Below are 115,343 nucleotides of genomic sequence, written 5' to 3'. Positions count from 1 at the left end.
AAATAAAATGTTAGGAAGTAATTAATACTTTGTTAAGCAGCTGAGATCAGCTGCTTTTTTCTTCTATAATGAAAGGGAAAGCATCGAGCGAAATAGAAGGAGGGGAATGGTCATTAAATTTTGGAGAAAAAAGGAGAAAGGCATTGTTCCTTCTGAATCATATAACGTGATCGACGCTTCACTTGAAGATATCCGTCGATCTGTTAGTGAATTTGCAGACCAGAAGCGGGAAGGGATATCGCTTAAAGTTCTCGTACTTGAAGATAATAGAATAGATATGACGCTTCTTGCTCCGTTTTTAAAAGGGATTCCGTCAAATCCGTTCTATATGTCGAGGGAAACCTTTGAGCTCTTCACAGAACAGGATCGTGAAATACCTCGGTGGATCGATAAAGTGCAAATTGCTGTAGATTCATATGTAAGACTAGAAGATGAACTTCCGATAATAGAAGGGGACCCCTATAATAAAGTAAGCATCTATAAGTTACAAAAGAAATCGTTGATCGATGAAAAACCACCATTTGATTTATACATCACGATGGAGGAACATATGGTAAGTCGTTTTAAAAAAACGTGAAACTTTTCGTGAGTAAACTCGTAAATAGAATATAGGATAGGGGGTGTAAATTTGAGTTTTCTTTCAAAGTTATTTGGCAAAAAAGATAAAGAACAGCCTAAGATAGAAGACAGGAATGTTTTTAATATTCAAGTGGGGGATATCGTTACGTATGACCTTGAAGATTACGAAGTTGTTGGGACACTAACGTATAACAATCAAGGATACAAGTGGTATGCCTATCAAATGCAAGCTGGGTCATCTTCCATTTGGCTTAGCGCTGAGATGGACGATGAGCTGGAGCTTGGGATTTACAAAACAGTAAAAGAGAAACTCTCTAAACCCATTCCACAAGAAGTGAAGGTCGATGGTACAACATTTCACCTTGATGAAAGTGGTAAAGCGCTTGTTTCAGGTACGGGCAGAGGTAGTAACCTTAACGGCCAACAAGTAGAATACTATGACTTCTCAGATGAAAATGAAGAGGAATTTCTGTCAGTTGAAGTTTGGGGTACTGAAGTGGAAGTGAGCAAAGGGTATGAGGTTGAGGAATACGAAATTAAAATACTTGCAGGAAGCAAATGAGAGGATGAAATAAATGTTTAAAATGTTTAAACGAGTAAAAACACTCATGTCATCAGAATTAAATGCTGCGCTAGATAAGGCAGAAGATCCGGTCAAAATGCTAGAACAGTTTATGAGAGATATGGAAGCGGATATTCGTGAAGCTGAAACAGCTGTAGCAAAGCAGATTGCTAACGAAAAGATGCTAAAGAAAAAATGGGATGACGCTAATGCGATGGTAGAAAAGCGCCAGGAGCAAGCTGTGAAGGCACTCGAAGCCGATAATGATGAGCTTGCTAAAAGAGCATTAGAAGATAAAAAAGACCATCAAGCAAAAGCTGAAACGATGAAAGAATCGTACGAACGAGCAAAGGCTGATGCAGATTCATTAAGAAGCAAGCTTGATGAGATGAAAGAAGAACACCGCCAAATGAAATTGAAAAAAGATAGTCTTAAAGCACGTGCGGAATCTGCAAAAACAAAAACAAAGATCAACCGTGCAATGTCTTCAGTCGGTAGCGACGATTCCAAACGAGGTTTTGAAAGAATGGAAGAAAAGGTCCTTCAATATGAAGCTGAAGCTGAAACGAGCGAAGATATGCGCTCAGCTGATCGTTCATTAGATGATGAATTAGATGCCCTCGATAAGAACAATGGTATCGACGATGAGTTAGCAGAACTTAAGAAAAAAATGGGGAAAGAATAACTCTTTCCCCTTCAAGGGGTGGAAGGATGAAAAGGCTGACAGGATTAATTCTGTTGACAGCATTCGTTCTACTCATATCGGCTTGCGGTATCACGAAAGATATTCAGGAAGTCGTAGAGGATCAATACCAACTTGAAGATGTTGTGGAGAGTAGCGTGGACACTGGTGATGTTTCTAGGATTTACACAGCAGGTGGTAAAGATATTCCAGCTGTCTCCTCCTATCTTCAAGAACAAATTAAACCGAATGAAGTCAGCGAATTAAAAGATGGTAAACAAGTTCTTGTGTATGACGATTATATTGTATCGTTGACAGAAGGTGAAAGTGATGCGAACACACTTGTAGAAGTAGCAACGATCGGATTCGTTAGAGACAATTATCAGCCAAGTTTCTTCGATGGCTTATTAGCTTATTACATACTTGATGAGATTCTCGACGTCGACGATTGGGGAAAGAAGCAAAAAAAACGTTGTTCTAATAGCCTTGGGAATTGTTATGGAGGCTATCTATCAACTGGAGGAAATTACAAAGGACCTTCAACAATCCCATCATTTAGAGGTTCTGGAAGCCGTGGCGGAGGACCAGGAACAGGAAAATAAGTAAAGGAGAGTTATTAAAATGGGGCCATTTTTGTTAACGTTCGTCTATTTTATTGCAGCGATCGTAGTCGTTGCAGCGGGGTTAATCATCTTTGAATTGATTACCACCAAATATAAGGATTGGCAGGAAATCGAAAAAGGAAATACAGCTGTCGCACTATCAATAGGTGGAAAAATAATCGGTATATGTTTAATTTTAGCTTTCTCGATCTATCACAGTTCAGATGTTTTAGACACTGTTATTTGGGGTGGATATGGTGTTGTTTTACAATTAGTCGCTTATTACATCTTTGACTTTCTTACAAGACGTTTTTCAGTGGAACAAAAGCTACATGAAGGTGTGGTAGCAGTAGGGATCGTCTCGATGTGTGTGTCGATCGGACTTGGATTTGTAGTGGGGGCATCCATTACATAAGAATATGACAGCTGAAGGTGAAAGACATGAGTAGGATAACAAATAAGAGCAGTCAGCTGTATTGGGCTTCAGGGATCGTTTCAATTTGCGGCATCATCTTTGAAGTGCTTTTTGGTGCATTAGGCTCTTACATTTTAGGGGATGGTGTAAAGCAGTATACGATTACGATTTCTTTGTTTCTTACAGGCATGGGAATCGGAGCTTCTTTGAGTGAAAAGGTAGTCAAAAACCTTATAACAAGGTTTATCGTCATCGAACTTATGATTGGAATCATAGGTGGTATATCAAGCTTTGCTGTTTTTGGAATTACTTCTATCGCAGGTGAAGAGTCAACCGCAATTTTCCTTTATAGCATTATTCTCATAGTAGGTGGGTTAACTGGTCTTGAATTACCTATTTTAATTAGAAAAGCGAATGAAATAGGCGTAGAGATGAACAAAAGTACCGCGCGGGTACTTTTTTCAGATTATGCAGGTGGGCTTGTAGGAGGACTGTTGTTTGCCTTTTATCTTAGACCAGAATTTGGACTAGTAAAGTCAGCATTCCTCGTTGCATTGATCAATATATTAGTTGCGTTCTGGATGATCATATCATTTAGAAAAGAAATTGTGAGAAAAGGGATATATATCTTTGCTGCATCAGTTGCACTGGTCACAATGATTGCAGGAGTTTTGTTCGGTGAGGAAATCGCTTTTTCATTTGAACAACGTCTCTATAAAGATCCTATCATACACTCTGAAGAAACAGCTTATCAAAGAATCGTTCTAACAAAGGAGCAGGGTGATCTCAGGCTATATTTAAACGGACAGCTGCAGTTTAGTTCAAGTGATGAGCATCGCTACCACGAAACTCTCGTTCACGTACCGATGGCTGCAAGTGAGGAGAAAAGTAACATCCTACTCTTAGGAGGTGGGGATGGACTTGCTGTTCGTGAGCTGCTTAAATATGATGAAGTCGATTCGATTACGGTAGTCGATCTTGATCCGCGCATGGTCGAACTTGCGCGTGCCAATCACATGTTAGAAGAGTTGAATCAACAAGCGTTAGATGACGATCGTGTCAAGGTAGTGAATGCTGATGCGTTTAAATACTTGGAGAATGAAACTGAGCTATTCGATGTAATCATAAGTGACCTTCCTGATCCAAATAATGAATCTTTGAACAAACTATATACTTGGGAATTCTATTCTTTGGTAAGAAACCACTTAAAGCCTGAAGGAGCAATGATGGTGCAGGCAACTAGCCCGGTATTTGCAACGGAAGCTTATTGGACGATTTCAAAGACCATTCAGGAGACAGGCTTACATACAACAAACTTTCATGTAGACGTTCCGAGTTTTGGGAATTGGGGATTCGTTTTAGGGACGAGGACAAAGGTTAACAGTGAAGATTTAAGAATCAAGGTCGAAACCGAATATTTAACGACAGAGATTGTTCCATCTTTAACTGCATTTGGTAAAGACGAGGATTCGACAATAATACAGGATGGAAAGGAAGTAACAATCGAACCAAACACCTTGATTCGACCGAATCTTATCGAAAAATACGAGAGAGCTTGGCAACAATATTAGTTTAGTAAATTGTTCTAAGGGAAAAAAACAGATGAATCCATTATTAAGCATGTAAAGGAGCGGTTTTGATGCAAGTAACATTTCATGGGCATTCAGTAGTTGAGATCGTAACTGACAAAGCAAAGATTCTTATCGACCCGTTTATTACTGGTAATGAACAATGCGACCTTGATGCTAACGAGGTAACGTGTGATGTTATCTTACTTACACATGGGCACAACGATCACGTTGGTGACACTGTTGAAATCGCAAAGCGAAATGATGCGCTCGTTGTAGCACCTTTCGAACTTGCGACGTACTTAGGCTGGAAAGAATTAAATACACATCCGATGCACATAGGTGGAGCACATGAATTTGATTTTGGAACGGTCAAGCTGACGCAAGCTTTCCATGGTTCAAGCTATATGGATGAGGAAAGTAAACAGATTATTTACACAGGTATGCCTTCTGGGATTCTGTTTACTGCTGAAGGTAAGACAGTTTACCATGCTGGTGATACTGCGTTATATTCTGATATGAAGCTGCTTTCAGACGTGAAGATCGACCTCGCCTTTATCCCAATCGGTGATAACTTTACGATGGGACCTGATGATGCGGCTATCGCTACAGAATGGATCAATGCAGATTTAACTGTACCCGTTCACTACAATACGTTTCCTGTCATCGAACAAAACCCAGAAGCTTTTGTAGATAAGCTAAAAGGAAATAAGGGCAAAGTAATGAAGCCGGGGGATACAATTAAGTTATAGTTGAACTTACTTTAAAGAACCGATGACTTTTCATCGGTTCTTTTTTGACGTGTTAAATGGTCATGCTCTTTCATATCCTTTTATAAGGATGTTTAGGGAGGAATGAAAGTGAAGCAACGACTTTTTTTATCCGTTCTGTGTATTCTTTTTTTAGTATATGATGCAGTGCCGCGTTTTCAGTTTGATCTAACATTAGAAGGAGCATTTTTTGGTTTGTGGTTAGTGTTTGCTTTAATGGCATTGGGAGGAAACTTTGTTGGCTTGTACTTTGGGAGAAAAGAGAAAAGCCCAAATTTACCGCGTCCAATTGCAGATACTAAAGTAGAAACGAGAAAAAAGCAGTACAGCCGTTGAAGTTGCACACATTAGTTATGTATAATGAAGTCAATTCAAACACCACTATAACAGAAGAAGTTTAGATAGTGATACAGATGTGACCATAGAAAGCATGGTGAAAGTAATTGACAACAAAACACGAACAGATACTGGATTATATCGAGACGCTAGAGGTAGGGAGTAAGATTTCCGTTCGGCAGATTGCAAGAGAGCTTAAAGTAAGCGAAGGTACAGCCTACAGAGCGATTAAAGATGCTGAAAATAAGGGGACTGTTAGTACCATTGAGCGTGTAGGTACGATTCGAATTACCAAGAAAGAAAAAGAAAACATCGAAAAACTTACTTATGCAGAAGTCGTTAACATAGTGGATGGACAAGTGCTCGGTGGTAAGAACGGACTTCATAAAACATTGCATAAATTTGTGATCGGGGCAATGAAACTTGAAGCGATGATGCGTTATGTAGACCCAGGAAGCCTTCTTATTGTAGGAAACCGAGATAATGTCCATAAGATTGCTCTTGAAGCAGGTGCAGCTGTTTTAATAACAGGTGGATTTGATGCAGAGGATGAAGTGAAAGCAATGGCGGACGCATATGAGCTTCCTATCATTTCGACCTCATACGATTCCTTCACTGTTGCGACGATGATCAATCGAGCGATTTATGATCAGTTGATTAAAAAAGAAATCGTTCTAGTAAGTGACATCTTAACGCCATTAACCAAGACGAGCTTCCTCGTTACGACAGAAAATGTGGGGCGGTGGCATGAATTAAACGAAGCCACCCTTCATAGTCGATACCCTGTTGTAGACCCAAACATGAAAGTCCAAGGAATCGTTACTTCCAAAGACGTTTTAGGGGAACAATATGAGACTTCTATTACGAAGGTGATGACAAAACACCCATTAACTGTGAATGAGCAAACGTCCGTTGCATCAGCAGCTCATACAATGATTTGGGAAGGAATCGAAATGCTCCCAGTGCTTGATCAGTACCAGCGCTTAATCGGAATCGTTAGCAGACAAGATGTTCTCAAAGCGTTGCAGCTCATTCAGCAGCAGCCGCAAATCGGGGAAACCTTTGATGATTTGATCACAAGTAGGTTTAATGATGTGTCTACAAATACTGAGAGTCGATACATTTGTGAGGTGACTCCACAAATGACGAGTCTTCTTGGAACACTTTCCTATGGCGTATTCACGACCCTTGTAACTGAAGCGGGAAGCAGGGTCTTGAAGAAGTATAAAAAAGGTGATCTTGTTGTAGAAAACATTACGTTATATTTTATTAAACCTGTTCAAATCGATAATACGATTGAAATTATTCCGAAAGTCCTTGAAGTCTCACGTAAGTTTGGAAAGGTAGATGTTGAAATTTATCATGAAGGAACTGTCGTGGGCAAGGCGCTAATGATGGCGCAATTAATCGATCGGTAAATCAAAAGCGCCATGAGAAAACTCATGGCGCTTCAGCGTTATTTGTTCATGCTTTCGTATTCTTGGATAGCGAAAGGCTGGTAATGTTTATATTTCTTATAACCTACGACAACATTAACAAGTCCGAGTAATATGAATACGGCACCAACGATATATGTAACCGTCGTGATGTAAATAGTGAACGAATTGATAGCAAAGAAAATGAGAAATAGCCCAAGTGCAATGCTAGCTTTCGAATTTAACCACTCTTTGGTTGCAACTCCATGAGATCGGAATGACTTCACGCGGTAAAACAGATAAAATACTATTGAGAATATAATTAATATAAAAAAGATTGGCATGTATGCTTTCCTCCATATGTTAAAGGCTCGTCTCTATTGTATAGAACTTAGAGTTAAAAATCTATGACGTTTCCCTAACAAATAGGAAAGGATATGAAAGGAGTAATGAAATGAAGGAACAAATTTTAGATGCGATTGAAAGTTATGAAACGATCATTATACACCGCCATGTAAGACCTGATCCAGATGCCCTTGGCTCACAAGGTGGGTTAGCTTCGTTAATCAAAGCAACGTTTCCAAAGAAGAAAGTACTTGTAGTAGGAGAAGAAGAACCTTCTCTTATGTTTTTAAACAGAATGAATGACGTTACAGATGAGGAATATGATGATGCTCTTGTGATTGTTTGTGATACGGCAAATCAGCCTAGGATTAGTGATGATCGTTACAATAAAGGGAAGTTGTTGATCAAGATCGATCATCACCCAAATGAGGATCCTTATGGCGATATTCTATGGGTAGATACGTCTTCAAGTTCTGTGAGTGAAATGATCGTTGATCTTTACATACATGCTAAAGACCGTGGCTATGTGCTTTCAGATGAAGGTGCGTTTCTTTTATATGCAGGAATCGTTGGAGATACTGGGAGGTTCATGTTCTCAAATACAACACAGCGAACGTTTGAATATGCAGGAGAGCTTCTTAAACATGGGATCGACACTGGTGCTCTTTATAACGAGCTTTATAAAACAGAACAGCATATAGCGAGGCTAAATGGACATGTTCTTCAGCATTTTGAAGTGAACCATGGGGGAGCAGGCTGGATTAAATTAACGAACGATACGATTTCCTCCTATGGTGTCACTGCGAGTGAAGCGTCACAGCTCGTGAATTCGTTCTCAAACGTTGCAGGATTAAAAGCGTGGGTCTTTTTCATTGAAGAAGAAGATCAGATCAGAGTACGCCTTCGTTCAAAAGGACCAGTGGTGAATAGTATTGCAGCGAGGTATAACGGAGGTGGTCACCCAATGGCCGCTGGAGCAACCGTCTATACGTGGGAAGAGGCAGATCAGGTGTTAGACGAGCTTGATAGAGCCTGTAAGGACTATTAAATTACACAAATAAAGACCGGCATCCTCTAAATGAGATCGTCGGTCTTTACTAATTAGGCTTGTGGAATAGGAATGAACCAAGAACCAAAGTTTGTCACGTCCTCATGTACGTCGATATTGAGCGATTGCAGTTCTTTTTTAATCATCGTTGCTAATTCCTTGGTTTCAGCGTATGCTGAACGTCCGTTCATTAAATCAGCTACCTTTGATTTCGCTAGCTCTTTGCGATTGATAACCATCGCTGCACCTCCATATAAACTTATTGTACTCTTATCATATACTACAAGGTGTAGAAATGCGACTTTTCTGACAAAATGTCACAAAATCGTATAATCTTTTTATTGAATCAAGCGAATAGAAAGCACAACTTCAACTGTTGTATACACGATCATTTGCTTGACTTCAAACCCATATTCTATATCGTTTATCAGTAATGTTTTATTCTCGAGTGATTTAATAATAAATGACCTCGTGTGCGCTACCGAACCAAGGTCCTTATTTAATAAATCATTCAGTTCATCTTGGACAGCCTTTTTCAATTCGTGCTTCGTAAGAGAGTTTAGAGATAGATCTTGGTCCTTTTCGAATGTGACGACGATTCCTTTAATGTGAAGGGTTTTTTCAATATCTTCATTATCGTAGTTCTCTTGATCATCTAACAACGTTCGATTTTGCGTTTTAAGATCAGAAATCTTTATCTTTTGCTCTTTTATCGTAGTAATTTGCTTCTCATACATGATTCCAAAAAGCATTAAAAAGAATAACCATCCAAAAATGACTCCTACGGATAGACCTGCAAGGAATTTCTGCCACCCTTTTCTTGTATAGACTTGTGGTACTCTCATCAGTGTGATCGTTCCTGTGTAAACCAGTTAATGACTTCCATCCCTGCTTGCGCTCCTCCTAAAGCACAGAATATCCATAAAAACTGCCGCATGATTTCGTCTGGAGATCCACTGAGGAAGCTCCTCTCCATATTGTTGATCGTATCGAACGTCCCACCGATTGCAGCTGCAATCGCCCAAATTTTTAGCCGTTGAGCCACAACATATATCCAGTGCAAAGGTGGTTCTCCTGAAAGAAATGCTCCGATTCCACCAATGATAGACCCACCAACAATCACTCCAAAGGCAACAAAAAAAGCGATGATCAATGTGACGAGTGTTACTCTCTCCATTGGAAACTCCTTCTTTCGTAGTTTAAGAATATTGAGCTCGCTTATAATGAGTTTCGAAAACTAGCATATATCATCTAGTCCACCTTTAGTAAAGACTATGCGAAAAGGAAGGTGGGTTATGCTTGATAATGTTTGTTTGAGAAGGTAAGAGTATCTATAATGGAAGTAACAGTAAAGTGAAAGTGGGATTTCATATGGAGTTTGTACATCTGCGTGTTTATAGCGAATATAGTCTTTTAGATAGTCCGAGCAGAGTAAGAGAGCTTGTGAATGCAGCAAAAGAACAAGGGTACACGTCACTTGCTTTAACGGATAAGGGGACAATGTACGGAACAATTCCATTCTATAAAGCATGCGTTGAAAACGGAATTAAACCGATAATCGGTCTAGAGGTTGAAGTATCTTCTGGGGATATGAATTCAACTGAGCCTAGACGTTACGATAACTTAGTGCTTCTTGCAGAATCGAATGAAGGTTACCATAATTTATTGAAAATCTCTACGATCATAAAGCACTCTAGAAAGAAAAAGCCTTCTATTGAAAAAGAAGAACTGTTAAATCTTTCAGAGGGAATCATCGCGTTGACTGGAGCAAGAGGGTCTGTGATCGGAGACTTACTCTTGAAAGGTGAAGAAACGGCTGCATTACAGCACGCGGTTGAGTACAAGAGAGCTTTCTCGTCGGGCTTTTATTTAGAGATGCAAGATCATTATATACGAGAAGAAAGGCAGCTGAATCAGCTGATCTACAGGTTTGCTAAAAAAGCACACTTACACCTTACCGCAACGAATGCGGTGCATTACATATCAAAAGGTGATGGAGAAGCACATGATTGTCTTAAGTGCATAGATAACGGAGTGCGCTATGAAGAGAAAGACCATGTAAGTCTTCCTAACCATGAGTTTTATTTAACGAGCAATAAAGAAATGATCGAACGTTTTGAAGGGTATCATGATGCGATCGAATCAACCATCCACATTGCAGACAAGTGCAACGTGAACTTATCTTTCGATCAAACACACCTTCCTGAATACCCGGTGCCTAATAGACAAAGTGCTGATGAGTACCTTGCGACTTTATGTCGTGAAGGAGTGAAGGCTCGTTATGGATCAGGAAATCAAACGATCGATGATCGCTTACATTATGAGCTTTCGATCATTAGTAAGATGGGATTTAGTGATTACTTTCTAATTGTGTGGGATTTTATGAAGTACGCTCACGAGAATGGGATGATCACAGGACCAGGAAGGGGATCTGCAGCAGGGTCATTAGTCGCCTATTTATTAAACATCACGAATGTTGACCCTATTGAGCATAATCTCCTTTTCGAACGATTCTTAAATCCTGAGCGAGTCACGATGCCTGATATTGATATTGATTTTCCTGACGTACGTCGTGACGAAGTAATCGACTACGTACACGAGAAATATGGGCACGATCATGTTGCTCAGATCGTAACCTTTGGGACCCTTGCAGCTAAAGCTGCGATACGAGATGTTGGAAAAGTGTTGGAAGTAGATACGAAGCTGCTCGATGCAATGTCAAAAGCAATTCCTTCTCAACCTGGCATAACGTTACACGAAGCGAGAGAGGCTAGCTCAGAGCTTCGCAAGGTGCTTTCAAATTCAGAAGAATGCGCGAGAGTCTTTGAAATCGCGAGCACGATTGAAGGTCTGCCTAGACATACTTCAACACATGCAGCAGGCGTCGTTATTTCTGCTGCTCCTTTAACCGATCATGTTCCTTTACAAGAAGGTCATCATATTAGCTTAACTCAGTTTCCGATGAATGACCTAGAGGAAATAGGGTTATTAAAAATGGACTTTCTAGGGTTACGTAACCTAACGCTGATCGAGGGGATTTTAAAGGATATCGAACGTAATACAGGTGAGCGTGTATCGCTCTCATCGATCCCAATGGATGATGAGGCCACTTTTTCTTTGCTTAAAGCTGGAGATACAACAGGGGTCTTTCAACTTGAATCTGATGGTATGAGACAAGTGCTTCGAAAGTTGAAACCTACTGAGTTTGAGGATATTGTTGCAGTAAATGCTCTATATCGACCAGGTCCAATGGAGAATATTCCATTATTTATTTCGGGTAAACATAATGAACGACCCGTTCACTATCCTCATTCGGATCTAAAGTCCATTCTTCAACCAACTTACGGAGTGATCGTGTACCAAGAGCAAATTATGCAGATTGCATCTAAGCTAGCTGGATTTTCATTAGGAGAAGCTGACTTATTAAGAAGAGCCATTTCAAAAAAGAAGCGAGATGTGCTCGAATCTGAACGAGAGCATTTCATAAAGGGCTGCTTAGCAAAAGGATATACGAAAGCAACTGCTGAAGAAGTATACGAGTATATCGTGAGGTTTGCAAACTATGGCTTTAATCGTAGTCATGCTGTTGCATATAGTATCATTGCTTACCACCTTGCGTATTTAAAAGCTAACTATCCAAGGTATTTCTTTGCGAGTTTATTAACATCTGCAATTGGAAATCAGGATCGGTTATCTAGTTATTTGTCAGAGTGTCATCAAAAAAACTTGCAGATCCTTCCCCCTTCAATCAATAAGAGTAACGCTACGTTTACTGTAGAAGAGGAAGCGATCCGCTTTGGTTTATTACCAATAAAAAACGTTGGAAAAAATGCGATTGAGGAAATTGTAATGAAAAGAGGAAACGAGGCTTACAAAAGCTTATTCGATTTCTGTTCGAGAGTGTCTATAAGAATCGTAAATAAGCGGGCGATCGAATCCATCGTTTTTGCTGGCGCGATGGATGATTTTCAGGTGGAGCGATCATCTATTTTAGCAACGCTCGAAACTGCTATGAATTACGCTTCTGAACAAGGAGACCCGGATCAACCTGGTTTGTTCAGTAGTTCGGAATCTGAACCTCCGTACGAAAGTGTCCCTCCTTTTGAAGAAAAGGAATTACTCGCATTTGAGAAAGAAGCGATAGGCTTTTATTTATCTGCAAATCCAATCGATCCTTATTTGAAGAATATCCAAGGCTATCAAAGAACGGTCATTTCTGAAGGATTAATGTTTTCTGATCGACAGCCTCTTCGAATAGCAGCAGAAGTAATAAAATCGAGAAGTATTCGTACAAAAAAAGGTCAGATGATGGCATTTATTACGCTTGAAGATGAAACTTCTGAAATGGAAGGTGTTGTTTTTCCAGATACATGGGAAGAAACGTCAACAATTCTTCAAAAGGGCGCGTTTGTTTATATAGATGGGATTGTGCAAAAAAGAGGAGGAAGTACGAATATTGTTGTTTCTAGAGCAAAGAGGCTAGAAGACATTACTCCTAAAAAAACCTCTGATATATTATTCTTGAAAATCGAAGAGCATCATCAAAAAGACGATACACTAGACAAAGTGAAAAGTGTATTGAGGGAAAATAGGGGTGAATCTGCTGTAGTGCTCTACTATAGCCAATCAGAGAAAACAGTTAAACTAGGTAAAGAGTGGTTTGTTCAACTATCCACGACTTGCATTGATCGGTTAAAAAATTTATTAGGTGAGAACAATGTAGTTAAAAAGACTCGATAAATTCTTTACAGCAATTGGTGATTTGTTATAATGGTGAAAATAGAGTGGTCTGACCACTTTCTATACAAACGAGGAAATGAAGATAATAGAGCATATAGCTTCTGAAGAAGGAGAGTGGGTTAATTGTCTATCACAAGAGAAGAAGCACTACATATTCACAGAGTTAACCAGGGAAAACTAGAATCTAAATCCAAAGTGCCGGTGAGGAATGCAACTGATTTAAGTCTTGCCTATTCACCAGGTGTCGCTGAACCTTGTAAGGAAATCTATGATGATAAGAATAAAGTATATGAGTACACTATGAAAGGAAATATGGTAGCTGTCGTTTCTGACGGTACTGCTGTGCTTGGTCTTGGAAATATCGGTCCTGAAGCATCATTACCTGTTATGGAAGGAAAGGCAGTGCTTTTCAAAAGTTTCGCAGGAGTTGACGCGTTTCCAATTTGTTTAGATACGACGGACGTTGATCAAATTGTACAAACTGTTAAACTGATGGAACCCACTTTTGGCGGAATCAACCTTGAAGACATCGCTGCTCCAAATTGCTTTGTGATCGAAGAAAGGCTTAAAAAGGAAACGAACATTCCGATTTTTCATGATGACCAACATGGTACAGCTATCGTAACTGTCGCAGGGCTCGTCAATGCATTGAAACTATCTGGTAAATCGATGAGTGAAATCAAAGTGGTGATTAACGGTGCGGGTGCAGCTGGAATCGCTATTATCAAGCTATTAAACCGTTTCGGTGTGAAAGATATCATCATGTGTGACTCAAAAGGAGCAATTTTTGAAGGGCGTCCTTACGGTATGAACGACGTTAAAGCGTCAGTTGCGAAATATACGAACCGAGATCAAGCGGAAGGTTCACTCAAAGAAGTTATTTCGAATACAGACGTATTCATTGGTGTTTCAGTTGAAGGAGCTTTAACGAAGGAAATGGTGTCCTCTATGAACGAAGACCCAATTATTTTCGCGATGGCGAATCCAGTTCCAGAAATTATGCCAGACGATGCTAGAGATGCAGGCGCAAGCGTAATTGGGACAGGTCGTTCAGATTTCCCTAACCAAATTAATAATGTGTTAGCTTTCCCTGGTATTTTCCGAGGAGCCCTTGATGTCCGTGCTACACATATTAATGAAGACATGAAAGTAGCTGCCGTTCAGGCGATCGCAGAGCTTGTAAGCAGCGAAGACCTGAATGCTGACTATGTTATTCCGGCACCATTTGATCCAAGAGTGGCTCCAGCAGTAGCAGCGAGTGTTGCGAAGGCCGCGATGGAAACAGGAGTAGCACGTATTAATGTAGATCCTGAGGTCGTTAAAGAGAAGACGCGTTCTCTTGCAATTATTGCTGAAGAAGAAAAGTAAGTGGGAAAGTTTTCTAGCTTTTTTCTTGAATAGGACGATGGCCAGTGAAGAAAGGGTGTTGATTTTCCGATATGGAACAACAGGGGAAAGTCTACCAAAATATCTTAGATAAAATTAAAGCGATCATTTACAACGATGGTTTGCAAACCGGTGATAAGCTCCCTTCCGAAAGGGAGCTTTCTGAGCGGTTAAATGCAGGAAGATCATCAGTAAGAGAAGCTTTAAGGTCGATGGAGATGCTAGGACTTATCGAAACGAGACGTGGTGAAGGTACGTTTATATCAAATGTTAAAAACCATCGTTTAGTCGAAGTGATCGCTTCTTTCATACTTAAAGATACAAAGTCAAGGCACGATTTATTAGAGACTCGTCACCTTATTGAAATGGACATATTGCGTTTGGCTTGTGAACGTATTTCAGATGAGGAACTAGATCAGTTGAAGTCGATGCTTCATAATCGTGACCCTGCTTCTAAAGAGGATATTTACTCAACAGAGTTTGACATAGCATTCTTCCGAGTTATTACATCGGCAACAAAAAACCATCTGCTCATGAGATTATGGGCTGAGCTTTCAGACTATCACCAGACGATCTGGCACCATTTAACGTACCGCCCAGTTACTTATTACGAAGAATTGATCGAAGCCTTGACGGCCCGCAATCAAGAAAAGGCCATTCGTCTGTTATCCGAGTATGACAAAGATTATAAGCAGCAAGATATTTATGGTGAAAGGAATGGTCACAATTGTTAAAAGATATCTTTAATAAGAAGAAAAAATATGCAACTGTTCCTTCTGAGAAAATAAAACAAGATGTGCCAGAAGGGATAATGACAAAATGTCCTGGATGCAAAAGTATTATTTATTCAAAGGAACTTGAGAAGTCAAATAAAGTATGTGTGAAATGTGGTTATCACCACCAGATGAGTTCATATGAACGTATAAAGAATACGCTAGATGAGGGCAGTTTCGAAGAGTTCAATGCAGGGATGATTTCTGAAAATCCTCTAGCGTTCCCTGACTATGTCGAAAGGCTCGAGAAAGATCGCAAGAAAACTTCCCTTAACGAAGCAGTTGTTACAGGCGAAGGTACGATCGATGGTCATCGTACGGCGATTGCCGTTATGGACGCTCGATTCCGCATGGGAAGCATGGGTTCTGTTGTCGGCGAAAAAATAACGAGAGCCATCGAACATGCTGATAAAGAAAAGATCCCGTTTATTATCTTTACTGCTTCAGGTGGAGCAAGAATGCAAGAAGGTGTACTCAGCTTAATGCAGATGGCGAAATCGAGCGTAGCATTGAAGCGCTTTGGTGATAACGGAGGTTTATTCATTTCAGTTATGACCCATCCTACTACTGGAGGAGTTTCTGCAAGCTTTGCTTCGGTTGGAGACTATAACTTTGCTGAGCCAAAAGCACTGATCGGATTCGCAGGTAGAAGAATCATCGAACAAACCATAAGAGAAGATTTACCGGAAGATTTCCAAACATCAGAATTTCTACTCAATCATGGGCAACTCGATTCAGTCATCCATCGTGCTGACATGAAAAAGACCCTTTCAACAGTACTTATGATCCATAGTAAAGGAGGTGACCAATAGTGGCGAATAGACTTGATTTTGAACGACCTGTTCAAGAATTAGAAGATAAGATCGAAGAGTTAAGATCATTTATGGATGAAAAGAACATTGACCTTTCAGATGAAATTTCTCGTCTTCAAAAGCGTTTGGCATCTATGGAAGAAGAGATTTATGGAAATATGACAGCTTGGAACAGAGTTCAACTTGCTCGTCACCCTGAACGTCCGACCACACTTGATTATATTGGTCGCATCTTTGATGACTTTATCGAGTTGCATGGTGATCGCGTTTTTGGTGATGACGAAGCAGTTGTTGGAGGAATCGCTACATTTGAAGGTAATCCTGTAACAGTAGTTGGTCATCAGCGCGGGAAAGATACAAAAGAGAACTTGAGAAGAAACTTTGGTATGCCACATCCAGAGGGGTACCGTAAAGCCCTTCGTTTAATGAAGCAAGCAGAAAAGTTCAATAGACCTGTTGTATTTTTACTAGATACGAAAGGTGCATTTCCAGGTAAAGCAGCAGAAGAGAGAGGTCAAAGTGAAGCGATCGCTCGAAACCTCATTGAAATGGCTGGTTTGACTGTTCCGATCGTTTGTATCGTAATCGGTGAAGGCGCAAGTGGGGGAGCGTTAGCGATTGGTGTAGGAAATCATGTGCATATGCTAGAAAACTCCTGGTACTCTGTTATTTCACCTGAAGGCGCTGCTGCGCTTCTTTGGAAGGATTCTAGTCTTGCTCAACAGGCTGCAGATACGATGAAAATTACGGCACCAGACTTGAAAGAGCTAAACGTAATCGATGAAATCGTCCCTGAAGCAAAAGGTGGCGCACATCGCAATGTTGAAGAACAAGCAAAATCTATCCATAAAGTACTAAAGAAATCTTTGGAAGACCTTTCTAAACTTTCCAAAGAGGAGCTTGTTGAGCAACGCTATGAAAAATACAGAAATATTGGACAATATACGTTTGTAACCGATACCATTGGCTTAAAATAAGGAAAGTGCTTTCCCGCTTAGGGGAAAGCACTTTTTCATGGGCGCTCTTTGCTATTGTGTTCAACGGACGTATTTGATATTTTAATAACACAAAGAATTAATGAGGTGAACACGTATGAAGCGTATTGGTGTATTGACCAGCGGAGGAGACTCACCTGGAATGAATGCCGCAATTCGTGCTGTAGTCCGTAAAGCGATCTATCATGATATTGAGGTCTACGGGATTTACCACGGATATACCGGATTGATGAATGACGAAATAAAAAAGATGGAAATCGGCTCTGTAGCTGATATTATTCATAGAGGCGGCACAATGCTTTATTCTTCACGTTGCCCAGAGTTCAAAACGGTTGAAGGGCAACTGAAAGGGGTAGAGAACCTTAAGAAACATGGAATTGAAGGCCTTGTTGTCATTGGAGGAGATGGTTCTTACCGAGGAGCTCAAAAGCTGACTGGCCACGGGTTCCCTACGATTGGTATTCCTGGAACCATCGATAATGATATTCCTGGAACAGATTTTACGATCGGGTTTGATACTGCGCTAAATACTGTAATTCAGGCTATTGATAAGATTCGTGATACAGCAACTTCTCACGAACGTACATACGTGATCGAAGTAATGGGCCGTGACGCTGGAGATATCGCTCTCTGGTCGGGTCTTGCTGACGGTGCAGAATCTATCCTTATTCCTGAAGAGGATTATGAAATGTCCGATATTCTCGCTCGTTTAAAACGAGGTCACGATCGCGGAAAACGTCATAGCATCATTGTGGTTGCAGAAGGCGTTGGAAGTGGAGTTGAAATAGGAAAAGAAATACAGGAAGCAATGAATATGGAAACCCGTGTTACTGTTCTTGGTCACGTACAGCGAGGTGGTTCACCAACTGCAACGGACCGTGTGCTAGCAAGTCGTCTCGGCGCTCGTGCAGTAGAACTCTTGCTTGAAGGTGCTCAGGATAGAACGGTTGGGATTCACAATAACCAAATCATCGATTTAGATATTAATGAAGCACTTAACATGCCTCATAAAGTGGATCAGAAGATGGTCCAGCTTGCGAGAGAACTTTCAATCTAAATGATACACACTTGTATTCATCCACAAAAACTGTGGGTGAATAATGGTGTTTGCTGGATAAATACCACACAGAGTTGGATAAAATTATTAAAGAAGAGCTTTTAGGAGGATACCTATGCGTAAAACCAAAATCGTCTGTACAATTGGACCTGCAAGTGAGGACCAACAAACGTTAGAAAAATTGATGCAGGCTGGAATGAATGTTGCACGTCTTAACTTTTCTCATGGAGATTTTGAAGAGCACGGCAACCGTATTAAAAATATTCGTGAAGTATCAGAAAGAATTGGCAAGAATGTTGCGATTCTACTCGATACGAAAGGACCTGAGATTCGTACGCACAACATGGAAAATGGTGCGATTGATCTTGAAGCAGGACAGCAGCTTATCGTATCGATGGAAGAAGTTGCGGGTACAACTGAAAAGATTTCAGTAACGTATCCTGACCTTGTCAATGATGTTCACGAAGGTTCAAAGATCCTTCTTGACGACGGTCTTATCGAACTTGAAGTGAAAAGCATCGGGAACAATGAGCTTTACACAGAAGTATTGAATAACGGTACCCTTAAGAATAAAAAGGGTGTTAACGTTCCGAACGTAAGTGTGAAGCTGCCTGGTATTACTGACAAAGATGCAGCTGATATTGAATTTGGAATTGAACAAGGCGTCGATTTCATCGCTGCTTCATTTGTTCGTCGTGTATCTGATGTGTTAGATATCCGAAAGCTTCTTGAGAAGCATGATGCAACTGATATCCAAATCGTTCCAAAAATTGAAAACCGTGAAGGTGTCGATAACATCGACTCCATCCTTGAAGTATCTGACGGTTTGATGGTAGCTCGTGGTGATCTTGGCGTAGAGATCCCTGCTGAGGAAGTACCACTCGTTCAAAAACAACTTATCAAAAAGTGTAATGCACTAGGAAAGCCTGTTATTACTGCAACTCAGATGCTTGATTCTATGCAGCGTAACCCTCGTCCAACTCGTGCAGAAGCAAGTGATGTTGCCAATGCGATTATTGATGGTACAGACGCTATTATGCTTTCAGGAGAGACTGCGGCAGGATCATACCCTGTAGAAGCAGTTCAAACGATGCATAACATCGCTTCTTACACAGAGAAGTCTCTTAACTATCGCGAGCTTCTTTCAATGAGAAGTAAAGAGATCGAGACGAACACGACGAATGCGATCAGTGAATCTGTTGCACATACTGCATATAACTTGAATGTACCTGCGATTTTAACAGCTACAGAGAGTGGACACACTGCACGTATGATTTCCAAGTATCGTCCGAAAGCGCCGATCGTTGCTGTAACGAACACTGCAAGTGTATGCCGTAAGCTCGCGCTTGTATGGGGTGTACATGCTCAGGAAGGGCGTAAAGTTAAAACCACTGATGAAATGCTAGAAGTTGCAGTTGAAGCATCAATTCGTTCAGAAATCGTTAGTCATGGCGATACTGTTGTCATTACAGCTGGTGTACCAGTAGGTGAGTCTGGAACTACGAACTTGATGAAAGTTCATGTTATCGGAGATATTCTTGCAAAAGCACAAGGTATCGGTAAAACATCTGTTTCAGGTCGAGTAGCGATTGCTAAGAACGCTGATGAAGCGATCAGTAAAGCTGATGAGAACACAATCATCGTAGCGATCGGTTCTGACAAAGAGATGGTTCCTGCTCTAGAAAAGGCTGCTGGTTTGATCACAGAAGAAGGTGGTCTAACGAGTCATGCAGCTGTTGTAGGGTTAAGCCTTGGTCTTCCAGTAGTTGTTGGTCTTGAAGACGCAACGAATCTGTTTGAGGATGGTCAAGAGATTACGCTTGATGCAACTACAGGAATTATTTACAAAGGAAAAGCAAGCATCCTATAAAGCCTCACAAAGACTGTCGATGAAATTCGGCAGTCTTTTCTTATGTTTCTTGGATAAAAACAAGAATCGGTATATTACGAATTAATACAGAAATCATTTATAATAAGAGTTAACGGGATCGTACATCTCGAATTTAATTAAAGGGGCCCTAAGACATGTTTCGTATCTTGCTTCTTTTTATCATTATTGTTCCGGCACTTGAAATAGGTTTGTTGCTCCTTTCAGGGCGGACGTTAGGCTTGATTCCCACTATATTATTAATAATAGGAACAGGAGTACTTGGAGCGTGGCTCGCAAGAAAAGAAGGCTCTGAAGCAATACAAAAGGTAAACCGTCAAATGCAAACTGGTCAGATGCCTGGTGATGCGATTCTTGATGGCTTGTGTATATTAGTCGGTGGTGTCGTGTTGTTAACGCCAGGCTTTATTACCGATGCGATCGGTTTCTTACTTTTAGTACCCGCAACGAGAAAGCCTTTCAAGCGTTGGCTGCGAAAGTTTCTAGAGAAACGAATGAATAATGGTCAATTCGTTTTCATTAGAAGATAATAACAAAAAAGCTGTCGGAACTCATCTCGACAGCGTGAAGCTGAAGGCGCATTCCCTTCAGCTTTTTCTTTTGTTTTCTCCGATTATAAAGTGCCATACATCTTTAAATACATTAGCATGATACAACGTTTTGAGTACAACTAGAAATACAGGACCAATGATCAATCCAATAAAACCAAAAATTTGAAACCCAACAAATAATGCGATCAATGTTGCGAGTGGATCAAGACCAATGTTAGAAGATAATACTTTTGGTTCTACAAGTTGTCGTTGAATGACAACGACTCCATAAAGAATGGCAAGTCCAATCGTTAAACCGTAATTACCAGTAAGGAATGAATAGATCATCCATGGAACGAATACTGCTCCAGTACCGAGGTATGGGAGAAGGTCAACAAGTCCTATGATGATCGAGATGGTTACTGCATACTCTACACGGAGAATAAGCAATCCTATTAGAACGATGGCAGCCGTCATCGATATCAAAGTAAGTTGTGCTTTAACGAATCCAAAGAGCGCTTTTCTGAGATCTTTATAAACGGACCCAATACTTGTTTGGATGTCACCTGGTGTTTTTTTCTTTACCCAACTAATAAATTTATACCAGTCTTTGCTGATGAAGAAAGTAGCTAACAAAGAAAAGATCAACACTGTAATAATCGTTGGTAAGCTGATGATGATGGAACGGATTCCTTCAACGAGTGCTTGAAGGATATCTGTAACAGCCGTCGTTACAGTGGTGCCGATCGATTGTATGTTATCCATGATCGTTGTTTGCTGATCTTTATTCAAGTCTTTGAATAGGTCTTCAAGCTGGTTATACAAAGGCAAAACGTGTGAAACAAATAGTTCTTCAATAAACGTAACGATTTCTCTAAAGTTCTCGGGAAGAACGTCAGCTAAGTAAACGACTCCTTGCACGATTTCGTTCACAAGCAGGGTTAAAAAAGCTGCGAGAACGCCGATTAAAAAAACGATCGATAGTGCAACTGAAGCTGGTCTTGGCATCTTTACTTTACGTTCTAGTAGATCGACAAGTGGGTTGATCAAAAAGGCTAGGAGCAAGGCGATTACGAAGGGATAAGCAAAGTGCCATACATAATATAGTAAAAATAATCCTAATACAACAGCTGCTATAACGATTAAAAATCGGAGAATGCTGTGTATATAATGCCAGTTCAATAAAGCGCCCCCTCCAATAACATTCTACTTTAATAATACACTTGTTCGATTATTGCAATCAAATTCATTTTAGCTGAATTCGTGAAAAATTTTAAAATGTTTGTTATGCTTAAAGAAGCGTTCTGTTTATTCACTAGGAATCTTCCTTAATAGTACATCAAACCTGTCGATTTGTGAGGAATGGTATGGGTGTGTTTTTTTGTCGAGTTTATAAACTGAACTACCGTTCAGACTAGGCTTCTCGACTCTAGAACACGTATCCAATAGGCTTTTAAGAAAAAAAAGGAAGTCGCCAAATTCTGCATATTCATTCACAAATGTCAGATTTTTGTTTATAATGGAGACGGACGCACCTTCTTTGTACATAAGATTCCTTTTTTTTGGAGTGTTTGTAAAGCGTTATCAAAGCAGAATTTTTAGAAAAAAAGAATGTTAATATGGAAAAGGAGAGGGAAAGTATGACGACTACTCGCGGATTAGAAGGCGTTGTTGCAACGACGTCATCTATCAGTTCAATTGTAAACGATGTCTTAACATACAGAGGTTACAACATTGATGATCTTGCAGAAAATGCTAGTTTTGAAGAAGTAATCTATTTGTTATGGAATGATAAACTACCAAATAAGGAAGAGTTAAAACAGTTTTCTTCTAAGCTTGCAGAAGAAGCAGCTATTCCAGAAGAGATCATTAATCAAATTAAATCTTATCCAAGTGATAAGGTGTCTCCTATGGCTGCGCTTCGTACAGCAGTTTCTACTCTTGCACTCTATGATGAAGAAGCAGATGATATGAGTGAAGAAGCGAATTATCGTAAAGCGATTCGTCTTCAGGCGAAATTGCCTACAATCGTGACTAGCTTTTCCCGTATTCGTGAAGGGAAAGAACCGATTAGTCCTAAGAAAGATTTGAGCTTTGCGGCGAACTTCCTCTACACGTTGAATGGGGAATTGCCAGAAGACGTAGCGGTAACTGCGATCAATAAAGCGCTCGTGCTGCATGCCGATCATGAGTTGAATGCATCGACATTTACTGGCCGTGTATGTGTAGCCACCCTTTCTGATATTTATTCAGGTGTGACATCCGCAATCGGCGCACTTAAAGGACCACTTCACGGTGGCGCTAATGAAAGAGTTATGAAGATGCTTACTGAAATTGGAAGCGAAGAGAACGTAGAGTCTTATCTTCATAATGCGTTCGAGAAAAAAGAGAAGATCATGGGCTTTGGTCACCGTGTGTACAAAACTGGAGACCCTCGTGCGAAGCATCTTAAAGAGATGTCCCGTAAGCTTACTGAGTTGACTGGTGAGACAAAGTGGTATGAGATGTCTGCAAAGATGGAACAGATTGTGACTTCTGAAAAAGGATTACCGCCAAACGTAGATTTCTATTCTGCTTCTGTTTATCACAGTCTAGGCATCGACCATGACTTATTCACACCGCTATTCGCTGTTAGCCGAGTATCAGGTTGGATCGCTCATATTCTAGAGCAATATAGCAATAACCGCTTGATCCGTCCTCGTGCAGAGTACGTAGGCGCAACAAATCAAACATACGTTAACGTAGAAAACCGATAAGACCACTAAGGGAAGGATCATTCCTTCCCTCTCAAAAAATGTAGATTTCAATAGGAGGAATATCAAATGGCTAATGGAGAAAAAATTACCGTAAATAATGGGGTACTAAACGTTCCAAATCATGCAATTATTCCATATATTGAAGGCGATGGAACAGGTCCAGATATTTGGGCAGCTGCATCTCGTGTACTTGAAGCTGCGGTTGATAAAGCATACTCTGGTGAAAAGAGTATTACTTGGAAAGAAATTTATGCAGGTGCGAAGGCACATGATAAGACAGGAGAATGGCTTCCTGCTGAAACACTTGAAGCAATTCGTGAATACATAATTGCGATTAAGGGGCCTCTGACGACTCCAGTAGGCGGCGGGATCCGCTCTCTTAACGTTGCGCTTAGACAAGAGCTAGACTTATTTACTTGTCTTCGTCCAGTTCGTTATTTCAAGGGAGTTCCTTCCCCTGTAAAACGACCTGAAGACACTGATATGGTTATCTTCCGTGAGAATACTGAAGATATCTACGCTGGTATCGAGTTCCAAAAAGGTTCTGACGAAGTTAAGAAAGTAATTTCTTTCCTACGTGAAGAAATGGGCGCTAAAAACATCCGTTTCCCAGAAACATCTGGTATCGGTATCAAGCCAGTTTCTGAAGAAGGTACGAAACGCCTTGTTAGAGCTGCGATTCAATACGCGCTTGATGAAGGACGTCGAAACGTAACGCTCGTTCACAAAGGTAACATCATGAAATTCACTGAAGGAGCTTTCAAAAACTGGGGTTATGAAGTGGCTGAACAAGAATTTGGTGATAAAGTGTTTACGTGGGCTGAATACGACCAAATCGTAGAAGAAAAAGGCAGAGATGCAGCTAACGAAGCTCAATCAAAAGCTGAAGCAGAAGGTAAATTGATCGTAAAAGACGCAATTGCAGACATCTTCCTGCAGCAGATCTTAACACGTCCTGCAGAATTTGATGTAGTGGCTACGATGAACTTAAACGGAGACTATGTATCTGACGCGCTTGCTGCTCAAGTTGGTGGGATAGGAATTGCTCCTGGAGCGAACATTAACTATGAGAGTGGTCATGCAATCTTTGAAGCAACTCACGGTACTGCACCGAAATATGCTGGTCTTGATAAAGTTAACCCTTCTTCAGTTCTTCTTTCTGGAGTGTTGATGCTTGAGCACATCGGTTGGAACGAGGCTGCTAAACTTGTTTTAGATTCTATGGAAAAAACAATCGCAAGCAAGGTAGTAACGTATGATTTCGCTCGTTTAATGGAAGGTGCAACTGAAGTGAAGACTTCTGAATTTGGTGATGAACTAATCAAGAACATGAATTAATTAAACGTTAGAACTTATTTTCCTTTAAAGGGGTGGCGTCCGTATGACGATAAAACGCAAAAAAGTATCCGTTATTGGAGCAGGTTTTACAGGTGCTACGACAGCTTTCTTGCTAGCTCAGAAAGAGCTTTCTGATGTAGTGCTCGTAGATATTCCAAACCAGGAAGGTCCTACGAAAGGAAAAGCGCTTGATATGTTTGAAGCGAGTCCTGTTCAAGGGTTTGATTCCAAAATAACTGGGACGTCCAATTACGAAGATACAGCTGATTCTGACATCGTAGTGATTACAGCAGGAATTGCAAGGAAGCCAGGCATGAGTCGAGACGACCTTGTTAATACGAACGCTAAGATCATGAAGAGTGTGACACATGAAGTTGTCAAACACTCTCCAAATACTCTTATTGTTGTTCTAACAAACCCTGTTGATGCGATGACATACACCGTATTTAAAGAATCAGGTTTACCTAAAAATCGCGTGATCGGTCAATCAGGTATTCTTGACACTGCTCGCTTCCGTTCATTTATCGCAGAAGAGCTAAACATATCCGTAAAAGACATCACTGGTTTCGTATTAGGCGGCCATGGTGATGATATGGTGCCTTTAGTCCGTTACTCATTTGCTGGTGGAATTCCGTTGAGTAACCTCATCTCCGAAGAGCGACTCGAAGAAATTGTAGAGCGCACTCGTAAAGGTGGAGGAGAAATCGTAAGTCTATTAGGTAACGGAAGTGCGTATTATGCTCCTGCTGCTTCCCTTGTTGAAATGGTAGAAGCCATACTAAAAGACCAACGTCGTGTACTTCCGACAATTGCTTATCTTGAAGGCGAGTATGGGTATGATGGCTTGTATCTAGGTGTTCCAACAATCATCGGTGGAAGTGGAATTGAGGAAATAATTGAGCTAGAGCTTACGGATGAAGAAAAGCAGCAATTAGATAAATCTGCAGACTCTGTTCGTAAAGTAATGACTGTACTAAATTAAAAAGATGATCCGGTTCAAGCCGGATCTCTTTTACTAAATTTAAGAAAGCGCTTTCTTAAAAGGGGGATGGACGATGCTTTTAGGAAAAAAAAGAAAAATCGGTAGAATGATTGAAGAAATTTCAGTTGGTGAAAAATTAGAAGTTACGGAAAAAATAGATGATCGTGAACTGTTATTGTATCTTGGGATTTCTAATGACAATAACCCTCTTTTCATACAGCATGATTACGCATCTTTAACACCGTTCAAAAAGCCGATTGTGCCACAGATTATGCTTTTGGCTATCGTTTCAGGTGCTATCTCAAAGTATCTGCCTGGACCTGGTAGTAGTATAAAGAAACAAGAAGTTACATTTGATAATCCAGTTTATCATTATGAAGCACTTCATTTTGGTTTTGAAGTAATCGATGTGAACAAAGAGGATCATGTTATTACTGTTAAAGTTGAAGGGAAGAATGAAGAAGGAAAGCTCGTTCTAAACGGAGAATTCGTTGTTTGCCCACCGTATCCTACAAAGTCTTTAACAAAGACAACAGCGTTTGAGAATTTCTAAGAGCCACTAAGGCTCTTTTTTTAATGAAAATAAATAGAATCTCACGAATTCATTTGGTCCTACAATCCCCTATGTAAGCGCTCCTAGAGAAGTATCCCTTTTTCAATTGCATAAAGAATAGTATTATGTAGGTATTCAGGAAAAAATAAATATGCCTGATGATCGGCTCTAACATAGATGAAACGGGGAAAACGCTTAGGGGGTAATCCAATGGCTCAGAAGATACTTGTAGTAGAAGATGAAATGTCTATCATGACATTGCTTCAATTTAATCTTGAACAAGCAGGATATGAAGTAGTAACAGCAGAAGATGGGGCTGAAGCTCTTCAAAAGATTGAGGTAGAAAAGCCAAACTGTATCATACTCGACTTGATGCTTCCAGAGATGGACGGTCTAGAGGTGTGCAAAGAAATGAGAAGCAGACATATTTACACACCGGTTCTCATGCTGACTGCTAAGGATGATGAATTCGATAAAGTGTTGGGTCTAGAGCTAGGTGCAGACGATTATATGACGAAGCCGTTTAGTCCTCGAGAAGTAGTGGCACGTGTAAAGGCAATTTTAAGAAGGATCAAACAAATGGAAGGCATGAAAGGTGCACCAGAAGAAGCGGAAAGAATCCAGGTTGGCGAATTGGATGTTTATCCTAATAATTACGAAGCTTATTTTGAAGGGGAACTAATGGAAGTAACTCCGAAAGAGTTTGAGCTTCTAGTTTATCTAGTGCGACACAAAGGACGAGTACTTACACGAGAACAATTATTGAGTGCAGTCTGGAATTATGACTTTGTAGGAGATACTCGTATTGTTGATGTTCATGTGAGTCATTTAAGAGAAAAGATCGAAGAAAATACCCGCAAACCGGAGTATATTAAAACGATACGTGGTCTTGGTTATAAGTTAGAAGGACCGTCTTCCTGATGAGACGGTTCCGATCTCGATTTTTAAATGGGCAATTTATTGTTCTCTTTTTCTTATTTATCATGATGGTCGTAATCATCGGCAATATTTTTGAAGGAATTTTGTTTGCGGATGCTTCAGGTGAAGAACTTAAGAATATGTGGTTCATTCTTAGCATTTCTTTTGCCGTAGCGTATTTCCTTTTTGTTTATATTAGTATCAGCATTTCGAGTAGATTAACAAAGCCGCTCGAAGGTGCGCTTAAAGTTGCGAATGAACTTGCTTCAGGAAATTTTAAAGCGCGAACGTATGAATATAAGTTAGACGAAACTGGACAGTTTAGCCACTCATTGAACATCCTTGCAAGAAACATGGAAAACATGACGAATTCCTATGAAATTCAGCAAAATCGGTTGATGACACTGATTGAAAATATGAATAGTGGATTGATATTGATCGATGTGAAAGGAAATATCAATCTTGTGAATCGATTTTATAAAGATACGTTCGGTATCAATACCAGTGATTACATAGACGAATTGTACTATGAAGCCATTCCATATACAAAAATCGTTCAACTTGTAGAAGAAACATTATTAGTAGAAGGAACAGTTCGGAAACAATTAGAGCTCCCAGTTGGATTAGAGTACCGTCACTTTGATGTTTCCGGTGCTCCTATCCTTTCTCAGAATGATCAAATGAAAGGCGTAGTACTAGTCTTTCATGATATAACCGATTTAAAAAAACTCGAGCAAATGAGAAAAGATTTTGTAGCGAATGTATCTCATGAATTGAAGACACCTGTAACCTCTCTAAAAGGGTTTGCCGAAACACTATTGGATGGTGCCATGGAAAATAAGGAATTTCGTACGAGGTTTCTTACAATCATTCATGACGAAAGTGAACGACTTCAAACGTTGATACAAGATTTGCTCGATTTATCCAAAATGGAACAGGCTCATTTTGCTTTAAATTGGCAGGATGCGAACCTCAAAGAGATTGTTGACGACTGCGTTCTAATGACAAAGAATAAAGCTGATAAAAAGGCAATTGAAGTTACGACTGCCTATGAAGGGGAAACAAAAATTAAAGGGGACGTTCATCGACTGAAGCAAGTTTTCCTAAATTTAATCTCGAACAGCATTACGTATACACCTGAAAATGGAAGAATTATGATCAATGTAACAGAACTAGCTGATTCGGTTGAATTTACAATCTCTGATACTGGAATAGGGATTAAGAAAGAAGAGCTGCCAAGAATATTTGAACGTTTCTATCGTGTTGATAAGGCCAGGAGCCGAAACTTAGGTGGAACTGGACTTGGTTTAGCGATTGTAAAACATCTTGTTGAAGCTCACAATGGAAAAATTTCTGTCCAGAGTGAACTTGGTGAAGGGTCTACTTTTACGATAACTTTACTAAAAAAACGAATTTATTAAGGTTTACGGAATCTTTACACTTCGTTTATATGCCCTTAAAATTATATCTGTAAAGTGATACTTGACCCCTTCATCATGACTAGAGCATGATTTAAGACGAGTTTATACTCGTCTTCTTTTTTTTGAAATTGTTATTCAATACGATAAGCGACACCTGTTTTTTCATTCTACATGCCACCGTGGTAAAATGGATAAGACAGGTGTTTTTGTGATGAGTACTTAAATTCAAATGATATAGGAGGTTTATCTTTGAAGAATAAACTTGTATTGATAGATGGAAATAGTATCGCTTATAGAGCGTTTTTCGCACTGCCCTTATTAAACAACGATAAAGGTGTTTATACGAATGCGGTCTATGGCTTTACAACGATGCTTTTGAAAATTATAGAAAACGAAACACCAACTCATATGCTAGTTGCATTCGATGCAGGAAAAACAACATTTAGACATAAGACATATACAGAATACAAAGGTGGAAGACAGAAAACACCATCAGAATTAAGTGAACAATTTCCTGTTATTCGAGAGATGCTGGACGCTTTTAATATCAAGCGGTTTGAGATTGAGAATTATGAAGCAGATGACATTATTGGCACAGTGTCTGACATGGCCAGTAAAGAAAATTGGGATGTAAAAATATATTCTGGTGATAAGGACCTCCTTCAGCTCGTATCGAATAATGTTCATGTAGCGTTAACTCGAAAAGGCATAACGGATATCGATACATACGATCCTCAATTCTTGGATGAAAAGTACGGGATTAAGCCTGAACAAATCATCGATATGAAGGCCCTAATGGGGGACAACTCTGATAATATTCCTGGCGTTCCTGGTGTTGGAGAAAAAACAGCGCTCAAGCTCTTAAAGCAATTTGAAACACTTGAAGGCGTATATGATTCGATCGATAGCGTTTCCGGAAAGAAGTTAAAAGAAAAGTTAGAGGATAATAAAGATAAGGCGATGATGAGTAAAGAGCTCGTCACTATTTTTAAGGAAACGCCTCTCACAATTGAGATTAACGATATGGTATATGAAGGTTTCAAATCAGAAGAGGTGAGTACCCTCTTTCATGATTTGGGTTTTAAAACGCTTCTCGAACGCATCGGAGGAGAGAGTGAAGTAGAAGAGGAAATGGATGACCTTAAGGTTGAGTTCTTGGATGAAGTAAATGATGATCATCTCTTAAACCCATCTGCTTTAATTGTTGAAGTAATGGAAGAGAATTATCATAATGCTGAGATACAAGGATTTTCTCTTGTAAATAAAAAGGGGAATTTCTATATTCCTAGTGACGTTGCGCTTAAGTCTGAACGATTTCAGTCTTATCTTCAAGATGAAACAAAGAAGAAGTGGGTGTTTGATGCCAAGAGAGCTGTCGTCGCACTTGGTTGGAAAGGAATACACCTAAAAGGGATAACATTTGATTTGGTTATCGCTTCTTACCTTCTAAATCCATCTGAATCGACGCATGATCTTTCAGCAATATCGAAGCGGGAAGGCTTCTCTGTGGTTTCTTCTGATGAAGCAATCTACGGGAAAGGTGCGAAACGTGCGGTGCCAGATGAACAAGAGCTTGCAGACCATTTGGTGAGAAAGGGATATGCTGTTTATCAGCTTAAAGAAACACTCGAGGAGCAGTTAGATAAAAATAGTCAAATTGAACTTTTCCATGATCTTGAAATGCCTCTTACGTTGGTATTAGGAGAGATGGAAACCCAGGGCGTCAGCGTAGATGTAGAACGTTTAGAAAAAATGGGCAAGGAACTCAATAACAAGTTGAAAGAAATTGAAGGACGTATTTTTGGGCTTGCTGGTACTGAATTTAATATTAACTCACCAAAACAACTTGGAGAGGTATTGTTTGAGAAGTTAGAGTTACCGGTGATCAAGAAGACAAAGACAGGATACTCTACCTCTGCGGATATTCTAGAAAAATTAGAAAGTAAGCATGAGATTATTCCGGAAATATTATTATACAGGCAATTAGGAAAGCTAAACTCCACTTATATAGAGGGATTGCTTAAAGTTACATTTAGAGAGACTGGAAAAATCCATACCCGTTTTAATCAGGCTCTTACCCAAACAGGAAGACTCAGTTCTACAGACCCGAACCTACAAAACATCCCGATTCGTTTGGAAGAAGGCAGGAAGATCAGGCAGGCATTTATTCCAACGACGAAAAGTTGGGTGATGTTTGCTGCGGATTATTCCCAAATTGAGCTAAGGGTTCTTGCACACATCGCGGAAGATGAGAATTTAATCGAAGCTTTCCAAAAGGGAGAAGATATCCATACGAAAACCGCAATGAATGTCTTTGGCGTAACGAAGGAAGATGTTACATCAGAAATGAGAAGGCATGCAAAAGCAGTAAACTTCGGTATCGTGTATGGAATTAGCGATTACGGACTTTCACAGAGCTTAGGAATCACAAGGAAAGAAGCGTCTGAATTTATTGAGAAGTACCTCGAAAGCTTCCCGGGTGTAAAGCGTTATATGGATGAGGTCGTCACACAAGCGAAAGAGGACGGTTTTGTTTCAACGCTTATGAATAGAAGACGGTACTTACCAGAAATTAATTCGCGGAACTTTAACCAGAGAAGTTTTGCAGAAAGAACGGCTATGAATACACCGATACAGGGGTCTGCCGCAGATATTATCAAAAAAGCAATGGTAGAGATGGATAAACGATTGAAGGATGAAAAACTCGAAACAAGAATGTTGCTCCAGGTACACGATGAATTAATATTCGAGGCACCTGAAGAAGAGATTGAGACATTAAAACGCATCGTACCTGAGGTGATGGAAACTGCTATTGAATTGGTCGTTCCTTTGAAGGTTGATTATGAGTATGGCTCCACCTGGTATGATGCTAAGTAATTCGCATCAAAGGAGAGAGAATTATGCCGGAGTTACCGGAAGTAGAAACGGTTAAACAAACACTACAGGATCTCATTGTAGGGAAGAAAATAAAAGACGTTGTAATCAAGTGGCCAAAGATTATTAAAGCACCAGATGATATAGAAGAATTTAAGATGAAAGTTATTGGCCAAACGTTTACAGGGGTTGAGAGAAGAGGGAAGTTTTTAAAGCTCATGTTAACGGACGATGTGATCGTTTCTCACCTTCGAATGGAGGGGAAATATAGGGTGTCAAGAAGTGATGAAGAATTTGATCACCATACCCATGTGTTTTTTACATTCGAGGATGGAACTGAGCTTCGTTATCACGATGTGCGTAAATTTGGTACGATGCACCTTTTTCCTTTAAATACTGAAGAAGATGTATTACCTCTTTCACAGTTAGGACTCGAACCATTTTCTGAGCAATTTACACCTGAAGTGTTGAAAAGTGGATTTGAAAGAACAAGACGTCATGTGAAAACGGTATTGCTGGATCAATCAATCGTAGTGGGTCTAGGCAATATTTATGTAGATGAAGCGTTATTTAAAGCTGGAATACATCCGGAGCGGGTGGCATCTTCTCTAACCTTTGAAGAATTGGCCAAACTTCACGAAGAAATTGTCTCTACACTTAAAGACGCAGTTGAAAAAGGTGGAAGCACGATAAGATCTTATGTGAATAGTCAAGGCAAGGTCGGTACGTATCAAGAAAGCCTCTTTGTATACGGAAGAGTAGGGTTAGCATGTAAGAAATGTGATGGTTTACTAGAGAAGACAGTTGTTGGTGGAAGAGGGACGACGTACTGTCCTCGCTGTCAAGAGAAAAGGTGATTCGTAGCGTTGGAAGGGCTCTGTTCATATACTATCAAAGATTTTAGTATGGAAGGAGCTCGCCAATGCACTGGGTTTCACTGTTTTTTCTCGCTTTTGCTGTAAGTGTCGATGGATTTGGAGCTGGCTTAACATACGGATTGCGTAAGATGAAGATTCCGTTTAAATCAATTATTATTTTGACGATTTGTTCAGCGATATCAATGCTTGTTGCGATGGGCTTGGGCTCAATCCTTCAATTATGGATTTCCGATACACTCGCTCAGAGAATTGGAGGAGGCATTCTAATTGCTCTTGGCGGATGGGTTCTGTATCAAATGTTTCGAGGAGGGTCTGATGCCGAGAAATCCGTAACGGAACGGACGTTACTTCACTTTGAGATAAGATCTCTCGGTGTTGTCATCAGCATATTACGAAAGCCAACAACGGCAGATTTTGACGATTCTGGAACGATTACAGGGATCGAGGCGGTCATGTTAGGCGCTGCTCTATCGCTTGATGCGTTTGGTGCAGGGATTGGTGCATCCATGATTGGATATGCCCCTCTTCAAACGGCTTTGTTGATCGCATGTATGAGCTCCCTATTTGTTTTCTTAGGATTGAAATGTGGAAATCTCGCATCAGGAATCAAATGGGTAGATAAACTTTCTTACCTTCCGGGTTGCTTGCTGATCATTATAGGATTTATGAAGATGTAAAAGGAGGGAATGTATGAAGATAGGACTTACCGGTGGAATTGCAAGTGGAAAGAGCACAGTTGCAGAAATGCTTAGAACCCTATCCATACCAGTAATCGATGCAGATGTCATCGCTAGAGAAGTTGTTGAGCCCGGTGAGCCAGCATTAGAAGAGATCGTTCAGGTCTTTGGTGAAGAGGTAAGAACGGATGATGGGTACCTTGATCGAAAAAAATTAGGTTCGGTTATTTTTAGCAATAACGAAAAACGTTCGCTTCTTAATGAGATTATGCATCCTGCTATTCGTAAGCGAATGTTAGCGGAAGCGAAAGCATATGAAGAAAGCGGCCATAAGCATGTTGTGTTGGATATCCCTCTTCTGTTTGAAAGTAAGCTTTCCTATCTTGTCGACCGGACGCTGGTCGTCTATGTAGATTCAGAAACACAGTTGGAGCGACTCATCGAACGTGACAAGAGCTCTAACGAAGAAGCAGTACAGCGAATCCGGTCACAGATCCCGATCGAAGAAAAAAGGCAGTTAGCTGATAAAGTAATCGATAATACAGGAACGAGAGAGGCAACAGAGAAACAGCTAAGGGACATTCTGAAGGAATGGAAGATCGTTTGAGTCAAAACACGTCGAAATGACGTGTTTTTTGTTTTAAGTGAAATGTTCATTATAGCTAATTAGGTGTCATACACCCATATCTCCCCTTTTTGCATAAATGGTGTAAATAAATCTTTTAAAACGCATATTATATGTTATACTAATCCTGAGAAAAACAAAAAAGAGTATAACACATAAATGGTGGGAGGAACGCTGGATGAAATCAAGAGTAGCGATTAATGGTTTTGGACGAATTGGGCGTATGGTATTTAGAAAGGCGATTACAGAAGAGAGTTTAGATGTAATAGCAATTAACGCCAGTTATCCACCTGCAACATTAAGTCACCTTATTAAATATGACAGTATTCACGGTACGTTCGATGGAGAGGTTACTCCTGTTGAAAACGGGATTAAAATAAACGGTAAAGAAATCAAAGTCATTAGTGATCGTGATCCTAGTAATCTCCCATGGAAAGATTTAAATATAGATATCGTAATCGAAGCAACAGGTAAATTTAATTCTAGAGATGGTGCAGGCCTTCATTTGGATGCCGGTGCAAAGAAAGTTATTATCACAGCGCCAGGGAAAAATGAAGATCTGACAGTTGTTATGGGGATAAATGAAAGCGAATACAAACATGAAAAGCATCACGTTATCTCAAACGCTTCATGTACTACAAACTGTCTTGCTCCAGTAGTAAAAGTACTAGACAAATCATTCGGCATCGTGACAGGAATGATGACTACGGTTCATGCCTACACGAATGATCAGAAAAATATTGACAACCCTCATAAAGACTTAAGAAGAGCGAGAGCGTGTGGTCAATCCATCATTCCGACAACGACAGGTGCTGCAAAAGCAATTTCAAAAGTGTTGCCACATCTAGAAGGAAAACTTAATGGTATGTCACTTCGTGTACCAACACCGAATGTTTCGCTTGTGGATTTGGTTGTGGATCTTAAGAAAGACGTAACGGTCGAAGAAGTGAACGACGCACTAAAAGCTGCTTCAGAAGGACCTCTTCGTGGAATTCTAGGCTACTCCGACGAGCCGCTTGTTTCCATCGATTACAATGGTGATTCTAATTCATCAATCGTTGATGGGTTATCCACGATGGTTGTAGAAAAGAACAAAGTAAAAGTACTTGCATGGTATGACAATGAATGGGGCTACTCATGTCGAGTAGTGGACATGGCAAAATATGTTGGCGAGAAAATTCCCAGCAAATCCGAAGTAAGCGTTTAATTAAGAAGCAGGGCTAGACTCCCTGCTTCTTTTTATTTTGTATCGGTAAGGCTATTAAAGAGAGGTGAATCCTATTCCTTTAATCTCTAAAAATTTTGTAGTTGCAAATCTATTTTAAAAGCATTATACTATTTTTCGTGAACTTCTTTTATAGCAATTTGGCGTTGAAAACTACTTAAAGGGTTAGGACCTCATCGGACTAACTTTCCCCCGTGGTGGATTTTCAATACCGCATGCTAACCGCATGAGTAAAAATTAAAGGGGGATATTTAAATGGAAACAATTGGACGACACGTTATTGCTGAGTTATGGGGCTGTGACGTCGATAAGCTTAACGACATGAAACTGATCGAAGAAACGTTTGTAGAAGCGGCACTTAAGTCTGGAGCTGAAGTTAGAGAAGTTGCATTTCACAAGTTTGCACCTCAAGGTGTAAGTGGAGTTGTCATTATTTCTGAATCACATTTGACAATTCACAGTTTTCCTGAGCACGGTTATGCAAGTATTGATGTGTATACATGTGGCGATCTTGATCCAAATGTTGCTGCGAACCACATTGCAGATGCGCTTGGTGCTGATACTAGAGAAAACATTGAATTACCTCGTGGAATGGGCCCAGTTAAACCTAGACTTAGAGAACAAGAATCAGCGTTTACTTCATAAACTATACGAATAAATCAAGGAGTGCGAATGCACTCCTTTTTCTTATGCACACATTGCTTAGTGAATTGATTTCTTTACCGTTTCTTGCTATTCTTAAAAAAAATAAAGGAGGAACACGGTGGGGATTAAAGATTTTTTTACGAATAGAGCAGAAACAGGTGAAAGTCACCCGAATGAAGCATTAAAAACACATTACTTTAAAACAACAAAAGAACAAGGTTATAAAGCAGCTAAGGAAGTACTTCTGAAACACTTTAAAGGAGAAATCGTAACAGATTCTCTCGATCGAGGAGAATTTGTGTTCCAAATAAATGGTGGTAAGAAAGCTCTTATCGTTGTAACTGTCGTGTCCGTAAGACCTTACAGAACTGCAATAGATTTCTCTGTATCGACAGAGACGCCATTGCCCGTTGATTTTGGCTATAGTAAACGCGTTATCGAGACGGCTTATCAAGCTCTACAAAAGCAACTCACGTTTTTAGGAACAGGATATTCCAATTCTTAATAGGATTAGTGCACTTCTTTAATTTATGCTAAAATAAGATATAGAAATCTTGTGCGTTTGGTGGAGATGATCTGATGCGTTGTCCCAATTGTAATAGTAATGGAACACGAGTACTGGACTCAAGACCTGTTCACGATGGCAGGTCTATTCGGAGACGCCGTGAATGTGAATCATGTACATACCGTTTCACAACGTTCGAAACGGTAGAAGAAATTCCGCTTATCGTTGTGAAAAAAGAAGGAACAAGAGAGGAATTTAGCAGAGATAAAATTCTTCGAGGCTTAATAAAAGCGTGTGAAAAAAGACCTGTTCCTCTAGAAACTCTTGAAAAAGTTGTGAATGAAATTGAACGTGACTTACGTAATCAGGGAGCTTCTGAGATTAGCAGTGATGTTATCGGTGAGCTTGTGATGGATCAACTTGCCAGAGTGGATGAAGTTGCGTATGTAAGGTTTGCTTCAGTTTATCGGCAATTCAAAGATATCAATGTATTTATTAAAGAACTAAAAGAATTGATAAACAGAGCGGAGTGAAGAAAGAGAGCTTAGATTAAGCTCTTTTTTTGTACGTTAAGACGACTTAAAGAAGACTAAATTTAGTAGTGAAGTACAATAATAAGATAGAAAATAAAGGTGAAGCATATGCATTGGAAAGAACTACTACCTGTTGATACCCTTCAAGTGGAGGCTGCTGGCCTTCTCCATGAGTATGATAGAAAAATCCTAACTCTTTTATATCAACCCTTAATCGGTGCAGAGGCATATAGTTTGTATATGACGTTGTGGAGTATGTATGAACACCAAGATCATGGATCAATGACTCATCACAGTCTAAAGGTTATGTTGAGGTGGGATTTGAAGAAGGTTTTAGAAGAAAGAAAGAAGTTAGAAGGAATCGGTCTATTGAATACGTATTTGAAAAAGGACCAGGATCCGAGACACTTTGCGTATGAATTACATCCTCCTCTAACGCCAGAGCGCTTTTTCAATGATGGTGTTTTAAATATTTACTTATTTAATAGACTAGGCAGAAATCGATACAATGAACTGAAAAAACATTTCTCAAGTAAGTTGATCGATAGAAATGAATACGAAAACGTTACTGCTTCCTTCAATGATGTGTATGATTCCTTACATCCGTCCGAAATGGTTATGGCGGATGAAAATGAAGAGTCACAAGCACCAGCGGTTGGCAGAAGTGAAAACAAAGGGCTCGTGTTCAGCTCTCCCCGTTTTGATTTTGAAGTGATGAAGCAGCACATTTCTGATATGATTGTATCAAATCAAATGCTTAATAATTCTGTTAAACAGACGATCGAGCGTTTAGCTTTTGTCTATAAAATCGAGCCATATGAAATGGCCCGTATTGTTGAACAAGCAGCTATTCATCATGATATGCTGACAGAAGATTTACTACGTAAAGAGGTTAGCAGCTGGTTTGCATTAGAAAATAAAGGGAAAGTTCCTGCGCTTCAACTGAGAAAGCAGCCTGAGGAATTACAAGAATTTCATAAGAAAGAGCCATCAACGCAAGAAGAAAAAGCTGCCCAACGATACGAACAGATGACACCATATGACATCTTGCAAAGGGCTGCTGGGGGTGGTAAGCCTTCACAAGCAGATATGCGTATGGTTGAACGAATTATGGACGAGCAGAATTTAACACCTGGTGTGATGAATGTACTGTTAGACTTTATTCTAGAAACACAGGATAAGAAGCTATCGAAAAACTATGTAGAGAAGTTTGCAAGTCATTGGGCTAGAGCGAATGTGAAGACGGTGAGAGAAGCGATGGACTTGGCGATTAAAGAACTAGAACAACCATCACCGAAGAAATCCGCTAAAACTTCTAACCGTAACAAGCCTTCAGCAAGGAAAGACAAAGTACCGGAATGGATTTCAAATCCAAAAGAACCGGAAATGTCTGAGGACGAACGGGCCGAAAAGCAAAAGCAGCTGCAAAAGTTTCTAAGTAAATATAAAAAAGACTAATATAAGTAATGAGAGCGGGTGAAAATAGATGGAATCCATTCAAGAATCTTTTAATAAAATGCCTGCAAATAATAAATTTCAACAGAAATATAAGGAAATGAAAAAAGCAATTTTGTCTGATCCACATATTCGTGCGTTTTGTGCAGAGAACGAAGAAGTCGATGAAAAAATGATCGACCGAAGTCTCGCCAGACTATACGAATACACAACGCAAACGAAGGGCTGTGAAGGGTGCGACGGACTATCTAATTGTGTCAACATGATGGACGGGTATGAACCTGAGCTATTTATCAATAGAACGGTGATCGATATTCGATACAACCGATGCCCTACTAGGATTCAAGAAGAAGATAATAAGAAACGCAATGAGATGGTAAAAAGCTATTACATTCCTAAAGAAATTCTGAACGCATCTTTTGCTGATATCGATGATGACGGGGGCAGAATTGAAGCGTTTCAAGCTGCTGATCAATACGTTGAAGATTTTGTCCCAGGTGAAACGTCTAAGGGGCTGTACGTACATGGCGGCTTTGGGGTCGGGAAGACTTTTCTCCTCGGTGCGATTGCGAATCAGCTTGCAAAAGAAAAAGGTGTTCAATCTCAGTTCATCTATACACCTGACTTCTTTAGACAAATGAAGAGTGCGATTCAAGATCAGTCGATCGATGAAAAACTAAACTTCCTAAAAGAAACCCCTCTTCTTATTTTGGATGATATTGGGGCAGAGAATATCTCTACATGGGTTCGTGATGATATTTTAGGAACACTGCTTCAATATCGGATGACGGAGGGACTTCCTACTCTTTATTCTTCAAACCTTGATTATGATTTACTTGAAGAACATCTTGCTTATTCAAATAAAGCAGGGGTCGAGTTAACGAAAGCAAAACGGATCATGGAACGAATTAAACATTATACGACGCCCATCTTTCTTGAAGGGAAGAACAGGCGGAAATAGGGGACGATCTCCTCTCACGTTGAAGCCATCCACTAGTTGTGGGTGGCTTTTTTATTGTTTCATTCATCTTTCCTGTAGTTCGGCCATATAGATGCTAATAAGAAGGTGGACAGGAGGGGGAAAAGTTGGTTTCACTTACGTTCAAAAACAAAGCAGACTATGAAGTTGTACATGCAGCTCTACGCCTGAGAGGGAAAGAGACACTCGAAGATGAAGCAGAAATGGTTCTTTCCATACCGATTGAGCCATACGATTCAAGAACGTGTTTTGAAATTGCCGATTGCCTCGCTCACTGTGTTAAGACCACCTATGAAAAGGTATGGATGCAAAATATTTTAAGGACTAGCTATTATTTTAAAGATGGTGAGGAAATTGATGAGATCTGCGGTTTAGCAAGAAGCATAGGCGATGGGGATCGCATCGACGTCCCAAGAACAGAGGGATATCGTGAGAGGTTTACTATTCTTCGAGATGCAGCATTTGGTTGTATCGAGCAAGGTGGTACGATTTCGTTTGACTCATTTCTCGTTTTTCGGACGAGACCCTATCAAAAGCTTCTCTCTGCTTTAGTTGCAGAAGCAATCGATGAATACAAACTCGAGCAAGAGTATCAGAACTTCATTGAAGCACTCAGGCAGCTACTGCAGCTTAGGACTCCGAAACAGAAGGAGGTGAACCTTCTCTTCGATGGGGTGTATCACCTCGTAGATGAGAAGGGGGTCAAGCTTGTTGTTGATTCAATGGATATGTATTTTGAAGAGCTTCCGAATGAATTAACAACTGATGAAATCGACCCGGATATTTTGTTACCGCTTTTATATTTAGCACCCAAAGAAATAAATGTATTTACAGATGATATCGAAGAGGGACTGACTCAAACGATTCGTAATGTCTTCCAAGAGCGATTACGCTTTTTCCCATTTCACATGTCTAAAATATTTTTTTCGGGAAATCATTAGAAATAGGCTTGATTTTATGTAGTCAACTACTTATAATACCTACATAAACATATATTGAGAATCGTTATGATAAGGATATGAGATGCTTTGTCAGCTTTCAGAGAGGGATGAAATGGTGCGATCATCCTAGTGTGAGAAGTATACTTACCACCTTTGAACACCGCTCAGGAAATAGTGCGGCGTTTGTGCTACGTTACAGCAGTCTGAGCCGCCTAGGATGATATCTTAGCGGGAAGCAGGGTGGAACCACGAGATCAACACTCGTCCCTTTTGGGATGGGTGTTTTTTATATGCATAAAAAAAGGAGTGAAGAACATGGCTGAATTAGTAAATATTACATTTCCTGATGGTTCTGTTAAGGAGTTTAATAAAGGAACGACAACTGAAGAGATTGCGAGTTCAATTAGCCCAGGTCTTAAAAAGAAAGCTGTTGCGGGTAAATTAAATGGTGAAACAATTGACTTAAGGCGCGAAATTGAGGAAGATGGCGCAATTGAAATCGTAACTCCTGAAAGTGAAGCTGGGTTAGAAGTTCTTCGACACAGTACAGCTCATTTAATGGCACAAGCGATCAAACGTCTTTTTAAAGATGTAAAACTTGGTGTAGGTCCTGTTATTGACAGCGGTTTTTATTACGATATCGATTGTCCGGTTTCCATTACACCGGAAGACCTTCCGAAGATTGAAAAGGAAATGAAGAAGATCGTCAACGAAAACCTTGAAGTCAAACGTAAGGTAGTCTCTCGTGACGAAGCTAAAAAGATGTATGAAGAAATTGGTGATGATCTGAAGCTTGAGCTATTAGAGGCTATTCCTGCTGATGAGGACGTTACGATCTATGAGCAAGGTGAGTTCTTTGATCTTTGCCGTGGACCACACGTACCTTCAACTAGTAAGATCAAAGCCTTTAAGTTGCTTTCGATTGCAGGAGCTTATTGGAGAGGCGATAGTGATAACCAGATGCTTCAACGTATCTATGGTACAGCTTTTCCGAAACAGTCACAGGTAGAAGAATACCTACAGTTGTTAGAAGAAGCGAAAGAGCGTGATCACCGTAAACTAGGAAAAGAATTGAAGCTCTTCACAATCTCTCAAGAGGTTGGTCAAGGTCTTCCGATTTGGCTTCCTAGGGGTGCTACAATTCGTCGTACAATTGAAAGATACATCGTGGACCTAGAAGAGCGTTTAGGGTATAACCATGTTTATACACCACACCTTGCCAACGTTGAACTGTATAAAACAAGCGGACACTGGGATCATTATCAAGAAGATATGTACCCAGCGATGAAGATGGATGAAACTGAGGAGCTAGTTCTTCGTCCGATGAACTGCCCTCACCACATGATGATTTACAAAAACGATTTGAAGAGCTACCGTGGCTTACCTTATCGTGTGGCTGAGCTTGGTACAATGCATCGTTATGAAATGTCTGGAGCACTTGCGGGTCTTCAACGTGTACGCTCGATGACATTGAATGATGCACATATCTTCTGCCGCCCGGATCAAATTAAGGAAGAATTCATCCGCGTCGTTAAGCTTGTACAAGAAGTTTACGAAGATTTCCAGATCAATGACTACTATTTCCGTCTATCTTATCGAGATCCAGAAGATAAGAAGAAATACGTTGATAACGATGAGATGTGGGATAAAGCACAGGCGATGCTGAAAGAAGCAATGGACGACCTTGATGTAGAATATGTAGAAGCAGAAGGCGAAGCTGCATTCTACGGTCCGAAGCTAGATGTGCAGGTGAAAACTGCCCTTGGTAAAGATGAAACTTTATCAACTGTTCAGCTTGACTTCCATCTTCCTGAGCGCTTTGACCTATCTTACATCGGTGAAGATGGTGGGCAGCACCGCCCAGTTGTTATACACCGTGGTGTCGTTTCCACTATGGAACGCTTTGTTGCATTCTTAATTGAAGAATACAAAGGAGCATTCCCTACTTGGTTAGCACCTGTACAGGCAGAAATCATTCCGGTTTCTGAAGTTCATCTTGATTATGCGAAGAAAGTTCAAGAGAAGCTTCAACGTGAAGGCATTCGCGTGGAAGTGGATGAGCGAAATGAGAAGATCGGTTACAAGATTCGTGAAGCTCAGATGCAAAAGATTCCTTACATGCTAGTTGTAGGTGATAAGGAAGTCGAAGGTGACGCTGTGAACGTCCGACGCTATGGTCAGCAAGATTCTGAGACAGTTGCTCTTAGTGACTTTGCTGCTAACATTGAAAATGAAATCAAGAATAAAAAGTAATAAGAAGCCGGCTAAATGCCGGCTTCTTCAGTTTGTCGAAAAAAATCTTAAGAACTATTTTCTAACAAAATAGTGGTGATTTCCGCTCCAGGATGCTCGCTTTCCGCGGGGCGGGCGGTGAGCTTCCTCGTCGCTAACGCTCCTGTGGGATCTCACCTGTCCCGCATGTCCCGCAGGAGTCGAGCATCCTTCCGCTCCAATCTGTGTTAATGTGAGGGATTAAACCACCTCAAAATGAACCGCTGAAAAGTTTATTAGCATTATAGGTCGGAAAGTTTAACTTTGATTGATTGGACTCTAGTAGGAGTGAATACCTCGTGACTCCCGTGGTCTAACGGGCGTTCGAGACTCGGAGCGGACTGCTCTTTGTCCGCTTTGAGGCTCGGGCGTTCGTCCACAGGAAAGCAAGAGGTATTCAAGCTCCTACGGAATCGGGACCACACAATTTATGTTTATCAACAAAATGAAAAAGCCAGCTTTTTATGTTATGATTGGAAAGATCGATTCATTAATTGCTCAACAAATTAAAAAAAACACTTGTCAGCGTCAGGAAAATCAGATATGATAATCAAGTGCGCTTCAAATGAATTCTTTCATGTCGCCTTGACATAGTTTGAAACAGCATGGTATACTGTCTTAGGTAAATTAAATATCGGAAACAAAGCAAGCAGAAGCGCCCGCTTCTCACCTGATTGACGCCGCTATGGTAGTTTGCAGGTATCATTGTTTATGTACTATGTAGAGAATGTGTGGGTGTCGTATGCGCCGACGCTTTTTTTATGCTTTGAACCGGATAAATAATTTAAGGACATCTTGTTAGATGATCACATCGAACAAATAACCATGGAGGTGGCTGATTATTAGTAGAGACATGAACGTCAATGAGGGCATCCGTGCCCGGGAAGTACGTCTCGTTGGTGCAGACGGAAACCAAATTGGTGTGAAATCAAAAAATGAGGCATTAGATATGGCTCGAAACGCAAATCTTGACCTGGTTATGGTTGCTCCAAATGCAAAACCTCCAGTATGTCGTATTATGGACTACGGAAAGTTTCGCTATGAGCAGCAAAAGAAGGAAAAAGAAGCGCGTAAGAAACAAAAAGTTATTACCGTTAAAGAAGTTCGCTTGAGCCCGAATATCGAGGAGCATGACTTCAATACGAAACTTCGTAATGCTCGTAAGTTTCTTGATAAAGGCGACAAAGTGAAGGCATCGATCCGTTTCCGCGGTCGTATGATCACGCATTCTGATATCGGTAAAAAGGTGCTTGAGCGCCTTGCAGAAGATTGCAAAGATATTGCAACGGTTGAGTCCAAACCAAAAATGGAAGGACGCAGCATGTTCCTTATCTTAGCACCAGTCAGCGAAAAGTAATTCTTTAAGGAGGAACTCTCTCATGCCAAAAATGAAATCTCACAGTGGAGCATCAAAGCGTTTCAAGAAAACTGGATCAGGTAAACTTAAGCGCAGCCGTGCTTTCACTAGCCATATGTTCGGTCATAAGACTCAAAAGCAGAAGCGTAAACTTCGTAAAGCTTCTCTAGTGTCTGCTGGTGACTTCAAGCGTATCAAAGCGCTAATCTACAACAAAAAGTAATCGTAAAATCATACATTGATACACAATTAGGAGGGGTTTAGTATGCCAAGAGTAAAAGGTGGCTACGTAACACGTCGCAGACGTAAAAGAACGTTAAAACTTGCAAAAGGATATTTCGGATCTAAGTCTTTACTTTTCAAAGTTGCTAATCAGCAAGTTATGAAATCAAACATGTACGCTTATCGTGACCGTCGTCAGAAAAAGCGTGACTTCCGTAAGCTTTGGATCACTCGTATCAACGCTGCTGCTCGTATGAACGGACTTTCTTACAGCCGTCTAATGTTCGGTCTTAAGACTGCTGGAATCGAAGTTAACCGTAAAATGCTTGCTGAGCTTGCAATCAGTGACGAAAAAGCATTCGCACAACTTGCATCTAAAGCAAAAGAAAACTTGAAGTAAGTAGACAAGCCATCCTCATTCTGTGAGGATGGCTTTTTATATAAGGAGATTGAATTGATGACAGCAATAGTGCTTTACATCGTGTGTATAAATGTGTGTAGTTACCTGTTGATGGGAGTCGATAAACGTAAGGCCAGAAAACGTAAGTCCCGTATATCTGAGAAAACATTATGGACATCGTACATACTAGGAGGAGCGATCGGCGGTTATCTCGGAATGAAGCAATTTAGGCATAAAACAAAGCACGCTTCGTTTCAGTATGGACTGCCTCTAGCAGTCCTTCTAAACGTTGCGTGCGTTGCAGGAATTTATTACTTAATCAAATGAAGCATTACTAGCACATACTCAAGATTCGTTCTGTTTTAAATACCGCTTATCTTTTAGAAAGAGGCGCCAAAAATAGATAAAACCAGGAGTCAATATGAAGAATGCAACGATGTAGGTGATGATCAATGCTCGAAATGTTGCAGGATTTGTAAACCCTGTTTCGATCGTAACATCTGGATAGACAATATAAGGCAAATGTGCGGATCCATACGCATAGCTTGCGAGTAAATATTGGATGACCACGCTAATCATAGCTAAGCGTGGAATGCCTCGTCCATTTTTCCTAGGAATAAACAAGGCGATGTATCCAATAAAAAACGTGATGATCGATCCTACTAGCCAAGGTGTAAATTCTAATAAGTTTTCATAAAGCCAGCTTGCTTCAAGCCGGATTGTCAGCACGATGAGAGCCGCCATTGCGAGGGAGAGGGGACCTACTAAGATTGCGTCCCTTCTATAGATTGTATACGCTTCTGAATCCCCAGCAACGTTTGAGTAGTCCGCTAACAACAAAGATGATAGAAACAGTGTGCTAGAGATAGCGAAACCCATAAAGGCATATACATTGAAGCTCGAAAAGAGAGCGATCATATCCAGACGACCAGCACCATCTGATGGTGTGATGAACCCTCCTTGTGTAATAGGTAATACTGCAATTAATAGAGCAGGAATAAGAAAGCCTGTAATTCCTGAAACGAGAGTTAGGAATTTCTTGTACTGCTCATTAGCAGAGTGTGAAAATACAAGAAAGGCACTTCGTATCGCAAGAAAAAGAATGATTAGACTTCCGGGTATGAGTAAAACCGTCCCAAGTGTAAATGTAGCACCGGGAAAAAAGCTGAAAAGCGCAACGACAATTGCTACAATAAATACGTTTGTTACTTCCCATGAAGGAGATAGGTATCTGTTTGCGATGGAGGTAGCCTTCGTATTTTTTTTGTTTAAATAGACCATCGCCCAAAAACCTGCCCCAAAATCAATTGTAGCCATTACTGCGTAGATAAAGACGATCCCCCATATTAATGTGATGGCATATAGTGCCTCCGACATATCAACAACACCTCTTTTTCAATTAGTGATCTAGTTCTTGTGCTACTGGATTCTTTTTAAAGTAATAACGAAGTACAAGAACGGTAGAAATCATTAAAATGATATAGATGATCAAAAATAGTACAAATAAGAGTCCGATATTGCCAGAGGTCGTTACAGCATCTTCTGTTTTCATAACATGGTAAATAACCCATGGCTGTCTCCCTGTACAAGCAAAGATCCACCCAAATTCAATCGCCGTCATTGCAAGGGGTCCAGCTGCAATAAAGGCCCACATAAGCCATCGTGGAAAGCTTCGTTTTTTGAGTACCCTGTACCACGTGAATCCCGCGATCGAGAGTAAGATTAATAGTGAGCCGATTCCGACCATCGCGTTAAATAGCGTGTGAACGAAAAGAGGAGGCCATTCATCTTCTGGAAACTCTTCAAGTCCTAGAACTTCAGTTTCAAAAGAGTCATCTGCAAGAAAACTTAAAGCCCATGGAATTTCAATCGCCCACTTTACTTCGCGTTCTTCTTTATCAGTAAAGCCACCTATTGCTAGTGGTGCATGCGTCTGTGTTTCGAATAACCCTTCTGCTGCTGCAAGCTTTTCGGGTTGATACGCATGAAGCTGCTGAGCTGATTCGTGTCCATTGAGCGATGTTAACAGTGAGAAGATTCCTCCGATCGCTAACCCCATCATCAATGCTTTATGGTGAAATTTATATTCTCTTGTATTCCCTTTGAGGCGAATCATTTTGTATGCTGCAATTGAAGCGATAACGAATGCACCTGTCATCAATGCTGAAACAGTAACATGACCAGCTGTTACGATGAATGAAGGATTGAAAAAAGCTTCCCAAGGATCTACATTGACGAATTTACCATCTATGAAATCAAAACCAGCTGGAGTGCCTTCAAAAGCATGTACATTCGTAATCAGAATGGCAGAGGCACTTGCGCCAATAGCAACTAGCGTTACGCTTACGATTCTCATAAGAGGTGATAGTCGATCAGCGGCGTAAACATAGATTGACATGAATAGAGCTTCTAGAAAGAAAGCATAGATTTCAATTTGGAACGGAAGAGCGATGACACGGCCGACTGCTTCCATAAACCCAGGCCATAGGAGTGAAAGTTGGACACCTGCAATCGTTCCAGTCGGAATGGCGACTCCCAGAAGAACTGCAAACCCCTTTGTCCAACGCGTTGCCATAATAGCGTAATCTTTGTCTTTGGTCTTTTGGTACATCAGTTCAGCTACAAGAACCATCAGCGGTAGACCTACACCTAAGGTGGCATAGATAATATGTACGCCCATCGTCATACCAAAAAGTGAACGGGCTATTACAAGCTCATCCATTTAAACAGCCTCCTCATACCGTATTGGTGAAATGCTCACTTATTGTCCACCTATTTCCAAAAAAATATTCTCGCACCTACCCGCAGGTTTTGACATAACTGCTCGTCTCATGTCATAAACGTAAAGGAGAAGGGGGGAACATCATGAATGAGCTTGTCCTGCCTCTCATCGAAGTTGTTTCGAACAGTGGAGTCTATGCCCCGCTCTATTTTATTGTATTGCACTTTTTACGTCAGTTTATCTTTGTGCCCGTCAGTGTCATTTGTATGGCAGGAGGAGTACTGTTTGGCGCGGTGTATGGAACAATCTATTCGGTCATAGGAATTACGGTCGTAAGCATCGTGTTTTATTTTTTGATCAAGCGCTCTCCCTTATTATTTAATAAGATAACTACTCTAAAGAAGAAATGGATGAAAAAAAGAATGCCCATGTCGGTTGGCCAAATCGCAATTTTGAGGTTAGTACCCTTTGTACACTTTCATTTCATTTCACTTTGCTTGATTGAAGTTTCAAGAAATTTCAAGGAATATTTACGATCATCTTTTCTTACAAATATCCCGCTCGCTTTAATGTACTCATTCTTTGGAACAGCAATAAAAGGGTTAGAACCTATGTTGATTGTTTTAATCATGATGGGACTGGTTATTTTATTTCATTTATTAAGAAGACGAGAATGGATTATGAAGTGGGATGAATTTTTTCAGCCTGTTCGATAAAAAAGACGACCTTGCCATGTGGCAAGGTCGTCTTTTTTACTATGAATTTTCTCTATGACGAAGAAACTCTTTAACTGGACTTTTCCATTCGATTTCAGCACATGGATACCGTAAGTCCATTTCTTTTTCCAGGAAATAAAAATCTTCTTTCTCTAGCAAATATAACTCAGAAGCATTCTTAACGCTCACAGAAATGGTAATGATGTCGAAGGAGTTATCGGTCGTACCAAGGTACTTCTCTCCTTCAAACAGAGCTCCTTTGTACGTGACGAGAAAATTCTTTCGTACGTTCGACGTGTCATCTAAGAAATAGTATTGTTTATGATCGTAGGCTTTTTCAAGTTTTCTTTTAGGGTCGGCTAAAAAACGGATTACTGAGTACGCGATAAGTACCATTGCAGCAAGAATAACTAATCGAAACAGAACAATAATCATTTGGCAGCACCTCGTTTTCACTATGCTTCACTACTGTTTACGTTTATGATAAAGAAAGGTTTCAAAAAAATAATTAATTTAACGAGAGGACGATGAGATTGAACGTTAAACGTTTGTTTCAACTTCAAAAAGCATTGGACGAACGAATCATAGAAGAACATCAGCTACAGAATGACCGATTGTTTCATAGAAAGCTACTCGCTTTACAAGTAGAAGTGGGAGAGCTTGCTAATGAAACGAGGTGTTTCAAGTATTGGAGTACGAAATCGCCTGCTCCTAGAGATGTGATAGTAGAGGAATATGTAGACGGTATTCACTTTATACTATCGTTAGGTCTTGAACTTGGCATCTCCGACATTACAAATTATGAACAGCTGGATTCTAGCGAATCGCCTGTTGATGCGTTTCAAAAAGTATATCATGCGATCGATGCTCTTGGGCAAAATCAAACCGAGGAGTATTTTAAAAAGTTGTTTGAAAAATATTTACAGCTTGGGGCTACACTCGATTTAAGTGTTGATGAAATGGAAGATGCCTACCTGAAGAAAAACGAAATAAACCACCAAAGACAAAATGAAGGATATTAGAACTAAAGCGTTCTCAATTGTGTAACATTTCTAAAAACGTTATAATGAACAATGAATGGATACATATAAGGAGGAACTACATATGACGAAGCTAGACGAAACGTTGCAGATGCTGAAAGAATTAACTGATGCGAATGGCGTACCCGGTAACGAACGTGAACCTCGTGACGTTATGAGAAAACATATTGAGCCACTTGCTGATGAGATGATGACCGATAACCTCGGCAGCTTGATCGCAATGAAAAAGGGAAGTGCTCAAGGTCCTAAAATTATGGTAGCTGGTCACCTTGATGAGATAGGGTTCATGGTGACTCGTATCGATGATAAAGGTTTCCTATGGTTCCAAACAGTTGGAGGCTGGTGGGAGCAAGTTATGCTTGCACAGCGCGTTAATGTTATGACAAGAAAAGGTAACATCATGGGTGTTATCGGTTCAAAGCCACCTCACATTCTTCCTGCAGAACAGCGTAAGAAATCGATCGACAAAAAAGACATGTTCATCGATATCGGCGCATCAAGCAAAGAAGAAGCGATGGAGTGGGGCGTTAAACCTGGAGATTCTGTCGTACCTGTATGTGAATTCACAGTGATGAACAATGAAAAGATGCTGATGGCAAAAGCTTGGGACAACCGTATTGGCTGTGCTATCGCAATCGAAGTGCTTCGTAAGCTAAAAGGAGAAGACCATCCAAACACGGTATACGGTGTGGGAACAGTGCAAGAAGAAGTTGGTCTTCGCGGAGCAACAACGGCAGCAAACATGATCAAGCCTGATATCGGTTTTGCTGTTGATGTAGGAATTGCTGGAGATACACCTGGGGTATCAGACAAAGATGCTCAGTCGAAGATGGGTAAAGGTCCTCAAATCATCATGTACGATGCATCTATGGTTGGGCACAAAGGACTTCGTGACTTCGTAACCGATACGGCTGACGAAAACAACATCCCGTACCAGTTCGATGCAATTGCAGGTGGCGGAACAGACTCTGGTAAAATTCACCTTACTGCAAATGGAGTACCAGCACTTTCCATCACCATCGCAACACGCTACATCCACACGCACGCAGCAATCCTGCACCGCGACGACTTCGAAAACGCTGTAAACCTCATCGTTGAAGTCATTAAAAAGTTGGATGACGAAAAGGTGAAGGAAATTACGTTTAATTAAGAAAAGCGGAGTTTCGCGTTTAGACACGGAATCATTGGAGCAATCCCAAAAGAACACGTTTTTTTGTGTTCATTTGGGATTGTGAAATGATGTAGTGTCTGCGAAACGCAGCTGGACATAGAGAAAAGCGAAACCTCGCGTTTAGAAACGGAGATATTGGAACTCTTGAAATAGAACACGTTTTTTGTGTTCTGTTGAAAGAGTGAAATATCGTAGTTTCTGCGAGGTGCAGCTAGACAAAAAGAAAAGCGGAGTTTCGCGTTTAGACACGGAATCATTGGAGCAATCCCAAAAGAACACGTTTTTTGTGTTCATTTGGGATTGTGAAATGATGTAGTGTCTGCGAAACGCAGCTGGACATAGAGAAAAGTGAAACCTCGCGTTTAGAAACGGAGATATTGGAACTCATGAAATAGAACACGTTTTTTGTGTTCTGTTGAAAGATTGAAATATCGTAGTTTCTGCGAGGTGCAGCTGGACAAAAAGAAAAGCGGAGTTTGGCGTTTAGACACGGAATCATTGGAGCGCTTGTAAAATTAAAGCCTCCAGCGCTTGTCGAGCCTAATCGGTCCTTTCCGCTTTTCGATGTCTAGCTACAGCGGGCCAAATCCTCCGGTCGTTTCACCTTTGTGATTGAGACAAAAATCGTCTCATTCACAAAGGCTCCAACGCCCTGCGGATTTAGACGGCCCCCTTCCGCTTTTCATGTCTAGCTACAGGGCCAGGCTCTCGAGTCGCTTCAGCTAATGGATTGAACACAAAAAGCGTGTTCATTCCATTAGCTTCCAGCGCTTGTCGAGCCTAACCGGTCCCTTCCGCTTTTCGATACTATCACAAAATCCGGTGGCGTTTGCCACCGGATTTTGCTTATTGTACGCCTTGAGCCATGTAAGAGAGCATTTGCTGACGCTCGTCTTCAGGGGCTTCTTTCCAAAGGACTTCGAAAAGGACACCAAGACCTGGTAACATTTTTTCTTCACCGCTTTGGATCGCATCGAGAATCGTTGCCTCTATCTGATCCTCATTGTTACCAGATACGTTAGCAAGGATGGCTTTTCTTAAATTAAGGTCCATGCTTTCCACCTCACCTTTCTCTTTCGCTTGTATACCAAGCAATCTTAGTATGAACGAAAGAATGGAATTTCATGAATTGCATTGGAATCTTCTCGATCTTGCGTCTATAATGGAATCATTGAAAAAATGAAGGAGAGCACTATGCTTATTGAATCTGTGAAAAATCAAAAAGTGAAAGACTGGAAAAAGCTACAGACGAAAAAGGGACGAGAGAAAGCATCTTTGTTTCTTATCGAGGGACCGCATATTATCGAAGAAGCAGCGAAAGCAAATGCACTTGTGCAAGAAATCATAATTTCAGAAGGCACTGACTTCGATATTGATCTGTTTAAAGATCGACCAACCGTCTATACTGTTACTGATAAAGTGATGAAAGAATTAACTGCAACTGAAACACCTCAGGGCATATTGGCTGTCTGTAAAATGTCTGAATCAGGTTTAGCACGTACAGGAAAGTTTATTCTTTTAGATGCAATTCAAGATCCAGGTAACTTAGGTACGATTATTCGTACGGCACATAGCGCAGGATATGATGGTGTTTTACTTGGTCAAGGAACAGTGGACCTTTATAACAGTAAGGTACTACGTTCTACTCAAGGATCGCTTTTTCATATCCCTATTAAAAAAGTGGATCTGCGCCACGCCGTGAAAGATCTAAAGGATGCTGGTGTTTCTGTTTACGCAACGGAAGTCAGCGGTGGAACTCCGTATCATCAGTTACAGGGTCCAGAGTATTTTGCTGTAATCATGGGGAATGAAGCGAACGGCGTTTCAAAGGAACTCCAAGAACTCGCTCATGACAAGGTGTATATTCCGATATACGGTGGTGCCGAATCATTGAATGTAGCTGTTGCTGCCGGAATCCTCATGTATGGGCTGATGCCCTCATAATCGTGCTTGCAGACTGAGCGTTTTTTTTCTATAATTATAAAGAACTTCATTATATTAAAAACAATGATAGAGAGTAGTAAACTGCCTCTTCCTATTAAGGGAGGAAATGCCTTGACTGAGAGCATTTCTATAGGAACGCTTTTGAATTCACTCTGGAGTTGCCGCTTGATACCCAAAAGCGGACCGGTTATGAACCGTTATCGTTTACCAAGGCTGATATTACCATATCAGTGAATTAGGGTGGTACCGCGAACTCAAATCTTCGCCCCTTTCCGTGGGGCGAGGATTTTTTTGTTTTTTAAACGAGTAAGGTCGTCACAATTGTGTTGTGCAATTTTTTACAAAGATCGAAATGGAGGTAAAAATGATGGAAGAACGGTTACAAACACTTAAAGAAGAAGCATTGTCTCAAATCGAATCTGCTTCTTCAATGAAGGAATTGCAAGATATTCGTGTAGCATACCTTGGGAAAAAAGGACCGATCACAGAAATTTTAAGAGGTATGGGAAAACTTTCTGCTGAAGAACGTCCGAAGATGGGACAGTTAGCTAACGAAATTCGCGCAGCGATTTCCGAAAAACTTGATGAGAAAACACAGGTGATGGAAAAAGCAGCTGTAGAGGAAAAGTTAAAGCAAGAGACGATCGATATTACATTACCAGGTCGTCCTGTCAATAAAGGAAACCATCACCCGTTAACAAGAGTGATCGAGGAGATTGAAGATCTCTTCCTCGGTATGGGCTTCTCTATCGCAGAAGGTCCTGAAGTGGAAACAGATTACTATAACTTTGAAGCATTGAACTTGCCTAAAGATCACCCAGCGCGAGACATGCAAGACTCTTTCTACGTGACAGAAGAAACGTTGCTTCGTACGCATACATCACCGATGCAGGCAAGAACAATGGAGAAGTTAAACGGAGAAGGACCGGTAAAAATTATCGTTCCAGGAAAAGTTTATCGACGAGACACTGATGATGCGACTCACTCACATCAATTCATGCAAATCGAAGGACTTATGGTAGGAGAAGACGTTCGTATGAGCGACCTTAAAGGGGTTCTCCAAGCTTTCGCTAAAAAGATGTTTGGTGAAGAAAGAGAAATTCGTTTACGTCCGAGCTTCTTCCCGTTCACTGAACCATCTGTAGAGATGGATATCTCATGCTTCAACTGTGGTGGAAGTGGATGTTCAGTTTGTAAGGCAACTGGATGGATTGAAATCTTAGGTGGCGGAATGGTACATCCAAATGTGCTCCGTATGTCTGGATTCGACCCTGAGAAAGTGACAGGATTTGCTTTTGGTATGGGGCCTGAAAGAATTGCGATGCTCAAATATGGCATTGATGACATTCGTCACTTCTATACAAACGACAGCAGATTTATCAAGCAGTTCAATCATATATAAGCGTAAGGAGGAGAAACAATGCTCGTATCATTAAATTGGCTAAGTCAGTATGTAGACATTGAAGGACATTCAGCTGATGAACTAGCTGAACTGATTACCAAAGGCGGAATTGAAGTTGAAACAGTAGAAAGTTTGAACAAAGGGATCAAAGGCGTTGTGATCGGTCATGTACTTGAGTGCGCTTCACATCCTGATGCTGATAAACTTTCGGTTTGTAAAGTGGATATCGGAGAAGAAGAGCCAGTACAGATTATTTGTGGTGCTCCAAATGTGGCGAAAGGGCAGTATGTTGCAGTCGCAAAAGTGGGGGCAGTCCTTCCTGGAAACTTTAAAATCAAAAAGGCGAAACTTCGTGGAGAGCCTTCGCACGGAATGATCTGCTCTCTACAGGAACTCGGTGTAGAAAGTAAGCTTGTTCAAAAAGAATATGCTGAAGGAATCTTTGTATTCAGTGACGAGGTAACGCCTGGTGAAGATGCTCTAGAATACTTAAATCTTAACGACACGATCCTTGAGCTAGGATTAACACCAAACCGTGCAGACGCAATGAATATGATCGGTGTAGCGTATGAAGTAGGCGCAGTATTGAACCGTCCGATCTCACTGCCATCACCTGAACTTGTTCGTTCAGAAGAAAGTGCTGAAAATCATGTGTCCGTTCGAATTGAAGATGAAGAAGACGCCCCATACTATGGCGCGACGATCATCAAAGATGTTACCGTCCAACCTTCTCCGCAGTGGCTTGTAAACAGACTTGTTTCTGCTGGAATCAGACCGATCAACAATGTGGTAGATATTACAAACTTTGTACTACTCGAGTATGGTCAACCGCTTCATGCTTTTGACTACGATCGTTTTGGGTCAAAAGAAGTTGTGATTCGCCGTGCGAAACAAGAAGAGAAGATTGTAACGCTCGATGATACAGAACGGACGTTATCAAGTGATCATCTCGTTATTACGAACGGTCATACTCCTGTAGCAGTTGCAGGTGTAATGGGCGGAGCAGATTCTGAAGTTCAAGGAGATACTACGACTGTTTTGCTTGAGTCTGCTTATTTTAATAGCAAGCTCGTACGCAAGTCTTCAAAAGATCTAGGGCTACGTAGTGACTCAAGCTCTCGTTTTGAAAAAGGCATCGACCGCAATCGTGTTGTTCCAGCAAGCGAACGAGCAGCACAGCTAATTCAGGACCTTGCAGGCGGTACGGTTTTAAGAGGTGTTGCTGAGCAAGGAGCTCGTCAAGTTGAAGCGAAAGATGTAAGTGTGGAAGTAGCTAGAATCAATCAAGTACTAGGGACAGAAATTTCGGAATCAGAAGTTGCGGCTATTTTCGATCGCCTGCAATTTTCTTATAAAAATTTCGGTGGAACGTTTACCGTTCAAGTTCCTCCACGTCGTCCAGATATTACGATTACGGAAGACTTGATCGAGGAAGTTGGTCGTTTATATGGGTATGACAATGTACCAGCTACCCTTCCAATTACAGAAAGCACACCTGGACAGTTAACGGATTATCAAGTAAAAAGACGTCGTGTTCGTCGCATGCTTGAAGGAGCTGGACTTTATCAAGCAGTAACCTATTCCTTAACATCTCCAGCAAAACGTGTTTTCTTCTCAGACGAATCACCAGAAGCAATTCGTTTAGCTATGCCAATGAGTGAGGAGCGTAGTGAGCTAAGAACGAGCTTATTACCACATCTTCTTGAAGCTGCTCAATATAATACGAATCGCCAGCTTGAGAATATTGCACTATATGAAACGGCATCAGTCTTCTTACCATCAGGATCAGAGCTTCCGAAAGAGGAAGAACATCTTGCAGGGGTAATGACTGGTTTATGGCAAGAGCATCCTTGGCAGAAAGAGAAAAAGCCTGCGGACTTCTTTGTAATGAAAGGAGTAGTGGAAGAACTAGCGGTTGACCTTGGACTTCAAGATCGTCTATCCTTTGTTCGTGCTCAAGAGCCTAAGCTACATCCTGGAAGAACGGCAGCTGTTCATCTCGACGGTGAGGCAATCGGCTATCTTGGTCAACTTCATCCGGAAGTTGAAAAGGAACTTGATCTGAAAGAAACATTTGTGTTCGAATTAAACCTTGAGAAGATGTTAACTGCAAACGTGGAACATCTTAAATACGCGAAACTTCCTCGTTTTCCATCCGTAACGCGTGATGTTGCATTAGTTGTTGATGAGATGCTTGAAGCGTCCGAAGTAAAACGTGTTATTCAAGGCGCTGGTGGAAGCAAGCTAGTCGATATCAATTTATTCGATGTGTATCAAGGTGAGCATTTAGAAGATGGTAAGAAGTCGCTTGCCTTCTCATTACGATACTACAACCCAGAACAAACGCTAACTGAAGAAGAAGTGAAGAGTGCACACGATCGCGTACTACAAGCTGTTGAAGAGCAGTTTGGAGCGGCGTTACGTAGCTAAATACTGCATCTCTTTGAAACTCAAGGGCTGTCGAGTAAATCTCGACAGCCCTTTTCATGGTATCAGGTAGAAGATGCTTTAAGGTTTTTAAGAACATTGATTACAAAAAAGACGATCGATAGAAACAAAACAAAGCTCCCGATCATAACGAGTAGGATTAGAGAATCGTTTCCATAGAGCAGGAAACCAAGCCCTAGCATGAATAAAGGAAGGGATATGTTGAACAGCCAAAAATGAAGCTTTGCCATAAGGTTGTTTGAAATATCAAATTGGTGATAGATCAAGCCGAAGGCAGCCATTGATGCCCAACCAACTAAATTAACATGCGCATGCAAACCTGCTAGGGTATGGTCATGTGCCATCTCCATAAATATCCCTATTCCAACACCGATCAATAGGTACACAGCAGCTAATTTAATGAACGTAATTGCCATCATATCCTCCTCCAGTCTTTTTGCACTACTTCCAGTATATTGTAAAATGAGATGGGTATTACTTCTCAGTGAATACTGTAGCTAAAATAAAAAAAAAGCTGAAAAAAAATTTCAGCTCTTTTGTCTTATTTAGATCTCTTTGCCTTTTCAACTAGCTTTATAGCTTTTTGACTATTAGCGAAATGTACTTTTGCAACTTTATTTAGAACATCTTCACCGTGCTTTTGAATTAATTTCGCTGCTGCCTGATCCACGACTGGACCAGCTCCTTTTGGAAGTTCCACATTGTTTTCTTTGCCAAGACGATTCATTTCCATAACGAAGGAGTACCTAGCTATGATCGATGCTGCAGCAACCGCTAAATGAAGTTCTTCAGCTTTTGTTGCAAAATACACCGAATCCTTAACGATCGTAGGCTGTCCTTTTAAGTAATTGAAGTAAACTTCTGGCTTAGCAAATTGATCGACGAGAATCGCATCATATGCAGGGGTTTTTTTCAAGACGTTTTGAATGGCTTGATTATGTAGTAAAGCCTTCATTTTACCTTGGTTCATCCCTTTTTTTTGCATTGCATTGTACTTTTCGTTAGGAAGAATAAGCAGGCTATATGGAATCGTCTTAATCAGATTCTTAGCGATTTCGATAATCTCTGGATCTTTCATTCCTTTTGAGTCTCTTACCCCTAATTCTTTTAATAGAGGCATTTGCTTTTTATCTACATATGCAGCCACGACCGTCATCGGTCCAAAGAAATCTCCTGTACCAACTTCATCACTTCCGATGGCAGATAGCGAAGAGATGGTAGAAGGTGGCGCATATTGATGGTCGCCTACTTTCTTCGTTGATTTCTTCTTAGGGGAAGGAGCGTCTGCAGACTGCCATGGTTTAGCTTCTGTTTCAGCCCCAGCACCTTGAAACAGAACTTTACCTGATCGGTACGCTGTAATAGTACAGGAAGGTAACTTAGCTACAAAAACGCTTCCTGGCGGTTGTTTATCGCTTAACATGCTGTTGTATTTATTTTTCATTTCCGTCATAATGGAGGGTAATACAGTTATTACTACCTGTGACATATAAAAACTCCCTTTTCTAGCTATACTTCAACCTATTATAGCAGACTGTACCTACAACAAGAATTATCCAATTTATTTTTCAACAACATAATTTCGTGATATGATACAAGTTAGGATTCTTTCTCATGATAGGAGGCTTATTTGGTGACAGATAGTCATGATAAAGTTCGCACTACAGTGGATATCTATGGTGAACAATATAAAATAGTTGGCGATAAAAGTCATCAACATATTCAAGAAGTCTCTACTATAGTCGATGAGAAGATGCGCGAAATAAAGGGCATGAATCCCTATCTCGATACAAAACGGCTAGCGGTATTGACTGCAGTAAATATAGTTAACGAATATGTGATGATCAAAAAGGAACTTGAAGATTTGAAGAAAAAACTTAGAGAAGAGGAATAACGTAAGATGGTTGATCTAATTCTTTTAATAATACTAGTGAGTGGATTTTTAGTTGGCTTGCGTAGAGGGTTGATCTTACAAGTGGTCCACTTAACTGGTTTTATTGTATCGTTTATCGTTGCGTATGCATACTTCCGTGAACTTGCACCTCATCTTAAGCTCTGGATACCTTATCCATCATTTGGCGGAGAAGCGTCTGCTTCAGCAATGGTGTTCGACGCAATAAATTTGGAAGCTACATATTACAGTGGTATAGCTTTCGCGCTCTTGTTTTTTGCTACCAAAATCGTGATGCAAATTATTGGATCGATGCTAGACTTCTTGGCTGAACTTCCAATATTAAAAACAGTTAACGGCTGGCTAGGAGGGTTGCTTGGATTTGTGGAAGTCTATATCGTCGTATTTCTCTTCCTTTTTCTTGCAGCTCTTTTCCCAAATGAAACTGTACAAACAGCAATTTCTGATTCGGTGATCGCTGAGAGCATCGTGAAGCATACACCAGTGTTAACAGAGCAAATTAAAGATTTATGGAGCACACACGTCGCATAACCCTTCAGCATGAAGGGTTATTTGTTTGTGATAGAATGAAATGAGAAAAAACCTTTGGTTAACGATTCCTTATGAAGGGTGAGATCGAACATGAATAAAAAGAGCGTTATAAAATACTTAGAAGAAATTGCTGTATATATGGAATTAAAGGGTGAAAACCCATTTAAGATTTCTGCCTTTAGAAAAGCTGCTCGTGCACTTGAAACGGACGACCGGAGTATGGATCAAATCAGTGATCCTGCAGAGCTTAATGGAATTGGCAAAGGGACAGCTGCGGTTATTAATGAAATCATAGAAAACGGAGAATCAGAAACCCTAGAATCGTTGAAAAAGGAAGTGCCTTCAGGATTAGTGCCACTCCTTAAGCTGCCTGGGCTCGGTGGTAAAAAGATTGCGAAGCTCTATCATGAGCTGGGCGTCGTAGATATGAAAACTCTTGAAGATGCATGTAAAGAGGAGAAGATCCAGGAGTTGCCTGGTTTCGGTAAGAAAAGTGAAGAAAAGATCTTAGCTGCAATCGATGAAGCTGGCAAGAGACCTGAGAGGTTATCGATCGCTTACATGTTACCTATCGCAGAAAAAATAGAACGTCAGTTAGAAACATTAGAGGGAATCGATCGATTTGCTAGAGCAGGAAGCTTAAGAAGAATTCGAGAAACGATTAAAGACCTTGATTTCATTATCGCTACGACCCAAGCTGCAGACGTTTCAGAACAGCTTGTTTCATTAGAAGGTGTGTCGAAAATAGTGGTCAAAGGAGATACGAAGATAACGCTTGAAATGAATGACGAATTTTCTGTTTCAGTTGATTTTAGACTCGTAAAACCTGAAGAATTCGCATCGACCCTCCATCACTTTACTGGATCGAAAAACCATAACGTTAAGATGCGTCAAATTGCCAAAAATAAGGGCGAGAAAATTAGTGAATATGGCGTAGAATCGATTGAAACCGGTGAAGTGCTAACGTTTAAGGATGAAACGGAATTTTATAATCATTTTGGATTGTCGTATATACCACCAGAGATCAGAGAAGATAGTGGAGAAATTGAGGCTGCTCAGGAGTCAGAATTTGAACTCGTTTCATTGAGCGATATTAAGGGCGATCTTCATATGCACTCTACTTGGAGTGATGGTGCTTACACAATTGAGGAAATGGCAGAAAGAGCAAGAGAAAAGGGCTATTCATATATTGCAATAACAGACCATTCTCAGTATCTTAGAGTGGCAAATGGGTTAACACCTGATCGTTTACGTCAACAAAGAGCTGAAATTAATCGATTAAATGAGAAATGGAATGATTTTAAGATTTTTGCTGGTGTAGAGATGGATATTCTTCCTGATGGGTCACTTGATTATGACGATGAATTATTAGAAGAAATGGATTTTGTTATTGCTTCTATTCATTCATCATTTACCCAGGATGAAGACACGATTATGGCGAGGTTAGAAACAGCTTTAAGAAGCCATCATGTAGATTTGATTGCGCACCCTTCCGGTAGATTGTTAGGAAGAAGAAAAGGATATGCGCTTAATCATGAAAGACTTATTGAACTAGCTAAAGAAACAAATACCGCATTAGAATTGAATGCAAACCCGAACCGCCTCGATTTAGCTGCATCATGGCTTAGGAAGGCGCAGGAAGAAAATGTTAAAATAATGATCAACACAGATGCCCACCACATGGACATGCTTGAACATATGGAGATCGGGGTCTCGGCAGGAAGAAGAGGTTGGTTAAGAAAAGAAAGTGTATTAAATACGTATACGGTAGAAGAGCTCGAAGCATTTTTCGACCGTCATAAATAAATTACTGCTTTATAGGAGGAACGAACCATTGAACAGTAGAGTGTTGCGACTGCTTGAATTTGAAAAAGTGAAAGAAAGACTCGGTAAGCACGTGTCCTCTTCTTTAGGAAAGCAAAGAACTGAACAATTAGTCCCATTCTATGACCTAGCAGAAGTGAACCGTCATCTCGAAGAAACGGATGAAGGAAGAACCGTTCTTCGTTTGCGTGGCCAAGCTCCTCTAGGGGGGATTAGAGATATACGCTCGAGTTTGAAAAGAGCTGAAATTGGGGGAGTCCTTAATCCTTCAGAGCTATTAGACATTTCGAGTACGATTTACGGTGGGAAGCGATTTAAAACCTTTTTGGAAAATATGATTGAGGACGGAATAGAGCTTCCTCTCTTAGGTAGCCTCGTCAGCCAAATTATGAACGAGACAGAACTAGAGCATGAAATTAATGCTTGTATTGATCAAGATGGTGATTTACTGGATTCTGCAAGTGATGCGTTAAGACGTCTGCGCACGCAGCTGAGAAGCTATGAATCAAGAGTAAGAGAGAAATTAGAGAGCTTAATACGCTCTTCGAATACAAGAAAGATGTTGTCTGATGCTCTCGTGACGATCAGAAATGAACGGTACGTCATACCTGTTAAGCAGGAGTACAGAAGCTCTTTCGGTGGAATGGTTCATGATCAATCATCTTCAGGTGCGACACTCTTCATCGAACCTCAGTCAGTAGTCTCGATCAATAATCAACTCAAAGAAGTGAAGGTAAAAGAAAAACAAGAAATTGAGCGTATTCTTACTGAGTTAACTGTAAAAGTGGCTGAATCAGCAGAAACACTAAGACATAATGTCGACATGTTAGCAGAGATCGATTTTATATTCGCTCGAGCACTATATGCAAATGAGCTCAAAGCAACAAAGCCTACCATGAATGATGAAGGGGCATTTGAGATTCGAAAAGGTCGACACCCGCTTCTTCCACAAGACGATGTTGTACCGATCTCAATAAAGCTTGGAGACGATTACTCTTCTCTCGTTATTACTGGACCCAATACAGGCGGGAAAACCGTTACCTTAAAAACAGCTGGTCTGTTAACGCTTATGGCTCAATCAGGTCTTCATATTCCTGCTGAAGAGAATTCTTCTATGTCTGTCTTCCAACATATATTCGCCGATATTGGTGATGAACAGTCGATTGAACAAAGCTTAAGTACGTTTTCTTCTCACATGACAAATATCGTTGGTATTCTTGAAAACCTCGATCACAATAGCCTTGTGTTGTTTGATGAGCTTGGTGCAGGTACGGATCCTCAAGAAGGTGCAGCACTGGCGATTTCTATTTTAGATTATGTTTACAATAGTGGCGCAAAAGTCATCGCTACTACTCACTATAGTGAACTAAAAGCTTATGCATACAACCGTGAAGGGGTTATGAATGCGAGTGTAGAATTTGACGTTGAAACGCTACGTCCTACATATCGGTTGCTAATTGGTGTTCCTGGAAGAAGTAATGCCTTTGAGATTTCAAGAAGACTTGGACTAATGGAAGTCATCATAGATGATGCTAGATCTCAAATATCAAGTGAAAGTAATAAAGTAGATAAAATGATTTCTTCACTTGAAGACAGTCAGAAGAAAGCAGAATCTGATCGCGAAAGCGCTGAAGTGATTCGTAAAGAAGCAGAAGCTTTGAAAAAAGACCTTGAAGCGCAGCTTGAAAAGTTCGAAAATCAACGAGAACGAATGTTAGAAGAAGCAGAAAGACAAGCAGCCGAAGAGGTTGATAAAGCAAAAGAGAAAGCGAAAAAAATCATAAACGACCTTCGCACATTCCAGAAAGGTTCTGTAAAAGAACATCAGTTGATCGATGCCCAAAAGCAGCTTGACGAAACGAAGCCAGAACTTAAGAAAACAAAACAGCCATCTAATAAGGCGCAGGTGAAATCTTACAAACCAGGTGATGAAGTAAACGTCATTAGTTTTAACCAGAAAGGGCATATCGTTGAGCAAGTTGGTAAAAACGAGTATCAAGTACAGCTTGGTATAATGAAAATGAATGTGAAAGCGAATGACCTTGAAAAGGTGAAATCGAAACCCGTAGTAGAGAGAAAGCCGCTTGTATCAGTGCGTGGCCGTGATAGCAGTGTGAAGACGGAGTTAGACTTAAGAGGAAAACGATACGAAGACGCTCAGGTGGAAGTAGAGCGCTATATTGATGATGCGCTTCTAGCTGGATATCATCAAGTTTCGATCATCCATGGTAAAGGCACTGGCGCTCTAAGGAAAGGCGTTCATGAATGGTTGAAACGTCACTCGCGTGTGAAGACACTGAGAATGGGTGGAATGAATGAAGGCGGTGGCGGCGTAACCGTCGTCGAACTGAAATAGGGAAAGGAAGCTCAGAGATGGATCAACTTTGGGATAGTGTAGCTTTTCAAACAGCAGCCAACTATAGTGTCGTCATCGTGTGTATGATTGTATTTCTCTCGGCTTTTGAATTTGTTACCTCTTATCGTAACTGGGAAGAGGTCAAGAACGGCAATTTAGCCGTTGCTCTAGCAACAGGTGGTAAGATCTTTGGAATTGCGAATATCTTTCGATTCTCGATCGAACACAACGATTCGCTAGTTACGATGATGGGGTGGGGGATATTCGGCTTCGTTTTATTATTGATCGGATACTTTACTTTTGAATTTTTAACTCCTAAATTTCGAATCGACGAAGAAATAAAACAAGATAACCGTGCTGTAGGGTTCATTTCGATGGTCATTTCAGTTGGACTTTCATTTGTCATTGGAGCAGGGATCAGTTAAGGGGAGAATGTAATGGAGACGTTATGGAAAGTATTAATGGTAGTTGCGGGGATCTTTTTTATCGCAGGTATCGTTTACTTACTTTATTTTGTGTAGTGAAGACAGGTGCAAACCTGTCTTTTAGCTTTGTTTGAAAAAAATTGATTATTATTGACTGGATAACTGCTAACAAATACATTCAAATCAATTTAACTTTCCAATTAGTGCTATTGAATTTTTCTTGGCTCTATATATCGTTATAATTTCTATTATATAAACCTTCATATAACGCTGATTGGAGCGGAAGGATGCTCGACTCCTGCGGGATCAGCGGGACGGGTCCACAGGAGCGTAAGCGACGAGGAAGCTCACCGCCCGCCCCGCGGAAAGCGAGCATCCTGGAGCGGAAATCTCGCTAAATTATTGAGAGATAACTCTTTATGTTTTCTCAACAGTCTAGATAGACAGGTGCAAACCTGTCTTTTTTTTATTTAAATAAGACAAGTTGTGACGTAAATTGCCAATCTATTCAAAAAAATCAAAAAAAGATAGGATATTTCCGTGTTTTTCATTATAATTATTTTATAGAGAGAATAGGGTTTGAAAGGAGAGTTGAAAGGGAGGTTGAAAATTAATGGAGAATAGTAGCGAAAAACCGTGGTTCTCGCATTATGATGAAGGTGTACCGCCCGCAATGGAGTACGATAACAAGCCTCTTCATCAGTACCTAAAAGATGCTGCTCAGAACTATCCAAATAAGAAGGCAGTTCATTTTTTAGGAAAAGAACTAACGTATCAAGAGCTTTTCGATCGTGCAAATCGATTAGCAAATTCTTTAAAGGCACATGGGCTTGAGAAGGGCGATCGAGTATCGATTATGCTGCCGAACTGTCCTCAAGCTGTTATTAGTTATTATGCAGTACTTATGGCAGGTGGAATTGTTGTTCAAACAAATCCGCTTTACATGGAACGAGAGCTCGAGCATCAACTAACAGATTCACAAGCATCGATTATCATCTGCTTAGACCTTGTATTACCGAAAGTATTAAAAGTTAGAGGAAAAACATCGTTAGAGCATGTAGTAGTCACGAAGATCAATGAGTACTTGCCGTTTCCGAAGAACTTGCTTTATCCTCTCGTCCAAAAGAAGAATAAGCAAGGTCCTATTGTCGAAATACCATTGAACGAAAGCATCCACACCTTTAACAGCTGGGTAAAAAATGGAAAATTAAAACAAATCGATCTAGACATCGACCCTAAAGAGGACTTGGCTTTGCTTCAATATACAGGTGGGACAACAGGTCTAGCAAAAGGAGTCATGTTGACTCACTACAACCTCGTAGTGAATACGATGCAAATGATTGTATGGAATCGAGATATTACTTATGGCGAAGAAAGAATAATGGGAGTACTACCTTTCTTCCACGTATATGGTATGACGTGTGTCATGAACTTTTCGATCATGTATGCCTCTAAGATGATTATCTTGCCTAAATTCGAACCGAGAGACACGTTGAATACGATCGACAAACAGAAACCAACCTTATTTCCAGGTGCCCCAACAATTTATATCTCACTACTGAATGAGCCTGATTTCGACAGCTATGACCTCTCTTCGATCAAATCATGTATTAGTGGATCAGCACCACTGCCGATCGAAGTACAACAGAAGTTTCAGCAAAAAATCAGCGGAAGACTCGTGGAGGGCTACGGATTAACAGAATCTTCGCCTGTTACACACGCCAATCCTATTTCAGATGGAAATGTTATCGGAAGTGTCGGGATGCCATGGCCGGATACCGATGCTAAGGTTGTGAAGCCTGACGGTGAGGAGGCTGAAGTTAAAGAAATTGGTGAACTAATCGTCAAGGGTCCTCAAGTGATGAAGGGATACTGGAATCGTCCTGATGAAACGGAAGCTGTCCTAAAAGACGGCTGGCTTTATACGGGAGATATGGCTTACCAAGATGAAAAGGGATACTTTTATATTGTGGATCGTAAGAAAGATATGATCATAGCTGGTGGTTTTAATATATATCCTCGAGAAGTAGAAGAAGTACTATATGAACATGAAGCTGTTCAAGAGGCGGTCATAATAGGAGTTCCTGATCCTTATCGTGGAGAAACCGTGAAAGCATTCGTTGTCCTGAAGAGTAATAGCAAATGTACTGAGGAAGAGCTTAATCAACATTGTAGGCGCTTTCTTGCAGCGTACAAGGTTCCCCATTTGTATGAATTTCGAGATGAGCTTCCAAAGACTACGGTTGGGAAAATCCTTCGCCGAGTACTCGTTGATGAAGAAAAAGAAAAAAGCCAATCGCTTTAGCGGTTGGTTTTCTTCTTTAAGAAACTAGTGAAGATGATTGAAAAATTAATTAGAAAAATTCGCACATTTCAGCTTATTATGATATGATGAACTTGCAATTATCCTTGTATTCAAATTGAGCGCTCGCTCAGAAATCCGATATTGACAGTACCTATCGTGTACCGCTACAATATAAATATGAATGAATGCTCATTCATTTTTGGTGGATGAGGTGTCGGATTAAGAATAAAGGAGAACTTGCTATGGTGGAAAAAGGGAAAAAGCGTGGCCCAAAGTATGACAAGATCATTGATGCTGCTGTAGTCGTAATTGCACAAAATGGTTACCATCAAGCGCAGGTTTCAAAAATAGCGCGTGAAGCCGGTGTAGCAGACGGTACGATCTACTTATATTTTAAGAATAAAGAAGATCTGCTTATCTCACTGTTTCAAAAAAAGATGGGAAGCTTCATCGATAAGATCGAAGCGCAGATAGCTGAGAAGAGCAATGCAGAAGAAAAGCTGTTAACGCTGATCGATATGCATTTCAGGCATCTTTCTTCCGATTACGAACTTGCAATTGTCACCCAGTTAGAATTAAGGCAAACGAACAAAGAGCTGCGTGCTCAAATCGGTGAAGTACTTAAGAAATACTTAACCTTAGTTGATCAGATTTTGATCGATGGCGTAAAGGCAGGCCTATTCATGGAAGAGCTTGATGTTCGACTCGCTAGGCAAATGATTTTTGGAACGCTTGATGAAACAGTGACCAATTGGGTTATGAAGGATCACAAGTTTGACTTAGAAGCACTTGCAAAGCCTATACATCATTTACTGATCAATGGCTTAAGCAAATAGATATGTGTCCCGGAAATTCCGGGACTGCTTAGGAAGGAGTGGGAAAGTGGAATTTTTAAAACTATCGAAAGAAAACAAGGTAGCGAACATTTCCTTAGAAAGACCACCAGCGAATGCAGTTGCTACAGATGTACTTAAAGAACTGACGCAAATACTTAATGATTTAGAGAATGATTCAGAAGCAAAAGTTATCTTGTTGACTGGAGAAGGCAGGTTTTTCTCTGCTGGAGCAGACATAAAAGAATTTACAACTGTTGATACCGAAGAAGGATTTGGAGAGCTCGGAGGCATTGGTCAAACGCTTTTCGATAAAATGGAAGCGTTCCCAAAACCGATCATCGCTGCCATTCATGGAGCTGCGCTCGGAGGAGGCCTTGAGCTTGCGATGGCTTGCCACATTCGCCTCGCAACGGAAAGTGCAAAACTTGGATTGCCAGAACTACAATTAGGACTTGTACCAGGCTTCGCAGGATCACAGCGCTTGCCTGAATTAGTAGGCAAAGCGAAAGCTGCTGAAATGCTTCTAACGAGTGAACCTATCACAGGACAAGAAGCTGCAAAACTAGGTTTGGTAAATCAAGTTTATTCTGAAGACGAACTCCTTCCTAAAGCGAAAGAATTGGCTGAGAAGATCGCTCAAAAAAGTGCTGTATCGATGAGGTATGCATTAGAGTTATTAACTTACTCTAAACCAGCTAAGTTCGATGAAGGAGTAGCGAAAGAAAAAGAGTACTTCGGTAAAGCCTTCGTATCTGAAGATGGGCAAGAAGGTATTCGTGCTTTCATTGAGAAGCGGAAGCCGAACTTTACTGATAAATAAAGATAATTATCTCAGGGAGGGTAAAAAGAAATGAACATATTCGTAATTATGAAGAGAACATTTGATACTGAAGAAAAAATTGTTATTGAGAATGGCAAGATCAGTGAAGAAGGCGTTGAGTTTATTATCAACCCTTACGACGAGTATGCGATTGAAGAAGCAATTCAACTTCGTGACGACCACGGCGGTGAAGTTACAGTCGTTAGTATCGGTAGTGAAGAAGTGGAGAAGGAGCTTCGAACTGCTCTCGCAATGGGTGCAGATAAAGCGGTTCTAATTAATAATGAAGAGCTTGATGAGAGCGACCAATATACAACAACTGCGCTATTAGCCGCTTATTTCGAAGATAAAGAGTACGACATCATCCTTGGTGGAAACGTCTCGAATGATAATAGTACTGGACAGATTGGCCCTCGCTTAGCAGAAAAGATGGGTATTCCTTATGTTACGACGATCACGAAGCTAGATATCGATGGTAGCACAGCTACAATCGAAAGAGATGTCGAGGGGGATGTGGAAATCGTTGAAGCGCAGCTTCCACTGCTTGTAACAGCTCAGCAGGGACTTAATGAACCACGTTATCCATCACTTCCTGGAATTATGAAGGCAAAGAAAAAGCCACTGGAAGAAATAGATTATGATGAACTAGACATCGATGAAGATGAAATCGGAGCAAAAACAGAAACGCTAGAGCGTTATTTACCACCTAAAAAAGAAGCTGGAAAAGTACTTGAAGGTGAAGTGGACGATCAAGTACAAGAACTAGTGAAATTACTTCGTCAGGAAGCGAAAGTTATATAGGAGGGGTTTACTATGGCCAAAAAAGTACTCGTAATTGCAGAAAGTCGTGAGAATGAACTTCGTAATGTATCGTTTGAAGCAATCGCAGCTGGGAAAGAAATCGCAGCGGGTGGAGAAGTAATCGCAGCGATAGCAGGCGAAAATGTAAGCGCATTAACAGATTCGTTGTTCCATTATGGAGCAGATCGTGTCATCAAAGCAGAGAATGAAAAGCTTTCAACTTACACAAGCGATGGGTATGGGCAAGTGTTCTTGCAGATCATCAACTCGATCGAACCTGATGCGATCCTCTTTCCACATACTTCGATGGGGAAAGATGTGGCACCAAAACTTGCTAGTAAATTAGATGCTGGCTTAATCTCAGATGCTACTGCAATTGAATTAGATGGTGAGGATATCGTGTTTACGCGTCCAATCTATTCTGGTAAAGCATTTGAGAAGAAAAAGGTAAAATCAGGTGTTATCCTTGCAACGATTCGTCCGAATAACATTTCGGCTCTTGATAAAGATGAGTCACGTTCAGGCGAAGTTTTCTCTGAAGAGGTAGAGATTAAAGATCTTCGTACAATCGTGAAAGAAGTCGTTCGCAAGTCTACTTCTGGAGTAGATCTATCAGAGGCAAAAGTGATTGTTGCTGGTGGCCGTGGTGTGAAGAGTGAAGACGGTTTCGAACCACTACAAGAACTTGCTGACGTACTCGGTGCTGCTGTAGGAGCATCTCGAGGAGCTTGTGACGCAGATTATTGCGATTACTCACTACAGATCGGGCAAACTGGTAAGGTCGTTACGCCAGACCTCTATATCGCGTGCGGTATATCGGGGGCAATCCAACACCTTGCTGGTATGTCTAACTCAAAAGTAATCGTTGCGATCAATAAAGATCCAGAAGCGAATATTTTTAACGTAGCAGATTATGGAATCGTTGGAGACCTGTTTGAAGTTGTTCCATTATTAACACAAGAATTCAAAAAAGTTCTCCAAACGAACTAAACAAAAAGCGAGCCGCGAGCTCGCTTTTTTACACGTTTTTTCTTCAGTAAATAGGGAAGAATGAGTGTGAGTCAAAAAAATGGAAACACGATGAGTATTAATGATATACTCAATCTGAGCCAATTGACGAATGTCAATATGGCAGAGCACATTGAGGCAACCGGCCTTTAACCTGGTATTCTCAAGTGATATTTGTTTAAGGAGGAAGATATAGAATGGCTATCGTACATGCGACAGATCAAAACTTTAACCAAGAAACAAGCGAAGGTCTTGTTCTTGCAGACTTTTGGGCACCATGGTGTGGACCTTGTAAGATGATCGCACCAGTTCTTGAAGAACTAGATGCTGAGATGACTGATGTGAAAGTGGTTAAAATCGACGTAGATGAGAACCAAGAAACGGCAAGCAAGTTTGGTGTAATGAGCATCCCAACACTTCTCGTTTTCAAGAACGGAGAAGTCGTTGATCAAGTGGTTGGCTTCCAACCGAAAGAAGCTCTAGCACAAACACTTTCAAAGCATCAATAAGCAATAATTATTAAGACCTCAATCCTAGAGATTGGGGTCTTTTTTGTATTTAAATCACAACGGTATTGACACTGATAATCGTTCTCGATATAATCTTCATGGATATCAAAGAACAGACAACGATGAAAAGGGGATTACATAATGAAAAGATCAATGATGCTATTCGCTTCTATTACACTTGCAGGAACTGTGCTCGTAGCATGCGGCAACGACTCAGAAAATGCCTCAAACACAAATGAGCAAACTCAAGAAGAATCAAGCAACTCTAACAATAACACGGAAGAGAATGCTTCAAGCGACATGTCAGTCGAAGAATCTGACTCCGTAAAACAAATCGAGGCTTATAAAGCCATAACGGAAGAACTAAATAAGATGAAAGAAGACAAAGAAGTAGATTGGGAAATGATCGACTCTACTTATTCCGATGAACTGAAAAGTGCAGTAAATGAAACTAGTAATGAAATCGATCAGTTTATCACAACAGGAATTGAAGCAGGTAAATCTGGCGAACTAGATATGAACGTTGCTCGTCAAATGATTGATAAAGGAACACAATCTTATTTCTATCAAAAGCAAAAATCACTTCATGCAGCTGTTATTGAAGCAAAAGATGCTGGTGAAGATGAAAAAGCGATGCTTCACTTTAACGAAATTAAAAAGCTAGCTGAGAATGTTTTCATTCCTACAGCAGAGAAACGTGATTCTTATTACGAGCTTGAGGGTGATTCAAGCATCGTACAAAATATTAATAACGGCTTAGACGCTCAAGAAGAAGCTTTAAATAATGGAGAAATGGATAACTTTGCAGTGTACAAGCAAGTTACTGACAAATCCACATATAAGAGCTACTACTTAGCAGCTAACTCTTACGCAGAAAAGATTGATCAAGCAGTTCAAGATGGTGAAACAGAAGATCTGAAGATCATGCAGGCAGAAGCTCTTGGATTCTACCAAGCGATTCAAGGTTCTCTATCTGGTGGAGATGAAGAAGCGGCGAATAAGTTAAGCGAACTATTCAATATTAGTGAAACTGATCCAAGTACGATTAAATCAGACGAAGTTTCTACTTTGTTCACGAAAGCATTCATGGGCAAAATCATGAGCTATCATGAAAAGGTTGCTGCTATGGCAGATGAAGGCAAACTTACAGATGGAAGAGAAGCGGCAATGGAAGCAAATGTCTTCATGAAAGCAATCGAGAAGCCATTGATGGAAACGCTCGGTGAAGAAGAAACGAACGCTCTTTATACAAAAGGGCAAGAGTGGTTTGAAGCCATTAGCAACGATAAAGCTGATGAAGCAGCAGAATTAAGCGATGAAATTGTGTCTACGCTAAAAAGTGTAGTAGAATAAAGAAAGACGAAATTGGCCGCTTAAAGCGGCCTTTTCTATTGTACATGAAAGTTAGGAATGTATAAGAGGAAGTTTCTCTTTTAGTTGAGTAGTAGGAGTGCAGAATATGAACGTATTGATTACTGGTGGAGCGGGTTTCATTGGAAGCCACTTAGCCAAAACTCTCATCAAAGAAAAACACAGCGTTACGGTCATCGACAATATGACTTCCTATTATGACGTAAAGAGGAAGGGGGATCATATTGACCAAGTGAAAAAGTTGGGAGACTTTACACTACATCAATTCGATTTATTAAATGAAGAGAAAACAATGAAGCATTTTAAGGAGCATTCCTATGATGCAGTCATTCATTTAGCAGCCCTTCCCGGAGTACAATATTCCCTTTCAAACCCACACGAATATATTGATCAAGATATAAAAACGACGGTAAATGTTTTAAAAGCGTCCGGTGAAACAGGCGTATCCCACTTTCTATTTGCGTCTTCCTCTTCTGTCTATGGCAATGCTGACAACGGTCCAGTGAAAGAAGAAGATGCTAATGGAAAAGTTTGTTCTCCATATGCCGCTGCGAAATACGGAGCTGAATCCTTTTGTCATGCTTATCAATCACTCTATGGATATAAGCTTTCTATTCTACGATTCTTTACTGTGTATGGACCTTGGGGAAGACCAGATATGGCGATTCCACTATTTATTAAAAAGTTTTTAAACGATCAACCTATTGAGATCTTTGGAAGAGAACAGTCTCGTGATTTCTCATTTATCGATGATATTGTGAAAGGTATCTCGTTGACCTTGAAAAGACAATCTAGTCAATCCGAGATATTTAACCTTGGAAGCGGAAGACCCGTATCATTAGATGAACTGATCACGATATTACAAGAGTATTTCCCAGATGGTAAACTGTTCGAACGGCCTCATCGAGCGGGAGATGTGAAGCATACGTGGAGCAACATAGCGAAAGCGCAAGAGATGCTCGGTTACACGCCTGAAGTAGGAATAAATGAAGGAATACGGAGAACGGTAGAATGGGCAAAAAACTACTACAGATAATTAAATGGTTAACTAGCTTATCGCTCGTTGTTTTGTTTGTTTTTCTATTCGTTAAAGTGTTTACATTTGAGGATTTAAGGCAAACCATCTTGGCTATTTTCAGCCATCCTACTCTCCTTGTACTCATGGTTGTAGGATATACGATTGCGTTTTTGTTACGTGCTTGGTGTTGGAGGATTCTTGTGAATCGGAATGTGCCATTCAACGTCTATCTATCAGGAATATTCTATAGTCTATTTTTTAACCACCTATTACCTTTTAAAGGTGGAGAAGCTGTAAGAGTGGGAGCCTTGGCACAACATCAGGATGTAAAATGGACGAAATCGTTATCTTCCGTAGTGTCGCTAAGGGCTTTGGACCTTCTGTGGCTTGGTTTATTCGCGATGGTTGGAGCGGGTGCTATTGGAATTCAGCTGAATTCCGTTATATTTCTTAGTGCTCTTGTAGCGATCGGTGTAGGAACTGTCTTTCTTTACTTCTTAGAAAAACACAACAAACTGCCTGTTTTCTTATCAACACAATGGAATGACTTCACCTCTCTAGTGAAGTCTAGATCAGGCTTGGTCATTATTTCGTTATCTGGCATCAGCTGGATCTTTGAGGGGATCGTCGTGTACGCTGTTGCGATTGTTGATATGGCATCGTTTAGCTATCTTAACGCAATGTGGGTGACAGCACTCTCTGTCGGATCTGGTGTTTTACAACTTGCACCAGGAGGACTCGCAACTTATGAAAGTGTGATGAGCCTGTCTTTGTATCGCTCTGGATTTCAGCTAGAAGATGCGTTTACGATCGCGATCATTACTCATGGATTTAAGTATTTATATTCCTTTGCTGCCGGTGCGGCAGCATTTTACATGTATCCTCTTAAAATGAAAAAATTGAAATCGTTTGTAAAGTCGAAAGGAGAAACAGAATGAAACAAGCTTCAGGTTTTGAGAAGGTTGCAGCAAGGTGCTGGAATCTTTTGAACGAAGGAAAGCCCTTCACTCCTATATTCGTAACGGGAACTTTATTGCTATTTTACATATCAGAGTGGTTTACAGTTTCATTTTGGAGTGGATTTTTATTTGGGTTAGGAGCGGTTCTCCCTCTTCTAGTTCTTTACTATCATTATGATTTTCCGCTTTTCTTGAGAAATTACTTATGGCTTCCCTTGATAGGTTTTTTAATAATCTTTGACCAATTTTCTCTAACAGCATCATTATTTGCAATAGCACTCTATTTCTTTTTTACGGTGTTTTTCTGGGGAACGTTATATTATCATCTCAGGATTGGAACGAGTTGGACGAACTTCACTCGATTTTGGAAATTGGTATTAAAGAATAGTGATTCTACAAGCGGAAATGCTCAGGAGCAGCTACCTAAAGTATTGTTGATCATAGGTATTTGGACTATGGTAACAGATTCATTTACCGGTTCTTCATTGTCCATCGAGTGGGACAAGTTGCTCATGTTGTACGGTGCAATCTTTCTGTTTAGCTTCATTTTACACAAATATTTATTTGACTGGAAACCAGCAATTAAACCGACCTATACAGAAGATGTAAAGACTTCTAACGATAAGAATGAAAAAGTGATCATGATTGTTATCGATGGGATGAGGAAGGAACGATTCCAAGAGGCGCAAACCCCTTTCTTGGATTCGCTGAAAAAGAGTGGTACTGAATATAGCCAGATGGAAACTGTTTATCCAGCAAGGACAGTAGTATGTTTTTCATCCATGATGACTGGAACGTATCCTTTCGAACATGGCATCAATTCAAACATGGTTTGGGGCCGTGGCGTAAAAGTCGAAACGATCTACGATTCGTTGCGAAAGGTGAATAAGAGCGGTAGACTACTCGGAATTGCTCATCTTGTTGATGCGATGGGAGATGACGTAGATACAGTAACGGCTGTGATGCATAATGATGTAGCCGATTCTAATATTATGGGTAGAGCTAGAGAGGTTATGAAAGAGAAGGATCCAGACTTTTTTACTGTCCAGCTTATTGGAACAGACCAAACTGGGCACTCAAGAGGTGTTCTTTACGATGAATATATTCAAAAGATAGAAGAAGCTGATCGCCTTGTTGAAGAATACGTAAATTGGTTGGATGAGAATGGTTATATGGAAAATACCACTTTAATCATATGTGCGGATCATGGGCAGGCTGATGGAATAGGAGGGCACGGACATCTTGACGAAGGAGAGCGATTCGTTCCTTTCTTTATGAATGGCCCTTCCATTAATGCAGGGAAAATAGTTGAGGACAAGCATAGTTTAACATCGGTAGCACCGACTGTTGCACATCTTCTTGGTGCACCTATTCCATCACATAGTAGAGGTGAAATTCTAACTGAAGCGTTCAACCACAGGAAGGAAGAGAAAGATTAATGAAACAACATGTTATTGTTTTCTTGCCAGCTCATAACGAGGAACAGGCTATAGGTGAAGTCATTCGCAAGATACCAAGAGACTTTCATAAGGACGTTAAGGTGAGTATTCTTGTCATTGATGATGGATCAACAGATCGAACGGTAGAAGTAGCAAAAGAAGCTGGTGCTGATCATATTTTTTCGAAAGAACATAACAAAGGTCTAGGAGCAGCGGTACGGACGGGACTTCAGCAATCTGTTGCTCTTGGTGCAGATATTGGCGTCATGTTAGATGCTGATAATGAATATCCTGCCTGGCAGTTGCCGGAATTATTGGCACCCCTGCTCGAAGGTGAATCAGACTATGTGATGGGGTCGAGATTTAAGGGAACGATTGACGGGATGCAACTTCATAGGAGGCTTGGGAATTACTTTTTCACGTTTCTCCAATCCATTTTATTACGAAAATGGATATATGATGGGCAGTCAGGGATGAGGGCATTTTCAAGACAAGCGATGGAAGAAGCAGAGATCATTCATGACTATAACTATGCACAAGTATTAACATTGAACCTAGTAAGAAAAGGGTTCCGCGTAACCGAAATACCGATCACGTATCAAGTTCGATCAACCGGTCAGTCCTATATAAAGTTTAAAGCGTATATGACTTCAGTACTTCCAGCGATTGCGAAGGAGATGTCAAGACCTGTTAAACGAGTACCTATTGATTACCATGCTCATCAAATCAAACCGATCGATTGGTCTCAATTACACACAGAAAAGCCATAATAAATGCATATCTGATATTGACTTCAATTCTGATAATCATTATCATTATCAATGAGGAGGATTCTCAATGAAAAAACACATCGCGCTCGTAGTACTCATCATCATGATTACATCTATGGTAACCTCTCCACTAAAAGCGTTAGCTTATTCATACGGTGATCCCACTGAAGAAAAAGTAGCTGAAGCGTATAGTGAGATGGTAGCAAAGCTTAATGAATCTCCTCCAAACTATGATAAAGCAAGTGAGATATTTGCTACTGTTGAAGAAGAAATTCAATTACATATGGGTGACGACGCAGTTAGCGTTATAAAGTCCGCCCTTGAAAATGAAGATAAAGAAGAAGTTATTACGAACATGCAGAAAATACTCGTCCTGAATATCTCTAGGCGTCTTGAGAACGTGGAGAACAACTTCGAAGAATATGATACGACTCGAAAGCTGGTAGGGAAGGCTGATGCAACTTACAAGAAGCTTTCTCCTGTCGTAAAGCAAAAAAACGAAGAAGTGGATCGCGAGATTAAGAGCGATTTTGAAACCATATTGAATTCGCTTGGGAATCCTGGTTTGTTCGGAGTAGGAGAAAAAGAATCTGATAAAGATCAATTTATCGAGAGTAAAGAGAAAGTCCTTAACGCGCTACAAGATCAATTTAACATGGAGTCAGTCGAGATTGGGCATTTTGGTAAAAGCGCTACCGATGATACGAATGACAATGGTAAAACTGAGTGGACCGACCTTAGTCAACTATCCAATTGGTTACCGATTGTATTGATTGTAATCGTGATTGCAGGCGTTGTGATTTACACAACTAGAAAGCGTCGCCGTTCGTAAAGAACGTAGAAAGGGGAAAAGTAAATGGAAATTCAGGCATTGCTGATCATGTTCAGAGAAGTACTTGAAGCCCTTCTCATCATAGGAATCATCACAACATATATGAAACGAATGGGACAACGTCAATACAACAAATTTGTTTGGCTAGGCGCAGGACTTGCAGTGGTTGCAAGCATGGGTGTCGCCATGTTGTTTCAGGTAGTCTTCACTGGATTTGCTGCAATGGGAAGTGAAATGTACCTGAAGATCGCCATTATGCTGATCTCCTCAGTATTACTGACCCAAATGGTGTTTTGGATGGCTGAGCATAGCCGGGACATCAAAAGCAAGACTGAAGGAAAAATGACGAAGTATATAACGACAGGAAATATTATTGGTATGGTCATTCATTCGTTCCTCGTTGTTTTACGAGAAGGCATCGAAACGGTCTTCTTCTTCGCTGCGATTACAGGCGGAGACATTGGGAAAGGGTTTGAAGGTTGGGGAGCCATTACAGGAGTATTAGTGGCTGCTGTTGTATCATATCTCTTCTTTAAAGGTACGATGCGTATCCCGCTCAAATCTTTCTTTAAAGTAACAGGAATCTTTATCGTCCTCATCGCTGGAGGGTTACTAGTTCAAGGTATCTCCATGATGCAAGATATCAGAATGATTGGAAGTGTCATGCCTCATGTTTATGACTTAACATGGTTTTTGCCTGAACATCCGATCGATTATGCTCATTATGTACGTGATAACGGCGTTGCCCCTCTATTATCTGGCGACATCGGTATTTTCTTCAAGGCACTGTTTGGATATTCTTCCATGCCTTCAATAGAAGAAATTGTAGCGTACATCGGTTACTTTGCTGTGATCTATCTTCTCGTTACGACAAAGAAAGCACCTGCAAAAGCTGAATCAGCTAAAGAAGAAAAATCAGCTATGTTCAAGGCAAACAAAATGAATGAAACTGCTGTAAAATAAACAATTAAGGAATACAAGGCGATGAGTCGCCTTGTATTTTTTGTACATGAGAATGACCGGGACAGGTTTCTAAAGGATGATCATGATGAATATAAAAAAGCTATCGCTAAACGCATTATTTAAAACGTTAATCCTATTGGTAAGTATCACTAGCATAGTTCTCATTAGTTTGTGGAGGTTTCATTATGCGATTGACCTTCCACGATCTTGGGATCAAGTCGACTTTGCTCTAGCTTTAAGCAGATTCGACTTATATGCCATGCAGCCTCATTTCCCGGGTTATCCCTATTTTGTTTTAGGGGGAATGGTCATTCACAAGTGGATTGGCAATCCCTCGTTAGCTTTATCAACATTTAATAGTCTAATTTTATTGTCTAGTTCGATCCCTCTCTATTTCTTAAGCCGCAATACCCTTTCAAAAACGATCAGCGTACTGATCGTTGGTGTACTTCAGTCGATGGTTTTCTTGAACGTAATGTCGATACAGCCGATGAGTGAAGCAGCCGCAGTTGGGATTCTATGGTGGTACATCTGGGGTTTACATGTTGCGTTCCAACATAAAGCGTCTTCATTCGTTTTGTTAGTACCCTCATTTTTATTAAGCATTTTACTAGGAATTCGATTATCTTATCTACCATTTGGAGTCGGGTTAATCCTTCTCCTAATAAGTAAGAGATCTAGCTATACATCTAACAAAAAATATGCTTTGTTTATCAGTGTTCATCTTTTTATTGCGATTTGTTTTCAGCTTATTTGGGTTGCAGGTTTAGCTGCTTCAGAAGGAGGAATCACTGCATTCTTAGAACTAGCACTTGGATTTTCCTCCGGACATTTCCAAGAATGGGGAGGTAGTGCTGTATCGACAACTTCTCCACTATGGATAAGAAGCTACGAACTCGTCGTAACCAATATAGGCTGGGTTGGACTTGCAGGACAAAGGCTCTACATTGCAGCGATGATTACTATTATGATAATTGGCTTCTTTCTATTATTGAACAAAGTTAGAAGACAAAACATCACCCCGTTTCAATGGACATATGGAATCATGTTTGCTCTATACTTCTTGTGGGCATTGTTTGCGCAGAATATTGACAAACCAAGACACATCCTCCCATTACCTGGAATGGTTTTGTTTGCGCTATTATTAGTCACTACTAAGTATTCAGAAGGTTTCAGAACACATCTAGTGAAGCTTGGTTTGGTGATGTTGCTACTCTTTCAATCTTTTGGAACGTTCACAATGATGAGAGAAGCTCAGCACCCCGCTGCTGTCCATCAGTTGAGTAGTTTTCTCTCGGAAATAGAAGAGCCTATCATGGTGTATACCTGGGAGGAAACAAGGGTAATGGATTATCTGGACGTTCAGTATGAACATGACCGTGTATACACGTATGAAACCTTCCTGTCAGAAATACCTTATTACGATGAGAGAAGAATATTTTTAACGGATCGTGTCGTGAAGGGATTTGAACAGCAAGGGGCACCGATAAGAAAATCGGTCACAAAGGTCGGAGCATATTATTCCAATAAGATGTACGATCCTGTCTATCACGAAATTGTTTTGTACGAGTATAAGCGATAGGCATTATGATACAATAGGGGAACATAGATGCGCCTTGAATGGGTAGAGAGGTGAGATAGCGTGGAACAATTTTTGAAAAATAAGCTAGCTGTTTTACCCGATCAGCCTGGCTGTTATTTGATGAAAGATCGTCAAGGAACGATTATTTATGTTGGAAAGGCGAAGGTGCTTAAGAACAGAGTGCGTTCCTATTTTTCAGGAGCACATGATGGTAAGACGCAGCGGCTAGTTGGAGAGATTCGCGACTTCGAATATATCGTTACTTCAACTGATTTAGAAGCACTTATCCTTGAACTAAATTTAATAAAGAAACATGATCCGAAATATAATGTGATGCTGAAAGATGATAAAAGCTATCCATATATTAAGATTACGGCTGAGGAACAACCTCGACTCATCACGACAAGGAAAATAAAGAAAGACAAAGGTAAGTACTTTGGTCCATATCCGAATGCTTATGCTGCAAGTGCTACAAAGAAATTGCTCGATCGCATCTATCCGCTAAGAAAGTGCCGGAAGATGCCAGATCGAGTCTGTTTGTATTACCATATCGGCCAATGTCTTGCGCCTTGTGTAAAAGAAGTTACGAAAGAGCAGAACAAAGAAATGATCGACGGAATCACGAAGTTTTTAAATGGTGGTCACCAGGAGGTCAAACAAGATTTAGAACGTAAGATGGTGAGCGCTTCTGAAAACTTGGATTTTGAGCGTGCAAAGGAATACCGTGATCTCATGTACCATATTGAGAAAGTGATGGAAGCTCAAACGATTCAAACGAACGATGGCCTCGATCGTGATATCTTTGGGTATAGTTTTGATAAAGGCTGGATGTGTGTTCAAGTCTTTTTTGTACGTCAGGGCAAACTCATAGAACGAGATGTATCGCTCTTTCCGTTCTATAATGAACCTGAGGAGGACTTTTTAACATACCTTGGTCAGTTCTATCTACAGAAGAATCACCCTAAGCCTAAGGAGATCCTTTTACCTAATACAATCGATGCTCAATTAGCAGAAGATCTTCTTCATATTCCGGTTCATCAGCCGAAAAGAGGGAAGAAGAAAGAGCTAGTTGAATTGACGATAAAAAATGCTAATATCGCACTCAATGAAAAGTTTTCTCTGATTGAGCGAGATGAGAAGAGGACAATCAATGCGGTTGAGAATCTTGGTGAACAATTAGGAATAGAAGCACCTCTTCGAATAGAGGCCTTCGATAATTCGAATATTCAAGGAACAAACCCTGTTTCAGCGATGGTTGTGTTTTTAGATGGTAAACCGAAGAAGAACGAATATCGAAAATACAAGATAAAAACAGTAGAAGGTCCAAACGATGTTGGCTCGATGAAAGAGGTCGTTAGGAGAAGATACACAAGGTTACTTAAAGAAAACGGGCCACTCCCAGATTTAATTATTATCGATGGCGGCATCGCTCAGATTCAAGCATCTAAAGACGTTTTAGAAAATGAGCTTGGTCTAGATATTCCGGTTTGTTCGTTAACCAAAGATGAGAAGCACCGAACATCCCACTTATTGATCGGAGACCCTCCAGAGGATGTTTACCTTCCTAGAAATAGTCAGGAGTTCTATTTACTACAGAGAATTCAGGATGAAGTCCATCGTTTTGCGATATCGTTCCATCGTCAGCTCCGTGGAAAATCGATGCTGAAATCTAGTTTAGATGAAGTCCCCGGTATCGGACAGAAGCGTAAAAAGAAACTCTTAAATTATTTTGGATCGATCAAGAAAATGAAGGAAGCTGGCGTAGATGGTCTACAAGAAGCTGGTTTACCGAAGAATGTTGCTGAAGAATTGATGGCTCGTTTCAAGCAAAAAGAAAATTAATTGTGAAATTGTATTGCGGCGTATCTCATAGTTCGTTATAATAGTGAAAATTTAATAGTTCCACACTTCGATAAATTGAAGTGATGGTAGAGGCGCAAAAACCATCAGTAAACTCAACTGAGAGTGATAAGACTTGTTGACGTGAGTTGAAAGGGGAATTTGCCGAAGCGAATAGGTGCTTATTCACCTTTAGCTGGACCTGCATTGAAGAAGTGCAGAGCTGTCATTCAATTCCTTCCCGGGGGTTGAATGGAGAACTATCTCACACAGGGACGTTTTCTTGAATTACGAAAACAACAGTGAGGTTTTTCTCATTGTTGTTTTTTTGTATATAGAGAGAGCCTAAATTACTTATTCAAGAAACTAATTGTGAGTGAGAAATACAGTTATAGAGTGGAAAGGATGGAGAGAGTGGGACTTCGAGTAATGAAATTTGGTGGAACATCTGTTGGAGATGTTGAGAAAGTAAAGAACGTCGCATTGAGGCTTGCTGAAGCAGTTGATGCAGGGGATGAAGTTGTAGCAGTTGTTTCTGCTATGGGGAAAACCACAGATGAACTAGTGGGATTATCAAAAAGCATCACAAACAATCCCTCCAAAAGAGAACTAGATATGCTGCTTACAACTGGAGAGCAAGTAACAACCGCTCTTCTTGCAATGGCGCTTCATGAGAAGGGTTACGAAGCCGTTTCACTTACAGGGTGGCAAGCAGGACTTAAAACAGAATCTGTCCATGGAAACGCGAGGATTTTGGATATTGATGCCAAAAGGATGAATCAGCATCTTGCAGAAGGAAAGATTGTCATCGTTGCTGGCTTCCAGGGTCTTTCTGACACAGATGACATCGCGACATTGGGGAGAGGTGGATCCGACACCACTGCTGTTGCAATCGGAGCTGCACTGAAAGCAGAGCGATGTGAAATCTACACAGATGTAGATGGGGTTTACACAACAGACCCAAGATACGTTAAAGGCGCACGCAAACTGTCAACGATTTCATATGACGAAATGCTCGAATTGGCAAACCTTGGTGCAGGGGTTCTTCATCCTAGAGCGGTAGAGTTCGCAAAAAATTACAATATTCCACTTGAGGTACGCTCAAGTTTTACAAACGAAGTAGGAACCATAATTGAGGAGGTCGCATCCATGGAACAAAATTTGGTAGTGAGAGGGCTTGCGTTTGAAAGCAATGTGACAAAAATAACGATATCTGGTCTTCCGAATGAGATCACGACACTTCCATCGTTGTTTTCATCACTTGCATCAAATGGTATTAATGTAGATATCATCATTCAGAGTACAAGCGAGAAAAATACGACTAGTATATCGTTCTCGATCGAAACAGCTTCACTTGATTTAACGTTAGATGTTTTGCGTCGCCTTGAAGTCAAACTACCATATGAAAACATTTTCTATGAGTCTGGACTGTCGAAAGTTTCTATCGTTGGTTCAGGTATGATTTCAAATCCTGGTGTAGCTGCACAGATGTTTGAAGTTCTTGCTGAACATGATGTTGAGATCAAAATGGTAAGCACCTCTGAAATTAAGGTATCTACAATCGTACCTGAGGATAAGATGATCTATGCGATCGAGACATTACACGATCAATTCCAATTGGATGAAAGAACACCTGTTAAGCAGTTATAAAAAAATAAGGAGGCCACCTTGGCCTCCCTTTTTGCAATCATGATTCGATTTTATCTTTTGGATCCCATTTGATTGTGATTTGGATTTCGTTTTTCTTACTCGTTTCATAAGCTTCCGTTATGCACTGCAGCATGTATTGAAATTGTTCAGCAAGAAAACCAGCTTCTAACTGATAACAATCATTTCGACTAGTTTTTTTTCTTTCTTCTATTAATGGTGACTGAAGTAAGTAAGAGACCTCATTCTTTTTTTCTTGTGCGATGGTTAGAGCACCCCATCCTGCATCTTTAAAAAATTGCTCGATTTCTTCTCTTGTAGATAGAGGGAATTTCCTTGCGATATCTTTACCAGTCCAATAAAGGATGTTCGCTTGTTCAGTCCCTAATAGCTCAGGAAGAAGAACTTCTCTAAAAAGCTCATATCCAAAAGCTGTTGTGGTTACTTCATGACTATAATCGATGGTATTCGTGCGCTTTTTAAACATAAACTCCTCCAATTCGTCTCATATCATTATAACGGTTTGGAAGCGATTCCTCCATACATACAGGAAAAGAGAGGAATAATATCCTAGCAAATTTCATCTAGGAATTTAGAAAACTCAAAATGTACGCGTTTTCTTGACGCTCCTAAATGATGGGAGTACAATGAATATGTCACATATAAATCGACAGAAAGCGATGATTTCTGTGCATGCAAAGGCTTTTATAGTAGAATATGCAGTGGCAGATGGTAGCTTAACAACTTAAAAGGGGGACACACAAAACATGGCCGCAAGTCGAGACTTTGTCAGCCGAAAATTGCATTCGCTTCTAGGAGTAATTCCACTGGGACTCTATGTTACGCAGCATCTAACAGTAAACCACTTCGCAACGAGAGGTCCAGAGGCATTTAACGAAGCTGCTCATTTCATGGAATCTTTACCTTTCAGGTATTTCCTTGAAATCTTTGTTATTTTCTTACCGCTATTATTCCATGCGATTTATGGTGTTTATATCGCATTTCAATCCAAGAATAATGTAAGTAGATATGGCTATCTACGAAATTGGATGTTTTATATGCAGCGGATCTCAGGAATAATTGTTTTAATTTTCGTAACCTGGCATGTATGGCAAACTAGAATTCAGGCTGCGATGGGTGCAGAAGTTAACTATCAGATGATGGTGGACATACTAGCTAATCCTTGGATGTTGATCTTCTACATCGTTGGAGTAATTGGAACGGTATTCCACTTTGCGAATGGTCTATGGTCCTTCTTCGTAAGCTGGGGCTTTACAGTAACACCGAAATCTCAGCGTGCAATGACATATGTAACAATGGCTATCTTTCTTGCTCTTTCAGTCGTTGGTATACGCGCGATTTTCGCATTTGTTTAAGCAACAAACGAACTGTCTTCACCACCATACTGAAAGGGTACATATCCTTCAGTAAGAGCTAGCATTTAAGGGGGAACCGTTCTTATGAGTAATGGTAAAATTATTGTAGTCGGAGGCGGATTAGCCGGTTTAATGGCTACTATTAAAGCCGCTGAAGCTGGAGTTAGTGTCGATCTCATTTCAATCGTTCCGGTTAAACGTTCTCACTCTGTTTGTGCACAGGGTGGAATTAACGGAGCTGTTAATACAAAAGGAGAGGGAGACTCTCCTTGGGAACATTTCGATGATACTGTCTACGGAGGAGATTTCCTAGCGAACCAACCTCCTGTTAAGGCGATGTGTGATGCAGCGCCTGGAATCATCCACTTGATGGACCGCATGGGCGTTATGTTCAACAGAACACCTGAAGGACTTCTTGACTTTCGTCGCTTTGGTGGTACGCAGCATCACCGTACTGCTTTTGCGGGTGCAACGACAGGTCAACAACTACTTTATGCGCTTGATGAGCAGGTTCGTCGCCATGAAGTAGCCGGCCTTGTTAATAAATACGAAGGCTGGGAATTCTTATCTGCTATTATCGATGACAGCGGTGTGTGTCGCGGAATGGTTGGTGAAAACCTAACGACTTCCGAGATTAGAAGCTTTAAAGCTGATGCAGTTATCATGGCTACTGGTGGTCCGGGAATCATTTTTGGTAAGAGTACAAACTCTGTCATCAATACTGGTTCTGCTGCTGGAGCTCTTTACCAGCAGGGTGCGATCTACTCGAATGGTGAATTCATTCAAATCCATCCAACAGCGATCCCAGGAGATGACAAACTCCGTCTTATGAGTGAGTCTGCTCGTGGTGAGGGTGGACGAGTATGGACATACAAAGATGGTAAACCATGGTACTTCCTTGAAGAGAAGTATCCTGCATACGGAAACCTCGTACCTCGAGACATTGCAACAAGGGAGATTTTTGACGTATGTGTACGTCAGAAACTAGGAATCAACGGGGAGAACATGGTATATCTAGATCTCTCACATAAAGACTCGAAAGAGCTTGATATTAAGCTCGGTGGAATTATCGAGATCTATGAAAAGTTCATGGGGGATGACCCTAGAAAAGTCCCTATGAAAATATTCCCTGCAGTTCACTATTCAATGGGTGGCCTATGGGTAGATTTCAATCAACAAACGAATATCCCAGGTCTGTTTGCTGCTGGAGAGTGTGATTATTCACAGCATGGCGGAAACCGTCTTGGTGCTAACTCGTTGCTTTCTTCTATTTACGGAGGAATGGTAGCTGGACCAAATGCAGTGGAATATATCAATGGTCTTGAGAACACAGTTGAAGATATGCCTTCTTCTCTATTTGAAAGTCATCAACAAGAAGAACAGTCCAAGCAAGATGCGATCTTGAAGATGGATGGAACTGAGAATGCTTACCAGATTCATAAAGAACTTGGTGAATGGATGACTGCAAACGTAACGGTAGTTAGAGATAACGAGAAGCTATTAGAGACGGATAACAAGATCCAAGAATTGATGGAGCGTTACGAGAACATCAATATTAATGATACATCCAAGTGGAGTAACCAGGGAGCTTCTTTCACTCGTCAGCTTTCAAACATGCTTCAGCTTGCACGTGTCATTACTCAAGGTGCATACAACCGTAATGAGAGCCGTGGAGCGCATTATAAACCAGAATTCCCAGATCGTAATGATGAAGAGTGGCTGAAGACTACGATGGCGAAATACGATGCAGCTAACAACAAACCAGAATTTTATTACGAAGAAGTTGATACATCATTAATTAAACCTCGTAAGCGCGATTATTCGAAGAAGAAAGCGGGGGCTAAATAATGAGTGAAGAACGTACAATTACTCTCAAAATAAAAAGACAAGATGGACCTGAGTCCGCATCATATGAGGAAACGTTTACGATTCCTTACCGTCAAAACATGAACGTTATCTCAGCATTAATGGAGATTAGACGTAATCCTGTTAATGCAAAGGGCGAGAATACTACTCCAGTTGTGTGGGAGATGGGATGTCTTGAAGAGGTTTGTGGAGCATGCTCAATGGTTATCAACGGAAAGCCTCGTCAATCATGTACTGCTCTTGTAGATCGTTTAGAACAGCCGATTCGCCTTGAGCCTATGACGACATTCCCCGTCATCAGAGACTTAGCTGTTGATCGTAGTAGAATGTTCGATGCGCTTAAGAAAGTGAAGGCATGGATTCCAATCGATGGTACTCATGATCTTGGTCCTGGTCCACGTATGCCTGAGAACAAAAGGCAGTGGGCATATGAACTTTCTAAGTGTATGACTTGTGGCGTTTGCCTTGAAGCATGTCCTAACGTGAACAGCCGCTCAGAATTTATTGGGCCAGCTGCGGTTTCTCAAGTTCGCTTGTTCAATTCCCATCCAACCGGTGAAATGAACAAAGAGGAGCGCCTTGAAGGGTTAATGGACGAAGGCGGATTAGCCAACTGTGGAAACTCACAGAACTGTGTGCAATCTTGTCCTAAAGGTATTCCATTAACAACTTCGATTGCTGCTATGAATAGAGCAACTTCTCTTCAAACTTTCAAAAACTTCTTCGGAAGTGACCGATAAATAAGTGTAAAAGGATCCCATTTTGGGATCCTTTTTATTTCGAGCCGTGTAAAACGAAATATTTCTCAGGAAATGACTAAGAATGAAGAAGCCTGTCGGTAGAATTTTTGTCCTTCACATCAAGAAAGTGTTCTAAATTATGTAACACGTCTGTCAAAAAAACATATAGTGTATGGACTATATTAATTTTGATGAAGTTGCTTTGTTGCCCTATCGAGGAGGGTGGAATGTTGAAAGGGAACCACTACCGACCGAAGCCGCTTTTAACTAAACGAGAAAGAGAAGTATTTGAACTGCTTGTTCAAGACAAAACAACGAGGGAAATTGCAGAAGAATTGTTTATTAGTGAGAAAACAGTTCGGAACCATATTTCCAACACGATGCAAAAGCTTGGGGTTAAGGGGCGTTCCCAGGCAGTAGTCGAATTACTCCGTCTGGGAGAATTAGAGATATAGAAATACCGGCTTGTAATGAGCCGGTCTTTTTATTGACCGATCGTGAAAACAAGTGCTCGTGGAAGGTTTTCTCATTGACGTTCCATCAGTTATTTACTATTATTAATACGTTCATAGTTATAAATTGAAACCGGTTTAATGAGGGGAACTTGAACATGAGGGGTCCATTTGAAATAAAAAAAGTTTTAAATAATAATGTTGTCATTGCGATAACAGAGCAAAATGAAGAGGTTGTGCTCACTGGTAAAGGAATTGGCTTCAACCAGAAGCATGGTGAAAAACTTGATGATACGAAAGTAGACAAGTTTTTTGTACTTGCTAACAAAAATGAGCAGGAGCAGTACAAGCTCCTTTTATCTGATGTGCCAGAAGCCTTCATTGGTGTCATGAATGATGCCATTTCACTTATTGAAGCTAACCTAGGCGCAGACTTAGATGAGCACATACATGTTGCGTTAACCGATCACCTATCTTTTGCGATTAAAAGACTTCGTCAGGGATTAGATGTGAAAAATCCTTTCTTAGTTGAAACACAAACGATGTATCCGAAAGAATACTCAGTTGCAGAAAAAGTGATTCAGCTTTTAAAGAGTAAGCTTAACATTGATCTACCTGAAGGTGAGGTAGGATTCGTTGCCTTACACATTCATAGCGCGATTACGAATAGAAGCCTTTCTACTTTGAATAAATACTCAGCACTTATCAACTTGCTCGTTTCCGTAATAGAAGATTCCCTCTCACTACAAATCAGTAGGACTGGAATCGATTATTTGCGGCTGGTTCGACATCTTAGACATGCGATCGATCGCAGTGAACAAGATCTTCCTGTTGAAGCACATGAAAGACTAGAAAAAGTGTTGAAGGAAGAATATCCGCTGTGTTACAATATTGCATGGAAGTTGATTAAGATCATGCAACGGGAATTGAGCACATCTTTTCCTGACGCAGAAGCTGTATACTTAACGATGCACTTGCAAAGGCTTTCTCCTAAATAAATGAATAAACGGTACACGTGTTACTGATACGATCAGGCATGAGTGGAACCGGTATGACTACAACTGATTGGGGTATAGTATATCCTGATTGGCTTGTTATACCTTCTACTCATGCCTTTTTTGTTTTAAATATGATTTATTTGGGGATTAAAAAAGGAGGATAAAAAATGTTTAAACAAGCGTTTGGTGTTTTACAGCGAGTTGGTAAAGCACTTATGTTACCGGTTGCAATTTTACCTGCTGCTGGTTTGTTACTTGGTTTTGGTAACGCATTCCAAAACCCTACATTGCTTGAAAAGCTGCCGTTCCTTTCGGCAGAGTGGTTCCAGCTCCTTGCTACAGTAATGGAAGAAGCTGGCGGAATTGTTTTTGCTAACCTTGCACTATTGTTCGCTGTAGGGGTAGCGATTGGATTGTCAGATGGAGACGGTGTTGCAGGACTAGCTGCGATCGTTGGATTCTTAGTTATGAACATCACGATGGGAGTTCTAGAGGGAGTTTCTCCAGATCAAGTTGCAGATAGTGCTTCCTATGCGAATGTTCTCGGAATACCTACTCTACAAACCGGTGTGTTTGGTGGTATCATCGTCGGTATTCTTGCCTCATTTATGTATAAAAGGTATTATAATATTCAACTTCCGCAATACCTTGGTTTCTTTGCCGGCAAACGATTTGTTCCGATTGCTACAGCTGTATCATCCTTAATCCTTGGAATCATCATGCTGTTTGTTTGGCCACCGATTCAATCAGGATTAAATGCGTTTTCACATAATATGCTTGATGCTAACCCTGCTCTTGCTGCATTTGTTTTCGGTGTTATCGAGCGTTCACTTATTCCATTCGGATTGCACCACATCTTCTATTCACCATTCTGGTTTGAGTTTGGTCAATATATAAACGATGCTGGTGAAATTATCCGAGGTGACCAAAAGATCTTCTTCGAACAACTTAAAGACGGAGCAGAACTTACTGCAGGTACATTTATGACTGGTAAGTTTCCATTCATGATGTTTGGTCTACCGGCCGCTGCACTTGCAATTTACCATGAAGCACGTCCAGAAAAGAAAGCGGTTGTTGCTGGTATCATGGGGTCTGCAGCTCTAACATCGTTCCTTACAGGTATTACTGAACCTATCGAATTTTCATTCTTGTTCGTAGCACCAGTTCTATTTGGAATTCATGCAATTTTTGCAGGTCTTTCCTTTATGACAATGGAGTTGCTAAATGTTAAAATTGGTATGACCTTCTCAGGAGGTGTTATCGATTACCTTCTATTTGGTGTAATACAAGGTAGAACAGCATGGTGGCTTGTAATTCCTGTAGGTCTGGTCTTTGCGGTTATTTATTACTTTGGTTTCAGATTTGCGATTCGTAAGTTTAACCTTATGACGCCTGGTCGCGAAGAAGATGAGGAAGATGAGATTGCTGATGACGGTCAAGAGGATACAGCACTTGCCTATAATGTGCTAACTGCTCTTGGCGGAGAAAGCAATATTACAAATCTTGATGCATGTATCACTCGACTTCGTGTATCGGTTGCGGACAAAGGTGAAGTAGATAAAAATCGCTTAAAACGTCTTGGAGCTTCTGGTGTCATGGAAGTAGGGAACAACATCCAAGCGATCTTCGGAACACAGTCTGATGGACTGAAAGGGCAGATTCAAGATATTATAAGTGGAAAGACTCCGAAGCCTATTAAGGAAGAGCAAAAAGAAGAAAAACCTCAGAAAGAAAAAACTGGTGAAGATCATCTAATCGCTCCGATCGAGGGTAAGATCTTGCCGATCACTGAGGTTCCTGACCAGGTATTCTCTGGTAAAATGATGGGTGATGGTTTCGCAATCGAACCGACTGATGGATTAATTGTTGCTCCTGTTGATGGTAAGATAATCAATGTATTCCCAACGAAACATGCGATTGGAATCGAATCGACTAACGGTCGTGAAATTTTAATCCACGTAGGAATAGATACTGTTAATCTAAAAGGAGAAGGATTCGAGGTATTCGTTAGCGAAGGTGATGAGATTAAGCAAGGTCAAAAGCTTATGAAAGTAGATCTTGGTTATATTAAAGAACATGCGACATCAACGATTACACCAATTGTTTTCACGAACCTTGAAGAGGGAGAGAAAATCGACCTTGCAAAAGAAGGAACGGTTTCTCGTGAAGATAAAGAGATCATCACAATTTCTAAATAACATACTATTAATTTGAAAGAGGGATTTTATTATGGCAGAGAAAAACTTTACAGTAACAAGTGAATCAGGAATCCACGCTCGTCCAGCAACAGCTTTAGTTAACAAAGCTGGTCAATATAGTTCAGATGTAACGCTTGAGTATAACGGAAAATCTGTAAACCTTAAGTCCATCATGGGCGTAATGAGCCTTGGAATCCAACAAAACTCAGAAATCACAATCAAAGCAGAAGGATCAGATGCTGATGAAGCGATTTCTGGATTGACTGAAGTTATGGACTCTGAAGGTCTGGGTAACTAATGTCTAAACAATTAACTGGTATTGGCGCATCAGCAGGAATTGCGATTGCTAAAGCATTTGTACTTGAAAATCCTGCACTGGAAATTGAAGAGAAATCAATCAATGATGTAGATGCTGAGCTCGATCGCTTTAACGGTGCTGTTAGCATCGCAAAAGAAGAGCTTGAAGCAATTAAAAACCATGCCAATGAACAACTTGGAGAAGATAAAGCAGCAATCTTTGCTGCTCATCTTCTCGTTTTATCTGATCCTGAGTTGTTGAATGCTGTTAAAGACAAAGTAACGAATGAAAAAGTTAACGCTGAAAGTGCGATGAATGAAGTATCGAATATGTTTATTTCGATGTTTGAGAACATGGATAATGAATATATGAAAGAACGTGCTGCAGATATTCGTGACGTTTCTAAGCGTGTACTCGCTCACTTGCTTGGTGTTACATTTACAACTCCAGCAAGTATTACTGAAGAAGTCATCGTGCTTGCTGAAGATTTAACTCCTTCAGATACTGCACAGCTGAACAAGCAGTACGTGAAAGGTTTTGCTACTGATATTGGTGGTCGAACGTCTCACTCAGCAATTATGGCGCGTTCGATGGAAATTCCAGCTGTCGTTGGTACTAAATCAGTTACTTCTGAAGAAATCGAAGGCAAGACTGTTATAATCGATGGCATTGATGGCAAAGTAATCATTGGGGCAACAGACGAAGAGGTTGCTTCTTATACAAAGAAACAAGAAGAATACGAAACTAAGAAACAAGAATGGGCGAAGCTTGTAAATGACGCAACAACTACCAAAGATGGGAAGCATGTTGAGCTTGCTGCGAACATCGGAACTCCTGAAGATGTAAAAGGCGTTCTTGAAAACGGTGGTGAAGGTGTTGGGCTTTACCGTACAGAATTTCTTTATATGGGTAGAAACGAGCTTCCAACAGAAGAAGAACAGTTTAAAGCTTATAAAGAAGTCCTTGAAAAGATGGACGGTAAGCCAGTCGTAATCCGTACTCTTGATATCGGTGGAGACAAAGAGCTTCCATATCTTAATCTACCAAAGGAATTGAATCCTTTCCTAGGTTTCCGTGCAATTCGTCTTTGCCTTGAAGAAACTGAAATCTTCCGTACACAGCTTCGTGCGCTGCTTCGCGCAAGTGTATACGGAAATCTGAAGGTAATGTTCCCAATGATTGCTTCAGTAGATGAATTCCGTCAAGCAAAAACAATGTTGCTAGATGTGAAAGAGGAGCTTATTGGGGAAGGCGTTGACGTTTCAAATAGCATTGAAATCGGTATGATGGTTGAAATTCCTGCAACTGCTGCGATGGCTGATGTATTTGCTAAGGAAGTAGACTTCTTTAGTGTTGGAACGAATGACCTCATTCAATACACGATGGCTGCTGACCGTATGAACGAAAAGGTTTCTTACCTTTATCAGCCATACAATCCAGCTATCCTACGTTTAGTTAAAATGGTAATCGACGCAGCTCATAAAGAAGGTAAGTGGGCTGGTATGTGCGGTGAGATGGCAGGCGACCAAATTGCTATTCCTATTCTACTCGGACTTGGGCTAGATGAATTTAGCATGAGTGCTACCTCTATCCTACCTGCTAGAAGTCAGATGACTAAGTTATCAAAAGAAGAAATTTCTTCACATATCGATCATATCCTTTCTCTTGCAACAAATCAGGAAGTTGTCGACTATGTTCAAGAACATTTCGCTACTGAAGAGCTATAGATCCCTATAGCTCTTCTTTTTTTGAATTGTTCTCTTATTCAAAAATAAACGGTAATGCTCTCCTCTTGCATTTGTGGAGGGTTACAATCAAAATAGATGTATGAAATAGATAGGGGGATCATGATGCCTGAAGAACTAACTAAAACACCAGCATCAATCGTTGATATAGAAAAGTCACTCCGTATGGTAGCAGGAATTATTAAGCAGCATGGACGTGAATTATTAGGCGAATTCTCACTAACTCCACCACAATTCCTTGCTTTACAGTGGCTTTCAGATAATGGAGATCTAACAATTGGAGAACTTTCAAATAAAATGTACCTAGCATGTAGTACAACAACTGATCTCGTAGATCGTATGGAGAAAACAGATCTTGTAAAACGAGTGAAGGACCCACACGATAGAAGAGTCGTGCGAATTCATATATTAGAAAAAGGCCAAGACATCATTAGAAGAGTTATCCAGAAAAGGCAAGCATATTTAGAAGAAAAAACGATGACATTTTCTGATGATCAAATGAAAGCTCTTGAAGAGAGTCTTGCCTTGCTCTATAGCGAGATGGAGAAAAAATAACGTAGTGCAGATTTGAGAGGCGAAATACATTGAACAAACCGATAGGTATTATTGATTCTGGTGTTGGCGGTTTGACCGTTGCGAAAGAAGTGATGAGGCAGCTGCCAAAAGAGGAAATCGTGTATTTAGGCGATACAGCAAGATGTCCTTATGGACCAAGACCATCAGAAGAAGTAAGGCAGTACACATGGGAAATGACGAACTATTTACTTGAAAAGTATCAAATAAAAATGCTGATTATTGCATGTAACACGGCGACAGCGGTCGTTCTTAAAGAGTTACAGGAACAGCTTACGATTCCAGTACTTGGTGTGATAAACCCCGGAGCTCGTAGTGCTATTAAAGTAACAACAAATTCTCACATAGGGGTGATCGGTACAGCGGGTACGATTGCGAGCGGTGCATATGAAGATGCATTAAAGTCGATCAATAATGATATAAAGGTAGAGAGCCTTGCTTGTCCACCGTTTGTGCCACTTGTAGAATCAGGGAACCTTGATAGCGACGAAACATATGAAATCGTCAGTACAACATTAAAGCCGCTTAAGGATAAAGGGATCGACTCAATTATTTTAGGGTGCACACATTACCCATTACTCGAAAAAGTCATCCAGTCCGTTATGGGTGATGAGATCTCAATCATTTGTTCTGGTGATGAAACGGCGTATGAAATAAGCGGAATTCTAGAGTACAGCTCATTGTTGTATACAGGGGATGAAAAACCATCTCATACATTTTTAACAACAGATTCAATAGGGAATTTTACTAAGATAGCCAATCATTGGCTCGAATATCCAGTTGAAACCGTAAAACAAATTGACCTCCATTCTTAAAGATGAATGGAGGTTTTTGTTTTGCTTGTTCATAAGTTTTCATTCCCGTGGTCTAAATTGGATTGTAGCTCGTATAAATGATAGTACAAACCATCTGAGGAGGGATAGCTATGCGTTTACGTGGGGCTATAATCACGGGTCTCTTGCTTTTATGTATGATAATCATATCTGGTTGCGGATTTGGGTTTGACAAAACGTTGAAAGAAATTGATCCACCAAAGGTTGACTACGCAGAAGAAGGCGAACAATTAGATGACAGTAAAGCAGAAGCTCCAGATACGTCTGAATCTACAGAGGGAGATTCTGAAGCATCTGCAAATATGTCTACTCGTGAACTATACTTGTTAGATTCGAATGGGATGGTCGTTCCACAAACGGTTCAACTTCCTGCGGTTGAAGGAGCTGCAAAACAGGCATTGGAATACTTAGTGGTCGATGGACCGATTACAGAAATGCTGCCAAACGGGTTTCAGGCGGTTCTGCCAGCAGGAACGGTTGTGAATGGAATCAATCAAGTCGATGATACGCTCGTTGTGGACTTTTCAGAAGAATTCAAGGACTATTCTGCTGAATATGAAAAGCAAATATTAGAAGCTGTTACGTGGACGCTTACTCAATTTGAAGGCGTCAAAAATGTTAAGATTCAAATAAACGGATTTGACCAAACAGAAATGCCTGTGAATGGAACGCCAATCGGTGAAAACGTAAGCAGAGCAGATGGAATAAATCATGAAATGGGCAACGTAGTCGATGTATCAAATAGTACTGCGGTTACGGTATACTTTATGGCTCAAAATGATGACTATACGTACTATGTACCAGTAACAAAGCGGATGGAAGGCGTTAAGAATGATGTGAATGGTGTCATTACTGGTCTATTAGATGGTCCGCCAGTCCACTCAGGATTATTTAGTCAGTTCTCAAAAGACTTAAAACTACTTGATTCAAAAAATAAAGATGGTTTGCTTACTCTTGATTTTAATGAAGCGATCTTAACAGGAGCTGAAGAGAAGGTATTGGAGCAGGAGCTTCTTAACAGCCTCGTTCTTTCACTTACTGAAAATGCTGATGTCAAAGAAGTAGCCATTAAAGTCGATGGACATGAAGAGGTCTTAGACGAGTCAGGAAACGTTGTCTCTGAACCGGTTACAAGGCCTGTGGAGGTTAACAAAGTAGGTTTTTAAAATAGAATATGATAGGATGAAAGGGCAGGAATACTGCCCTTTTTTATTTTGTAAATGAAAGAAAGGCACAGGTTCCACAGGCACCGATGAACAGGAGGAAGATTATGAGAGTCGATGGACGTGAACATAATGAATTAAGAACGATACATATTGAGAAAGATTACGTTAAACACCCTGAAGGTTCTGTTTTAATCTCAGTTGGGGATACGAAAGTGATTTGTAACGCTTCCATTGAGGAAAGGGTTCCACCTTTTATGAGGGGGCAAGGAAAAGGCTGGGTAGCTGCAGAGTACGCGATGCTGCCGAGAGCTACTGAACAGCGAAATATTCGAGAGTCTAGTAAAGGTAAAGTGGGAGGACGCACGATGGAAATCCAGCGCCTCATTGGACGTGCTCTTCGGACTGTCATCGACCTTGAAGCGCTAGGTGAACGTACGATCTGGATCGATTGTGACGTTATCCAGGCAGATGGTGGAACGAGAACCGCTTCAATCACTGGAGCATTTGTGGCGATGGCACTTGCTATAGAAAAAGGTCTAGCGAATAAACAAATCAAGAAGATGCCTATAACGGACTTTCTCGCTGCTACATCTGTTGGAATCAATAAAGACGGTGAAGCTATCCTTGACCTTTGTTATAAAGAAGATTCGACAGCCCAGGTAGATATGAACATTGTGATGACAGGGGAAAGTGAGTTTGTGGAAGTTCAGGGGACCGGGGAAGAAGCAACGTTTACCATGAACCAAATGAACGAAATGCTTTCTCTCGCCCAGTCAGGAATAGAAGAGCTTATCATCAAACAAGCAGACGTAATCGGTGAGTTTTCGGAGAAAATCAAAGGAGGTACGAGTGAAAATGCGTAAGCTTCTTGTAGCCACCAAGAACAGCGGGAAAGTTAAAGAGTTTAAACGTCGCTTTGAAACGGAACAGTTACAAGTAATCTCACTCTTAGACATAGAAGAAGCACCGGATGTGGAAGAAACAGGTACTACTTTTGCCGAAAATGCCGTTTTAAAAGCTGAAACGATCATGCGTATGACGAATCAGATCGTGATTGCTGATGATTCAGGATTAGTCATCGACGCCTTAGATGGTGAACCTGGTGTTTATTCTGCAAGGTATGCAGGCCCAGAGAAAGACGATGAAGCTAACATCGATAAAGTGTTAACAGAATTAAAAGACGTACCAGATGAGAAGAGAACAGCTTCGTTTCAATGCGTGTTAGCTGTTGCGATCCCTGATAAGAACACTGAAATCTTTTCAGGATCGTGTGAGGGTAGAATTGCACATGAACGATCAGGTTATGAGGGCTTTGGCTACGACCCTATCTTTTTCCTTCCATCCCATCAAAAAACGATGGCTGAACTTTCCCCGGAAGAAAAAGATTCTATTTCGCATAGAGGGGAAGCTCTTGATCGATTGGAAGAAGCATTTCGAGAACTACTATAAAATGAGGTGATAAAATATGAGAATACTCGTTGTAAGTGACAACCATAGCTCATCTGAAGAGCTCCAGAATCTCGTACTGAGGCATCAAGAAGAAGTTGAATGTATGGTACATTGCGGTGATTCCGAGTTTGACTACGATGATTCGAGAATGACCTCTTTTCAGCTACGAGTTAGGGGGAATTGTGATTTTGATACAAGATACCCTGAGAATGTTGCTGAAACAGTGGGCGGAAAAACGGTTTTTGCAACACATGGTCACTTGTACGGTGTTAAGATGAACTTGATGAATTTAGCTTATAAAGCGGAAGAGACGGGAGCGGACCTTGTTTGCTTCGGACATTCTCATGAAGCGACTGTTCATTTCGATTCAAATATTTTATTCCTTAATCCAGGAAGCATCAGCTTACCTAGAAAGCCAACGATAAAAACATACGCAATAGTAGAATGGAAACAAGATGAAGTACAGGTTGTTTTTTATGATGATCAAGGAGAACAGGTAGAGGAACTTACAAAGACGTATAAGCTAAGTTCCTAAAACAACTGTGTGGGTTTACTGTCAGTTGATGATTGAACAATTATTTAAAGTGTTTACCGTCACTGACAGTAAAATCATCCAGTTTTTCTTAAGGATTGGTATTGACTTTACCATGTTACTTAGGTATATTTATATTTGTCGCTAGCCGGCAAACGATGTCCCAGTAGCTCAGCTGGATAGAGCAACAGCCTTCTAAGCTGTGGGTCGGGAGTTCGAATCTCTCCTGGGACGCCATAATACATATTCTCAAAGTCTTTTATCTCATAGATAGAAGGCTTTTTTTATTTGTAAGGAACGTAGTTTAGAATCATCCCTGTTTTTAATGCTCGTAGTTAGGGTACGTTAGTAATGACTGGAGGAAGAAAGCAAGGGAGTACTGTAACTTGAGTTTACTTCTTTATACTGATAAACTGTAAGCTAATCGTAGCTGCGCCTTTCCTGCTGAAAACTCTTTTAATAGAGAATATAAGAGAGTGGAGCGAATACGTCTATGGACAAAGAAAAACATGAAAGGAAAATCGTTTATTTTCCAAATGTGGCAGGCAAGCTTGCCGAAAAAGGAATGGCAGCCCTTAAAGATAAGAAGATCGATCAGGCACATGAGCATTTTCGTCAACTATTAGAGATAGATCCTGACCACCCACAGGGTCATTTTGGGTTAGTACTGAGTCTTGTAGAACTAGGAGAGTTGACAGAAGCCTCTGAACGTTGCGAAAAGATGATGCAACAGGGGATCGGAGATTATTACGACATTTTTCAAGTATACATATCGATACTGGTTCAGCTTGGAAAGTATCAAAAAGTAGTTACGATGATCGAAGCGGTTCTTCAAGAAAACCAGCTTCCGTCGAACATTGCGGAGTCGCTCTATCAGCTTTTACATTTTAGTAGAAAAATGACTGGCTACGACATCACTTCTGATGAACAGTATGAAGACGTTCAGGAAGAAGAAGCAGACATGTTGATAAGCTATCTCGAAAGTGAAAAGACGGAAAAACAATGGTTAGCGATTCAAAAACTGAGTAATATCAGCGAAGAGAAGGCTATACCTGCATATTTAGCATACATAAACGCAACAGGGAAAGATCCACTTCTAAAAAGTCTTGTTCTGCAAGTGTTAAGAGAAAAGAAACTAGATCAAGAAGTGACCATACATAAGTTTGGAAGAGAGATTTCTGTCAATCCGTCTGAGTTGACAGACATTTTTATTCAAGAATTTTCGTTAGATGTAAAGAAGAAATTATCTGATCATGTTGAACAGGAAAATCCAGTGCTGTTTGAAATGTGCATGCAGATCTGGTGGCACTATCTGTTTGCTATTTCTCCATTCGAAGCTGATCCAAAGAATAGTTCTGTTTGGGCTGCCGCAGTACATATCGTCGCTTCTGAAATAAATGGAGAAAGCTATACTCGTCAAGAAATCGGAAGTATTTATGGGGTTAAGCCTTCGGAGTTTGAGGTGCCAGCTGATCGAATCAAGCGAATCGAGAATCAACCCTTTTATCGACCATTCGATTAGAAATAGCTGGAAACAGATCCTTTTCACTTGCGAATCGAAGCAAAAATAGGTAAGCTGAACAATGGTAAAGGCAGTGTGAATCATACTGTATGTATTGAAAAGTACCTGCACTATGTTATAATAAAATGGTTGCAAACCCATATTTACTAGTAAAAGAGATCGTTTAAAAAAGCCTTCTGGCGCTTTTATACTCCAAAAAGCGTCATCTTTTTTTAAACGCTCGATTAGTGGAAATATATTTATTGTTGGAGGGAATGTGTAAATGACTGCAAATTGGGAAAAGCTTGAAGGTAATCAAGGCGTCCTTACAGTAGAAGTTGATGCTGGTGAGGTAAATACAGCACTAGACGAGGCGTTCAAAAAAGTTGTAAAACAGGTTAATGTACCTGGATTCCGTAAAGGAAAGGTACCTCGTTCACTATTTGAAAAGCGCTTTGGCGTAGAATCTCTTTATCAAGATGCTCTTGATATCATCCTTCCTAAAGCTTATTCAGAAGCTGTAGAAGAAGCTGGAATCGATCCTGTCGATCGCCCAGAAGTTGACATCGAGCAAATTGAAAAAGGTAAAAACCTTATCTTCAAAGCTACTGTTACAGTTAAGCCTGAAGTAAAGCTTGGCGAGTACAAAGGACTTGAAGTTGAAGAAGAAGACACTACAGTAACAGATGAAGATGTTGAAGCTGAGCTTAAAGGGCTTCAAGAAAAGCATGCTGAGCTAGTAGTCGTTGAAGATGGCGAGATCCAAGAGGGAGATACAGCAATCATCGATTTCGAAGGCTTCCTTGGTGAAGAACCATTTGAAGGCGGAAAAGGTGAAAACTACTCTCTAGAAGTAGGATCTAACACATTTATCCCTGGTTTTGAAGAGCAGCTAGTAGGTGAAAAAGCTGGAGCTGAGAAGGAAGTAAAAGTTACTTTCCCTGAAGAGTACCATGCTGAAAACCTTGCTGGACAAGAAGCTACTTTCAAAGTGAAAGTACACGACATCAAGCGTAAAGAGCTTCCTGAGCTAGATGATGAGTTCGCTAAGGATGTTAACGAAGAAGTAGCATCTCTTGATGAGCTTAAAAAGACTACAAAAGAAAATCTTGAGAAGCAAAAAGCTGAAGATGCTGATATGAAGAAGAAAGATACGTTGATTGAAAAAGCAACTGAAAACAGCGAAATCGATCTTCCATCTGCAATGGTTGACTCTGAAGTTGATCGTATGCTTCAAGAATTTGAACAACGTCTACAGCAGCAGGGCATGAACCTTGAGATGTACTATCAGTTCTCAGGTCAAGATGAGAAAGCACTTCGTGAGCAAATGCAAGAGGATGGCGAAAAGCGTGTACGCACAAACCTTACTCTTGAAGCAATCGCTGATGCTGAAAACATCGAAGTTTCTGAGGAAGAAGTTAACGAAGAGCTTGCTAAGATGGCAGCTATGTACAACATGGAAGAAGAACAAATTCGTCAAATGCTAGCGATGCAAGGCGGCGACGCTGCACTTAAAGGTGACCTCCGTGTTCGTAAAGCAATCGATGTATTAGTAGACAACAGCAAAAAAGCTTAATAGATCATCATAGATAAACAAGGCGCATTATGCGCCTTGTTTATTACACAAATATGTTGTAATGAAAACATATAATTTAGATAAACATAGTAGTAGGACAATTACTCAATACATATTAAGTCTCCTAAGAGTCGTTTTGCTTCATAACCTTTTGCGTTATATGATACAATTTCAATACATAATCAGGGTTGAAAAACCATTGGTGAATGCCCGTTAGAATTGCTTATTAGTGATCAGCGTTTCTAAAGACGAAATAGCAGAGACCTTTGCAATTTCACTATTCGGATTTCATCGAGATCAACGGTTAGGGGTGATTTCATGTTTAAATTTAACGATGAAAAAGGGCAACTTAAATGTTCCTTCTGTGGTAAAACACAGGATCAAGTTCGAAAACTTGTTGCGGGTCCAGGTGTATATATTTGCGACGAATGTATTGAGCTATGTACTGAAATCGTAGAAGAAGAGCTTGGAACTGAAGAAGAGGTTGATTTTAAAGAGGTTCCAAAACCTCATGAAATCTGCCAAATTCTTGATGATTACGTAATTGGCCAGGAAAAAGCTAAGAAATCACTTTCTGTAGCTGTATACAACCACTATAAGCGTATCAACGCTACTTCAAAGTCTGATGAAGTAGAACTTTCTAAGAGTAACATTGCTCTGATCGGTCCTACTGGTAGTGGTAAAACACTTTTAGCACAGACTCTCGCGAGAATCTTGAATGTTCCATTCGCGATTGCTGATGCAACATCACTAACTGAAGCTGGTTATGTTGGGGAAGATGTTGAGAACATCTTGCTTAAACTAATTCAAGCTGCTGACTATGATGTTGAAAAAGCTGAAAAAGGGATCATCTATATCGATGAAATCGATAAAGTTGCTCGTAAGTCTGAGAATCCATCGATTACACGAGATGTATCTGGTGAAGGTGTACAGCAAGCACTACTTAAAATTCTTGAGGGAACAACTGCAAGTGTTCCTCCACAAGGTGGACGTAAGCATCCTCATCAAGAATTTATACAAATCGACACAACGAACATTCTCTTTATTTGCGGAGGTGCGTTTGATGGCATCGAGCAAATCATCAAGCGTCGTCTCGGTAAGAAAGTAATTGGGTTTAGTGGTGAAGCTAAGCAAGATGACTTGAAGCCAGGTGAATACTTAAGCAAGGTACTTCCAGAAGATTTACTTCGCTTTGGTTTGATTCCAGAATTCATCGGACGTCTACCTGTTATCGGAAGCTTAGAACCACTAGATGAAGAAGCTCTTGTTGAGATTCTTACTAAGCCAAAGAATGCTCTCGTAAAACAATATCAAAAACTTCTCGAGTTAGATGATGTTGAGCTTGAATTCGAAGATGATGCGCTAGTTGAAATCGCTAAGCAAGCGATCGAACGAAAAACCGGTGCTCGAGGATTGCGTTCAATCATCGAAGGCATTATGCTCGATGTGATGTACGATCTTCCTTCTCGTGAAGAAATTAAAAAGTGCGTTCTTACTGCATCGACTGTAAGTGAGAAATCTTCTCCTCGCCTCGTTTTAGAGGACGGATCAGTAATTGAAGAGGGGAAAGAATCCCCTAAAGAGAGCGCATAAAGAATCAACCAACCACGAATGTGGTTGGTTTTTCTTTTTGGATAATCCTTTCCAAGTTTCCGGTTTATGGAACACTACCTCAGGAGATACTAATGCTATTGATTATTCTCCAGGAGGTACTTGTTATGAATTGGACAGGTGTTGCACTCGCTATACAATTGTTTTTTGGGATTGTAATTGGTTTATATTTCTGGAATCTACTAAGGAATCAAAGAACCCAGAAAGTTTCGATAGATAAGGAAGCTCGAAAAGAAATGGAGCAGCTGCGAAGACTTCGAAGTATTTCGTTGAGTGAACCGTTATCAGAAAGAATAAGGCCTTCTGGTTTTTCTGAGATTGTTGGACAAGAAGAAGGGATACGAACTCTTAAGGCTGCCATCTGTGGGCCTAACCCTCAGCACGTCATTATTTATGGACCGCCTGGTGTAGGAAAAACGGCAGCAGCAAGACTCGTATTGGAAGAAGCCAAGCGAAACAGAATGACACCGTTCAAACCCTCTGCAATTTTTGTTGAACTTGATGCAACGACTGCACGGTTCGATGAGAGAGGAATTGCAGATCCGCTGATTGGATCTGTCCATGATCCAATCTACCAGGGTGCTGGTGCGATGGGGCAAGCAGGAATCCCACAACCAAAACAAGGAGCGGTCACGAATGCGCATGGAGGAATTCTGTTTATTGATGAAATAGGTGAACTTCATCCTATTCAAATCAATAAGCTGTTAAAAGTTTTAGAGGACCGAAAAGTTTTCTTAGAAAGTGCGTATTACAGTGAAGAAAACTCGAACATTCCTGCTCATATCCACGACATCTTTCAAAATGGATTGCCTGCTGATTTCAGAATGATTGGGGCTACAACGAGATCTCCGGAAGATATTCCTCCAGCTATTCGTTCACGATGCATGGAGGTATTTTTCAGAGAGTTGACACAAGATGAAATTTCAAAGATAGCCGCTCGCTCTGCAAAGAAACTGAATCTAACGATTGTAGATGAAGGCATCGATCGAATAAGCCGGTATGCTAGAAATGGACGTGAAGCCGTGAATCTTATGCAAATTGCGGCTGGTCTTGCGATTACCGAAAACAGAAATAAGATCACTGTGGGTGATATGGAATGGGTCATTCATGCGAGCAGATTAACTCCTAGGCCAGAAAGAAAAGTACCGAATCGTTCAGAAGTAGGATTGGTCAATGGGTTAGCCGTTTATGGGCCAAACACAGGAGCACTTCTTGAGATTGAAGTGACGGCCGTTAAGTCGGATCAAGGCAAAGACGGTAGTGTCACCATAACGGGGATTGTTGAAGAAGAGAGTATTGGCAATCAGAGCAAATCCATAAGAAGAAAAAGTCTCGCTAAATCGTCAGTGGAAAACGTGTTAACGGTTTTAAAGTCAATGGGAGTCCCATCAAGCCTTTACCACCTTCATATTAATTTCCCTGGTGGTGCACCTGTAGATGGTCCATCAGCTGGGGTCGCGATTGCGACAGGAATTTACTCTGCAATCAAAGGGAGTCCAATTAATAACAGAATTGCCATGACAGGTGAAATTAGTATTCACGGAGCGGTTAAACCTGTCGGAGGTGTGTTCGCAAAAGTCTCAGCTGCACGGGATGCTGGAGCTAAGATCGCGATTATTCCTGAGGAGAACAATGAAGAGATGCTTAAAACGATAGAAGGTATTACCGTGATGCCAGTCAAGCATCTTTCACAAGTATTCGATGTAGCGTTCTTGTTAGAAAAAGCAGAAGAGTTTCCATCTTTTGCTATAGGAAAAACTCAGCCCGGCAGCTAAGTCGGGCTTTTCTGCATGCTCATAAGTTTTTTATCCGTTTGAGCAGGGAAGATTAGACAAGTATAAGAAAGTTAGGATACAATGAAGTACAACTTATCAACAATGTGGACTCGGATATAGAGTATAAATAACGTAATAGTTTGTTGTGTGGAGGTGCCTTAGATTGAATAATGAACATAAAACATTGCCATTACTTCCTTTAAGAGGGTTGCTTGTTTATCCATCAATGGTTCTTCATTTAGATGTTGGCCGTGATAAGTCAGTACAAGCGCTAGAACAGGTTATGATGGATGATCAACAAATATTTCTTTCAACACAGAAAGAAGTAGAGATAGAAACTCCTGAAGAAGATGATATATACCAGGTCGGAACGCTCGCAACCGTAAAACAAATGCTGAAGCTTCCAAATGGGACAATTCGTGTCCTTGTGGAAGGAATACAGCGTGGGAAAATTGTTGATTTCAGAGAAAATGAGAACTATTATGAAGTTCAAATTGAGCGGATTGAAGAAGCGATCGATTCTTCTATCGAAGATAAAGCTCTGATGAGGACGGCGCTCGATTTATTTGAACAATATATTAAAGTTTCAAAAAAAGTTACAGCCGAAACGTTTGCTTCAGTAAACGATATCGAAGAGCCAGGTAGGCTAGCGGACATCATCGCTTCACACCTTTCTCTTAAAATCAGACAAAAGCAAGAAATTCTAGAAACGTATAGTACCCATGATCGCTTGAATAAGCTGATTGAAATTCTTCAAAATGAGAAAGATGTCATCGACTTAGAAAAGAAAATAGGACAGCGTGTAAAGCGTTCTATGGAGAAAACGCAAAAAGAATATTACTTGCGTGAGCAAATGAAGGCAATACAGAATGAGCTTGGCGAAAAGGAAGGTAAGACTGGTGAAATCGCTACTTTAAAAGAAAAGATTGAAGAAGCGAATATGCCAGAAAACGTTCAGGAAATGGCTTACAAAGAATTGGATCGCTATGAAAAGATTCCTCAAAGTTCAGCTGAAAGTTCTGTTATTCGCAATTATATTGATTGGTTGATTCAATTGCCATGGTCAAAGGAAACGACGGATAACCTTGATATTCACCATGCAGAAAAGATTTTGAATGAAGATCATTATGGACTTGAAAAAGTAAAAGAGCGAGTACTTGAATACCTTGCAGTTCAACAGCTAACGAACTCACTAAAAGGGCCTATCCTATGTCTTGTGGGACCGCCTGGAGTCGGAAAAACTTCCTTAGCTAAGTCTGTTGCACGGTCGATCGGACGTGAATTTGTTCGTATTTCTTTAGGCGGCGTTAGGGATGAAGCTGAAATAAGAGGTCATCGTAGAACGTACGTTGGAGCGATGCCTGGTCGAATTATCAGAGGGATGAAGAAAGCTGGAACAATCAATCCTGTTTTTCTTCTAGATGAAATCGATAAGATGTCAAATGATTTCAGAGGCGATCCATCTGCTGCGATGCTTGAAGTATTAGACCCTCAACAAAACAATTCATTTAGTGACCACTATATTGAAGAGCCGTATGACCTCTCTAAAGTCATGTTTGTGACTACAGCTAACAATCTTGCCACAGTTCCTGCTCCTCTATTGGATCGTATGGAAGTAATTCAGATTGCAGGTTATACAGAAATCGAAAAGGTTAACATCGCAAAAAGTTACCTTTTACCTAGACAGTTGAAAGAGCATGGTCTAAAGAAAAGCAACCTTCAAATAAGAGATGAAAGCCTCACTAAGTTAGTTCGCCATTATACAAGAGAAGCTGGGGTTCGTAACTTAGAACGCCAGATTGCTACGGTCTGCCGTAAAGCGGCTAAACTCATCGTATCTGGTGAAAAGAAGCGCGTCGTCGTAACAGAAAAAATGTTAGAAGAGTTATTAGGGCATCCTAAGTTCCGTTATGGAGAAGCAGAAGCAGAAGACCAAATAGGAACTGCAACGGGACTTGCATATACGACAGCCGGTGGCGATACATTAGCGATCGAAGTGTCCCTTTCACCTGGTAAAGGAAAGTTGATTCTAACAGGGAAGCTTGGAGACGTTATGAAAGAATCTGCTCAGGCAGCATTTAGCTATATTCGTTCTCGCTCTAAGGAACTTTCAATTGATCCTGCTTTCCATGAAAACAATGATATTCATATTCATGTCCCTGAAGGAGCTACTCCAAAAGACGGTCCTTCAGCAGGTATAACCATCGCAACGGCACTTGTTTCTGCACTTACTGGTAAAGCCGTTCGAAAGGATGTAGGTATGACAGGCGAAATCACCTTGCGAGGGAGAGTACTGCCTATCGGTGGCTTAAAAGAAAAGTCATTGAGTGCTCACCGTGCAGGTCTTACAACAATTATCATGCCAAAAGAAAATGAGAAAGATCTAGAAGATATCCCTGAAAGTATAAGGAACGACCTTACATTCCTACCGGTAAGTCATCTAGATGAAGTGTTAAAAACCGCACTTGTGGGGGAAAAGAAATGAAAGTAACAAAATCCGATTTTATTATTAGTGCTGTTAAGCCTGAACAATACCCTGATGATCACTTGCCTGAAATTGGTCTTGCAGGTCGATCGAACGTAGGGAAATCTTCTTTGATCAATACGTTGATCAATCGAAAGAACCTTGCGAGAACGTCAGGTAAACCTGGTAAAACACAGACACTTAACTTTTATCTTATTAACGAACTGCTCTATTTTGTTGATGTCCCAGGCTATGGATTTGCAAAGGTCTCTAAAAAAGAAAGAGATGCGTGGGGCCGCATGATTGAAACGTATTTAACAGCTCGTGAAGACTTAAAAGCAGTCATTCTAATCGTAGACCTAAGACATGCGCCTTCGAATGATGATGTGATGATGTACGATTGGTTAAAACACTATGAGATTCCTGTCATCGTCGTGGCTACCAAATCTGATAAAATCCCTAAGGGGAAGTGGGCAAAGCATCTTAAGGTTGTAAACCAAACCTTAAAATTAGAGCCGACTGATAAGCTCGTTACGTTTTCTTCTCAAACAGGACAAGGTAAAGAAGATGTCTGGAGTGCAATTAAATCATATATTTAATAATGGACCTGGCGTAAATGCCAGGTCTTTAGTATTTAGGGAAGTACGGTGTTGGATTAGAATAGTCGTTTATGGCAAAGGGGTTGTCATGATCTCTTTTAAACCATTGGGACGGAATGTTCTTTTTGGATTAATTCAAATTAAGTAGGAGAGACGATCGCGGACTCCTGCGGTAGAACGGGCGGCCGAGACCGGGGTGTGAATTTCACCTCGGGCTTGGACGTTCGTCCGCGGAAAGCCTGCGATCGTCATCGACTACGGCATCGGGAGCACCGAATAATGACTTTGGTTTCTCGACAAGCTGGAGACTTGGCGTAAAGCCAGGTCTTTTTTATCGGTTTATTTTTCTAAAAATTGAAAAAACAAGGTTTGTATTACCATTATGTTGGGAATAGGAACAAATGAGAGTAAACATCAGTATGAGTCCACTCAGTTCATGCTTTGGTGATATTTGGGCTCTTAGAAGGGATGTGAGTAAAAAGTGACAATTGAATGAAATATCTAAATATTGGTATGATTGCAATACCGCAGTTTACATAACATTAACTGCTATTCGAATAGTCGTTAAGGGGGACAAGTTTAATGAAAAGAAAGTGGAGTTTTTTAACAGCTGTGTTACTATCTCTCGTTTTGATTCTTGCAGCATGTGGAGGAGGAAACGAAGGAAATAGTAATAATGGCGGTTCAGAAGGGTCTGGAGAAGAAGGTAGTAACTTAGAACTAACCGAAGACGGTAAATTCCGCTATGTTGTTTCTGGTGAGTTCCCTCCATTTAGTACAGTGGACGAAAATGGAGACCTTTCAGGCTATGATGTAGCAGTAGGAAAAGCGATTGCTGAGAAAATTGGCCTTGAGCCAGAAGTAGAAAAGTTTAAGTTTAGTGGTATGGTATCAGCGATTAAATCAGGTCGATATGATGCAGCTGTAGCAAGTCATACGATCACTGAAGAGCGAAAGAAAGCAGTTAACTTTAGTGAACCATACTATTATTCTGGTCCAGTACTTTATGTTCAACCTGGTAGCGATATTAAGAGCGTAGAAGATCTAGCTGGTAAGGATGTAGCAGTTTCTAAAGGATCAACGTACGAAAAGTCAGCTCAGGAATATACAGATAAAATCTCTAACTACGATAGTGACCAAACAGCACTACGTGCGTTAAGTGAAGGAAAGCATGATGCTGTTATCACAGATGATATTACTGGTAAGCAGGCGATCGAAGAAGGATTTAAAGTTGAAAAAATTGAGCAACTCGGTACAAGTGAACAAGCAGTAGCAATCAAGCAAGAAAATAAGAACTTACTTGAAGCTGTTAACAAAGCGATCATGGAGCTTAAAGAAGATGGAACGCTTAAACAACTTAGTGAGGAATACATCGGAGTAGACATCACCCAGAACCCTGACAATGAGTAAGGAAAGGAATGTGTGCTAGCGCACACATTCTTTTTTACCAGTAAGCGTTTATTGAAATCGAAGGAGCTGATTGTTCTTGCCTACATTCTCTCATTTTTTTGAAACACTACTAAGTAGTTACCCTGTCTTTTTTGAAGGCCTCTGGTTAACCATTCGGGTAACTGCAGTATCCATTTTTATTGCCGTGTTTATCGGTTTACTTTTTGCTTTATTTAAAATATCTAAAGTTAAAGTATTGAATTGGATCGCCAATGTGTACATAGCTGTTATTCGAGGAACCCCTCTAATCGTTCAAATCTTTATTTTCTATTTTGGTTTAACGGAATTTAATATCCCGAAATTTTGGGCTGCATCTATTGGGTTAGCTCTTCATAATGGTGCCTATATCGCAGAGATCTTTCGTGGTTCAATCCAATCGATTGATAAAGGACAAATGGAAGCAGGACGTTCACTTGGTATGAGTCATACGCTTGCAATGAGACGTATTATTTTACCTCAGGCATTCAGACGCGCACTGCCTCCACTCGGAAACCAGTTCATCATTGGATTGAAGGACTCGTCTCTAGCAGCATTTATAGCCCTTCCTGAATTGTTTAGTGTAGCAACTACACAGGGCGCAAGGACATTTGATGAAATGACTTATCTATTGATCGTAGCAGTTTACTATTTAGTACTCGTTCTCATCTTTACACTACTGGTTAACCTGCTTGAGAAACGATTGTCCGCGAGTGATTAAGAAGAGAGGTGCAGTATAATGGCAGAAAAAGGCGAAATGATTCGAGTAGAGAAACTGAACAAATCGTTTGGAGATCTTCATGTATTAAAAGATATCGATATGGAAGTGAAAGAAAGTGACGTAGTCGTATTGATCGGTGCGAGTGGATCCGGTAAAAGTACACTTCTCCGTTGTATGAACTTCCTTGAGATAAAAAATAGTGGGAAAGTCATTATTGAAGGACAAACGATCGAACCTAATAAAGATAATTTGAACAAAGTTCGTCAAAAGGTAGGAATGGTGTTTCAGCATTTCAACCTATTCCCTCACAAAACGGTATTGAATAATGTAATAGAAGCCCCTTTGCAGGTAAAAAAGCTTAAGAGAGCTCAAGCTGAAAAAGAGGGGAGAGAGCTGCTTGCCAAAGTTGGTCTGGCTGATAAAGCGGATGTGTATCCGAATAAGTTATCAGGAGGTCAAAAGCAGCGTGTCGCCATAGCAAGATCACTTGCTATGAAGCCTGAAATCATGCTGTTTGATGAGCCAACTTCTGCTCTTGACCCAGAATTGGTCGGGGAGGTTCTTTCAACAATGAAGGAACTTGCCAAAGAAGGCATGACCATGGTAGTGGTTACCCACGAAATGGGCTTCGCTCGTGAAGTAGCTGACTGGGTCGTTTATATGCACGATGGAAAAATCGTTGAAAAAGGAAAGCCTGCAGATATCTTTAACGATCCAAAAGAACAAAGAACGCAAGACTTTCTTAGCTCGATATTATAAGCATTATAAAAAAGTAAGGATCCAAGCGCATGCTTGGATCCTTACTTCTTTTTGACTACTAAGTAAACCCCTATAAGAATTAAGGCTAAAGGCCAGAATTGCCCAACGAACGAAAAGGTCGATGCGAGCCAAAGTTGAAAACCTGTGTAAAGCAGCTCGATAATAGATAAGGCTAATAGTAGTAACCCTGGTATCAAACCAGATTTTTTCGTTTTGTAGTATGTAGCAAGGTAAGCCACACTTAATATTAATGAGTACATCCCCCATGTATTAGGCCACAGAGCGAGTTTATTCACGAAGTAGAAGTGAACGCCGAGACCTAATATAAGCACACCAGGGAATAACAACGCTCCTTCTTTTGATATCAAACCTTGAATGATCATCGCAACACCGATTAGGATCAGAATAATCTGCCAGCTTGTAATTTGTTCAGAGATCGGCAAACTCAGAGTTTGGACAAGAAAATATAGACCGATTCCAATAAATAGAACACCTGGAAAAACACTTTGTCGTTTCAAGAAATGAGCCTCCTATTGTCAGAATTGCACGTTCTTTGCTAAACTTTGCGTTTTCTGGTACATTATTAGTGGTATGACTACTTATAATAACGTTTAGATACTTTTTTTACATCATATCACATCTTGTTTCAAAGTCTGTTCACAATTTGAAACTCTGTGATTTTTGTCACATGTTAAAATAATAGTGACTGATAGTATAAGAACATGTTCCGGGTTAACAATATTTGGGGGTGGAACGATGCACATCCTGGTCGTAGGGTTGAACCACAAAACAGCCCCTGTTGAAATACGAGAGAAACTTTCGTTTCAGGAAGACACTTTACCTGAAGCTTTAAATAAGTTGCGTCACTCTAAAAGTATTCTAGAAGCCGTCATTCTTTCTACGTGTAACCGTACTGAGCTTTACGTAGTAGCTGATCAGCTTCATACAGGGAGATATTATTCAAAAGCTTTCCTATCCGAATGGTTCGGTATTGAAAAAGATGAATTTAGACCTTATCTAGAAATTCGAGAAAACGATGCAGCGACAGAGCATCTTTACCGCGTTGCGGCAGGTCTTGATTCACTTGTTGTAGGAGAAACACAGATTCTTGGACAAGTGAGAAGTGCTTTCCTACTAGCGCAGGAATCACAGACTACAGGTACGATATTCAATCAGCTTTTCAAGCAAGCCATCACACTAGCGAAACGCGCTCACTCTGAAACAGAAATTGGGGAAAATGCTGTTTCTGTCAGTTACGCAGCAGTTGAACTTGCTAAAAAGATCTTCGGTGGGCTCGATAACAAGCATGTAGTTATTCTAGGCGCCGGAAAGATGGGGGAATTGACAGCCAAGCATTTAAAGAGTAACGGCGTAAGTCAAGTAACCGTCGTAAACCGTACTCTTGAGAAAGCATCTGAGCTTGCTTCACAATTCATGGGACAAGCACGTTCGATGGATGATATTCATACAGCTTTATCTGATGCAGATATTCTGATCAGTTCAACAGGATCTTCTAATTACGTGTTAACTGAAGACAACGTAAAACCTGTATTGAAAAAGAGAAGAGGACGTCCTCTGTTCATGGTAGATATCGCGGTTCCACGAGATCTTGACCCTGCATTGAACAGCATGGATTCAGTATTTTTGTATGACATCGATGACCTTGAAGGAATCGTAGAGTCGAATATTGCTGAAAGAGAGAAAGAAGCTGAAAAGATTGAACTGATGATCGAAGAAGATCTTGTACAGTTTAGAGAGTGGTTGAACACACTTGGAGTTGTGCCGATGATTTCAGCTTTACGCTCAAAGGCGCTCTCAATTCAAGCTGAAACGATGAAGAGTATTGAACGGAAGCTTCCGGATCTTTCCGATCGTGAAAAGAAAGTTCTCAGTAAGCATACGAAGAGTATTGTTAACCAACTTTTACGAGATCCTATCGTTCGAGTGAAAGAGATGGCTGGAGAACCAAACGCAGAAGAGTCTCTCGAGATCTTCACTAAGATCTTTGCGATTGAAGAAGAAATCGAAAGAGAACTCCATAAGCAACGCGTACAAGAAAACGAAGAAAAAAGAAAGCAAGAAACCTTTGATTACTCAGCCTTATTAAGAGCATCAGAAGTGCGCTCCTAGGAGAGGAGACATGAGTTGTGACGAACGTCAGCTGGCTTTATGATTTAACCATTTCTCTTTACGCACTAAGTGTATTGGGGTATTTTATTGACTTCTTGCAAAACAACCGGAAGGCAAATCATATTGCCTTCTGGTTGCTTTCTATTGTGTGGGTTTTGCAATCAACTTTTCTCGTAACACAAATCATTGCAATCGGCGGATTTCCAATTTTGACACCTTTTGAGGGGTTATTTTTTTATACTTGGGTGATCGTTTCATTATCCTTATTGATCAATTGGTTTTTCCGAGTCGACTTTTTTGTGTTCTTTGCAAATGTACTCGGTTTCATCTTGATGACCATCAACTTATTTGCAACGAGAGAACAAGCTTCAAGTATGCTAACAGAACAGCTCATGTCTGAGCTCTCTGTCATACATATCACCATGGCATTCATTTCTTACGGCGCTTTTTCTCTTTCATTTATTTTCTCAGTCATGTACTTAATTCTCTATCAAATGTTGAAAGAGAAGAAGTTGAGTAAAAGACTATGGCGTTTTGGTGATTTATCACAGTTAGAAAAGCTTTCGTATTTATGTACTGTTCTAGGTGTACCGCTATTATTATTGAGTTTGATCTTAGGTATCGTTTGGGCGAACCTGAAAGTAGATCAGTTTAGTTTATTGGATACGAAGGTAATCGTTTCATTCATCGTACTTATTGCATACAGCATGTATTTATATCAAAAAGTGGCCAGAGACATTGAGGGAAAATCCCTTGCACTTTGGAACGTTGGCGCATTTGTAGTCGTCTTGATCAACGTATTCTTATCAGGGGCATTTTCACAATTTCATTTCTGGTATAGCTAATGAGTAACACAACCAAAGTTTGGGGGATAAACCATGAGGAAGATAGTTGTTGGATCACGTAGGAGTAAGCTAGCGATCACACAGACAAAATGGGTGATTAGCAAATTAAAAGAAATCAATCCTGAAGTTGATTTTGAAATTAAAGAGATCGTTACTAAAGGAGATAAAATCCTCGATGTTACCTTATCCAAAGTTGGTGGAAAGGGCCTCTTCGTTAAAGAAATTGAGGATGCGATGTTAAAGGGAGAAATCGACATGGCTGTGCACAGCATGAAAGACATGCCGTCCGTCTTGCCAGAAGGATTAACGATCGGGTGTATACCTGAGCGTGAAGATTTCCGAGATGTTCTTATCTCTCAATCGAAGCAACTGTTCCGAGAGCTTCCTGAAGGAGCTATCATCGGTACGAGCAGCCTTAGACGTGGCGCACAATTAAAAGCGATTCGACCTGATGTAGAAATCAAGTGGATCCGAGGAAACATCGACACTCGCTTACGTAAACTTGAAGAAGAAGACTACGATGCGATCGTCTTAGCGGCAGCAGGACTTCATCGTATGGGGTGGTCAAAAGAGATCGTCACTGAATACCTAGATGCTGATCTATGCGTACCTGCGGTGGGACAAGGAGCGCTTTCGATTGAATGCAGGGAAAGTGATGATGAGTTACTAGCTCTTCTTGAAAAACTTAACGATGAGCATACAACGCAGACTGTATTGGCAGAGAGAGCTTACCTTCATACGTTAGAAGGTGGCTGTCAAGTACCTATCGCTGGCCATGCGGTATTAAAAGATGGAACCATTTCATTAACTGGACTTGTAGGCGAGCCTGATGGTTCTGTCGTCATCAAAGAAATGGAAACAGGTTCTGATTTCAAACAAGTAGGAGTCACACTTGCGAATAGGATGAAGGAGCAAGGTGCTAAAGAGATATTAGATCGTGTGAAGGAAGAACTCGATCAATGATTTCACCGCTCTCAGGGAAACGTGTATTAGTCACGAGAGCTCGGGGGCAGGCAGCTACATTTTCGAGGTTAGTTGAGAAGCATGGGGGAGTTTCAGTAGAAATTCCCCTCATTGCGTTTAAACCACGCTTACACGCGCTACATTCATTGGATGTCTCAGGCTATGAGTGGGTGGTTTTTACAAGTTCGAATGGAGTTCGCTTCTTTTTTCAAGAAGCCTCCCTACCAACAAAGAGTAAAGTGGCTGCAGTCGGCAGTAAGACAGCAAAAGAACTTAAAAAACATCATGTTGCAATCGACCTACTTCCAGAAGATTATACGGCAGAAGGATTGATCTCAGCGCTTTCTAGAGAGGGTAAACCTGAAGAGACTATCCTGTTACCAAGAGGGAACTTGAGTCGAAAGGTTTTGCCTCAGCAATTAAAGAAGCTCGGATTCAATGTAACCGATCTGACAATTTATGAAACGGTTGTTCCAGAGGAATCTCAAGTCCCTTTAGTAGAGGCTATTAGTAAGAGGGAGCTCGATGTCATAACGTTCACATCATCTTCCACCGTTCATCATTTTGTTGAACTGCTTCATACAAAAGATTTGCAAGAGAGTTTGAAAGGAATCACGATAGGAGTAATTGGACCTATAACAGATAAAACGCTTCGATCATACGGATTGAAAGCAGATGTTGTTCCGAATGAATATACGATCGAAGGATTGTTACAAAGTTTAGAGCATTACTTTGAAAATAGGGAGGATACTAATGAACGCTGATAATTTTCGACGTCATCGTCGCTTAAGAAGATCTGAATCGATGAGAGCCATGGTTCGGGAAACGTTTTTACATAAAGAAGATTTAATTTATCCTGTCTTCGCTGTTGAAGAAAATGATGTGAAGAGAGAAGTGCCTTCGATGCCAGGTGTGTTTCATTATTCTTTAGACCACCTGAATGCGGAGATTAAAGAAGTAGTTGAGTTAGGTATTCAATCTGTTATTGTGTTTGGTGTACCAAATCATAAAGATGCCGTTGGATCAGAAGCTTACTGTGAAACTGGGATCGTACAACGCGCGATCAAGCAAATCAAAGAAGAGTTTCCCGAGCTAACGGTTATTGCAGATACTTGCTTATGTCAGTATACAGACCATGGTCACTGTGGCGTGATTGAAGATGGTTATGTCCTTAATGATCAATCACTAGAACTATTAACGAAGACTGCTGTTTCTCAAGCACAAGCTGGCGCAGATATCATCGCACCTTCTAACATGATGGACGGGTTTGTTGGAGCGATACGCAAAGGACTAGATGAAGCTGGATACGTTGATGTTCCAGTAATGAGCTATGCGGTGAAGTTTTCTTCTGCGTTTTACGGACCTTTCCGCGACGCTGCACATAGCTCACCACAGTTTGGTGATCGAAAAACGTATCAAATGGATCCAGCAAACCGACTCGATGCGATCAGAGAAGCTGAAAGTGACATCGAAGAAGGCGCTGATTTCTTGATGGTAAAACCAGCCCTTTCATACCTTGATATCATCCGAGAGTTAAAGGATCGTTTCCCTCTTCCAATGGTTGCTTATAACGTAAGTGGGGAATATTCAATGATAAAAGCAGCTAGCCAAAATGGGTGGTTGAATGAAGAAGAAGTTGTCTTAGAAAAATTAACGAGTATGAAGCGAGCGGGCGCTGACCTTATCATTACGTATTTCGCAAAAGACGCAGCACGCTGGTTAGATAAATAAGAAGAGAGAGGAGTATCTTTTATGGGAAATTATGATCGTTCCAAAGAAGCGTTTCAGGAAGCTACTAAAGTGATGCCAGGCGGGGTGAATAGTCCTGTGAGAGCTTTTAAATCAGTTGGACTTGATCCTATTTTTATGGAAAGAGGAAAAGGGTCGAAGATATATGATATCGATAAAAATGAATACATCGATTACGTCTTATCTTATGGCCCCCTCATCCTTGGACATGCTGATGAAAAGGTAGTGAATAGCTTGAAGGAAGTAACGGAGCTTGGTACTAGCTTTGGTGCTCCGAGCACGTATGAAACAAAGTTAGCAGAGCTAGTAGTAGAGCGCGTTCCTTCAATCGAAAGCGTTCGTATGGTGAACTCTGGAACTGAAGCAACGATGAGTGCGCTTCGACTTGCTAGGGGATATACAGGACGTAACAAAATCCTTAAGTTTGAAGGGTGTTACCATGGACATGGCGATTCTCTATTGATCAAAGCTGGTTCTGGTGTTGCTACTCTCGGACTCCCAGATAGCCCAGGAGTTCCTGAAGGAATTGCAAAGAACACGATTACTGTTCCATATAATGATCTTGAAAGTGTCCGATATGCATTTAAAGAATTTGGTGATGATATAGCGGGAGTAATCATTGAGCCAGTTGCAGGTAACATGGGCGTTGTTCCACCTCATGCTGGATTTTTAGAAGAACTTCGTACCATTACAGAAGAAAACGGTACTGTTCTTATCTTTGATGAAGTTATGACTGGATTCCGTGTTGGATATAACTGTGCACAAGGTTATTACGGGGTTACACCTGATCTCACTTGCCTTGGAAAAGTGATCGGTGGAGGACTTCCTGTAGGGGCTTATGGTGGTAAGAAAGAAATTATGGATCAGGTCGCTCCGAGTGGACCGATTTACCAGGCTGGTACATTGAGTGGTAATCCACTTGCGATGACAGCCGGCTATGAAACGCTATCGCAGCTAACACCTGATAGCTACAAAGATTTTGAACGAAAAGCTGAACGACTAGGAGAAGGACTTTCAAAAGCGGCTGAGAAGTACAACATCCCTCATACTGTAAACCGTGCTGGATCGATGGTTGGATTTTTCTTCACAGATGAAGATGTTGTGAACTTTGAAACTGCTTCATCTTCAAACCTAGAATACTTTACTAAGTATTTTAAAGAGATGCTTGACCAAGGCGTGTCGATTCCTCCATCTCAATTTGAAGGTCTCTTCCTTTCTACTGCACATACAGATAGCGATATCGATCAAACGATTGCAGCTGCAGAAGCGGCTTTCTCTAAACTAAAATAATACCAAACCTGTTAGGGGCATCCCTAACAGGTTTTTTTATGTTCTTGTACAGATAGCGTGCAATTTCGATGTTTTAGACATATTCTTAAATCCAATTCATAAACGTGTAATGTATGGATAATGTTCGAAAGGAGGAGAAAGCATGCAGAATGATTCACATTTGCATTTCTCCGTTGAGGAGCAGGTATGGTTAAAGAAAGGACAGGAAGTTGAAGAGGTTTTATCGATCTCACTAGACCCTGAAATTTCCATTGAAGAATATGAGGATTACGTAGCAGTTAAAGGGTGTTTGTATTTATCAGGTGAGTATTTGCAAAGAGAGTATGAGGATTATGAGGATCACGATGATGAGTCGTCCGTCTATCGCTCTGTTCATGAAGTAGAAACTCGAGAGGATGGAACGGCTACGATCGGACATCGTTTTCCGGTAGATATTACAATTCCATCGAGTAGGATCAGTA

General features: G+C 40.6%; 111 protein-coding genes, 1 tRNA gene, 1 riboswitch and 2 other annotated features (2 of these 115 only partly in view). Of the genes, 99 read left to right on the top strand and 13 right to left on the bottom strand.

What is annotated here, in order from left to right; translation table 11 throughout:
• The 10 genes from ald to ACXAHI_RS07225 form a co-directional block, all read left to right on the top strand.
• A protein-coding gene (gene ald / locus ACXAHI_RS07270; RefSeq protein ID WP_474846959.1) for an alanine dehydrogenase crosses the window boundary here: on the top strand, positions 1–25 show its 3' portion. It extends 1,097 nt beyond the left edge of the window; 25 of the gene's 1,122 nt are visible here — the last part of the coding sequence; its start codon lies off the left edge, out of view; it ends in the stop codon at positions 23–25.
• 81 nt (positions 26–106) lie between these two features.
• Entirely contained in the window at positions 107–577 is a 471-nt protein-coding gene (locus tag ACXAHI_RS07265; RefSeq protein ID WP_474846958.1) for a DUF3939 domain-containing protein, read from the top strand.
• A gap of 51 nt (positions 578–628) precedes the next feature.
• Positions 629–1,141 carry a DUF4178 domain-containing protein gene (locus ACXAHI_RS07260; RefSeq protein ID WP_474846957.1) on the top strand — a complete coding sequence of 171 codons (513 nt, stop codon included), beginning with the start codon at positions 629–631 and terminating at the stop codon, positions 1,139–1,141.
• A 13-nt stretch (positions 1,142–1,154) separates the two neighbouring features.
• A complete protein-coding gene (locus tag ACXAHI_RS07255; protein ID WP_270179576.1) occupies positions 1,155–1,826 on the top strand; it encodes a PspA/IM30 family protein in 672 nt (223 codons plus the stop codon).
• A 26-nt stretch (positions 1,827–1,852) separates the two neighbouring features.
• Positions 1,853–2,425, top strand: coding sequence for a DUF4247 domain-containing protein (locus ACXAHI_RS07250; RefSeq protein WP_474846956.1), 573 nt, complete (start codon positions 1,853–1,855; stop codon positions 2,423–2,425).
• A 19-nt stretch (positions 2,426–2,444) separates the two neighbouring features.
• The gene (locus ACXAHI_RS07245; protein WP_270179574.1) at positions 2,445–2,840 is read left to right on the top strand and encodes a DUF350 domain-containing protein; all 396 of its coding nucleotides are present in this window, start codon (positions 2,445–2,447) and stop codon (positions 2,838–2,840) included.
• A gap of 26 nt (positions 2,841–2,866) precedes the next feature.
• Positions 2,867–4,411 (top strand): polyamine aminopropyltransferase, encoded by a 1,545-nt coding sequence (locus tag ACXAHI_RS07240; RefSeq protein ID WP_474846955.1) that lies wholly within the window; start codon positions 2,867–2,869, stop codon positions 4,409–4,411.
• Positions 4,412–4,479: 68 nt separating this feature from the next.
• Positions 4,480–5,160 carry a metal-dependent hydrolase gene (locus ACXAHI_RS07235; RefSeq protein WP_474846954.1) on the top strand — a complete coding sequence of 227 codons (681 nt, stop codon included), beginning with the start codon at positions 4,480–4,482 and terminating at the stop codon, positions 5,158–5,160.
• Positions 5,161–5,268: 108 nt separating this feature from the next.
• The gene (locus ACXAHI_RS07230) at positions 5,269–5,514 is read left to right on the top strand and encodes a hypothetical protein (RefSeq protein WP_474846953.1); all 246 of its coding nucleotides are present in this window, start codon (positions 5,269–5,271) and stop codon (positions 5,512–5,514) included.
• Positions 5,515–5,621: 107 nt separating this feature from the next.
• Complete coding sequence (locus ACXAHI_RS07225) at positions 5,622–6,932, top strand: DRTGG domain-containing protein (RefSeq protein ID WP_474846952.1); 1,311 nt, start codon at positions 5,622–5,624, stop codon at positions 6,930–6,932.
• Between the two features lie 38 nt (positions 6,933–6,970).
• On the opposite strand, the gene ACXAHI_RS07220 is transcribed toward ACXAHI_RS07225, so the two are convergent.
• Complete coding sequence (locus ACXAHI_RS07220) at positions 6,971–7,273, bottom strand: YtpI family protein (RefSeq protein WP_474810863.1); 303 nt, start codon at positions 7,271–7,273, stop codon at positions 6,971–6,973.
• A gap of 110 nt (positions 7,274–7,383) precedes the next feature.
• On the opposite strand from ACXAHI_RS07220, the gene ACXAHI_RS07215 reads away from it, so the two are divergent.
• The gene (locus ACXAHI_RS07215; RefSeq protein ID WP_474846951.1) at positions 7,384–8,322 is read left to right on the top strand and encodes a DHH family phosphoesterase; all 939 of its coding nucleotides are present in this window, start codon (positions 7,384–7,386) and stop codon (positions 8,320–8,322) included.
• A gap of 53 nt (positions 8,323–8,375) precedes the next feature.
• On the opposite strand, the gene ACXAHI_RS07210 is transcribed toward ACXAHI_RS07215, so the two are convergent.
• The 3 genes from ACXAHI_RS07210 to ACXAHI_RS07200 all read right to left on the bottom strand — a co-directional run bounded on the left by ACXAHI_RS07210 (position 8,376) and on the right by ACXAHI_RS07200 (position 9,499).
• A complete protein-coding gene (locus ACXAHI_RS07210; protein ID WP_270179567.1) occupies positions 8,376–8,561 on the bottom strand; it encodes a YtzJ family protein in 186 nt (61 codons plus the stop codon).
• 99 nt (positions 8,562–8,660) lie between these two features.
• The gene (gene ytrI / locus ACXAHI_RS07205) at positions 8,661–9,167 is read right to left on the bottom strand and encodes a sporulation membrane protein YtrI (RefSeq protein ID WP_474846950.1); all 507 of its coding nucleotides are present in this window, start codon (positions 9,165–9,167) and stop codon (positions 8,661–8,663) included.
• On the bottom strand, positions 9,167–9,499 hold the full coding sequence (locus ACXAHI_RS07200; protein WP_224878724.1) for a YtrH family sporulation protein: 333 nt from the start codon (positions 9,497–9,499) through the stop codon (positions 9,167–9,169). Before ACXAHI_RS07200 ends, ytrI begins: the two co-directional genes overlap by 1 nt.
• Before the next feature lie 194 nt (positions 9,500–9,693).
• On the opposite strand from ACXAHI_RS07200, the gene ACXAHI_RS07195 reads away from it, so the two are divergent.
• The 8 genes from ACXAHI_RS07195 (at position 9,694) to ACXAHI_RS07160 (ending at position 20,503) form a co-directional block, all read left to right on the top strand.
• Entirely contained in the window at positions 9,694–13,062 is a 3,369-nt protein-coding gene (locus ACXAHI_RS07195; protein ID WP_474846949.1) for a DNA polymerase III subunit alpha, read from the top strand.
• A 129-nt stretch (positions 13,063–13,191) separates the two neighbouring features.
• Positions 13,192–14,430 (top strand): NADP-dependent malic enzyme, encoded by a 1,239-nt coding sequence (gene ystJ / locus ACXAHI_RS07190; RefSeq protein ID WP_474848103.1) that lies wholly within the window; start codon positions 13,192–13,194, stop codon positions 14,428–14,430.
• Positions 14,431–14,501: 71 nt separating this feature from the next.
• Positions 14,502–15,182 carry a FadR/GntR family transcriptional regulator gene (locus tag ACXAHI_RS07185; protein WP_474846948.1) on the top strand — a complete coding sequence of 227 codons (681 nt, stop codon included), beginning with the start codon at positions 14,502–14,504 and terminating at the stop codon, positions 15,180–15,182.
• Positions 15,176–16,033: an acetyl-CoA carboxylase, carboxyltransferase subunit beta gene (gene accD, locus ACXAHI_RS07180; RefSeq protein WP_474846947.1), complete on the top strand. Its 858-nt coding sequence runs from the start codon at positions 15,176–15,178 to the stop codon at positions 16,031–16,033. The genes ACXAHI_RS07185 and accD overlap by 7 nt, the downstream gene beginning before the upstream one ends.
• Positions 16,033–17,010: an acetyl-CoA carboxylase carboxyl transferase subunit alpha gene (gene accA / locus ACXAHI_RS07175; RefSeq protein ID WP_474846946.1), complete on the top strand. Its 978-nt coding sequence runs from the start codon at positions 16,033–16,035 to the stop codon at positions 17,008–17,010. The genes accD and accA overlap by 1 nt, the downstream gene beginning before the upstream one ends.
• A 115-nt stretch (positions 17,011–17,125) precedes the next feature.
• A complete protein-coding gene (gene pfkA, locus ACXAHI_RS07170) occupies positions 17,126–18,085 on the top strand; it encodes a 6-phosphofructokinase (RefSeq protein WP_474846945.1) in 960 nt (319 codons plus the stop codon).
• 115 nt (positions 18,086–18,200) lie between these two features.
• Positions 18,201–19,955 carry a pyruvate kinase gene (gene pyk / locus ACXAHI_RS07165; RefSeq protein WP_270179559.1) on the top strand — a complete coding sequence of 585 codons (1,755 nt, stop codon included), beginning with the start codon at positions 18,201–18,203 and terminating at the stop codon, positions 19,953–19,955.
• Positions 19,956–20,110: 155 nt separating this feature from the next.
• Positions 20,111–20,503 carry an FxsA family protein gene (locus tag ACXAHI_RS07160; RefSeq protein ID WP_474846944.1) on the top strand — a complete coding sequence of 131 codons (393 nt, stop codon included), beginning with the start codon at positions 20,111–20,113 and terminating at the stop codon, positions 20,501–20,503.
• A gap of 57 nt (positions 20,504–20,560) precedes the next feature.
• Here ACXAHI_RS07160 and ytvI read toward each other — a convergent pair whose 3' ends face one another.
• Entirely contained in the window at positions 20,561–21,685 is a 1,125-nt protein-coding gene (ytvI, locus tag ACXAHI_RS07155) for a sporulation integral membrane protein YtvI (RefSeq protein ID WP_474846943.1), read from the bottom strand.
• Between the two features lie 458 nt (positions 21,686–22,143).
• On the opposite strand from ytvI, the gene citZ reads away from it, so the two are divergent.
• The 22 genes from citZ (at position 22,144) to ACXAHI_RS07045 (ending at position 44,385) form a co-directional block, all read left to right on the top strand.
• Complete coding sequence (gene citZ / locus ACXAHI_RS07150; RefSeq protein WP_474846942.1) at positions 22,144–23,259, top strand: citrate synthase; 1,116 nt, start codon at positions 22,144–22,146, stop codon at positions 23,257–23,259.
• A gap of 66 nt (positions 23,260–23,325) precedes the next feature.
• Positions 23,326–24,597 carry an NADP-dependent isocitrate dehydrogenase gene (gene icd / locus ACXAHI_RS07145; RefSeq protein WP_270179555.1) on the top strand — a complete coding sequence of 424 codons (1,272 nt, stop codon included), beginning with the start codon at positions 23,326–23,328 and terminating at the stop codon, positions 24,595–24,597.
• A 43-nt stretch (positions 24,598–24,640) separates the two neighbouring features.
• The gene (gene mdh / locus ACXAHI_RS07140) at positions 24,641–25,579 is read left to right on the top strand and encodes a malate dehydrogenase (protein WP_270179554.1); all 939 of its coding nucleotides are present in this window, start codon (positions 24,641–24,643) and stop codon (positions 25,577–25,579) included.
• Positions 25,580–25,652: 73 nt separating this feature from the next.
• A complete protein-coding gene (locus ACXAHI_RS07135; RefSeq protein WP_474846941.1) occupies positions 25,653–26,132 on the top strand; it encodes a MaoC family dehydratase in 480 nt (159 codons plus the stop codon).
• 210 nt (positions 26,133–26,342) lie between these two features.
• On the top strand, positions 26,343–27,053 hold the full coding sequence (locus ACXAHI_RS07130; RefSeq protein ID WP_474846940.1) for a response regulator: 711 nt from the start codon (positions 26,343–26,345) through the stop codon (positions 27,051–27,053).
• A complete protein-coding gene (gene pnpS / locus ACXAHI_RS07125) occupies positions 27,053–28,471 on the top strand; it encodes a two-component system histidine kinase PnpS (RefSeq protein WP_474846939.1) in 1,419 nt (472 codons plus the stop codon). The genes ACXAHI_RS07130 and pnpS overlap by 1 nt, the downstream gene beginning before the upstream one ends.
• Before the next feature lie 249 nt (positions 28,472–28,720).
• Complete coding sequence (gene polA / locus ACXAHI_RS07120; RefSeq protein ID WP_474846938.1) at positions 28,721–31,348, top strand: DNA polymerase I; 2,628 nt, start codon at positions 28,721–28,723, stop codon at positions 31,346–31,348.
• Positions 31,349–31,371: 23 nt separating this feature from the next.
• On the top strand, positions 31,372–32,202 hold the full coding sequence (mutM, locus tag ACXAHI_RS07115) for a DNA-formamidopyrimidine glycosylase (protein ID WP_474846937.1): 831 nt from the start codon (positions 31,372–31,374) through the stop codon (positions 32,200–32,202).
• A gap of 65 nt (positions 32,203–32,267) precedes the next feature.
• Positions 32,268–32,900 (top strand): sporulation membrane protein YtaF, encoded by a 633-nt coding sequence (gene ytaF, locus ACXAHI_RS07110; protein ID WP_474846936.1) that lies wholly within the window; start codon positions 32,268–32,270, stop codon positions 32,898–32,900.
• A gap of 13 nt (positions 32,901–32,913) precedes the next feature.
• Positions 32,914–33,507: a dephospho-CoA kinase gene (coaE, locus tag ACXAHI_RS07105; protein ID WP_474846935.1), complete on the top strand. Its 594-nt coding sequence runs from the start codon at positions 32,914–32,916 to the stop codon at positions 33,505–33,507.
• A gap of 196 nt (positions 33,508–33,703) precedes the next feature.
• Positions 33,704–34,732, top strand: a complete 1,029-nt coding sequence (locus ACXAHI_RS07100; RefSeq protein ID WP_270179546.1) for a glyceraldehyde-3-phosphate dehydrogenase — start codon at positions 33,704–33,706, stop codon at positions 34,730–34,732.
• A gap of 273 nt (positions 34,733–35,005) precedes the next feature.
• Positions 35,006–35,395, top strand: coding sequence for an adenosylmethionine decarboxylase (speD, locus tag ACXAHI_RS07095; RefSeq protein ID WP_270179545.1), 390 nt, complete (start codon positions 35,006–35,008; stop codon positions 35,393–35,395).
• 118 nt (positions 35,396–35,513) lie between these two features.
• A complete protein-coding gene (locus tag ACXAHI_RS07090; RefSeq protein WP_474846934.1) occupies positions 35,514–35,900 on the top strand; it encodes a cytosolic protein in 387 nt (128 codons plus the stop codon).
• Between the two features lie 74 nt (positions 35,901–35,974).
• Positions 35,975–36,433 carry a transcriptional regulator NrdR gene (gene nrdR / locus ACXAHI_RS07085; RefSeq protein WP_474846933.1) on the top strand — a complete coding sequence of 153 codons (459 nt, stop codon included), beginning with the start codon at positions 35,975–35,977 and terminating at the stop codon, positions 36,431–36,433.
• 108 nt (positions 36,434–36,541) lie between these two features.
• Positions 36,542–37,891 carry a replication initiation and membrane attachment family protein gene (locus tag ACXAHI_RS07080; protein WP_474846932.1) on the top strand — a complete coding sequence of 450 codons (1,350 nt, stop codon included), beginning with the start codon at positions 36,542–36,544 and terminating at the stop codon, positions 37,889–37,891.
• A gap of 28 nt (positions 37,892–37,919) precedes the next feature.
• On the top strand, positions 37,920–38,849 hold the full coding sequence (gene dnaI, locus ACXAHI_RS07075; protein WP_270179541.1) for a primosomal protein DnaI: 930 nt from the start codon (positions 37,920–37,922) through the stop codon (positions 38,847–38,849).
• Between the two features lie 125 nt (positions 38,850–38,974).
• Positions 38,975–39,808, top strand: coding sequence for a putative sporulation protein YtxC (locus ACXAHI_RS07070; RefSeq protein WP_474846931.1), 834 nt, complete (start codon positions 38,975–38,977; stop codon positions 39,806–39,808).
• Between the two features lie 315 nt (positions 39,809–40,123).
• Positions 40,124–42,061, top strand: coding sequence for a threonine--tRNA ligase (thrS, locus tag ACXAHI_RS07065; protein WP_474846930.1), 1,938 nt, complete (start codon positions 40,124–40,126; stop codon positions 42,059–42,061).
• A gap of 659 nt (positions 42,062–42,720) precedes the next feature.
• Positions 42,721–42,845, top strand: a sequence feature (ribosomal protein L20 leader region).
• Between the two features lie 87 nt (positions 42,846–42,932).
• The gene (gene infC / locus ACXAHI_RS07060; protein WP_270179538.1) at positions 42,933–43,436 is read left to right on the top strand and encodes a translation initiation factor IF-3; all 504 of its coding nucleotides are present in this window, start codon (positions 42,933–42,935) and stop codon (positions 43,434–43,436) included.
• Positions 43,437–43,458: 22 nt separating this feature from the next.
• Positions 43,459–43,659, top strand: coding sequence for a 50S ribosomal protein L35 (rpmI, locus tag ACXAHI_RS07055; RefSeq protein WP_224878695.1), 201 nt, complete (start codon positions 43,459–43,461; stop codon positions 43,657–43,659).
• 42 nt (positions 43,660–43,701) lie between these two features.
• Positions 43,702–44,058 carry a 50S ribosomal protein L20 gene (rplT, locus tag ACXAHI_RS07050; protein WP_270179537.1) on the top strand — a complete coding sequence of 119 codons (357 nt, stop codon included), beginning with the start codon at positions 43,702–43,704 and terminating at the stop codon, positions 44,056–44,058.
• A gap of 57 nt (positions 44,059–44,115) precedes the next feature.
• A complete protein-coding gene (locus tag ACXAHI_RS07045; RefSeq protein WP_474846929.1) occupies positions 44,116–44,385 on the top strand; it encodes a DUF1294 domain-containing protein in 270 nt (89 codons plus the stop codon).
• 18 nt (positions 44,386–44,403) lie between these two features.
• Here ACXAHI_RS07045 and ACXAHI_RS07040 read toward each other — a convergent pair whose 3' ends face one another.
• Both ACXAHI_RS07040 and ACXAHI_RS07035 read right to left on the bottom strand, forming a co-directional pair.
• A complete protein-coding gene (locus ACXAHI_RS07040) occupies positions 44,404–45,435 on the bottom strand; it encodes a cytochrome d ubiquinol oxidase subunit II (protein WP_474846928.1) in 1,032 nt (343 codons plus the stop codon).
• Positions 45,436–45,457: 22 nt separating this feature from the next.
• Complete coding sequence (locus ACXAHI_RS07035; RefSeq protein WP_474846927.1) at positions 45,458–46,780, bottom strand: cytochrome ubiquinol oxidase subunit I; 1,323 nt, start codon at positions 46,778–46,780, stop codon at positions 45,458–45,460.
• A 143-nt stretch (positions 46,781–46,923) separates the two neighbouring features.
• Here ACXAHI_RS07035 and ACXAHI_RS07030 point away from each other — a divergent pair, with 143 nt between their 5' ends.
• The gene (locus tag ACXAHI_RS07030; RefSeq protein WP_474846926.1) at positions 46,924–47,496 is read left to right on the top strand and encodes a TVP38/TMEM64 family protein; all 573 of its coding nucleotides are present in this window, start codon (positions 46,924–46,926) and stop codon (positions 47,494–47,496) included.
• Positions 47,497–47,535: 39 nt separating this feature from the next.
• On the opposite strand, the gene ACXAHI_RS07025 is transcribed toward ACXAHI_RS07030, so the two are convergent.
• Positions 47,536–47,931 (bottom strand): sigma-w pathway protein ysdB, encoded by a 396-nt coding sequence (locus tag ACXAHI_RS07025; protein ID WP_270179533.1) that lies wholly within the window; start codon positions 47,929–47,931, stop codon positions 47,536–47,538.
• A gap of 98 nt (positions 47,932–48,029) precedes the next feature.
• Here ACXAHI_RS07025 and ACXAHI_RS07020 point away from each other — a divergent pair, with 98 nt between their 5' ends.
• Positions 48,030–48,518: a dUTP diphosphatase gene (locus ACXAHI_RS07020; protein WP_474846925.1), complete on the top strand. Its 489-nt coding sequence runs from the start codon at positions 48,030–48,032 to the stop codon at positions 48,516–48,518.
• Between the two features lie 82 nt (positions 48,519–48,600).
• Positions 48,601–49,686, top strand: a complete 1,086-nt coding sequence (locus ACXAHI_RS07015) for a M42 family metallopeptidase (protein ID WP_270179531.1) — start codon at positions 48,601–48,603, stop codon at positions 49,684–49,686.
• Between the two features lie 867 nt (positions 49,687–50,553).
• On the opposite strand, the gene sspI is transcribed toward ACXAHI_RS07015, so the two are convergent.
• Complete coding sequence (gene sspI, locus ACXAHI_RS07010) at positions 50,554–50,760, bottom strand: small acid-soluble spore protein SspI (protein WP_270179530.1); 207 nt, start codon at positions 50,758–50,760, stop codon at positions 50,554–50,556.
• Positions 50,761–50,901: 141 nt separating this feature from the next.
• Here sspI and ACXAHI_RS07005 point away from each other — a divergent pair, with 141 nt between their 5' ends.
• From ACXAHI_RS07005 to pheT, 3 genes are all read left to right on the top strand, one after another.
• The gene (locus ACXAHI_RS07005) at positions 50,902–51,651 is read left to right on the top strand and encodes a TrmH family RNA methyltransferase (protein WP_474846924.1); all 750 of its coding nucleotides are present in this window, start codon (positions 50,902–50,904) and stop codon (positions 51,649–51,651) included.
• 54 nt (positions 51,652–51,705) lie between these two features.
• Positions 51,706–51,924 (top strand) — a binding site (T-box leader).
• A gap of 94 nt (positions 51,925–52,018) precedes the next feature.
• Entirely contained in the window at positions 52,019–53,053 is a 1,035-nt protein-coding gene (gene pheS, locus ACXAHI_RS07000; RefSeq protein ID WP_474846923.1) for a phenylalanine--tRNA ligase subunit alpha, read from the top strand.
• A gap of 18 nt (positions 53,054–53,071) precedes the next feature.
• Positions 53,072–55,483, top strand: coding sequence for a phenylalanine--tRNA ligase subunit beta (gene pheT / locus ACXAHI_RS06995; protein ID WP_474846922.1), 2,412 nt, complete (start codon positions 53,072–53,074; stop codon positions 55,481–55,483).
• Between the two features lie 62 nt (positions 55,484–55,545).
• Here pheT and ACXAHI_RS06990 read toward each other — a convergent pair whose 3' ends face one another.
• Together ACXAHI_RS06990 and rnhC are read right to left on the bottom strand one after the other, a co-directional pair.
• Entirely contained in the window at positions 55,546–55,917 is a 372-nt protein-coding gene (locus tag ACXAHI_RS06990) for a cytochrome-c oxidase (RefSeq protein ID WP_474846921.1), read from the bottom strand.
• Between the two features lie 125 nt (positions 55,918–56,042).
• Positions 56,043–56,990: a ribonuclease HIII gene (gene rnhC, locus ACXAHI_RS06985; RefSeq protein ID WP_474846920.1), complete on the bottom strand. Its 948-nt coding sequence runs from the start codon at positions 56,988–56,990 to the stop codon at positions 56,043–56,045.
• 144 nt (positions 56,991–57,134) lie between these two features.
• Between rnhC and zapA the strand changes: the two genes are divergently transcribed.
• The 21 genes from zapA to ACXAHI_RS06880 all read left to right on the top strand — a co-directional run bounded on the left by zapA (position 57,135) and on the right by ACXAHI_RS06880 (position 81,251).
• A complete protein-coding gene (zapA, locus tag ACXAHI_RS06980) occupies positions 57,135–57,395 on the top strand; it encodes a cell division protein ZapA (RefSeq protein ID WP_270179524.1) in 261 nt (86 codons plus the stop codon).
• 6 nt (positions 57,396–57,401) lie between these two features.
• Positions 57,402–57,944, top strand: coding sequence for a CvpA family protein (locus ACXAHI_RS06975; RefSeq protein ID WP_474846919.1), 543 nt, complete (start codon positions 57,402–57,404; stop codon positions 57,942–57,944).
• 90 nt (positions 57,945–58,034) lie between these two features.
• Positions 58,035–59,750: a DNA polymerase/3'-5' exonuclease PolX gene (polX, locus tag ACXAHI_RS06970; RefSeq protein WP_474846918.1), complete on the top strand. Its 1,716-nt coding sequence runs from the start codon at positions 58,035–58,037 to the stop codon at positions 59,748–59,750.
• Between the two features lie 28 nt (positions 59,751–59,778).
• Positions 59,779–62,124, top strand: coding sequence for an endonuclease MutS2 (locus ACXAHI_RS06965; protein WP_474846917.1), 2,346 nt, complete (start codon positions 59,779–59,781; stop codon positions 62,122–62,124).
• Positions 62,125–62,141: 17 nt separating this feature from the next.
• Positions 62,142–62,549: a DUF350 domain-containing protein gene (locus ACXAHI_RS06960; protein ID WP_474846916.1), complete on the top strand. Its 408-nt coding sequence runs from the start codon at positions 62,142–62,144 to the stop codon at positions 62,547–62,549.
• Positions 62,550–63,162: 613 nt separating this feature from the next.
• Entirely contained in the window at positions 63,163–64,854 is a 1,692-nt protein-coding gene (locus tag ACXAHI_RS06955; protein WP_474846915.1) for a long-chain-fatty-acid--CoA ligase, read from the top strand.
• Positions 64,855–65,096: 242 nt separating this feature from the next.
• Entirely contained in the window at positions 65,097–65,690 is a 594-nt protein-coding gene (locus tag ACXAHI_RS06950; protein ID WP_270179518.1) for a TetR/AcrR family transcriptional regulator, read from the top strand.
• Between the two features lie 46 nt (positions 65,691–65,736).
• Complete coding sequence (locus ACXAHI_RS06945; RefSeq protein WP_474846914.1) at positions 65,737–66,510, top strand: enoyl-CoA hydratase; 774 nt, start codon at positions 65,737–65,739, stop codon at positions 66,508–66,510.
• A 30-nt stretch (positions 66,511–66,540) separates the two neighbouring features.
• Positions 66,541–67,311, top strand: coding sequence for an electron transfer flavoprotein subunit beta/FixA family protein (locus ACXAHI_RS06940; RefSeq protein WP_474810887.1), 771 nt, complete (start codon positions 66,541–66,543; stop codon positions 67,309–67,311).
• 12 nt (positions 67,312–67,323) lie between these two features.
• Positions 67,324–68,301, top strand: coding sequence for an electron transfer flavoprotein subunit alpha/FixB family protein (locus ACXAHI_RS06935; protein ID WP_474846913.1), 978 nt, complete (start codon positions 67,324–67,326; stop codon positions 68,299–68,301).
• A gap of 215 nt (positions 68,302–68,516) precedes the next feature.
• The gene (gene trxA, locus ACXAHI_RS06930) at positions 68,517–68,828 is read left to right on the top strand and encodes a thioredoxin (RefSeq protein ID WP_270179514.1); all 312 of its coding nucleotides are present in this window, start codon (positions 68,517–68,519) and stop codon (positions 68,826–68,828) included.
• Positions 68,829–68,969: 141 nt separating this feature from the next.
• Positions 68,970–70,181 carry a hypothetical protein gene (locus ACXAHI_RS06925; RefSeq protein WP_474846912.1) on the top strand — a complete coding sequence of 404 codons (1,212 nt, stop codon included), beginning with the start codon at positions 68,970–68,972 and terminating at the stop codon, positions 70,179–70,181.
• 106 nt (positions 70,182–70,287) lie between these two features.
• On the top strand, positions 70,288–71,235 hold the full coding sequence (locus ACXAHI_RS06920; protein ID WP_474846911.1) for an NAD-dependent epimerase/dehydratase family protein: 948 nt from the start codon (positions 70,288–70,290) through the stop codon (positions 71,233–71,235).
• Positions 71,211–72,155 carry a lysylphosphatidylglycerol synthase transmembrane domain-containing protein gene (locus ACXAHI_RS06915; RefSeq protein WP_474846910.1) on the top strand — a complete coding sequence of 315 codons (945 nt, stop codon included), beginning with the start codon at positions 71,211–71,213 and terminating at the stop codon, positions 72,153–72,155. Before ACXAHI_RS06920 ends, ACXAHI_RS06915 begins: the two co-directional genes overlap by 25 nt.
• Positions 72,152–73,615, top strand: a complete 1,464-nt coding sequence (locus tag ACXAHI_RS06910) for an alkaline phosphatase family protein (RefSeq protein WP_474846909.1) — start codon at positions 72,152–72,154, stop codon at positions 73,613–73,615. The genes ACXAHI_RS06915 and ACXAHI_RS06910 overlap by 4 nt, the downstream gene beginning before the upstream one ends.
• A complete protein-coding gene (locus ACXAHI_RS06905) occupies positions 73,615–74,385 on the top strand; it encodes a glycosyltransferase family 2 protein (RefSeq protein ID WP_474846908.1) in 771 nt (256 codons plus the stop codon). Before ACXAHI_RS06910 ends, ACXAHI_RS06905 begins: the two co-directional genes overlap by 1 nt.
• A 67-nt stretch (positions 74,386–74,452) precedes the next feature.
• Positions 74,453–75,217, top strand: coding sequence for a hypothetical protein (locus ACXAHI_RS06900; RefSeq protein WP_474846907.1), 765 nt, complete (start codon positions 74,453–74,455; stop codon positions 75,215–75,217).
• Between the two features lie 24 nt (positions 75,218–75,241).
• Positions 75,242–76,180, top strand: a complete 939-nt coding sequence (locus tag ACXAHI_RS06895) for an FTR1 family iron permease (protein ID WP_474846906.1) — start codon at positions 75,242–75,244, stop codon at positions 76,178–76,180.
• Positions 76,181–76,265: 85 nt separating this feature from the next.
• Complete coding sequence (locus ACXAHI_RS06890; protein WP_474846905.1) at positions 76,266–77,762, top strand: hypothetical protein; 1,497 nt, start codon at positions 76,266–76,268, stop codon at positions 77,760–77,762.
• A gap of 120 nt (positions 77,763–77,882) precedes the next feature.
• Positions 77,883–79,604: an excinuclease ABC subunit UvrC gene (uvrC, locus tag ACXAHI_RS06885; protein ID WP_474848101.1), complete on the top strand. Its 1,722-nt coding sequence runs from the start codon at positions 77,883–77,885 to the stop codon at positions 79,602–79,604.
• Between the two features lie 79 nt (positions 79,605–79,683).
• Positions 79,684–79,872, top strand: a riboswitch (Lysine riboswitch).
• Positions 79,873–80,015: 143 nt separating this feature from the next.
• The gene (locus ACXAHI_RS06880) at positions 80,016–81,251 is read left to right on the top strand and encodes an aspartate kinase (protein ID WP_474846904.1); all 1,236 of its coding nucleotides are present in this window, start codon (positions 80,016–80,018) and stop codon (positions 81,249–81,251) included.
• Positions 81,252–81,288: 37 nt separating this feature from the next.
• On the opposite strand, the gene ACXAHI_RS06875 is transcribed toward ACXAHI_RS06880, so the two are convergent.
• Positions 81,289–81,735, bottom strand: a complete 447-nt coding sequence (locus ACXAHI_RS06875; protein WP_270179503.1) for a YslB family protein — start codon at positions 81,733–81,735, stop codon at positions 81,289–81,291.
• Positions 81,736–82,015: 280 nt separating this feature from the next.
• On the opposite strand from ACXAHI_RS06875, the gene ACXAHI_RS06870 reads away from it, so the two are divergent.
• The 24 genes from ACXAHI_RS06870 (at position 82,016) to ACXAHI_RS06755 (ending at position 107,905) form a co-directional block, all read left to right on the top strand.
• The gene (locus tag ACXAHI_RS06870; protein WP_474846903.1) at positions 82,016–82,624 is read left to right on the top strand and encodes a succinate dehydrogenase cytochrome b558 subunit; all 609 of its coding nucleotides are present in this window, start codon (positions 82,016–82,018) and stop codon (positions 82,622–82,624) included.
• 84 nt (positions 82,625–82,708) lie between these two features.
• Complete coding sequence (gene sdhA / locus ACXAHI_RS06865) at positions 82,709–84,472, top strand: succinate dehydrogenase flavoprotein subunit (protein WP_474846902.1); 1,764 nt, start codon at positions 82,709–82,711, stop codon at positions 84,470–84,472.
• Entirely contained in the window at positions 84,472–85,230 is a 759-nt protein-coding gene (gene sdhB / locus ACXAHI_RS06860) for a succinate dehydrogenase iron-sulfur subunit (protein ID WP_474846901.1), read from the top strand. The genes sdhA and sdhB overlap by 1 nt, the downstream gene beginning before the upstream one ends.
• A gap of 227 nt (positions 85,231–85,457) precedes the next feature.
• A complete protein-coding gene (locus tag ACXAHI_RS06855; protein WP_369810531.1) occupies positions 85,458–85,685 on the top strand; it encodes a helix-turn-helix domain-containing protein in 228 nt (75 codons plus the stop codon).
• 155 nt (positions 85,686–85,840) lie between these two features.
• Complete coding sequence (gene glcT / locus ACXAHI_RS06850) at positions 85,841–86,680, top strand: glucose PTS transporter transcription antiterminator GlcT (RefSeq protein ID WP_474846900.1); 840 nt, start codon at positions 85,841–85,843, stop codon at positions 86,678–86,680.
• A 167-nt stretch (positions 86,681–86,847) separates the two neighbouring features.
• Positions 86,848–88,878 (top strand): glucose-specific PTS transporter subunit IIBC, encoded by a 2,031-nt coding sequence (gene ptsG / locus ACXAHI_RS06845; protein WP_474846899.1) that lies wholly within the window; start codon positions 86,848–86,850, stop codon positions 88,876–88,878.
• Positions 88,879–88,909: 31 nt separating this feature from the next.
• Positions 88,910–89,176 (top strand): phosphocarrier protein HPr, encoded by a 267-nt coding sequence (locus ACXAHI_RS06840; protein WP_270179497.1) that lies wholly within the window; start codon positions 88,910–88,912, stop codon positions 89,174–89,176.
• A complete protein-coding gene (gene ptsP / locus ACXAHI_RS06835) occupies positions 89,176–90,903 on the top strand; it encodes a phosphoenolpyruvate--protein phosphotransferase (protein ID WP_474846898.1) in 1,728 nt (575 codons plus the stop codon). The genes ACXAHI_RS06840 and ptsP overlap by 1 nt, the downstream gene beginning before the upstream one ends.
• Positions 90,904–91,026: 123 nt before the next feature.
• Complete coding sequence (locus ACXAHI_RS06830) at positions 91,027–91,476, top strand: MarR family winged helix-turn-helix transcriptional regulator (RefSeq protein WP_474846897.1); 450 nt, start codon at positions 91,027–91,029, stop codon at positions 91,474–91,476.
• 29 nt (positions 91,477–91,505) lie between these two features.
• Entirely contained in the window at positions 91,506–92,309 is an 804-nt protein-coding gene (gene racE / locus ACXAHI_RS06825) for a glutamate racemase (protein ID WP_474846896.1), read from the top strand.
• A 110-nt stretch (positions 92,310–92,419) separates the two neighbouring features.
• The gene (locus ACXAHI_RS06820; RefSeq protein ID WP_474846895.1) at positions 92,420–93,493 is read left to right on the top strand and encodes a GerMN domain-containing protein; all 1,074 of its coding nucleotides are present in this window, start codon (positions 92,420–92,422) and stop codon (positions 93,491–93,493) included.
• Between the two features lie 104 nt (positions 93,494–93,597).
• Complete coding sequence (gene rph / locus ACXAHI_RS06815) at positions 93,598–94,356, top strand: ribonuclease PH (protein ID WP_474846894.1); 759 nt, start codon at positions 93,598–93,600, stop codon at positions 94,354–94,356.
• Positions 94,349–94,942, top strand: a complete 594-nt coding sequence (locus tag ACXAHI_RS06810) for an XTP/dITP diphosphatase (RefSeq protein WP_474848099.1) — start codon at positions 94,349–94,351, stop codon at positions 94,940–94,942. Before rph ends, ACXAHI_RS06810 begins: the two co-directional genes overlap by 8 nt.
• A gap of 16 nt (positions 94,943–94,958) precedes the next feature.
• Positions 94,959–95,477 carry a metallophosphoesterase gene (locus ACXAHI_RS06805; protein WP_474846893.1) on the top strand — a complete coding sequence of 173 codons (519 nt, stop codon included), beginning with the start codon at positions 94,959–94,961 and terminating at the stop codon, positions 95,475–95,477.
• A 157-nt stretch (positions 95,478–95,634) separates the two neighbouring features.
• A tRNA-Arg gene (locus ACXAHI_RS06800) sits at positions 95,635–95,711 on the top strand.
• Positions 95,712–95,967: 256 nt separating this feature from the next.
• Positions 95,968–96,996, top strand: a complete 1,029-nt coding sequence (locus ACXAHI_RS06795) for a tetratricopeptide repeat protein (protein WP_474846892.1) — start codon at positions 95,968–95,970, stop codon at positions 96,994–96,996.
• A 262-nt stretch (positions 96,997–97,258) separates the two neighbouring features.
• Positions 97,259–98,551: a trigger factor gene (gene tig / locus ACXAHI_RS06790; RefSeq protein WP_270179489.1), complete on the top strand. Its 1,293-nt coding sequence runs from the start codon at positions 97,259–97,261 to the stop codon at positions 98,549–98,551.
• 318 nt (positions 98,552–98,869) lie between these two features.
• Entirely contained in the window at positions 98,870–100,144 is a 1,275-nt protein-coding gene (gene clpX / locus ACXAHI_RS06785) for an ATP-dependent protease ATP-binding subunit ClpX (protein WP_474846891.1), read from the top strand.
• Positions 100,145–100,269: 125 nt separating this feature from the next.
• Complete coding sequence (gene lonB, locus ACXAHI_RS06780) at positions 100,270–101,937, top strand: ATP-dependent protease LonB (protein WP_474846890.1); 1,668 nt, start codon at positions 100,270–100,272, stop codon at positions 101,935–101,937.
• Between the two features lie 163 nt (positions 101,938–102,100).
• Positions 102,101–104,422: an endopeptidase La gene (gene lon, locus ACXAHI_RS06775; protein WP_474846889.1), complete on the top strand. Its 2,322-nt coding sequence runs from the start codon at positions 102,101–102,103 to the stop codon at positions 104,420–104,422.
• Positions 104,419–105,000 (top strand): ribosome biogenesis GTP-binding protein YihA/YsxC, encoded by a 582-nt coding sequence (gene yihA, locus ACXAHI_RS06770; RefSeq protein WP_474846888.1) that lies wholly within the window; start codon positions 104,419–104,421, stop codon positions 104,998–105,000. Before lon ends, yihA begins: the two co-directional genes overlap by 4 nt.
• Positions 105,001–105,582: 582 nt before the next feature.
• Positions 105,583–106,410, top strand: coding sequence for a transporter substrate-binding domain-containing protein (locus tag ACXAHI_RS06765; RefSeq protein WP_474846887.1), 828 nt, complete (start codon positions 105,583–105,585; stop codon positions 106,408–106,410).
• 76 nt (positions 106,411–106,486) lie between these two features.
• The gene (locus ACXAHI_RS06760; protein WP_474846886.1) at positions 106,487–107,146 is read left to right on the top strand and encodes an amino acid ABC transporter permease; all 660 of its coding nucleotides are present in this window, start codon (positions 106,487–106,489) and stop codon (positions 107,144–107,146) included.
• Between the two features lie 18 nt (positions 107,147–107,164).
• Complete coding sequence (locus tag ACXAHI_RS06755; RefSeq protein ID WP_474846885.1) at positions 107,165–107,905, top strand: amino acid ABC transporter ATP-binding protein; 741 nt, start codon at positions 107,165–107,167, stop codon at positions 107,903–107,905.
• A 41-nt stretch (positions 107,906–107,946) separates the two neighbouring features.
• Here ACXAHI_RS06755 and ACXAHI_RS06750 read toward each other — a convergent pair whose 3' ends face one another.
• Positions 107,947–108,423 carry a LiaI-LiaF-like domain-containing protein gene (locus ACXAHI_RS06750; RefSeq protein ID WP_270179481.1) on the bottom strand — a complete coding sequence of 159 codons (477 nt, stop codon included), beginning with the start codon at positions 108,421–108,423 and terminating at the stop codon, positions 107,947–107,949.
• A gap of 238 nt (positions 108,424–108,661) precedes the next feature.
• Here ACXAHI_RS06750 and hemA point away from each other — a divergent pair, with 238 nt between their 5' ends.
• The 7 genes from hemA to spoVID form a co-directional block, all read left to right on the top strand.
• Positions 108,662–110,035 carry a glutamyl-tRNA reductase gene (hemA, locus tag ACXAHI_RS06745; RefSeq protein WP_474846884.1) on the top strand — a complete coding sequence of 458 codons (1,374 nt, stop codon included), beginning with the start codon at positions 108,662–108,664 and terminating at the stop codon, positions 110,033–110,035.
• 17 nt (positions 110,036–110,052) lie between these two features.
• A complete protein-coding gene (locus ACXAHI_RS06740; RefSeq protein ID WP_474846883.1) occupies positions 110,053–110,880 on the top strand; it encodes a cytochrome c biogenesis protein in 828 nt (275 codons plus the stop codon).
• Between the two features lie 33 nt (positions 110,881–110,913).
• A complete protein-coding gene (gene hemC / locus ACXAHI_RS06735) occupies positions 110,914–111,843 on the top strand; it encodes a hydroxymethylbilane synthase (protein ID WP_474846882.1) in 930 nt (309 codons plus the stop codon).
• Complete coding sequence (locus tag ACXAHI_RS06730; RefSeq protein ID WP_474846881.1) at positions 111,840–112,607, top strand: uroporphyrinogen-III synthase; 768 nt, start codon at positions 111,840–111,842, stop codon at positions 112,605–112,607. Before hemC ends, ACXAHI_RS06730 begins: the two co-directional genes overlap by 4 nt.
• Positions 112,597–113,574 carry a porphobilinogen synthase gene (hemB, locus tag ACXAHI_RS06725; protein ID WP_474846880.1) on the top strand — a complete coding sequence of 326 codons (978 nt, stop codon included), beginning with the start codon at positions 112,597–112,599 and terminating at the stop codon, positions 113,572–113,574. Before ACXAHI_RS06730 ends, hemB begins: the two co-directional genes overlap by 11 nt.
• 21 nt (positions 113,575–113,595) lie before the next feature.
• Entirely contained in the window at positions 113,596–114,882 is a 1,287-nt protein-coding gene (gene hemL, locus ACXAHI_RS06720; protein WP_474846879.1) for a glutamate-1-semialdehyde 2,1-aminomutase, read from the top strand.
• A gap of 142 nt (positions 114,883–115,024) precedes the next feature.
• Positions 115,025–115,343: the 5' portion of a stage VI sporulation protein D gene (spoVID, locus tag ACXAHI_RS06715; RefSeq protein ID WP_474846878.1), read on the top strand. The gene runs 728 nt beyond the window's last position; the window shows 319 of its 1,047 coding nt (coding positions 1–319); the start codon lies at positions 115,025–115,027; its stop codon lies beyond the right edge, outside the window.

The sequence above is a fragment of the Anaerobacillus sp. ABD4_527 genome, from assembly GCF_056160805.1.
Note: the sequence above shows the minus strand (reverse complement) of the source record. Positions and strands in the feature narration are given on the sequence as shown.

Excerpts from the sequence above, each read along its gene's own strand:
- ACXAHI_RS06990 (WP_474846921.1), bottom strand. The coding sequence starts at position 55,917 with ATGGCAATTACGTTCATTAAATTAGCTGCTGTGTACCTATTGATCGGT.
- citZ (WP_474846942.1), top strand. The coding sequence starts at position 22,144 with ATGACGACTACTCGCGGATTAGAAGGCGTTGTTGCAACGACGTCATCT.
- rplT (WP_270179537.1), top strand. The coding sequence starts at position 43,702 with ATGCCAAGAGTAAAAGGTGGCTACGTAACACGTCGCAGACGTAAAAGA.
- ptsP (WP_474846898.1), top strand. The coding sequence starts at position 89,176 with ATGTCTAAACAATTAACTGGTATTGGCGCATCAGCAGGAATTGCGATT.
- ACXAHI_RS06840 (WP_270179497.1), top strand. The coding sequence starts at position 88,910 with ATGGCAGAGAAAAACTTTACAGTAACAAGTGAATCAGGAATCCACGCT.
- mdh (WP_270179554.1), top strand. The coding sequence starts at position 24,641 with ATGACGATAAAACGCAAAAAAGTATCCGTTATTGGAGCAGGTTTTACA.
- thrS (WP_474846930.1), top strand. The coding sequence starts at position 40,124 with ATGGCTGAATTAGTAAATATTACATTTCCTGATGGTTCTGTTAAGGAG.
- ACXAHI_RS07005 (WP_474846924.1), top strand. The coding sequence starts at position 50,902 with ATGCTTATTGAATCTGTGAAAAATCAAAAAGTGAAAGACTGGAAAAAG.
- rph (WP_474846894.1), top strand. The coding sequence starts at position 93,598 with ATGAGAGTCGATGGACGTGAACATAATGAATTAAGAACGATACATATT.
- ACXAHI_RS07040 (WP_474846928.1), bottom strand. The coding sequence starts at position 45,435 with ATGTCGGAGGCACTATATGCCATCACATTAATATGGGGGATCGTCTTT.
- coaE (WP_474846935.1), top strand. The coding sequence starts at position 32,914 with ATGAAGATAGGACTTACCGGTGGAATTGCAAGTGGAAAGAGCACAGTT.
- ACXAHI_RS06975 (WP_474846919.1), top strand. The coding sequence starts at position 57,402 with ATGGTTGATCTAATTCTTTTAATAATACTAGTGAGTGGATTTTTAGTT.
- polX (WP_474846918.1), top strand. The coding sequence starts at position 58,035 with ATGAATAAAAAGAGCGTTATAAAATACTTAGAAGAAATTGCTGTATAT.
- rpmI (WP_224878695.1), top strand. The coding sequence starts at position 43,459 with ATGCCAAAAATGAAATCTCACAGTGGAGCATCAAAGCGTTTCAAGAAA.
- hemL (WP_474846879.1), top strand. The coding sequence starts at position 113,596 with ATGGGAAATTATGATCGTTCCAAAGAAGCGTTTCAGGAAGCTACTAAA.
- ACXAHI_RS06955 (WP_474846915.1), top strand. The coding sequence starts at position 63,163 with ATGGAGAATAGTAGCGAAAAACCGTGGTTCTCGCATTATGATGAAGGT.
- ptsG (WP_474846899.1), top strand. The coding sequence starts at position 86,848 with ATGTTTAAACAAGCGTTTGGTGTTTTACAGCGAGTTGGTAAAGCACTT.
- ACXAHI_RS07100 (WP_270179546.1), top strand. The coding sequence starts at position 33,704 with ATGAAATCAAGAGTAGCGATTAATGGTTTTGGACGAATTGGGCGTATG.
- ACXAHI_RS07160 (WP_474846944.1), top strand. The coding sequence starts at position 20,111 with ATGTTTCGTATCTTGCTTCTTTTTATCATTATTGTTCCGGCACTTGAA.
- glcT (WP_474846900.1), top strand. The coding sequence starts at position 85,841 with ATGAGGGGTCCATTTGAAATAAAAAAAGTTTTAAATAATAATGTTGTC.
- ACXAHI_RS07250 (WP_474846956.1), top strand. The coding sequence starts at position 1,853 with ATGAAAAGGCTGACAGGATTAATTCTGTTGACAGCATTCGTTCTACTC.
- ACXAHI_RS06950 (WP_270179518.1), top strand. The coding sequence starts at position 65,097 with ATGGTGGAAAAAGGGAAAAAGCGTGGCCCAAAGTATGACAAGATCATT.
- ACXAHI_RS06905 (WP_474846908.1), top strand. The coding sequence starts at position 73,615 with ATGAAACAACATGTTATTGTTTTCTTGCCAGCTCATAACGAGGAACAG.
- ACXAHI_RS07240 (WP_474846955.1), top strand. The coding sequence starts at position 2,867 with ATGAGTAGGATAACAAATAAGAGCAGTCAGCTGTATTGGGCTTCAGGG.
- trxA (WP_270179514.1), top strand. The coding sequence starts at position 68,517 with ATGGCTATCGTACATGCGACAGATCAAAACTTTAACCAAGAAACAAGC.
- ACXAHI_RS06870 (WP_474846903.1), top strand. The coding sequence starts at position 82,016 with ATGGCCGCAAGTCGAGACTTTGTCAGCCGAAAATTGCATTCGCTTCTA.
- sdhA (WP_474846902.1), top strand. The coding sequence starts at position 82,709 with ATGAGTAATGGTAAAATTATTGTAGTCGGAGGCGGATTAGCCGGTTTA.
- ACXAHI_RS07255 (WP_270179576.1), top strand. The coding sequence starts at position 1,155 with ATGTTTAAAATGTTTAAACGAGTAAAAACACTCATGTCATCAGAATTA.
- ytaF (WP_474846936.1), top strand. The coding sequence starts at position 32,268 with ATGCACTGGGTTTCACTGTTTTTTCTCGCTTTTGCTGTAAGTGTCGAT.
- ACXAHI_RS07015 (WP_270179531.1), top strand. The coding sequence starts at position 48,601 with ATGACGAAGCTAGACGAAACGTTGCAGATGCTGAAAGAATTAACTGAT.
- ACXAHI_RS07030 (WP_474846926.1), top strand. The coding sequence starts at position 46,924 with ATGAATGAGCTTGTCCTGCCTCTCATCGAAGTTGTTTCGAACAGTGGA.
- ACXAHI_RS06910 (WP_474846909.1), top strand. The coding sequence starts at position 72,152 with ATGAAACAAGCTTCAGGTTTTGAGAAGGTTGCAGCAAGGTGCTGGAAT.
- ACXAHI_RS07265 (WP_474846958.1), top strand. The coding sequence starts at position 107 with ATGGTCATTAAATTTTGGAGAAAAAAGGAGAAAGGCATTGTTCCTTCT.
- hemB (WP_474846880.1), top strand. The coding sequence starts at position 112,597 with ATGAACGCTGATAATTTTCGACGTCATCGTCGCTTAAGAAGATCTGAA.
- ACXAHI_RS06925 (WP_474846912.1), top strand. The coding sequence starts at position 68,970 with ATGAAAAGATCAATGATGCTATTCGCTTCTATTACACTTGCAGGAACT.
- dnaI (WP_270179541.1), top strand. The coding sequence starts at position 37,920 with ATGGAATCCATTCAAGAATCTTTTAATAAAATGCCTGCAAATAATAAA.
- uvrC (WP_474848101.1), top strand. The coding sequence starts at position 77,883 with ATGAAAGATCGTCAAGGAACGATTATTTATGTTGGAAAGGCGAAGGTG.
- ACXAHI_RS06810 (WP_474848099.1), top strand. The coding sequence starts at position 94,349 with ATGCGTAAGCTTCTTGTAGCCACCAAGAACAGCGGGAAAGTTAAAGAG.
- lonB (WP_474846890.1), top strand. The coding sequence starts at position 100,270 with ATGAATTGGACAGGTGTTGCACTCGCTATACAATTGTTTTTTGGGATT.
- ACXAHI_RS07195 (WP_474846949.1), top strand. The coding sequence starts at position 9,694 with ATGGAGTTTGTACATCTGCGTGTTTATAGCGAATATAGTCTTTTAGAT.
- ACXAHI_RS06920 (WP_474846911.1), top strand. The coding sequence starts at position 70,288 with ATGAACGTATTGATTACTGGTGGAGCGGGTTTCATTGGAAGCCACTTA.
- ACXAHI_RS06935 (WP_474846913.1), top strand. The coding sequence starts at position 67,324 with ATGGCCAAAAAAGTACTCGTAATTGCAGAAAGTCGTGAGAATGAACTT.
- rnhC (WP_474846920.1), bottom strand. The coding sequence starts at position 56,990 with ATGTCACAGGTAGTAATAACTGTATTACCCTCCATTATGACGGAAATG.
- ACXAHI_RS07210 (WP_270179567.1), bottom strand. The coding sequence starts at position 8,561 with ATGGTTATCAATCGCAAAGAGCTAGCGAAATCAAAGGTAGCTGATTTA.
- mutM (WP_474846937.1), top strand. The coding sequence starts at position 31,372 with ATGCCGGAGTTACCGGAAGTAGAAACGGTTAAACAAACACTACAGGAT.
- nrdR (WP_474846933.1), top strand. The coding sequence starts at position 35,975 with ATGCGTTGTCCCAATTGTAATAGTAATGGAACACGAGTACTGGACTCA.
- ACXAHI_RS07235 (WP_474846954.1), top strand. The coding sequence starts at position 4,480 with ATGCAAGTAACATTTCATGGGCATTCAGTAGTTGAGATCGTAACTGAC.
- sspI (WP_270179530.1), bottom strand. The coding sequence starts at position 50,760 with ATGGACCTTAATTTAAGAAAAGCCATCCTTGCTAACGTATCTGGTAAC.
- ACXAHI_RS07035 (WP_474846927.1), bottom strand. The coding sequence starts at position 46,780 with ATGGATGAGCTTGTAATAGCCCGTTCACTTTTTGGTATGACGATGGGC.
- ACXAHI_RS06855 (WP_369810531.1), top strand. The coding sequence starts at position 85,458 with ATGTTGAAAGGGAACCACTACCGACCGAAGCCGCTTTTAACTAAACGA.
- ACXAHI_RS06765 (WP_474846887.1), top strand. The coding sequence starts at position 105,583 with ATGAAAAGAAAGTGGAGTTTTTTAACAGCTGTGTTACTATCTCTCGTT.
- ACXAHI_RS06795 (WP_474846892.1), top strand. The coding sequence starts at position 95,968 with ATGGACAAAGAAAAACATGAAAGGAAAATCGTTTATTTTCCAAATGTG.
- ACXAHI_RS07025 (WP_270179533.1), bottom strand. The coding sequence starts at position 47,931 with ATGATTATTGTTCTGTTTCGATTAGTTATTCTTGCTGCAATGGTACTT.
- pfkA (WP_474846945.1), top strand. The coding sequence starts at position 17,126 with ATGAAGCGTATTGGTGTATTGACCAGCGGAGGAGACTCACCTGGAATG.
- ACXAHI_RS06960 (WP_474846916.1), top strand. The coding sequence starts at position 62,142 with ATGGATCAACTTTGGGATAGTGTAGCTTTTCAAACAGCAGCCAACTAT.
- ytrI (WP_474846950.1), bottom strand. The coding sequence starts at position 9,167 with ATGAGAGTACCACAAGTCTATACAAGAAAAGGGTGGCAGAAATTCCTT.
- ACXAHI_RS07185 (WP_474846948.1), top strand. The coding sequence starts at position 14,502 with ATGGAACAACAGGGGAAAGTCTACCAAAATATCTTAGATAAAATTAAA.
- ACXAHI_RS07220 (WP_474810863.1), bottom strand. The coding sequence starts at position 7,273 with ATGCCAATCTTTTTTATATTAATTATATTCTCAATAGTATTTTATCTG.
- ACXAHI_RS06830 (WP_474846897.1), top strand. The coding sequence starts at position 91,027 with ATGCCTGAAGAACTAACTAAAACACCAGCATCAATCGTTGATATAGAA.
- ACXAHI_RS06915 (WP_474846910.1), top strand. The coding sequence starts at position 71,211 with ATGGGCAAAAAACTACTACAGATAATTAAATGGTTAACTAGCTTATCG.
- ACXAHI_RS06755 (WP_474846885.1), top strand. The coding sequence starts at position 107,165 with ATGGCAGAAAAAGGCGAAATGATTCGAGTAGAGAAACTGAACAAATCG.
- hemC (WP_474846882.1), top strand. The coding sequence starts at position 110,914 with ATGAGGAAGATAGTTGTTGGATCACGTAGGAGTAAGCTAGCGATCACA.
- tig (WP_270179489.1), top strand. The coding sequence starts at position 97,259 with ATGACTGCAAATTGGGAAAAGCTTGAAGGTAATCAAGGCGTCCTTACA.
- ACXAHI_RS06895 (WP_474846906.1), top strand. The coding sequence starts at position 75,242 with ATGGAAATTCAGGCATTGCTGATCATGTTCAGAGAAGTACTTGAAGCC.
- infC (WP_270179538.1), top strand. The coding sequence starts at position 42,933 with ATGAACGTCAATGAGGGCATCCGTGCCCGGGAAGTACGTCTCGTTGGT.
- ACXAHI_RS06890 (WP_474846905.1), top strand. The coding sequence starts at position 76,266 with ATGAATATAAAAAAGCTATCGCTAAACGCATTATTTAAAACGTTAATC.
- ACXAHI_RS06820 (WP_474846895.1), top strand. The coding sequence starts at position 92,420 with ATGCGTTTACGTGGGGCTATAATCACGGGTCTCTTGCTTTTATGTATG.
- pnpS (WP_474846939.1), top strand. The coding sequence starts at position 27,053 with ATGAGACGGTTCCGATCTCGATTTTTAAATGGGCAATTTATTGTTCTC.
- ACXAHI_RS06940 (WP_474810887.1), top strand. The coding sequence starts at position 66,541 with ATGAACATATTCGTAATTATGAAGAGAACATTTGATACTGAAGAAAAA.
- ACXAHI_RS07215 (WP_474846951.1), top strand. The coding sequence starts at position 7,384 with ATGAAGGAACAAATTTTAGATGCGATTGAAAGTTATGAAACGATCATT.
- ACXAHI_RS07080 (WP_474846932.1), top strand. The coding sequence starts at position 36,542 with ATGCATTGGAAAGAACTACTACCTGTTGATACCCTTCAAGTGGAGGCT.
- ACXAHI_RS06900 (WP_474846907.1), top strand. The coding sequence starts at position 74,453 with ATGAAAAAACACATCGCGCTCGTAGTACTCATCATCATGATTACATCT.
- pyk (WP_270179559.1), top strand. The coding sequence starts at position 18,201 with ATGCGTAAAACCAAAATCGTCTGTACAATTGGACCTGCAAGTGAGGAC.
- ACXAHI_RS07200 (WP_224878724.1), bottom strand. The coding sequence starts at position 9,499 with ATGGAGAGAGTAACACTCGTCACATTGATCATCGCTTTTTTTGTTGCC.
- ACXAHI_RS07045 (WP_474846929.1), top strand. The coding sequence starts at position 44,116 with ATGACAGCAATAGTGCTTTACATCGTGTGTATAAATGTGTGTAGTTAC.
- speD (WP_270179545.1), top strand. The coding sequence starts at position 35,006 with ATGGAAACAATTGGACGACACGTTATTGCTGAGTTATGGGGCTGTGAC.
- icd (WP_270179555.1), top strand. The coding sequence starts at position 23,326 with ATGGCTAATGGAGAAAAAATTACCGTAAATAATGGGGTACTAAACGTT.
- pheT (WP_474846922.1), top strand. The coding sequence starts at position 53,072 with ATGCTCGTATCATTAAATTGGCTAAGTCAGTATGTAGACATTGAAGGA.
- hemA (WP_474846884.1), top strand. The coding sequence starts at position 108,662 with ATGCACATCCTGGTCGTAGGGTTGAACCACAAAACAGCCCCTGTTGAA.
- ACXAHI_RS06875 (WP_270179503.1), bottom strand. The coding sequence starts at position 81,735 with ATGTTTAAAAAGCGCACGAATACCATCGATTATAGTCATGAAGTAACC.
- ACXAHI_RS06805 (WP_474846893.1), top strand. The coding sequence starts at position 94,959 with ATGAGAATACTCGTTGTAAGTGACAACCATAGCTCATCTGAAGAGCTC.
- pheS (WP_474846923.1), top strand. The coding sequence starts at position 52,019 with ATGGAAGAACGGTTACAAACACTTAAAGAAGAAGCATTGTCTCAAATC.
- yihA (WP_474846888.1), top strand. The coding sequence starts at position 104,419 with ATGAAAGTAACAAAATCCGATTTTATTATTAGTGCTGTTAAGCCTGAA.
- ACXAHI_RS07245 (WP_270179574.1), top strand. The coding sequence starts at position 2,445 with ATGGGGCCATTTTTGTTAACGTTCGTCTATTTTATTGCAGCGATCGTA.
- ACXAHI_RS06730 (WP_474846881.1), top strand. The coding sequence starts at position 111,840 with ATGATTTCACCGCTCTCAGGGAAACGTGTATTAGTCACGAGAGCTCGG.
- sdhB (WP_474846901.1), top strand. The coding sequence starts at position 84,472 with ATGAGTGAAGAACGTACAATTACTCTCAAAATAAAAAGACAAGATGGA.
- clpX (WP_474846891.1), top strand. The coding sequence starts at position 98,870 with ATGTTTAAATTTAACGATGAAAAAGGGCAACTTAAATGTTCCTTCTGT.
- ACXAHI_RS07130 (WP_474846940.1), top strand. The coding sequence starts at position 26,343 with ATGGCTCAGAAGATACTTGTAGTAGAAGATGAAATGTCTATCATGACA.
- ACXAHI_RS07135 (WP_474846941.1), top strand. The coding sequence starts at position 25,653 with ATGCTTTTAGGAAAAAAAAGAAAAATCGGTAGAATGATTGAAGAAATT.